This window comes from Flavobacterium sp. GNP010 (assembly GCF_056428945.1).
In genome coordinates this window covers 1-115,343 of the sequence record NZ_JBWJVK010000006.1, presented here as the reverse complement: position 1 = coordinate 115,343, position 115,343 = coordinate 1, and the positions used below count along the sequence as shown (strand labels likewise).

Sequence of the window (115,343 nt, the reverse complement as noted above, 5' to 3'; positions counted from 1 at the left end):
TAATCACCGAAATCACCCAAGAATTCGGCGCTAATTCTAGATTTAAAGGCAATTCTTTTTGTGGATTGTACAAAAGCAATGATTTTTCTTCTTTTAGTTCCAAAGCGTAATTCCCTTGGTTGAAGATAAATTTGGCGCTTCCCTTTAGTCCAAAATGAAATTGAATCAGGCCACTGCTGACTTCACGTTGGACGTTAAAATTTTCGATCCCGTCATTTTGAAAACGGATAAGCGTAAAGTCATCTTCAATTTTTATAATTTCCTGAGAACCCATAGCGATATTTTTTTAATATGAAAATCATAATTATTAAACCTTTTTATTTAGAACAACTCTAAATAGTTTAATTCAAAGGACTTGAATTCATTACAAAAATAGATTTTTTTACCATAAAATAAGACATTGGAATTAAAAAATCACGAAGCGATACAAAAAGAACTTCTAGCGTTACTTTTATAAATACTATAGTGATAATTTTGTCTCACTTTTTGGAAAAGTGCAAATATGGAAAACAATAATACATCGAAGCATCATTATTTTTACGCCGTTGGACTAAGCTATAAAAAAGCAGATGCTGAGATTAGAGGAAAATTTAGTTTGGATGCTCCTGCAAAAGTGCGGTTGCTGGAACAAGCTAAAAATGAAGGAATAGAGAGTTTAATAGTCACTTCTACCTGCAATCGTACTGAAATCTATGGATATGCAGAACATCCGTTTCAATTAATCAAATTAATTTGTGAGAACAGCCAAGGCTCCGTTGAAGCATTTCAAAAGGTAGGCTTTGTCTATAAAAATCAAGAAGCCATAAGCCACATGTTTCGTGTAGGAACTGGTTTAGACAGTCAGATTCTGGGTGATTTTGAAATTATCGCACAAATAAGAAATTCCTTTTCACAGTCAAAATCGTTGGGTTTAGCCAATGCTTTTATGGAAAGACTAGTGAATGCTGTTATCCAAGCCAGTAAAAAAATAAAAACAGATACAGAAATTAGTTCTGGTGCTACTTCGGTTTCTTTTGCCGCAGTTCGTTATATTATCAACAATGTGCAAGACATTGGGAACAAAAACATTCTCTTGTTTGGTACTGGAAAAATTGGTAGAAATACGTGCGAAAATCTAGTAAAACACACAAAAAACGAGCACATTACGCTAATTAATAGGACGAAAGAAAAGGCCGAAAAATTAGCTGGAAAATTAAACTTAATCGTGAAAGATTACTCTGAACTGCATTTGGAACTTCAAAAAGCAGATGTTGTTGTGGTAGCTACGGGTGCTCAAAATCCAACCATTGATAAAGCTATTCTGAATTTGAAAAAACCAATGTTGATATTGGATTTATCAATTCCGAAAAATGTAAATGAAAATGTGGAAGAAATTGAAGGTGTTACCTTGATCCACATGGACTATTTGTCACAACTAACAGACGAGACTTTAGAAAACAGAAAAAAACACATTCCTGCAGCTGAAGCTATTATTGAGGAAATCAAAGAGGAATTTATCACGTGGACCAAAGGGCGAAAATTTGCCCCAACCATTCACGCTTTGAAAGCCAAGTTAAATGCGATAAAAGCATCGGAACTGGATTTTCAAAGCAAGAAAATTTCCAACTTCAATGAAGAGCAAGCGGAGATAATCAGCAACAGAATCATCCAAAAAATTACAACGCATTTTGCCAATCACTTAAAAGATGATGATACAATGGTCGATGAAAGTATCGAATGGATTGAGAAAGTGTTCAAGATTGGTGCTACTGCAAAATAAACTCATAATAATCCTTAATTTCTTAATGGTTTTTTTAATTTTTTAAAACTTTTTTGAAAGCAAAAAATAAAAATGGCAGAAAAAGTTATTAGAATAGGAACCCGCGATAGCGAACTTGCGCTTTGGCAAGCCCACACTGTCCAGAAAAAGCTAAACGATTTAGGGTATAAAACCGAAATTTTAGCCGTTAAATCTACTGGAGATATAATTTTAGACAAGCCACTATACGAGCTTGGTATTACTGGAATTTTCACCAAGACATTAGATGTTGCTATGATCAATGGCGATGTAGATATTGCGGTGCATTCCATGAAGGATGTTCCTACGGCATTACCTATAGGAATTGTGCAAGCCGCCGTTCTAGAAAGAGCCAACACCTTGGACATTTTGGTGCACAAAGGAAATCTTGATTTTCTTAATAATGGAGGTACAATTGCCACAGGAAGTTTGCGTCGTCAGGCGCAATGGTTAAATAAATATCCCAATCACAACGTAGTAGATTTGCGCGGAAACGTCAATACGAGAATTCAAAAGTTGCACGAAAGCGACTGGAGCGGAGCTGTTTTTGCGGCAGCTGGACTGGAAAGAATAAACTTAAAACCTACCGATTATATTGATTTGGATTGGATGATTCCAGCACCAGCTCAAGGTGCTATGGTAGTTGTTGCCATGGCAAATGATGAATTTTGTAGACAAGCGCTAAACGAACTTAACGATATTGATACCGAAGTTTGCACACACATCGAAAGACAGTTTTTAAAAACACTCGAAGGCGGTTGTACGGCACCAATTGGCGGTTTAGCAGTTTTTGTAGAAGATGACATCGTGTTCAAAGGAGTCCTTTTTTCATTAGATGGAAAACAAAAAATAGAAGTTGAAAAAACCGTTCCAATGCAAGAATGGAAAAAATTAGGTTTTTATTGTGCCCAAGAAATTTTAGATAATGGCGGAGTGGAATTGATGAAAACAATTAAAATTAATTTGAAGAAATAATGAGTCAAACAAGTATTTTATCAACCAAAACATTGACTGACGAGCAAAGGAAAGTACTTCTTGATGCTAATCTGGATCTTTTGGAGCAAGATTTCATCGAAATAAAAAACAATCTTTTTGAACTCAAAACAATCAACAATAACTTAATCTTTAGCAGTCAAAATGCCGTTTTAAGTTTGATCGAGCAAAACGGCTGGGAAGTTTTAAAAACCAAACCTGTTTTTTGTGTTGGGATTAAAACCAAGGAGTTATTAGAATCGCATGGTTTTACCGTTGATGTTTATTTGGATTACGCATCTGAATTAGCTGAAATAATCACTTTGATTTACAACAAAGAAAGTTATACTTTTTTGAGTGGAAATTTGCGTAAAGAAACGTTGCCGGAAGCATTAAAAAGTGCTGGAATAACTTTCAATGAAATTGAAGTGTATCAAACCAAGTTGGCCCCATTTAAAATATCTGATCAAGAGAAATTTGATGGCATATTGTTTTTTAGCCCTTCTGCGGTCGAGAGTTATTTAACAAACAATAAGATCAAAAACGAAGTTTGCTTTTGCGTAGGTAAAACGACGGGATCAGCTTTAGAAACAAAGAAAATTAAAAACATAGTAATTGCTGCAACACCAACTATTGAAGAGGTGATTGAGGAAGTTATTGAATATTATAAAACGGAAAGCATCTAGCAATCTGCTAAAATTTAAATACATGATTAAGAACGACCTATTTTTAAGAGCACTAAAAGGAGAAACAGTACAGCGCCCGCCAGTTTGGATGATGCGTCAAGCCGGAAGATATTTACCGGAATTTATCGCTTTGCGTGATAAATATGATTTTTTCACGCGTTGTCAAACGCCAGAATTAGCTGCGGAAATTACAGTTCAACCGATAAGAAGAATCGCTCCAGATGCTGCTATTTTATTTTCGGATATATTGGTAATTCCTCAAGCCATGGGAATTGAAGTGGAGATGAAACCTAATTTTGGTCCGTATTTACCAAATCCAATTCGTACCATTCAGGATGTGGAAAAAGTAATCGTTCCAGATGTAAATGAAACTTTAGGGTACGTTTTTGATGCTATTAAATTGACCAAAGAAATGCTGAATGATGAGGTGCCATTAATTGGTTTCGCAGGTTCTCCTTGGACAATTATGTGTTATGCAGTAGAAGGGAAAGGTTCTAAAAGTTTTGATATGGCTAAAGGATTTTGTTTCCAACATCCAGAAGCAGCACATGTTTTATTGCAAAAAATCACGGATACTACAATTGCATACCTCAAAGAGAAAGTAAAAGCGGGAGTAAATGCCGTGCAAATTTTTGACTCTTGGGGCGGAATGTTATCTCCAGTGGATTATCAAGAATTCTCATGGAAATACATTAACCAAATTATCGAAGCGTTGGCAGATGTAACACCCGTAATTGTTTTTGGAAAAGGATGTTGGTTTGCCTTGAACGAAATGGGAAAAAGTAGAGCATCGGCACTAGGAGTAGATTGGACGTGCTCTCCAAGAAATGCCAGATACTTGTCTGGTGGAAATATCACTTTACAAGGGAATTTTGATCCATCAAGATTATTATCTCCAATTCCTGTGATTAAGAAAATGGTACACGAAATGATTGACGAATTCGGAAAAGACAAATACATCGTAAACTTAGGTCACGGAATTTTACCAAATATTCCCGTGGATCACGCTAAGGCTTTTGTGGATGCAGTGAAGGAGTATAATCAGTAAATTGAAATTTGAAAATTATATAGTAGACAAGTTGAAACCAATTGATTCCAATCAATTGTATCAGTTCATGTTGGATAACAAGGAACGATTGAATTTGTTTTTCCCAGTAACATTGGAAATGAATAGTACTTTAGAAAAGACGCAAGCCTATATTTCAATTAAGAATAAAGAAATAGCAGAGAAGACAAATTTTACTTTTGCTGTTCGAGATATAAATAACCAACAAATTGTAGGTTTAATTATTATTAAAAAACTTGATTGGGAAAAAAAGCAAGGAGAATTTGCCTACTGCATTGGTTCCGAATTTGAAGGAAATGGTTTGACTTCATTTGCGGTAAAAGAAATGACAAATTTTGCTTTTGAGGATTTAGGTTTGAAAACACTTCAGATTATAGCTCATAAAACCAATTTAGGGAGTGTTAAAGTAGCTGAAAATAATGGTTTTATTTGGCAAGTCACCTTACAAAATGAATTTACTCCAATCAATGGAACTCCATTAGACATGGAATTATATGAATTGTATAATGAAAAATAAATTTTACCAATACATACAAAACCTTCAAGACCAAATTGTTGCTGGCTTAGAAGCAGTTGAAGGTCAAGCCAAATTCCGAGAAGACCTTTGGGAACGTCCAGAAGGCGGCGGAGGAAGAACACGCGTAATAGAAAACGGAAATGTTATCGAAAAAGGCGGTGTCAATATTTCGGCAGTGCACGGAAAATTACCCGAAGCCATGCAAAAGATGTTCAATGTAGGTGAAGCTGATTTTTTTGCCTGCGGATTGAGTTTGGTAATCCATCCTAAAAACCCTTTGGTACCAACCGTTCACGCGAATTGGCGTTATTTCGAAATGTACGATGACAACGGAAATGTGATTCAGCAATGGTTTGGAGGTGGACAGGATTTAACGCCCTATTATTTATTTGAAGAAGATGCGATTCATTTTCATCAAACGTGTAAAACAGCATGCGACAAACATAATCTAGAATTTTATCCCAAGTATAAAAAACAATGTGATACCTATTTTTGGAATGCACATCGTAATGAAGCTCGTGGAATTGGTGGATTGTTTTTCGATTATTGCAAAGCAACAGATACAATGTCAATGCAAGATTGGTATAACTTTGTAACCGAAGTTGGGAATTCATTTTTAGAAGCTTATGTTCCTATTGTAGAAAAAAGAAAAGACTTACCCTATATTCCAGAACACAGAACGTGGCAGGAAATCCGCCGCGGTCGTTATGTAGAGTTTAATTTGGTTCACGACAAAGGGACCTTATTTGGACTAAAAACTAATGGAAGAATCGAGAGTATCTTGATGAGTTTGCCACCACATGTGCAATGGGTGTACGACCATCATCCAGAGGTAGGAAGCGAAGAAGAAAAATTACTGAAAGTGCTGGAGAATCCTGTTGATTGGATAGTTTAGCTCCGAAGGAGCGGTATGTTTATAGCAAATAATATTATTTCGATTCATTTTAGCTCCGTAGGAGCGCAATATGTATAGGAGATTGTATTGTTGTGACGGAGCACCATCGGTGCGGTATATTTATAGCAACCAACGGTGCTATATTTATATCGACCAACGGTGCATATATTTATAACAAATAATTTATGTAATTGAAATTGAATCTCGTAGGGATGACATATTTAACCAACATCAATTTATAATGGCAAACACCTATTCTCAAATATACATCCAAATTGTCTTTGCTGTAAAAGGAAGACAAAATCTGATTTCTAGTAAATGGAGAGATGATTTATTCAAATATATTACTGGTATCGTTACAAATGAAGGTCAAAAATTGATTGCAATCAATGGAATGCCAGACCACGTTCATATTCTAATTGGCTTAAAGCCAAATAAAGCCTTGTCAGATTTGGTGAGAGATATAAAAGCCAATTCATCAAGATTCATTAATGAAAAAGCATGGATAAATGGTAAATTTGAGTGGCAAACGGGATTTGGAGCATTCACTTACAGCCATTCACAATTGACTAATGTTATCAATTATATACAAAATCAAGAAGAACATCACAAAACAAAAACATTCAAAGAGGAATATGTAGAATTTTTAAAATTGTATACTGTAGATTTTAAAAATGAATATCTTTTTGATGATGTTAATTAAAGATAAATATGTCGCCCTTACCGGGCTTAAAAACAGCACGATAAAATAAATTACTATAAACATTACGCTCCTCTGGAGCTTGAAAAACTAAAGATATGTTCCCATTACACAGAGGTCGCCGGTTAAGAGTCAACGAATCCATTCGTTCCTTAGTTAGAGAAACTACATTAAGTCCAAGTGATTTTATGTTTCCTATGTTTATTGCTGAAGGCGAAAACGTACAAGTAGAAATTTCCTCCATGCCAGGAATATTTCGCCGTTCGATTGATTTAACCGTCGAAGAAGTAAAAGAAATATTTGCATTGGGAATTCGTGCGGTCAACATCTACGTAAAAGTCGACGAAAGTTTAAAAGACAATATCGGAAAAGAAGCCTGGAACCCTAACGGACTCATGCAAAACACCATTCGAGCCATCAAAGCCGCTTGTCCGGAAATGATTGTCATGCCCGATGTGGCTTTGGATCCCTATTCTATTTATGGTCATGACGGAATCATAGGAAATGGCGATGTAGAAAATGATTCTACCAATGATGCTTTGGTAAAAATGGCCGTATCTCACGCTCAAGCAGGTGCTGATTTTGTAGCACCAAGCGATATGATGGATGGTCGTGTACTACGCTTGCGCCAAGGTTTAGATGCTGCAGGTTTTCACAATGTGGGCATCATGAGTTATTCTGCCAAATATGCTTCGGCATTTTATGGTCCATTTCGTGATGCTTTAGACTCTGCTCCAAAAGAAGCAGATGTAGTAGTGCCAAAAGACAAAAAAACTTACCAAATGGATTATGCCAATCGCCTGGAAGCAATCAAAGAAGCCCTTTGGGATGTTGAAGAAGGCGCTGATATGGTTATGGTAAAACCCGGAATTGCATACTTAGATATTGTGCGCGAAGTAAAAAATGCGGTTCATGTGCCCGTAACCGTATACCATGTGTCTGGCGAGTATGCCATGATAAAAGCCGCTTCAGAACGAGGTTGGTTGGATCACGACCAAACCATGATGGAGCAGTTAATGTGTATCAAACGCGCGGGTGCCAGTTTAATTTCGACTTATTTTGCCAAAGAAGCCGCAATACTTTTAAATAAAAAATAATGAAAAAGATCCTTTGCTTAGTAGTCGTATGTTGCTTTCTATCTTGCAAGAAAGAAGAAACAAAGAAAGAATCACTCTACCCAACCACTACTGAAGAAGTAGCCCAATCCCCTGTTGAACTGGGAAAGGAAATTTTTGAGGGTAAAGGAAACTGTGTCGCTTGTCATCAAGCTGCAGAAAAGGTAATCGGTCCCAGCTTACAAGACATTGCGGCCATTTACAAAAGTAAAAATGCAGATATGGTTACTTTTTTAAAAGGAGAGGGCGAGCCTATTGTAGATCCAAGTCAGTACGAGGTCATGAAAACAAACTTTGCGATCACAAAAGCCATGTCCGATGAAGAATTAAAAGCGCTAGAAGCCTATGTATATTCTCATGTAAAATAATTCATACTGAACTTGTTTCAGTATCTGGAGCTATTTCCTGCTATCCGCTGTATCTCTTGTGTTCGCTAGCGCTACCACAAGAGGATGCCGCTTCTATCAGGGCTAAGAACAAAGACCATTCACAAGTACGAATGGTTTTTTTATGACTACATTCAGTACGCACAGATTATTTTTTTACCTTTAAAAAATGGAAACAGTTTATATCAAAACGCCGTTAGGAATTGCTGCCATTACAGGTGATGTAAATGGTGTTTCTGAGATAATAGTGTTAGAGGAGGGTGAGGTATCCGCTCAAATCCCAGTAGTTTTACAAGAGGCGGTACAGCAACTTCAAGAATATTTCAATTCGCAAAGAGTTGATTTTACCTTTAAACTCAATCCCAAAGGAACTGATTTTCAACAAAAAGTGTGGAACGCATTACTCGATATTCCGTTTGGTAAAACAAGAACCTATCTAGAACAATCTAAATTTCTCGGCGACCCAAAAGCCATTCGTGCTGTAGCTTCCGCCAATGGGAAAAACCCGCTGTGGATCGTGGTTCCCTGTCATAGAGTAATTGGTAGCGATGGTTCTCTTACGGGCTATGCAGGAGGATTATGGCGCAAAAAATGGTTGTTAGAACATGAAAATCCAAATAAGCAACAATCTCTTTTTTAGTTTTTTATCAATAAAATTCTTATATTCGTTATGTAAAATCGGTGTAAATTCAAAATATTCGTGCCATACCATGATCGAAAAAATAAATCTCAACAACATTCTTTTCTTAGACATCGAAACTGTTCCAGAAACAGCAGATTTTAATTCGCTAGACGACGAAATGCAAGCGCTTTGGGAACATAAAACGCTATACCAACGCAAAGATGATTTTACTGCTGAAGAATTTTACGACCGTGCTGGAATTTGGGCTGAGTTTGGTAAAATTGTGTGTATTTCGGTAGGTTATTTTACCATCAAAGGGGACATTCGTAATTTTCGAGTAACGAGTTTCTTTGGCGAGGAGAAAAAAATCCTTCTCGACTTTAATAATTTACTCAACAATCACTTCAATCAACCGCAACATGTTTTGTGCGGACACAACGCCAAAGAGTTTGATATTCCTTTTCTCGCCCGGCGAATGATTATCAATAACATTGCAATTCCAGACAAGCTGAATTTATTTGGAAAAAAACCATGGGAAATTCCGCATTTGGATACCCTAGAATTATGGAAATTTGGCGATTACAAGCATTTTACGTCTTTGAAATTAATGTGTAAAGTACTCGGAATTCCTTCTTCAAAAGGCGATATTGATGGTAGCCAAGTGGGTCATGTGTTTTATGTAGAAAAAAATATTGACCGTATTGTCACTTACTGCGAAAAAGATACGATTGCTGTAGCACAGATTTTCCTCCGATTAAGACGTGAAGAATTGTTAATAGAGGAAGAGATTATTCATGTGTAAGAAACTTCAATGGCAATATCAAAATTCAATGGGAAATACAATTTTAAAATTCTATTATTGAAATTGACATTGCAATTGACATTGAATATTGATTTATTACATTTACAAAAATTATAAGTTATGGTATTAAGCAGATTTTGGTTGGTCATTTTTATATCGGCAATTGTATTTGTAGTATTTAGTTTATTTGCAGGAGATAATTATACCATTGACCACGTTTTGAACGGAAAGAAGGACGATCCAATTCTTATTTCGGAAAGATATGTAGAGCAACTTCCTGCTTATATAAAAGATATTATCCAAACAGCGGTAGACCAAACCATAATTGTTGATCGGGATTCGCTCAATGCAGACACGACTTATGTTTTCAAAAATAAAACCGTAAAAATCTACAGTGGTGTGCAAAAATCAGATGGATTGTTGCCTACCTGTAAAAGTACTTTGCTGGATTTAGTATTGCCGTTGATGGCTTATCTGGCATTCTTTTGTGGGTTGATGGAGCTTTTAATCATTTCTGGTGCTTCGGGAAAATTGGCCAAAGCCTTAAGTCCCGTTTTTGTAAAAGTATTTCCGAGTATCCCAAAAAATCATCCATCGATTTCGTACATGACGCTGAATTTTGCTGCTAATTTCCTAGGACTAGATTCGGCTGCAACTCCTTTTGGATTAAAAGCGATGGAGAGCCTGCAAGAAATAAATCCTGAAAAAGACAAAGCTAGCGACGCTCAAATCATGTTCATGTGTTTACATGCTTCGGGACTGACGTTGATTGCTACTTCTATTATTGGGTATAGAGCTGCTGCAAATGCCAGTAATCCTGCGGATGTGATGTTGCCTTGTATTATTACGTCGTTCATAGGTACAATTGCCGCCTTTTTAATTGTTGGAATCAAACAGAAAATCAATTTCAAGAGTGCTTCTTTGGTATTGGTGCTAATTACATTAATCGCAGCTATAATAGGTTTGTTGATGTACGTGAATCAGTTGGACTTAATTGGTAAAAACTATTTTACATCAAATCTATCGGCTTTAATATTAATAGCGATTATCGCTTTTACGCTTATCTTTTCCTTTGTAAATGAAAAGAAATTCACAGAAGCATCAACTACTGTTTTTGAGACGTTTGTGGTAGGAGCTAACAATGGTGTCAAAACGGGAGTTACAATTTTCCCTTATGTACTAGGAATGTTAGTCGCTATTTCCTTGTTTAGAAACAGCGGTCTATTCGAAATAATTAGCAACTGGATTGCATTTATTTTTTCAAACATGGGAGTAAGCAAAGAAATTACAGATGCTTTGCCAGTAGCGTTGCTACGTCCATTTAGTTCTGCGGGTTCTAGAGGGTTTTTGATCGATTCTATGAATACTTTTGGTGCCGACTCGCTAACTGCTAGATTGGCTAGTATTTTTCAATGTAGCGCCGAAAGTACGTTTTATGTAATTGCGGTATACTTTGGTTCGGTAAACATCAAAAACACGCGTTACGCATTAGGCACCATGCTTATTGTTGATGTGATATGTGTAGTTACTGCTATTTTTGTTGCTACGTGGTTCTTTTAAATGAATTAAAAGCTAAGATTTCAGACATGAAAAGACGCTATCAACGATCATAAAATTTAAATTATTTTATAGTATAAAAATTAAGCCTTACAGAATACCGTGAGGCTTTTTTTTGATTTAAAACTAGAACTAATTGACACCTTGTTGATTAGTTTTACTATCGTTTCTGCTCCATCGTTGAACGTGATTACCAACGCCTTTACTTACTAAACTACCATTATGTTATACTTTAGTTCTCTGTCATGTAGTGTTTTAAAGCCAACTGAATTGCAAGGTATCTAATAGCTTACTTTTTTACCATAAATCTTAAATTTTTTAATGCGTTAGGGTTATAAATAAAAAAGGGAGCAGTTATGCACTGCCCCCTTTTAATGTATTTAAAAAAAATATTACTCTTTAATGAATTTTTTAGTGATGTTTTTCTGACCATCGTTTACCTCTAAGAGATATACTCCAGAAGCTAGTTTACTTACATTAATTGCATTTTCAGATATTTTCCCCGTCTCTATTTTTTGACCTAGGAAATTAAAAATGCTGAAAGTAGCACTGCGATTATCTGCCATTTTAATATTTAAGAAGTCAGAAGTAGGATTTGGAGACATAGTATATTCAAATATATTATTTTCATCACCTAAACCATCTGCAAAACTTGTTGCAAAACCTGCTATTGCTGCTCCACCAATGTTTACGGTGTAGTCTTCTACTTCGCCGTATGAAAAAGTTTCACAAGCAGTTTGAGCAGCATTGTATTTCATGGATACCCTCATACGTGTAGGTCCAGATAAGGCTGTCGTAGGAACCGTAAATGTAGCTGTTAAGTTTGCACTACTTGACGAAGAACCGGAAACGATTTGCTCAGCTGTTTCAAAAACACCATTTTTGTTATAATCAATCCATATTTTCCAATATTCAGTATACGCAGAACCACTAAAACCTGCGCTAAACAAAATAGTGTTTGATCCATAAGGTACATTTCCTGTCAAGGCTGTAAAGTTTCCATATCCTGCATTGGCACCAGTTGTATTGGCAATTCCACCCAAAGCTACATAGTCAATGTATTCAGATGTTGCATTACTTCCTTTAGAAACGCAGTACGTTACTGTAGTTCCAGATGTGGTAACGCTTGCTACATTACTAGCAGCAGATAAATTTCCTGCAGCATCTTTTGCTTTTACTGTGAAAGTATAGGCTGTTGCAGCAGTTAATCCTGTAACGGCATACGTTGTCCCAGTAACTGTGGCTAATAAGCTGGTACCTCGATATACATTGTACCCGGTTACTGCAACATTATCAGTAGCGGCTGTCCAAGATAAGTTTGTTGTTGTTGAAGTTGTTCCTGATGCAGTTAAGCTTGCAGGTGTAGACGGTGCAGTAGTATCAGCTGTGCCAGCATAAGCAGCGCCAACTCCTACAGCATAAAAGGCGTTTGTAGTAGCAATTACTTCTGGAGAACCTGCTCCATACAAATCAACTGCTGATTGAATACCGTACGTTCTAGCATTAGCGTAATTTGAACTTGCAGTAAGATAAACGCTTTCTAAACGATAGGCTATTTTTTCTGCTTTGGCAACTGTAATACCTGCTACATTATAAACACTTCCTATATCGTTTGTTCCTGATTTTCCGATAGCTAAAATGTAGAACCAGTGGTTTAATACGCCGCTATTAGTGTGTACTCCACCTGAATCTGCAGTTCCTGCATACCAGTAGGTTCCTTTATAAGTGTCTGGTTGTCCCTCGGCGTTAGGATCGCTCATTGAACGAAGTGATACACGACCAGTTCTTCTTTCGATATCTTCACCAATTAACCATGTAGATTTTGTTGGTGCAGCCGAAAACTCAATACAAGCTCCCCAGATATCCGAAAACCCTTCATTCATTGCACCAGACTCGTTCTGATACGTTAAATTAGCGGTATTGCTACAAACAGCGTGACCAATCTCGTGACCAGCTACGTCTAATGCAGTTAAGATGTCAAATCCTCCAGTACCGCTTCCGTCGCCGTACGTCATGACTGAACCGTTCCAAAACGCATTATTATTGTCTGGATATCCAGCTGCAATTAGGTTGTAGTGAACATAACTTTTTATTTTTGCTCCAGCATTATCATAACTATTACGTCCATGTTTAGTTGAAAAATAATCGTATGTTTTTTCTGCGCCCCAATGTGCGTCTAACGCTCCGTTGTCTTTATTGGTATTGTTAAATTCTGCCGCAGTCCAGTTGTTATCTACATCGGTAAAATTAGTGGTAGGATAAGTAGCTGTTCTAGCTGAGTTATAAGTTTGAACTCCTAAACCACGGGTTGCATCAGATAAAATATAAGTTGATCCGCTTAGAGCAGTTTGTATCGATTGCGTTCCGCTGTAGCGAGTAGCAGCATTAGCTGCAACCACAGCTGCTGAAACTGCACTTTTGTTTGTCGCAGTACTTGCATTAGATTGCTTTCCATGGCTGTATTCGCCAAGGTGTTTGATAGTTGCATTGTACAGCAAAACTTCGCCAGTAGTAGCATCTATGTATAAATCGCCACGACTAACAGGTAGTGAAGCATACATATCAAATTTGTAAGCTAAACGTAGGTTGTTGCTTTTTTGTTTTGTTGTAGTGCTTTCTGTTGAAGGAAGTAAAACCAACTCTCCAGTCGGTTTTTCGTAGTTCATCATTTTTGCATCTGCAGGGGTTTCCCATAGGTACTTTTTTGCGCCTATTTTTTTTAGTGCTTGAGCAAATGCTTGGTCTTTATTTAATTTAGGAGCAGTGTTTACCTTTTCTGGGGCATAATAATCACCGCTCATAGATTCTAATTTTCCAGCTTTTGAGTGTATCGTGTAGGTAGAAAATTCAACTTTTAAGCCTTCGTGATACAATTGGAATTTGTCGTGAGAGATTCCTAATTTATCAGTTTCAGATTTGGTTTTTGAAAAATTTGAATTGGCTTTCAAACCTAGTTGTTCGGTCAATGCTTTTTGAGCATCTGAGGATTTGTAAGTAGACTTTTCATTAAAAACGATCAAAGAAGGTTTTCCTTTTTCATCCGTAATTTTTTGTTTTACATTTTTGGTTGCATCTTGTGCTTGTGCTTCTATTGCAAAAAAAGAAACGGAAGCAAACAAGGCAATTTTACCGAGTAATTTTGTTTTCATTGGTTTGGGTTTTGGTTAGTTGTTTAAAAAAATAAATTTAAACACGATTGCGAATTTAACAAAAAAACTATGTAATATTAATTTTTTGTTAAAATATATTTTAGTATTGCTGTTCTAATAGATAAAATAGGGGTGTATTTATATTTTTTTAAGATTTGATGCCGAATATAAATACTACAAAACAGTATAAAAAAAAATACATCCGTCTATAGGATGTATTTTTTGTTGTATTCTATTTGGGTGAAGACAGTTTTAATCGAGTATCATTTCTGGAATTTCACCATCAATAATTAATGTTGCTTCGGTTGAAGCAACAATGTGTTCTATGGTTACGCCAGGTGCTCGTTCTAGCAGCTTGAATCCTTGTGATGTTATTTCAAGTACAGCAAGTTCAGTAACAACTTTTTTAACGCATCCTACACCAGTTAAAGGCAACGTACATTTTTTAAGAATTTTAGATTCTCCAGCCTTATTCACATGCATCATGGCTACAATAATGTTTTCTGCCGAAGCGACTAAATCCATTGCGCCGCCCATTCCTTTGACCATTTTTCCTGGGATTTTCCAGTTGGCTATATCACCATTTTCAGAAACTTCCATAGCGCCAAGAATTGTTAAGTCTACATGTTGGCCACGAATCATGCCAAAACTAAATCCAGAATCAAAGAAACTTGCGCCTGGTAATGTTGTTATGGTTTGTTTTCCTGCGTTGATTAAATCGGCATCTTCGTCCCCTTCAAATGGGAATGGTCCCATTCCAAGAACGCCATTTTCACTTTGAAACTCAACATCAATACCTTCTGGGATATAGTTTGCTACTAGCGTTGGTATTCCGATTCCAAGATTCACATAATAGTTGTGTTTCAATTCTTTTGCGATGCGTTTTGCAATTTGGTTTTTATCTAAAGCCATGATTAGAAAATTTTTCTTACTGTAAGTTGTTCAATTCGTTTCTCGTATTTCTCGCCTTGAAAAATTCTATTTACAAGTATTCCTGGAATATGAATTTCATTTGGATCTAAACTTCCAGCGGGCAATAGTTCTTCAACTTCTGCAATGGTAATTTTTGCAGCTCCAGCCATACATGGATTGAAGTTTCTAGCCGTCCCTTTGAAAACTAGATTTCCGGCTTCGTCCCCTTTCCATGCTTTCACAATCGCAAAATCAGCTTGAAAAGCGTGTTCCATAATATGCATTTTTCCATTAAATTCACGAACTTCTTTACCTTCGGCTACTTCAGTTCCATAACCGGCTGGTGTAAAAAAAGCAGGAATTCCAGCTTGTGCTGCGCGGCAGCGTTCTGCTAAAGTCCCTTGTGGAATAAGATCAACTTCGAGTTCTCCAGATAGCATTTGGCGTTCAAATTCGGCATTTTCCCCAACATAAGATGAAATCATCTTTTTAATTTGACGTTTTTGCAAAAGCAGACCAAGACCAAAATCATCAACTCCTGCGTTATTTGAAATACAGGTTAAATTTGTCGTTTCTTTTTTTACTAATTCGGCGATAGAATTTTCTGGAATACCACATAATCCGAAACCGCCAAGCATGATAGTCATATCGTTTTCAATTCCTTGAAGGGCATCTTGAACGTTATTTACTTTTTTGTTAATCATAAAAATAAGGTGCTATTGATGTAATTATAATTTTTTAAATATTCTTAGGAGTACCGTTCGTTCCTCACAAGGACTTTTAAAGTTCAAACTCCTCTGTATCTTGTTCTACAGCAGTGGTATCTACAACTTTTTTAGGAACGTAACAATCTACTTTTATAGATAGATTAGAAGGTCTTTCAAATGGTTCTTTGGATACTTTTAGAGCAGGATCTTCGTAACATAATTTCATGAAATATCCCCAAACTGGTAGTGCTGCAGTAGCTCCTTGTCCGTAGGTAATGCTCTTGAAACGGGCAGAACGGTCTTCGCAACCTACCCAAACTCCCGTTACAAGATTAGGAACCATTCCCATGAACCAACCATCAGATTGGTTTTGAGTTGTACCTGTTTTTCCTGCAATTGGATTTCTAAAAGAATAGGGATATCCAGTCCAGCGGTTGTCGCCATTACCTCCACCAGTGGTACGTAAACGGTCTCCAGAACCTCCTTCGGTTACACCTTCCAGTAATTTAATGACTGCATAAGCGATGTCTTTGTTTAAAACATCGTGTGATTCAGGAATGGGCTCGTAAATGATTACTCCACTTTTATCTTCAATTTTTGATATAAATTGGGGTTTCATATAAACACCCTGGTTTGCAAAAGTGCTGTATGCGGCAACCATATCTTCTACAGTGATTTCTACGGCACCAAGTGCAATGGATGGTTGATTTACAATTTCGGATTTCACCCCTAATTTATGAGTTAAATCAATTACGGCTTCCGGTCCTACTTTGTCAATTAATTTAGCCGATATTGTATTTATAGAATTGGCTAAACCCCTTTTCAGAGTAACCATGCCTCGGTATTTATTATCGGAATTTTTAGGTTCCCAATCTTCGGTTACGTTATGACGTCCTTTACGAATCATAAACGGACCATCAACAATAGAGTCACATGGAGACATGTTCAATTGTTCTATGGCGGTAGCGTATACAAATGGTTTGAAGGTCGACCCTACTTGTCTAGCACCTTGACCTACGTGATCGTATTGAAAATATTTATAATTGATACCACCTACCCAAGCTTTTATTTCACCGGTTTGTGGTTCCATTGCCATCAATCCCGATTGTAAAAAGTGCTTGTAATACCTAATGGAGTCTAATGGAGTCATGATGGTATCTTTTTCTCCTTCCCAAGAAAATACAGTCATTTTTGTTTTTTCGCTGAACGATTTTATAATTTCTTCCTCGCTTTTATCCATAGATTTCATAACAGCCCATCTATTTGATGATTTCATAGCTTGATTAAGAATCTTTTGAGTTTCTACAGAGGAAATGTTGACAAAAGGAGCGTTTTTATTGTCTTTTGATTGATTGAAAAATTCTTCTTGTAGGTTGGCCATGTGTGCAGAAACGGCTGCTTCAGCATGCAACTGCATTCTGGAATCAATTGTAGTATAGATTTTTAGACCATCTTTGTAAATGTCATAATCTGATCCATCTGGTTTTTTATTTTCTTCTGCCCATTTTTTCATGTAATCACGCAGGTATTCTCTAAAATACGTAGCTGTACCGTCTTTGTGGGTTTCTAATTTGAAATTTAATTTAATCGGTAAACTTTGTAGTTTTTCTTTTTCCTCTTTGGTGATGATTTTTCCTTTTGCCATTTGCGAAAGCACCACATTTCTGCGGTTTGTCACACCTTCTGGGTTTCGTACAGGATTGTATAAACCAGAGTTTTTAAACATCCCTACTAGTATTGCCGATTCGCTAATGGTCAAATCCTTAGGTTCTTTAGAAAAATAAGTTTTAGCTGCGGAACTTACCCCAACAGAATTGTTTCCAAAATCATATACGTTGCAGTACATGGCGATGATTTCATTTTTTGTATATTGCCTTTCCAGACGGATGGCGACTATCCATTCTTGTGCTTTTTGTACGATTCTAAAAGGTAGGAATTTAGAACCTTCTCCGTGTAGCAATTGTTTGGCAAATTGCTGAGTCAATGTACTCGCTCCACCGCTCGTTCCTAAACTAAAAATGGCCCTCAAAGTTCCTCTGCCATCAATGCCAGAATGCTCATAAAAACGAGCATCTTCGGTAGCAATTAGTGCTTGTACTAAATTTTTTGGTAAATCAGCATAGTGTAATTGAGACCTGTTTTTTTCAAAATACTTTCCTAAAACCACACCATCTGCCGAAATGATTTCGGTTGCAAGGTTAGAGTCTGGATTTTCTAAATCTTCAAAAGAAGGCATCGAACCAAAAAGTCCCCATGAAGCGAATAAGAAAAACAAACCAACAGCACCCATTCCATAGAAAAAAATTTTCCAAAATTTCTTTTGATAGTAAGCAATATTCTTATCGCTGTTTTGCGCCTGATTGTTATTTTTTTTGATAGCCATAATACTATTTTATTCTTTTTTTTCTATTCTAAAACCTACTTCTGTAATACCGTCTAATGCTTTTACTCCGAGAACCTTACCGTTTTCTCGAACTGCCTGCTTGATGTATACTTTGTATTTTGATCTGAACCGTACATTTTCCTTATAAAAAAGTTTACTTTCTTTTAAGTCTGAAAAACCATTGCCTAATAATGTGCCGTCTGGCTCTGCCATTTGGTATTCAAGTGTGTCTACTTTTGTAAATCCATTTGGTAATTCCAACGCCACAATTAAAAACAAATTGTTGAATTGATAATCATTATTGTCTCTAACATTAATAAACAAATCATAGCGTTTTGTAGAGTCCAATTCTGGTAAATTGAAGGTAACAATACTGTCTTTGTGCCACGCACTACCTACCGATTTGTATTCATCAAAAACTCTTTTCTTGTCACATGAAGAAAAGATAATCATCACTAAAAGGAGTAAAGCGCTATTTTTTATCCACATTTTTGGTAATAATTATTGGTTTTCTTGGCTCTGCATGCTTTTTATCACCTTGTTGCTGACGATTATTATTGTTTTTATTGATAGGTTTACTGCTATTGGCTACAATCACATTTTCCCCACCAGCTTTGCGTTTTTTATGCTGTTTTTTCTTTGGTTTAGGTTGGTCAAATCGCGTTAAACTTTCTTGACCCATGGCATTGTTGAAGTTTTTCTCAGGCTCAACAACAATCTCAATAGCATAATCCTCTAACGAAGAAACTTTGTTCTTAAGTTTATTTTCGGCAACAATTTCCTGTACTTGTTCAATTTTCAACACATGCCAATTGGCAAAATTATTCGTGTATGCAAACCACATCAAGCCTTTAAAAATATCTTGTTTTTGGCAAATGGCATCTCCTTTTTCAGTAACTAACTTAGTTTCGAAATCTGGGAAATGCTTTAAGGCATCCATGTAGGTGTCTAGTTCATAGTTCAAGCAGCATTTTAATTTACCGCATTGTCCCGCCAGTTTTTGTGGATTCAAGGACAGTTGTTGGTAACGTGCAGCTGAGGTATTTACACTTCTAAAATCAGTCAGCCAAGTAGAACAACACAATTCTCTTCCGCAAGAACCTATTCCACCTAAACGAGCTGCTTCCTGACGGAAACCTACTTGTTTCATCTCAATACGAGTACTGAATTCTTTAGCAAAATCTTTAATTAAAGCTCTAAAGTCAATTCGGTCATTTGCGGTGTAGTAAAAAGTAGCCTTAGATCCATCTCCTTGAAATTCGATATCCGAAATTTTCATTTCCAGTTTTTGAGCAATCGCCAGTTCTCGTGCGCGAACCTTCATAGGCTCTTCTTTATCGCGAGCAGTAGACCAAATGTCAATGTCTTTTTGAGAAGCTTTTCTATAAATTTTAGGAATTTCATTGCTTAAAGGATTGGCTCCTTTTTTCTTCATTTGGATGCGAACCAATTCTCCTGTAAGTGTTACAATTCCAATATCATGACCAGGTGAAGCTACCGTGGCAACGATGTCGCCCATACTCAAAGTTAATTTCTCGGTATTGCGGTAAAATTCTTTTCGGCCGTTTTTGAAACGTACTTCAACGCAATCAAAAGGGGCGTCGCCATTGGGCAAACTCATATTCGAAAGCCAATCAAAAACCGTTAATTTATTGCAGCTATCGGTGCCGCAAGTCCCATTATTTTTACAACCCTTTGGTGCGCCACCATCAGAAGTTGAACAACTTGTACATGCCATAATCTTATATGTAGTGTTGTGACGAGCACAACTTAAGTTCTTAAAACGTTTAATGTGTAAAGATAGTATTTTTTAATTTTATGGAACAACGCCAATTTAGGGCAATAATTCATAAATTTATACTAAAAAACCCATTACAATTTAAATTATAATGGGTTGGTACTAGTTCATGTAGCGTTAGAGGTTTATTCTAAAATGCGGTATAATTTATCGGATAATCGAATCCGGAAGGGGAGTTGAAACGTGCACGTATCGCCAGCAACGGCTTTTTGTTGCGCGGTGTCATTGACCATCATTTTATCGATTTTTAAAATTTGTTCTCCAGTAGTGCTCCCTTTTATCAATACAGTATCGCCAATTGTTAACTCATTTTCTTCAATTAAAAACTGTCCAACATTTGACTTCGGGAAAAAGTGAGCGCCTTTACCAAGGTATTCTTTTTTAATTTTCACCGCTTTTTTTGCAACAGGTTTGCGTTTTGCAAGCTCAATTAAGTCGGGAATAGCCGCCAAAGGATCTGTATTATTTTTGAAAAGTAGCTTGTCAGATTTCCCTTTTTTGAAAATCTTATTTCCGTTTTTTATACCGCGACGAATGGCTTTTTGCTCCTCTTCGGGCAAGTGAATAATCGTAGCACATTCTGTAGAACAACAACCATACATTTTTTCTTTGCAAGATTCACACTGAATAAAAAGCAAATGACAACCTTCGTTCACGCAATTCGTATGCACATCACAAGCGGTGCCGCATTGATGGCATTGCGAAACAACATCGTCAGTAATTCGTTCGCCCAAGCGGTGATCAAAAACAAAGTTTTTACCTATAAATTTGCTCTCTAGATTTTCTTCTTTTATTTGCTTGGCGTAATTAATGATACCACCTTCCAGCTGGAAAACATTCTTAAAACCTTGGTGTTTAAAATAAGCCGATGCTTTCTCGCAACGAATTCCTCCAGTGCAATACATCACCAAGTTTTTATCTTCCTTAAAATCTTTTAATTGCTCATTAATAATTGGCAACGACTCTCTAAACGTATCTACATCAGGAGTTATGGCGCCTTTAAAATAGCCAATTTCACTCTCATAATGATTTCTAAAATCGACTACAATTGTGTTGGGATCGTCAAGAATTTCGTTGAATTCCTTCGCTTTTAGGTGTACACCTATGTTGGTTACATCAAAAGTTTCATCGTTCAAACCGTCGGCAACTATTTTGTCACGCACCTTAATTGTTAGTTTCAAAAACGAGTGATCGTCATGCTCCACGGCAATATTCAAGCGCATCCCTTTCATGAAATCGTATTCCTCAAGCGTGTCCTTGAAGGCATAAAAATTATCGGCAGGCAATGATAATTGCGCATTGATACCTTCTTTGGCCACATAAATTCGGCCTAGAACTACTAAAGGATTCCAAGCGCGGAATAAATCGTTTCGAAATTGAGTTGGATCTTGAATTTGCGCATAAGCATAGAACGACAAAGTGAGTCTTTGTTTTCCGGCATCATCAATCATGACGGCTCTTTCCTCTGCGCTTAAGGTGTTGTACAGTTGCATGCTATAAACAGTTTAAGTGAGAAATTTATTTTTTGCAAAAGTAGGCAAAAAGGTTCAGAGGCGCAAAGTATTACAGGAACTAAGGTTCGCAATCATTAACAATAGACGCTTAATTTTCCTTAATGTCTTAATGGTTTGTTTTTTTTAGGAGCTATTTCCAGCTTTCCGCTATATCTCTTGTTTTCGCTATCGCTACAACAAGAGGATGCCGCTGCAATCTGGGCTAGGGGAGTTGTGGTGAGGAGGTATTTTGCAATTATTTTGGCATTCTGAAAAACGAAGACCCGAGCGCTAGCGAACTGGCGATGCAATCTTTATTTGTTGAGCAACTTATTGATGCTCTTCCTTCGTCAGATTGACAAGTAAGCTTTTAATTGTTTTTACGGTTATTTGTCATTCTGAGGAACGAAGACCCGAGCGCTAGCGAACTGGCGGAGCAATCTCTGATTGGTGAGCAACTTGTGGAGACTCTTCCTTCGTCAGAGTGACAATTTTGGGACTGATTTGGAGATACAATTGACTGATTTTATTGCGTTTAGTTTGTCATTCTGAAAAACGTAGACCCGAGCGTTAGCGAACTGGCGGAGCAATCTTTGTATTTTGAGCAACTTGTGGAGACTCTTCCTTCGTCAGAGTGACAACTTTGTCTTAAATACAAACAATAATCACCATCCCTAAATAAAAAAACCACGCCGAAACGTGGTTTTAAAATCTATACTTTATCAGGCATTAGCAATACTCGTTGAAAGCGTCTTTCAAGTTTTCAGCAATTAGTTCTGCTGGGCGACCTTCAATGTGGTGACGCTCTAGCATGTGTACTAATTCTCCGTTTTTGAACAGAGCCATACTTGGCGATGATGGAGGAAAAGGGAACATGTGTTGTCTTGCAGCATCAACTGCATCTTTGTCAACTCCTGCAAAAACAGTAATTAAATGGTCTGGTTTTTTAGCACCTTCTAAACTCATTTTTGCTCCTGGGCGTGCGTTTCTAGCAGCACAACCACAAACCGAATTTACAACTACAAGCGTTGTTCCTTCTAGTTTCATTGCGTTTTCTACGGCTTCAGCACTATGTAAATCTTGAAAACCTGCAGTCGTTAATTCCGCTTGCATTGGTTTTACCATTTCTTCTGGATACATATCTTTTTATTTAAATCATTATTAATTTTGTCCTGCAAAGTTACAAAGTTTACAATCAAGAATAAGTGTTCAATTATAAAGTTTTGTTATAGTTTGATTGTTATTTTAGGGCTTTGGTCGCCACGTTAAAAATGGCTTTGATAAACAACATTTTCGGACATTTTAAAATAACTTGAATGTCTTCAATAAAAGAGGTTTCCTCGTCTAGAAATTTGAAAATAACCACAGGATTTCCTTTTTTGAACATCGAAGAAAAAATGTGGGAACCCAATTCGTTTTTTCGATCTAAAATGTCTAATAATAGCAAATCATAAAACCAGAATTTGGTCTTTTTATGAAATTTAGTGAAGTCGGTTTCTCTTTGTAGAAAGGCAACCAATTCACTTGATTTTTTATCAGAATTTTTGAAAGTGTAACCCGTACTCGCTTTGGTCCAACCGCCAGAAGTACCAATGTTGATGACGTTTTTAGTATTCGATTTCCAAAAAGGATAACACGTCATCGGGATGCTGCCTTGCTCTTTTTCGACGATTTCATAGTTCGTAATGCCCAATTTTTCGATGTATTGCTTAATTTCGTTTTCGTACTCTTCTTTTTTTAAATGCTGGTGCGAAAACAAGGTGTATTCCAGTAATGCCTCCGTTTTTGAGGTAGGCAACACGTACATAAAACGGGTATTTCCTTTTTGTTCTACCGAAAAATCCATAAACGTGGCTTGTTCCATATTGAATACAGCTTGCTCACTTTTGATAAACCAACCAATAAAATGCTGTTGTAAAACAGGATATTTAGTTTGGTTTTCTGCTTTTTTTTTGTGGTAAATGCTGTTGAATAATTTAGAGCACGAAAAGGATTCATTTTCGGTTTGTACCAAAATTATAGTTTCGGATTCTTCGATTTCCAAGACTTTCTGGTTAATGAACGTGATGTTCGCTTGTGTCGAAAGCAAATCGAAAACTTGGTTGTAAAAATCAAGTCCTTTCACCATATTGTAGTGGTACGGTTGCAAGTCTAAATCCCTGCGAAAGTTTTCGTTGGCAAACAAAGCCCAATCCCATTTTTTGGAAATAGATTGTTCCCAAAGTGAATCGTTAGTTTTCCAGAAACACCAAGTTCTGTCGTTGGTTTTTTTAGCATTTTCATCTAATAACAAAATACTTTTATCCGTAAACGATCCTGATTGCACCATTTTGTAAACCGTCATTAAAGCCGATAATCCTGCGCCGGTAAAAATATAATCGTAGTGTTTCATTTGGGAATTTGACATTTCCCCAAAAATAAACAATTTTATTCTTTTAGTTTGGCTAAAATCATCTTTAATTCTTTTGGTTTTAAGTAGCCGCTGTGCTGAAAAATAATCTCGTTTTCACTATTTAAAACACACAAAACAGGAAAGTGCAGTTGCTTATTTATTGTTCCTAGTGCGATGGCCAGTTCATGCGTTCCAGAAGTATTTCCCGTGGGTTTGAATTGAAAAGTGGTTTTATTGAAAACTACCATTCGCTTTTCTTCGGCATTGAAGTTAATAAAATAGTAATCAGTGTTAAGCTCCTTGATGATTTCCTCGTTTTTGAAAGTGGTGTTTTTCATCGCATGGCAAAACTGGCACCAATCAGTTTGAATGAAAACAATCGTTTTTCTTTTTTCGATACGTTGTAAACTGTCGATTTCTTCGAATAAAATAGACTGCAACTGCGCAAATCCATCAGGAATCGAATAGCATAAAAGTAACACTAAAAAAAGATTTTTCTTCATTATTTAAAGGTATACCGCAATCCGAAAAAGCTTCTGATTCCTTGGTTGGGTCCATACACATACGTCGTATCAAATGTTAATCCATACGGGTTTTCGGGCGTTGCCAGTACTTGACCTTTTGTGTCGTAAATCACATTTTTGTCAAAAGGATCATTGGTTCTTGCAATTAAAAAGGGGTTGTTTTGTTTAGGCAAAAAGTTCAACAGGTTTTTAATTCCGGCATAGAACTCAAAGTATTTCAAACCAGAATACGTGAATTGAATGTTTTGCAAACTATACCAAGGCGATTCTGGAGCACGAGGATCTAAAGCGCTTAAAAGTGGCAATTGCATTGGGCTGTACACATTTCCGGTGTAATCAATATTCAATTCAATAGCTTGAATTTTATATGAAACACTCCAAGTTGCCGTAAACTTTTCAGTTAAAAAAGGCGTTTCTTTTCGGTTATTTTCAACGTTTTTGTTATCCAGCAATGAAGCGCCGGTGATAATTTTTAATCCATTTGGAAAATTAAAATCGACATTCGTACTGATTCCTTGGCTTATCGCATAACCGTTGATGTTGTCATAGATAATTTGGTTTGGATTTGTATCGTAATCCGATACAATTTTATTGCTGAATCGCGTATGAAAAAACGAAGTTTCAATTCCAATAAAGGTCCCGTTATCAAAATTTATTTTCTTGATATAATTCAAATTGGCATTTATGGATTGTTCCGGCTTTAGGTTATTGGCGATGATAATTTCACGAGCGCCAGTCAAAGCAGCATGGTCTTCGGTAAATAAATTCACCACTCTAAAACCTGTTCCTGCATTCAAACGAATGATATTATTGTCGTTCAATTTCCATTTGTAAGCGATTCTTGGCGTTATGATGCTTCCGTGAATTGAGTTGTAATCATAACGCATTCCCAGTAATAGCTTTTGTTTTTCGGTGAATGTAATTTCGTCTTGAATAAAAATTCCCGGTAACCACGTTTTCTCCGGGTTGTTGGTTCCTAGTTTTGAAGTTGCCGGCGTATTGTCATCGTAATAATTGTATCGGGTGGCAATTCCGGAAAGTAAGTCATGATTTCCTATTTTTTTATCCCAAGTCAGTTGTAAAAAACCAATTTTTTGATTTGCAATATAACTTGTTGTACCGTAGCGGCTGTCTTGAAAATGTACGTTTCCTGAAAAGGACAGTATCAGTTTTTCCTGAAACGGCATTTGGTAACTTCCTATTAATTCTGCTCGTTTGGTATAAATGCTTTCGCCATAGATTTCGTCACCGCCACGGTATTTTTTCTCCCAACGCACATCGCCACCAAAACGATCTTCATAAACGCCACGCGCGGCAATGGTGAACAAGCGATTTTCTTTTCTGTCGAAAGTCCATTTTTGAAAAAGGGAAATTCGGTCAGAAAGAGTAACATCAGTAAAGTTATCTCCGTCGTTATCAATTTTTTGATTGTATCTGAAATAATTTAAACCTAAAAGTGCCGTGGCTTTCTTGCCAACATTTAGTTTTACTCCTAAGTCAATATTGGTTTCCAACCAAGAAGTAGTAAACACATCAGCAGAGAATAGGGGAGCATTTGTTGGATTTTTGGTAATAATATTGATCAAACCGCCCACGGCTTCGCTGCCGAACAAAGACGAAGCTGGTCCTTTTACGATTTCAATACGTTCTACTAGTGAATTTGGAATTCCAGATAATCCGTACACTGTAGATAAACTGCTCACGATGGGCATTCCATCTATTAAAACCAAAGTATATGGACCTTCCAAACCATTAATATGGATGTCACCCGTATTGCAAACGCCACAATTCAGTTGCGGTCGTACACCATTTACGTTTTGCAAGGCTTCATAAATGCTATCGGTTGGGTTTTTCTTGAAAAATACTGGAGAATAAACTTCTACTGGAACCGCACTTTCTAATCGCTTTACCGCCTTTAATGTTCCCGAAACCACGACTTCATTGAGTTGGTTTTCGGTACTTGAAAGTTCAAAATCCAGAACGTTGTTTTCATTTTCTTTGATCGTTATGCTCTTTTTTATAGTTTGAAAACCTGCTGCTACAATTTGTACTTTATAATTACCCTCAGCAATAGTATCGATACTATACTTTCCTAAACTATCTGTTTGGGTGGCGTATTTTGTTCCAATTAAAAAAACACGAGCTTCTGTAACCCGTTTTTTATCTGATGAAATTATTCCGGATAGGCTTGTTTTTTCTTGGCCGTAGCCAAAATGGACTAGTAAGATTATAAACAACACGAATGTTTTTTTCACTATACTTAATTTAAATTTAGACAAAGCTAAAAATTATATTTTGCAAAACAAATTTTTTAATTACATTTGTGTCAACAACTTAAAATCATGACTAAATCTTTAGAAGAAGTAAACCAATCCGTTTCTACATTAAACAAGAAATCAGTATTCCGAAAAATCCTTGCTTTTTTTGGCCCAGCTTATCTAATTAGCGTTGGTTATATGGATCCCGGAAACTGGGCAACAGACATTGCAGGCGGAAGTCAATTTGGGTATGCCTTACTTTGGGTTTTATTGATGAGTAACATTATGGCTTTGTTGTTGCAAAGCTTGAGCGCCCGACTTGGGATTGTAACGCAACGTGATTTGGCGCAAGCCTCTAGAGAAACCTATTCGCCATTTATCAATTATATATTGTATTTCCTTGCCGAAATTGCCATCGCAGCCTGCGATCTTGCCGAGGTTTTGGGAATGGCAATTGGTATCAATTTATTGTTTGATATTCCGCTGATTGAAGGGGTGTTAATTACAGTTTTAGATACTTTTTTGTTATTATTCTTAATCAATAAAGGCATCCGAAAAATGGAAGCTTTTATCATTGTATTGGTTGCTATCATTGGATTTTCCTTTATATTCGAAATGATATTTGCTCAACCAGAACTGGATAAAGTATTGTTTGGATTAATTCCTTCTATGCCTAATGAAGCGGCATTGTACATTGCTATTGGAATTATTGGAGCTACGGTTATGCCCCACAATTTATACTTGCATTCCTCTTTGGTACAAACCAGAAAATTCGAAAGAACTACCGCAGGAATTAAGCAAGCTTTGAAATACAATTTCATCGATTCTACCATTGCATTAAACTTGGCCTTTTTAGTGAATGCTGCCATTTTGATATTGGCTGCAGCCACATTTTATAGAAACGGAATGTTCGAAGTGGCCGAAATTCAAGATGCCCATCGTTTTTTGGAGCCTCTTTTAGGAAGTAAACTGGCTCCCATACTATTTGCAGTAGCGTTGATTGCTGCAGGACAAAGTTCTACTATTACGGGAACGCTTGCCGGACAAATTGTAATGGAAGGTTATCTTAATTTACGCATTCAGCCATGGGTTAGACGAATCATCACAAGATTAATTGCCATTGTACCAGCTGTTATTGTAATTACTATTTATGGGGAAAGTGTTACGGGAAAATTATTGATTTTGAGTCAGGTTATCCTGAGTTTACAACTGGGTTTTGCTATTATTCCGTTGATTCATTTTGTAAGCGATAAATCTAAAATGAAAGGTTTTCATATTGGAAAAGCGACTCAAATCGCTTCTTGGGTAATTGCAACAATTATTGTTTCATTAAATGCTAAATTGGTTTTTGACGAAATAACAGGCTGGCTAGAAACATCTGAAAATCCACTTTTGTTATGGTTAACGGTGGTTCCTTTGGCTTTTGGTTTTTTGATTTTGTTGCTGTACATCGTTTTCAAACCTTTTATTGCCAAAGCTAAAATAGACATACAAAACCATTCGCCACATAGTTTAAAACTGCAATTTTCTAAATCGGGAAGTTATACAAAAAAGAATATTGCGGTTGCAGTTGATTTTTCTAGTGCAGACGAAGTAGCCTTAAATAATGCTTTTGAACTTGGCGGAATAGAAGCGAAATACACCTTGATTCACGTGGTTGAAACCGTAGGAGCTATGATTTACGGGGAAAATATCGATGACCATGAAACGCTGATTGACGAAAAATTATTAGAAGAATACAAAGTAATATTGACCGAAAAAGGCTTTCAAGTAGAAACGAAGTTAGGTTTTGGAAAACCAAATCGAGTGATTCCAGAACTTATTAATGCTGGAGAGTTTGATATTTTAGTAATGGGAACGCACGGTCATACTGGATTCAAGGATTTGATTTTTGGAACTACGGTAAACAAACTGCGCCACAAAATTTCTATTCCGTTACTGATTGTTAAAAATTAAATTCCTGTGCTGAATTTGTTTCAGTATCAGGAGCTATTTCCTGCTATTCGCTATATCTTTTCCTGCTTAAAAAAGCAGGAAAAGGATACCGCTTCTATCAGGGCTAGGACATTTGGAATCAAAAACACTATTCATCAATCTACAATTCTATGACATTTTCAGAAGAGAACTATCTTAAAACCATATACCATCTTACTATTATTTCAGATTCAGAAATAAGTACTAATGCGATTGCCGAAAAAATGGAAACCAAAGCTTCGTCAGTGACTGATATGCTCAAGAAATTAGCCGAAAAAGACTTAGTGAATTATAAAAAATATCAAGGTGTTTCCTTGACAGATCACGGTAAAATAGCGGCAAAAATGATTGTGAGAAAACACCGTCTTTGGGAAGTTTTTTTAGTTGATAAGCTAGATTTTTCTTGGGATGAGGTTCATGATATTGCAGAACAACTGGAACACATTAAATCAGAAAAACTCATCAACAAATTGGATGATTTTCTGGGAAATCCTACCGAAGATCCTCATGGAGATCCTATTCCGGATGCAAACGGTCAAATTGTTAAAATCGAAAAGCAATTGCTCTCTGAATTGCACGAAAACCAAGCAGGAATTTGTGTTGGCGTTAAAGACACTTCATCCGAATTTTTAAAATACTTAGACAAACAAGGCATCGCCTTGGGTTCTAAAATTGAAATCATAGGAAAGGAAAGTTTCGATTTGTCATTGAAAATCAAAGTTGACAAGCGAGATTTATCCATTTCGAATAAAATTGCCAGTAATCTTTTTGTGAAGGTAACATAGTATATTTGGCCTATCTTTGAGTGAATCATTTAAAATAGTTGGTTATGAAAAATATAGTATTGTTATCATTTTTATTGTTTTGTACATTTAGTTTTTCACAAATAGCCGCAGAGAAAGTTTCTATTGCAAAAATCACTCAAAAAAAGTGTTTCAAGAAAAAGGGATTTACTTTAGTTTTAAAAGAAGTTGTATCTGATTCTCGTTGTCCAGAGGGACTAAATTGCATTTGGGCAGGAGAAGTTACAGTAGTACTTTCGGTATACAAAGATTCAAAACTAGTAGAGGACAACACCATGGTTTTTTCGACGAAAAATCAAGAAGAAAACAAGCTATGGTTTTGTAAATATTTACCTGACAACCAAAAAAATCTAAAAAGTGTTCAGGTGTTGCCTTATCCGAGTAAGGATACGCCAATCAATAAGAAAAAATACTTTGTACAAGTTTCGTATTTAAAATAGTATCAACTACAACCGCAATCTCCATTTCCGCAATCTCCATCAGATTTTTTCTTTTTAAAAAAGAATTTTTTAATGAGAAAACCCACTGCTATGGCAAGGGCACTAAAAGCTAATATTTCTTGAAAATCCATACCGTAAAAATAACAAAAAGCAACCGATTAAGGTTGCTTCTTTGAGTTAAAGGAAATACAATTTTTTAGGTATCTAGTAAATTGCTTTTATCCTATTTTGTTAAAAGATGAGTTCGTTACATCGTTAGAATTTTGCTCCAACAGATATAAAGAATGTTCTTCCTTCACCTGGTAAAATACCTGGTCCAGGGTACCCTCCAGCTCTTCTAGTAGCGTAGGTCTCATCAGTTAGGTTATTAATTCCAGATCTAAGATTGTAATTTTTCAGGAATTTATATTCAGCTGACAAATCCATTACAGTATACCCTTCTAACAAACCTATTACTCCGTTTGCTGATGGTGTTGTTGTATTATTGGCATCGGTATAAATTTTTCCTGATGTTTTGTATTGTAAGGTCGTAGAAAATTGGTTTTTGCTCCAGCTGATACCAAAATTATGAATGTATCTCGGTGCGTTTTCAACTCGTTTTCCAGCTAAATTATTTTCTGTAATTTTTATGTCTGGTTTTGTTCCTGATGGTGAATTAAATTTGAAATCGGTATATCTTGAGTCAATGAAACTTACCGTTGCAAAAACGTCTACATTACCATACAAAGCATCAACATCAAATAAACGGGTTACATTTAGATTAACAAAACCTTCTATTCCTTTATTAACGGTCTCGCCTAAGTTGGTTCTGTAAATAAAGGTAACTTCACTTGGATCGTCATTTCTAAATTGACTGATATTACCAATCCTGTTGTTGTAACTAAGATAAAATAAGCTAAAATCAAAGTTCAAGTAGTTTTTAAATGTGCCTCTATATCCTAAATCAGCGTTATATCCGCTAGCATCTTTTAAGTTTGGATCAATTACATCAGTAACTGCTGGTGGTGTAATGTCTGAGAACAATACCGGTCTGTACGCTTGCGTGATATTGGCATATACATTTGTGCTTCCCATTTTATATTCCATTCCAATTCCAAATAACGGTTGGTTGCGCGTAATGGTTTTGTTTTCGAAAGGTACATCTGCGCCATCTTTTACGCCAAATCTTCCGCTTCCGTTTGAGGAAATATATTCAAATCGAACTCCAGGCGTAACACTAAATTTTGGAGTTACTTTAAATTGATTTTCAACGAATAATGCGATATTCTTAGTGGTGAAAGTAAGGTCTCTCTCATATTTACCTTCTACTGTTAAATCAAAATCTGATTTTGTAGTTCCTTTTCCTATTTGCTGTCTTTGTGTTTCAGCAGTATAGTAACGAGCTCCAAAAGCTACATTATTTTGAGTTTTCCCTATTTTATATTGATAAATATTTCTGTTTTCAATACCATAATTTTTATAAAAATCTCGGTCTACTCTTCTGTTTTCGTAATCATTAGTTGCAGTACTAATAGCATCTGCATTATTAGGAGTTTTAACAAAACCAACACTATTTCTTTCTCCTAATAATCCAAAAACTTTGGTGTTTGAACGTAAACGCTCATTGATTTTAGTATCAAAGTTTAATGCTAACAAGTTCCATGGCGTACCCAACCAGTTTCTTTCACGAAAAGATTGTCTTGCATTAGCTTTAAACTGAGCGTCAGTCAAACCGCCGGACTGTTGCATGGCGTAATCCATATTGGTGTATTCAGCAGACAACTTAGTGTTTTCTGTGAAAGCATATTCTAAGAACACGTGCGAGTTTCTTACTTTGTACCTGCCGTTATCTCTCCATCCGTCAGCGCTTCTCGAATGATTGTAGGCGTAATATGAAAATTTATTGATTTTTCCTCCAATGGCATTGTAGCTGCTCATTAAGTTGTAGCTCCCTACCGTATTTTGCGTTTCAAATGTGAATGCTTTTTTGTCTTCACGTTTTAGTACATAATTTACCATTCCTCCAAATTGTGGGCCAAATTGTAAAGATGCGCCTCCACGAACAAGTTCAATTGTTTCAACAGCTTCTAATGGTGGGTTGTAATACGCTTCAGGATAGCCAAAAACGTCAGATGAAATATCATACCCGTTTTGTCTGGTGTTTAATTCCCAGCTTCTGTTAGGACTTAATCCGCGAACTCCAATATTAATTTGAATTCCAGATCCGTCATTTTCCCAAACGGTAACACCTGGAACTCTAGAAAATACCTCACGAGCATTATTCGTAGTTAAATTCGCAGTGATGCTGGATAATTTTAAAACTTCATTTTTTTTACCCGAAAAAAGAACAGTTCCTTTTATTTCAGGTTGTCTTTCTGGACTTTGTTGCATTGGAGTTACAACAACATTTTTAAGAGTGACCGCTGCCTCATTTTGACTTTTAATACTGTCTTTTTGAGCTTGCGTTAGTTCCTTTTCTTGTGCAAAAATAATGGATGTAAGCAGTAAAGTTGCGGCAAGTAAATTATTTTTCATTTTTATTTAGATTGATTCTACGGCGCAAAAGTAATATACTAATGTTATTTAGACAAATTAAAAATAAAAAATTTTTAAGAATTAACGTTTGTTTATTTTAGTGTCAAGGTGTTGAGGTCCGCTATTTTAGCATTTGATAGGTGATTAACGCGACCACATAGGCAAAGCCAGACATGAAGATCAATTGTCCTACAGGCCACTTCCAGGAATTGGTTTCTTTTTTTGTTACCGCTAAAGTACTCGCGCATTGCATGGCAAAAGCATAAAATAGCAACAACGAAATTCCAGAGGCAAAATTGAATATTTTCTCTCCTGTTACGGGATTAATTTCGGCAGCCATTTTATTCTTAATAGTTACTTCGTTATCGCTACCGCCTACGCTGTAAATGGTAGCTAAGGTTCCAACAAAAACTTCTCTCGCAGCAAACGAACTAATAATGGCAATTCCTATTTTCCAGTCGTAACCCAACGGAGAAATAGCAGGTTCAATGGCTTTTCCCATGATTCCAATATAGGAGTTTTCCAATTTTTGCGAAGCGACAGCATTTTCAAATTCGGCTTCCGGCAACGGATTATTTATTGTTTTTTCAGTGATAATTTTTTCTGCATTATTGAATTTTTCTCCCGGCCCATAAGAAGCTAAAAACCATAGAACTATCGATATAGCGAGAATAATTTTACCCGCACCAAAAATAAAAGCTTTGGTTTTTTCGATAACATTGATGCCGACGTTCTTGAAAAGCGGCAATTTATAATTGGGCATTTCGACAACAAAATACGTTTTCCCTTTTATTTTTAGAATTTTATTCAAAATATAAGCAGAAAAAATTGCCATTCCAAAACCAAGCAAGTAGAGCAGCATTAAGGTCATGCCTTGCATGTTCAAGAAACCAAACAAGCGTTCGTCAGGAATAACAAGTGCAATAATAATTGCGTAAACAGGCAGTCGAGCGGAACAAGTCGTGAAAGGAGTTACTAAAATTGTTATCAGTCGTTCCTTCCAGTTTTCGATGTTTCTTGTGGCCATTATAGCAGGAATAGCACAGGCAGTTCCAGAAATAAGCGGCACTACACTTTTGCCCGATAAACCAAATTTTCGCATGATTTTATCCATTAAGAAAACCACTCGGCTCATATAGCCACTTTCTTCTAGGATGGAAATGAACATAAATAAGAAAGCGATTTGCGGAATAAAGATCAAAATTCCACCAATTCCAGGAATGATTCCTTGTGAAATCAAGTTGGTCAGTACGCCAGCAGGCAGGTTTTCGGCAGCCAATGTGCTTAATGAGGCAAAAGACGCATCGATAAAGTCCATCGGAATTTTAGACCATTCAAATATGGATTGGAAAATGATAAATAATATCAGAAAGAAAATGACGTATCCCCACACTTTATGAGTAAGAACGCGATCCAATTTACTGCGGTAATCTTTAGCGATTGTGGTGTCTATATTCAATCCAACTTTGAGCACATCATTGATAAACTGGTAGCGTTTGATGGTCTCTTTTTGTTGCAATCGTTTTAAATCAGAATGCGATTTTGTAAACGAGTTGCGAATTTCATTTCGATCTAAATTTAGGAAGTTAACATCTTGCGTGATGACCAACCATAATTTATACAACAACTGGTTGGGAAATGCTTTGCGTAATCCGTTAAAATAATCTGGATCAATCACAGATGCATTCAAACAAGGTTCGCTTGAAATCGTTTTGTAACTGACAATCAGTTTTTTTAATTCATCGATTCCAAAACCTTTCCTAGAACTGATTAGTGCAATTTTTGTTTTTAAATGCTCTTCAAGGTATGGAATGTCTAAGGTAATCCCCTTAAATTTCATTCTATCAGCCATATTGATGACTAATATAGTGGGAATTTCAAGGTCTTTTATTTGGGTAAAAAGAAGCAAGTTTCTTTTTAAGTTTTCTACATCTGTAACAACAAGCGCAACGTCTGGATACAACTTATCATTTTTGTTAAGTAGCAATTCAATGACTACATTTTCATCAATCGAGCTGGCATTTAAGCTGTATGTTCCGGGTAAGTCCAGAATATTAGCTTTGGCATTATTGGGTAATTTGCAAAATCCAATCTTTTTTTCAACCGTAATTCCGGGATAATTCCCAACTTGCTGATTCAATCCTGTCAATTGATTAAAAACTGAGGTTTTGCCCGTGTTAGGATTCCCAATTAAAGCAACATTGATGTTTTGATTGGTCATTATAGATTGGTTTTTAAAATTTCAACTTCGATCTCACGAGCAGTTTCTACGCGTATTGCAACATGTGAGCCATTAATGTTAAGGTATAAAGGATCGCCAAAGGGAGCAACTTGAAGGAGTTCGACTCTATTTCCAGGCAAACAACCCATTTCTAGTAATTTCAACGGAACAATATCAATATCAAAGTCTTTGATAATGGCCTTTTCACCTTTTTTTAGAGAATGTATCGTTGTTTGCAAGTCTTATTTAGATTGAATTAAGATTGCAAAAATACATATTAATCCCCTAAAAAAAATGATAATTGATAATTTTTGATTCTTTTTGGATGAATTTTAAGAATGGTTAATTGTTTGGTCAGCTGCGATTTTCAATTGAATTGTAAGCCATTAAAAAAGTCATTTCAAGTTTTTAATTTGTACTTAAAAAAGTAATGTCTTCGATAAGTCGTTTGATGTCTTCTTTGTTTGTTCCGTCATAAAAGCCACGAACTCTTTTTTTGGTGTCGACCAAAACAAAATTTTCGGTATGCACCATATCGTATAATTCACTTGGCTTGCCCAATTTTACAGCCAAGTAGGATTTTCTGGACAGCGTGTATATCTCTTTTTTGTCTCCAGTGACTAAATTCCATTTGGCATCATTTACCTGATTTTTTTTGGCGTAAGCCTTCAAAACGGGAACACTATCAGTCTCTGGAAAAACGGTGAAAGACAGCAATTTCACTTTTGGATTATTGGCGAACGCTTTTTGAACATCGGATAGATTGGTTGTCATTTTTGGACAAATAGAACCACACGTTGTAAAGAAAAAATCAGCAACATATATTTTACCTTCGTAATCTTTCTGGGTGATGGTTTTCCCGTTTTGATTGGTAAATGAAAAATCAGCAATCGTGTGGTATTTACTGATGTATTGCACGGTGCTATCCACTAATTCTGGGTTTACATCTGCTGGATTGTAAATAGGCAGTGTTTTTTTTGGCTTTAAAGCCGAGTAAAATAAAGTTAATATGATTGCTGAAAGCACAATAAAAACTCCAAAAAAGAGACGGTATTTTTTTAGAAAATCGGACATAGTGTTATTTTGATGCAAAAATACGAAATCGGGTTTTGTTTTTATTCAAATTAACACAAACTTAGTGTACCAAACTCCTTGAAATAAGTAGCTCGTGATTGAAACATTTAACATTAAACCTTTAGGAAGTTTTTTAGTCTAAAAGAGGGTATTCCTAAAAAATAGATTTTAACTTAAATCAAATTATTTATTAATAGCCTTGTTAAGATAACTAAAAAACTAAAAGAAATGAAAAAAACTAGCAACAAGCAATTGTTTTTTGTGATTCCTGCAATTATGGGTTTTGCGGTGAGTCAAGCTCAGAATGCTCCGGCAGCTAAAGAACCGGGAATCAATGTAAATTACATGGATAAAAATGTAAAACCAAGTAACGATTTTTTCCGGTATGTAAACGGAACTTGGTTAGACAACACCGCCATTCCTGCTGATAGAACCCGTTGGGGAAGTTTTGATGAATTACGTCAAAGAACAGATGCTGATGCGCTTGCTATTTTAAAAGAAGCGGCTACAAACCCAACTTATAAATCAAATACAGATCAAGGAAAAGCGATCAATTTATACAAGTCGATTTTAGACACAGTTGGTCGTAACAAAATGGGAATTGCGCCATTGAAACCTTTCCTTAAAAAAATTGATGCAGTTAAGAATGCTAAAGATCTTGAAGCTTTATTGATCGAAATGGAACCTATTGGCGGAATTGGATTTATGGGTGCTGGCGTAGGTACTGATGCTAAAAACAGCAGCCGAAATGTAATTAATGTAGGTCCCGGAGGCGTAGGTTTGCCAGACAGAGATTATTACGTTTCTGAAGATGCTGATTCTAAAGAAAAACGTGCGAAATATGTACTTCACGTTGCGAAAATGCTACAATATCTTGGCGATAAGCCAGCCGTAGCACAAGCAAATGCAGAGAAAATTTTAGCCCTTGAAATTGCAATGTCTAAACCAAGATTAGACAGAGTAGAGCGCAGAGACCGTCGGAAGTCATACAACCCAATGACTTTGGCTGAGTTGAGTAAATTAACGCCATCGATCAACTGGAACACCTATTTTACTAAAATTGGTTTGGCGAAAGTAGATACTGTAATTGTATCACAACCTAAATACATGGTGGCGCTTGAAACTATGTTGAAAGAAAACAAAGTTGACCAGTGGAAAGCTTACATGCGTTGGAGTTTATTAAACAGAGCATCAAGCCAATTGTCTACAGATATTGAAAATGCAAACTTTGAGTTTTACGGAAAAACCTTAACGGGTGCGGTAAGCCAAAGACCTCGTGACGAAAGAGCACTTCAAACGATCAATGGAACGGTTGGAGAAGCTTTAGGAAAATTATACGTAGAGAAAAAATTTCCGGCTGAGGCCAAAGCCAAAGCAGAAAAAATGATCAAAAACATCTTCTTAGCTTTCGAAAATAGAATTAACAATTTGTCTTGGATGTCTGCTGAAACTAAGGTAAGTGCATTGGCTAAATTGAACAAATCCAGAATAAAAATTGGGTATCCTGACAAGTGGAAAGACTATTCTGCCTTGACAATCAAAAGTCCACAAGAAGGAGGGAGCTATTTTACAAATGCATTGAGCATGGCCAAATGGCGTTTTGAAGAAAATATTGGTGAGTTGAACAAACCAGTAGACAAAGAACGTTGGGGTATGTCTCCGCAAACGGTTAATGCTTATTACAACCCATCAAACAATGAGATTGTATTCCCAGCAGCTATACTACAACCACCTTTTTATAACTATCAAGCTGACGAAGCTGTAAATTATGGCGGAATTGGTGGCGTTATCGGTCACGAAATTTCACACGGTTTTGACGACTCAGGATCGCGTTACAATGCTGACGGAAATTTAGTAGACTGGTGGACTGCCGAAGATTTGAAACAATTTTCTGCATTAACTGGAGCATTAGCTGCACAATACAGCGCTCTTGAGCCATTGCCTGGGACTTTTGTAGATGGTAAATTTACCTTGGGTGAAAACATAGGTGATTTAGGTGGTGTAAATGCTGCTTATGACGGTTTACAATTGTACTTGAAAGAAAACGGAAATCCAGGCTTGATTGACGGATACACGCCTGAGCAGCGTTTCTTCATTTCTTGGTCAACCATCTGGCGTTCAAAAATGCGTGATGAAGCCTTGAAAAACCAAGTAAAAACCGATCCGCACTCGCCAGGAATGTACCGTGCGTATGTGCCTTTGCAAAACATCGATACTTTTTATCAAGCTTTTGATATCAAAGAAAATGATGGTATGTTCATTGTACCTGAAAAACGTGTGAGAATCTGGTAATACAGTATTTTGTAAATGTAAAACCCATTCGTTAAGGCGAATGGGTTTTTTTATGGAGTAAAGTCAAATTTTACTGTGTTGAAGGATGTTGTTTTTTAGGAGCAGCACTTTTTTGCACCGCACACGAGTCGTCCCGCTGTACGCTGTATTCCCGATAAATAAAAACTACGGCAAAAAAGCCTTGTTTTTCTAAATCGGGAGATGCCGCTTCCATCGGGGCTACTGGAGTTCGTTTTATTTTCATTACAAAATCAGTAAATAGGATTTGTAAACACCTAACCCGTTTCTATAGACGGGTTAGGCAATGTCACATCGAACGCAGTCGAGAACCAATACCCATTTCGATTGCGCTCGATGTGACCACTACAACTCTTTTTAATTAATAGTAAACACCTAACCCGTTTCAAAAACCTGTTAGGTGTATCCGCTTTTGTAACTAAAGATTTACTTTATTGGAATTTGTATCGTGCACTAGTGAGGCGCTTGAGTTTACTTTTGTAATGAAAACCTACAAGTTCTCTATAGCCCTGATGGGAGTGGAAATCCTCCTGTGCCAGTCCCGAAACTTCGGGATGGCACAGGAGATTGTAGCGTACAGCAGGACGATATAGCTTGTGAGAAAAAAAGTCTGCTTCTAAATTTAGTACATGAGTTGAAAATATTTGATCCTTTTACTCCTTTGTGCGTGCTTTTCGTAAAGAGTAATTAACCAAGTATAAGCCAAATAAAGTAACGCCGCCACCAATGGCTATAGCAGCATTTAGTGTTTCGCCAAAGATTGCGGCACCAAGTAAAACAGCAATAATAGGATTAATATACGCATAAACACTACTAATTTCGGCGGGAAGATTTTGCAGTGTATAAATAAAGGCAATAAAAGTAAGTACAGAACCAAAAACAACTAAATACGCTATCGACCACCAGGAAATTGCTGGAATCGCAGTCAAACTCACCGATGTTCCTGTTGCTCCATTATAGGCAAAAAGTAAAATACTGGATATAAACATTTGTAATCCCAAACTAAAATAGGGATTAAAACTAGCCGCTTTTTTCTTGGTGTATAAAGAACCAAATGCCCAAGTTAGCGTTGCTATTAAGGACAAAATAATGCCGAATCTAAAATCAGGAATCATAAAATCACTCAAATGATCGTAAAAAATCACACATATACCTCCAAAACTCACAATTAAACCCATAACCGTTAATCGCGCCAATCGCTCTCCTCTAAAAAAAGTAATTATAACGATCCACAAAGGAACAATAGCACCAATTATAGCACCCAGCCCACTGCTGATGTATTTTACGCCCCAAGTACTGAGGCCGTTGCTTAAAACAAAATTAACGATACTCAGAATAAAAATGGTTTTCCATTGTTTCCCTTTGGGCCAAGGTGTTTTTTTGAATAAGAAAAAGGCAATATAAATAAAACCACCGATGAATTGTCTAATAGCTGCCAGTTGTAGAGCAGGCATGTGTTTTACGCCCTCCTTTGAAGCAATCCAGGTAGTTCCCCAAAAAAAACTAATCCAGCACAAAGCCAAAATAGGCAGCCCAATTGCACTAATTCTTGACGAAATGGCATTTTTAATTTTAGTTCTCACATTACAAATTTGGTTGTGTAAAAGTATACTTTAAAACGGTTTCTAGATAATCGCTTAAAATTATTTTTCGATTAGAATTGCTATCAGTGGTGAATTTGGGTAAGGCCAAATTCAATTCGACAGCCTTTTGAGTGTAATATTCCGCTCTAGTAGGATGATACGGTGTAACTGCATTTAAAGTTTCGCCCCAAACCTGTTGTGACAAAATAGCGTTTATTATTCCTATGCAGTCTTCTTGATGAATTAAGTTTATGGGCGCATTAGGATTTTCTAGATTTTCGCGACCTGCTAGGAATTTTACGGGATGACGATCCTCGCCAATTAGCCCACCAAAACGAAGTATTGTCGTTTTAAAATTGATATTGCTTTGCAATAGTTGTTCCGTTTCCAGTAATTGTTTGCCGCTTTCAGTAGCAGGTTTGGCAATTGTCTCTTCAGTAACATACACATCGACATCATTATAAACAGAGGTTGAACTGATGAAAAGCACTTTTTGAACAGCTGATTTTTCTATAAACGGAATGATATTTCTAATCTTAGAAACAAAGTTTTCCGTTTCTGAGCCACGAAGTTTTGGTGGTACATCGATAATTAGAATCTCAGAATCTGCGAGAAATTCAGTTAGGTTTCCAATGGTTTTATTTTCTGAAAGTACAATTAAAAAAGGTTCAATTCCTGCATTTTCTAATACCGCTATTTTTTCTATAGAAGTAGTCGATCCGGAGACTAAATACTCATTTTTCACTAAGGCTTTCGCCAAAGGCAAGCCCAACCAACCACAACCTAAAATGCTAATTTTTGTCATTATGTGTTTATTATTCGGTTTTTAAGCTATCAGCTATTGTGGTTTTTTGGAATTTTTGAACTTGGTTTGGGATCCATTTTTCTACAACTGGAATGACAACAGGACTTGCTTTTATTTTTTGTCTAATAACAACTGCATCGTTCAATACAAAAGGAGTTGGCATCATCCAGTTTTCTCTTTTTTCTATTTTAAACAAGGGATTTGTCATTAAATCGAACGAACTTTCCATTAATTCCATATCCAAAACGGTAGCAATATTGATGTTAAATTGTATTTCTAAAGGAGCATTCTTCACCACATAATAACTCACTATTTTTTTGCCCTTGCGTTCATACAAAGAATTTTTTTGGCCTAATGTAGTCGCACCATTAGCAATAAAATCGTGGATAGCCATTTTTTCATTGGCAAAAATATCATATCGATTTACGGTTCTATTTGGGGTAATTCTTATTTTCAAATATCTTTTATTTCCTTCTACACGATCTTCAAGGAATGCTATAGTTGGTGTTGCAAGATTTTTTTTCGGTGCTGGGTTAGCATAGGTAAATCCAGAATTATATTTACTAAACAGTGGATATTCATTTAAATCCGCAGCATCTTTTGGATTTTCACCTAGGTAACCTTTAGTCCACGAATCGAGATTTTTGTCATAGGTAGCCCAATTGGCTTTGCCTGTGTCAGCGTTATAGAGATACAATAAACTGTTGGATTTGGCTTTTCCATACTCATAGCCGGATTCTGAATGTGCTTTTGCAAAGAAGCAAATAGCTAGTACAAAAAATAGTACCGACCACATTCCCTTTTTGGCGAAAGCCCCAAAAACAGGCAACAATAATCCGAAAGTCAAAACAGTGAGAATCGCACTTCCAAACAGTACTTTTAATCCCAATCCTACGGGAAACATCTGGATAAACGGAACTATGATAATCAAAGCGGGAATGCTACAAATGAGATTTAGGATTTTATTGGATCTTTGTGTTACAATAAAAACGCCAAAAATAAATAGGGCTAAGAAAACGGGAATTATTAAAAATCCTGCTCCTTGCAAACGAAAGGCAATAGCTCCATTAATCAGTATCCACAAAAACATTGGTGCTACATAGTGATTCATAGTAACTTTCTTTGCCGAGAATCGATTGTAAAAAAGAAAACAAATCGCTAAAGAGAGCAACACAAATGCAGCGATGTAAGCGTGTCCATTGTATGTAAATCCATTAAGTAAATCGTTGTATTGCGGATAAACGGCCAATAGTCCTTTCCAACCGAAAAAGGTAAGTGATCCGGCAACTAGTAAGGCTCCTATAAACGGTATGAAACCGCTTAGGATTTCGCGGAATGATAAAATACGTTTGGCTTTTCCTAAAAATAAGAGGAAGATAAACAGTACTATTGCCACTGCCATCATGGGTATAATCCAACTAAAAGGATAACTGATGAACGTAAAAGGTATGGTGAAATAGATGTAATCTTCGTTAGCTTTAGTAGTGGTTAAATCAGCATTTGAGAAATATTTTAATAACGGCATCAAATAAGAACCTTGATGTGCTAGTGTATTTTTATCTAAATGGTTGCTGTCATCTTGTGCCGTGTGGTAATTGTAATGATCGTCAATAAAAGCAAAATTGTAACCCTGAATATTGCCTTGCTCTCTAAAAACAGTCAAGTCAGTATCATTAGGTAGCATTTTATAAATGCTGTACATCAAGGAGTTTGATACTGGAAAAGTGGCATTTGCAGCTGCAAATTCTTTTACTAATCCTGCATTTCCTGCATTGGTTTCCATCAGCATATAACTGGGTCCAGAAGAACCACGCGCCTCAAAGTTCAGCACTAAACCTACTTCCTTTGCCCACTGATGCTGCGTTACAAAAAGTGCAGCTCCGTTTAACCCTAGTTCTTCAGCATCCGAAAACAGAATGATAATATCGTTTTTATGCGGTGTTTTAGCATATAAAAAAGCCCGAACACTCTCGAGAATAGTCGCTACTCCAGAGCCTGCATCGCTCGCTCCTTTAGAGTAGGAGTGTGGTGCGCTATCATAATGCGAAAGCAGTAGTAAGGCTTTTTCAGTATTAGTTCCTTTTATTCGTGCCAGAATGTTTTTTGATTGCACGAGATTTCCCCAATCGCTCAGCGTATACCCTTGCTGAACTGTGGTCTCCAAACCTAATTTATTCAGTTCTTTTATAAGATAATTAGCTACCACTTCGTGTTCTTGTGAACCTACATAATGCGGTTTTTTTGAAATAGCTTCCACTTGAATTAAGGCACGTTTGGTAGAAAATTCTGCAGGAGGAACAGCTTCATCTGAAGTCCAATGGGGCATCATAGTAAAGTAAATTAATCCTAAAATTACTAGGATGAATAGACTTGAAAAAATTGGGGAATAATCTTTTTTCATTTTGGTTGGTTAGTTTTGGGGTTGTGGTATTTAAATGTCTTTTTTGACTAGCATATAGTAATCATTATCTAAAACCATGTAGCCCTGGTCGTAGAGGAAATAATAGGTATTTCCTGTTTTGGTTTTTAAAATATTGGTAAAAAAATCAAAATCAAAACCTTTGCTTAGGAGTTTAGCCCGAGTGGTTTTAGATTTTCCTTCTACATTTAGTTCGGATAGAATGCGGTAATTTTTGCGCAACTTGTTGTTGATGTTGCGCATAAAATTAGTACTATCTTTATTTATTTTATTGTTGTAAGCGTTGCGACAGCCGTCACTACAGAATTTTTTGTCCTCACGACCTACAATTTTTTCTCCACATTCTAAACAGGTTTTATTCATGGATTTATTTTTTTCTAATCAACGTGTATATATAAATTTTTATCTTTATTGTTTATCTTTTTTAGTAGTATCATGTTTTCTTTTTTTATTGGATTTTCCCTAGCATCAATCACTCTGTAATTGTTATTATCTATAAAATTTAGGGGGATCTCTCTTAAATTATTATTTTCTACTTTAAGATGTTTCAATGTATTATTTTTAAAAATGTTTTCAGGTAACGTATTTAGTTGGTTATAATTAAAATTTAATTCTTCGATATTTTTTAATTCACAAATACCAACAGGCAATTCTTCTATTTTATTATTATCAGCTACAAATTTTGATAACGAGTTCATTTTATTTACGCATGATGGTATCCTATTCAATTGATTGTTTCCAATGTCTAATAAATATAAGTTTTTTAAATACGAAAAAGTTTTTGGAATTTTTTTGATTTTATTATTTTGCAATTCTAACCATTTTAAATTAGTAAGATTTCCTAAATTATTCGGTATTTTAGCAAGGTTGGTTCTCGTCATCAGTAACATCCTGAGTTCTTTAAAATTTCCGATCCAAGTAGGAATATTCGATATTGGATTGTTTGAGACATCCAAATAAGACAGATGTTGCAGTTTTTTTAAAGCTTTTGGAATAGTTTTTAATCCATTATTACGAATATCTAAGGTTTTTAGATTTTTTAATAATTTTAAACTATCCATATTTTTAATTTTATTGCCGGCTAGCCACAATTTTTCTAGACTATTGCTTGAGAGTTCTTTTGGAAATTCCTCTATTTTATTATCCATTATATCTAGTTCTTTTAGATTTACCAAGTTTTTTAAATTTGGTAATTCTGATAAATTGTTCTTATATAGTAATAACTTTTTTAATGAATTTAAACTGTCTAAATCAGTTATATGAAACTTAAAATTTACGCAGTCCTGAATTCTTAATTTTTCTAATTTTCTAAGTTTATTAATATTTGAAGGTAGTTTTATTATTTTGGAGTCAATTATTATTAGTTCTTTTAAGTTAATCAATTGACCAATTTTTTCATCAATCTTTAAAAATTCGTTTTGTGTTATATATAATTTTTCGCATTTTAAAGGATCTAAAAGTGCTTCGTTAAGTGAGTTGCTGCTGTTTTGCGAAAAAGAACACAATGGTATTAGAAAAACAAATAGCGCGATTTTTTTTAATAGTATTTTATTATCCATTTAATAAGCTTTGATTATTTACTATTTATAAAATTTTTTTGATATCGTACAAATCAGTTCTGCGATCTTTAAGGATGCGGACACTTCCGTGCTCATGCAATTCTTTTAGTAAGTCTAAATCGACATCTACAATAAGCGTCATTTCAGTATTTGGAGTGGCTTCGGCTTTGATTCCGTTACTAGGAAAAGCAAAATCTGATGGAGTAAACACAGCTGATTGTGCATATTGAATGTCCATGTTGTTTACTTTAGGAAGATTCCCCACACAGCCTGCAATTGCTACATAACATTCGTTTTCGATGGCTCTAGCTTGCGCGCAATGTTTCACTCTAGTATAGGCGTTTTGTGTATCTGTTAGAAAAGGTACAAATAATATATTCATGCCTTCATCTGCTAATAATCGAGATAGTTCTGGAAATTCGACGTCATAACAAATCATAATTCCTATTTTCCCACAATCGGTATCAAATGTTTTAATTTGCGATCCACCGGTCATTCCCCAATGTTGCACTTCGTTTGGAGTAACGTGAATTTTAGCATACATCTCTGAAGTTCCATCTCTTTTACACAAGAAACCCACATTGTATAACGTACCATTTTCTAGGAAAGGCATACTTCCTGTAATGATATTGATGTTGTAAGAAATGGCTAATTCCTTAAATCGTTTGTGAATAGGGTCTGTATGTCGTGCCAGTTCTCGGATTGCCTCAGCTTCAGATAAATGGTTGTAATCAGCCATAAGCGGAGCAGTGAAAAGCTCTGGAAATAAGGCAAAATCACATCCGTAGCCCGAAACTACATCAATAAAAAACTCGCATTGTTCAAATAAAGCATCTAGATTATTCAATTGACGCATTTGCCACTGGACTAGTCCTAATCGAATAACACTTTTTGCGAGGTTAATTAATTTTGGACTTTCGTCGTAATAAATATTATTCCATTCCAATAAAACAGCAAATTCTTTTGAATCCATATCGCCTTCTAGGTAATTTTTCATTACTCGGATGACGTGGAAATCGTTACTCAACTGAAAAGAAAGAACAGAGTCATGCAACTCTTTTCTTTTTACTTTTTCGATATAATTTTTTGGAGTTAGCGCAGCAGAGTGCTTGCCGTAATTAGGGATCCTTCCTGCAAATACAATGGCTTTGAGGTTCAATTGTTCACACAACTCTTTTCGAGCATCATACAATCTGCGGCCTAAGCGCAGTCCACGGTAATTGGGGTGTATAAAAATATCAATTCCGTACAAGACATCCCCTTTTTGATTGTGGGTCGAAAAGGTATATTTCCCAGTAATATCCGAGTAATTATGGTTTTTATCTACTAAACTTTCATCAACAATTAGCGATAATGCAGAGCCAACAACTTTTCCATCTACTAAAATTACTAGTTGACCTTCAGGAAAAAGGCTAAGTAATTTTTCGATATGATGTTCTCTCCAGTAAGAACCTACCATTTCAGGATACGACTCTACCATTGAGTTTTTAAGTTCTTTGTAGTCGTCAAACTCTAGATTTCGTAGTTCTACTTTGTTTATTTTGGCTTGCATAATAATTTGATTTTCAACAAATATAATTATTTTTTAGCCATTTACAAACGGTTACAAATAGTTACAACCGAAAGTAAGTAGTTAGTAACCGCATACAGTTTTGAACCTGTCGCATCTTTGCCCTGTTGATTCGAATGAACGATTTAACACGATAACTATAAACACTAATATTTAAATTTACACGCCATGAAAAACAGAGTACAATTAATCGGAAGAGTAGGTCAAGATCCAGAAGTAAAAACATTAGACGGAGGTAAAAAATTAGCCACCGTAAGCATCGCCACAAATGATGTCTATTATAAAGAGAACGGTGATAAAGTGGAGCAAACCGAATGGCATCGTGTTACGGCTTGGGGAAAAACAGCTGATATTATTGAAAAATATGTTGTGAAAGGAAAAGAGATAGGAATAGAAGGCAAGTTAACGCACAGAAGTTACGACGATAAAAACGGTGAAAAGCGCTATGTGACCGAAATTGTTGCTAATGAGGTATTGCTTTTAAGTAAATAAGAATGAGATTAAAAAGGCACGAAATTCTTCATAAGGAGTTCGTGCCTTTTTTTTATTGCACAGCAAGACATTTTCGTGAATTTGAGCGCAAGTATCCAAGTATTGAAATAATTTAGAAAATACTTTTTGCAACTCTATACGTATTGGCATGCGCCTCGATAATTGTTTTGATATCTGGCGAGTACCCACCACCCATAGAAACTTGTACGGGAATTTGATGTTTTGCACAAAGCTCAAAAACCAATTCATCTCTTTTTTTACAACCATCCAGTGAGCAACCTAATTTTCCTAACTTATCTGAAGCTAAAATATCAACTCCTGCTAAATAAAAGATGAAATCAGGTTTTTGTGTTTCGATTAATTTTGGAATTATAGCACCAATAGTTTTTAGAAACGCATCATCAGTTGTTCCATCATCAAAGGCGATGTCTAGATCAGAAATTTCTTTTTTGAACGGATAATTGGTTTTACCATGCGTAGAAAACGTAAACACATTTGGATTGTTTTGAAAAATTTCAGCCGTTCCATTTCCTTGATGCACGTCTAAATCGATGATTACTATTTTTTTAGCCAATTTATGATTCAATAAAAATTGAGCAGCAATGGCTTGATCATTCAATAAGCAAAAAGCTTCTCCGTGATCTGTAAAGGCATGATGTGTGCCGCCTGCGATATTGAACGACACTTTGGTATCGAATGATTTTTGTGCGCCTATAATGGTTCCTTGCGCAATTATCAATTCTCGTTCTACCAATTCTTTTGAAAGAGGAAAACCAATTTTGCGTGCAGCTTTTTTATCTAATGTGAGTTGCAGTAAATCATTCACATATTTAGTGGTATGAATAGCTAAAACGGGAGCTAAATCACACATTTCAGGTTCGTAAAAATCAGCTACAGAAGCAGTTCCTTCATGAACTAATTGCTGGGGGAGCAATTCATATTTGAGCATAGGAAAACGATGTCCCTCGGGCAACGGATGCTGATAAATAGGATGAAATGCTATTGGAAACATAAATATTTTTTGAGCTAGTGGTTCTTCAACAGAAGTAGAAGATAAGTAAAGCAAAATGCTATTCTGAAAGAGTCTCGTGTTTTATTGATTCATTATTTCTTGAAAATAATCGACAAATTGTCCCAAATGCAGGCCATCGACTAGTCCATGATGAACGTGAATTGACATGGTCATGGTTCTTTTTCCGTTTTCATTAATTTTCATTTTTCCAAAAGAGATTTTAGGACAACTATCGGGAAAAGTATAGCTTCTGGCATGTGACAAGGAAGTAAAATCGAGCCAGGGAATAGCCGAAAAATGGATCACATTGTCATCCTCAAAAGTTCGGGTAAATAATCCGGTCGTAGTTTGTATTCTTTCTATTTCTGCTAAGGCATTTGCAGTAAAAATTTCAAAATCAGGGTTGAATTCGATTAAAGAAAATCCGAAACTACCGTCGCTACGACTTATTGTTGCCGATGCATTAATTTGTTTACAAACAAATATTTGATCTCCCGAAATTCTATAGCGAAAAGATTCGGTAGCATTAACCGCTACTAATGTTTTATGTAAATAATAGATGAAAAATGAAGTGTTCAGTGACTTTGCAATAGCATAAGCTTGAGTACAATCGATCTCTACGGTTGCGCCAAAAAATGGTTCTTCAAATTGTCTAAAAAAATGAAAATGTTCTTTTCTGGACCAGTTTTCAATGTCTAAAAGGGTTTTCAAAATGGGATGATTTTATTTTTTTCAAAAGTACTTCTAATCTTTGAAATCTAAAATTCAATTTAAAGGAACTTTTATTAAATCTAAGCGATTAAAATTGCAGTAGACTAAAATTAAAAAGACATAAAAAAGCCCTAAAAGAAATTTCTTTTAGGGCTTTGTATTATGAAATAAGGAGCTTATTTTATTCTGAAAGTAACTCTTCTTACTAATTTTCTAGCTGCATCTGAATCTTTTTCAACTGAAGAATCTTCACCAGCTGCAATAACGTTTAATCTTGAAGCACTAATATTTGCTTTAATTAAAGTTTCTTTCACACTGTTTGCTCTAGCTGTAGACAATTTATCATTGTATTCTGATCTTCCTAATTCGTCAGCATGACCAATAATATCAACTGATGCAGAAGGATTGTTTCTTAAATAAGTCAAGATAAAATCGATTCCTTCAGTAGATACATTAGTTGGAGTAGATTTATTGAAATCAAAATAAGTACTTACATACCCTTCGTTGATTAAGTTTTTGATTAATGTACTATTGTTTACGATAGATGATTTATCAGAATTTTGTCCGTAAGTCTTAAGCAAATAGCTTTCTAATTCGTCAGGAACATTATTGTTGTTCAAATCAATAGATTTACCTTTTGAGTCAACCATTACACCACCGATAGTGTTAGGCTCTTGATCTAGGTAATCAGCAACACCATCTTTGTCAGTATCCAACATTGATGTTTCAATATCAGCAATACGTTGTCTCAAGTTTTCGATTTCGCTGTAATTATCAATTACCCAGTCAGCATGTTTTTCATTACCACCTAAGTAAACAGTTAAACCTACTGTACCATTAAAAAGTACACCACCAAAACCAGGAGATCCTATTGTGCTTGCACCATCAAAAGTACGGTTTTGTTTTGCATTAAGAATTGTTGTAAAATCTCCAGTCAATGCAATTCTATTAGATAATTTAATTTGACCAGTAACACCAGCAATAAAATTACCCATTCTATCAGTTCCTGAAAAGTTATCAGATTCACCAAAACCTAATCCAAAACCAGCATGACCTAATAAACCAAGAGTGTTTGTCCAAGTTTCAAAGCTCATGATTCTTCCTAAGTTAGCAACTGCTTGTAAGTCAGCTCTGTAGTATTGAGAATCAAATCCTATTGAATTTTCACCTTCTTTAAAACTGTTATATCCAAAATCAGCTTTCAAACCAAATTTGTTATTGAACATATAACGTACACCTAAATCAGCTACATAAGCACTAGTAACAGCAGTTCTATATCCAGCAGTCATAGGTCTCATCGGTTTGTTTAAACCTCCAGCTAATTCAATAGACCATTTGTTATAATTATTTTCTACAGCAACCTCTTTAGTTTGTGTAGTCTCTGTTTGTGCACTCATTGTTGTTAATGTAGATGCAAAAACGAACGTAAGAATGATTTTTCTCATTATTTTTTTATTTAAATTCATAGCAAATTTACATCACTTTTTTTGTTTAAAATATAACATCAGTTAATTATACAAACATTCCTAATAATCTTGTAAATAAGTAGAAATTTGTTCCTTGTAAATGTGCTTTTTTAAAAGTATCATATAAATAATGTTAAAAAACCAAGCTGAATGAGCTTTTATAACGCTCGCAATTTAGTTTTTATAAATAAATAGGGAATAAATAGAGTGAAAAATGGTTTGTTATGACGTGTTTAGGCATACGATTACCAAGGAATCAACCTGTTTTATGAGTTGTGTTTTGTTGCTATTTTAGTGTTCTAGCTTTTTTAGTACTTCGGTTATTTTTTCGAAAGCACTGAAGTTTTCATGTTCTACTTTGTGATCAATTTTTTCGTGCGCCCAGGTCGTGTGAAACGGAATATGAACAGCATGTCCGCCAATGGCTAAAACAGGTAACACATCTGATTTTAGAGAATTTCCAATCATGAAAAATTCTTCAGGTTGTATTTCGAGACGTTTAATTAAATCAGAATAATCAACTTCTTGTTTATCTGACATCACCTCGATATGGTGAAAATAATGACCCAAACCCGAATTGTGTAATTTTCTTCGTTGGTCTAATAAATCGCCTTTAGTGGCAACCACTAATTTGTATTTTCCGTATAAAGCTTCCAAAGTTTCTTCGACACCATCCAATAAAATAATTGGCTTTTCGAGTAATTCTTTTCCGTATTGGATAATTTTTTCGATGATTTCAATCGGAATGGTATTGTTCGAGATAGTCATCGCCGCTTCTATCATTGAAAGAATATAGCCTTTGATTCCGTAGCCGTATAATTTTAAATTGTCAATTTCGACTTTAAATAATTCTTTAGAAATGCCTTGGTGGGACAAATAGTCTTCCATCAAACCACAGAATTTTTGCTCGGTTTCATCAAAATACGTTTCGTTGATCCATAAGGTATCATCGGCATCGAAAGCAATTACTTTTAAGCTCATATTTTTTTATTTACCGCGAAATCGCTAATTAATATAGTAGGAGTACGTATTAATTAGCGAATTCGTGGTTGATTTTTCTTAATTTATAGTCTCTCCATTGGCAACGCCATCCGTATCTGGATTTACAAAAACCAGTTTTCCTTCGGCATTTGTGGTCATCAAAATCATACCTTGACTTTCTACGCCACGAAGGTTTCTTGGAGCCAAATTCACTAAGACAGTAACTCTTTTACCAATAATATCTTCTGGTTTAAAACTCTCTGCAATTCCTGAAACGATGGTGCGAACATCAATTCCGGTGTCTACTTTCAAAATTAAAAGCTTGTTTGCTTTCGGCATTTTTTCGGCTTCCAAGATTGTTCCTGTACGAATATCCATTTTGGCAAAATCCTCAAATTGAATGGCTTCTTTCTGTGGTTCAGCTTTTTTGTTTTCGGCGGTATTAGCCGTTTTAGTTGCTTCTAGTTTGTCTATTTGTTTTAGAATTTCTTCGTCTTCAATTTTGGCAAACAACAATTCCGCTTCTCCAATTTGGTGACCAGCCGGAATCAAATCAGAATTTTGAGCAATAGTATTCCAGTTCAACGGACTTTCTATTTTTAAAATTCTTGATAATTTTTTAGCGGTAAAAGGCAAGAAAGGTTCGCAAAGGGAGCTCAACGCACCAGCGATTTGCAGAGCCACATACATTTGTGTTTGCACGCGTTCTGGATTGTCTTTGATAACTTTCCAAGGCTCTTCGTCAGCCAAATATTTATTTCCTAAACGAGCCACATTCATTAATTCACTCAACGCTTCACGAAATCTGTAACGCTCCAGTGAACTTGAAATCACTGCTGGATAGGCTTTCAATTCGGTTAAAGTTGCTTCGTCTACTTCTGAAAGTTCGTTTGGTTGAGGTACAATTCCGTTGTAATATTTATTAGTCAAAACCACGACACGATTAATGAAATTACCATAAATCGCAACCAATTCATTATTATTTCTCGCCTGAAAATCTTTCCAGGTAAAATCATTATCCTTAGTTTCCGGTGCATTCGATGTTAAAGCATAACGCAAAACATCTTGCTGATTTGGGAATTCTTCCAAGTATTCGTGCAACCAAACCGCCCAGTTTTTAGACGTAGACAATTTATTTCCTTCTAAGTTCAAAAACTCATTGGCAGGTACATTATCAGGCAAAATATAGCTTCCTTCGGCTTTCAACATCGCTGGAAAAATCACGCAATGAAAAACGATATTGTCCTTCCCAATGAAATGTACCAGTTTTGTTTCTTGATCTTTCCAGTATGGTTCCCAATCTTTTCCTTCGCGCAAAGCCCATTCTTTCGTAGCCGAAATATAGCCAATCGGTGCATCAAACCACACGTATAGTTTTTTTCCTTCGGCACCTTCAACTGGAACATCAATTCCCCAATCTAAGTCGCGAGTTACCGCACGAGGCTCTAATCCGCCGTCAATCCATGATTTTACTTGACCGTATACATTTGGTTTCCAGTCATTTTTATGTCCTACAAGAATCCATTCTTTCAAGAAATCTTCATAACGATCCAAAGGCAAAAACCAGTGTTTCGTCGCTTTCATGATTGGAGTTTCTCCTGTTATAGTCGATTTTGGATTAATCAAATCGGTAGCATTCAGCGTAGAACCACATTTTTCGCATTGGTCACCGTACGCTTCCTCGTTGCCACATTTTGGGCAAGTTCCCACCACAAAACGGTCTGCAAGGAATTGATCTGCTTTTGCATCATACAATTGCTCGGTTACTTCTTCAATAAAATCACCTTGTTCATACAGTTTTCTAAAAAATTCCGAAGCAGTATCATGATGAATTTTAGCTGAAGTTCTAGAGTAATTATCAAATGAAATTCCAAAATCAGAGAATGATTTGCGGATAATACCATCATATTTATCGATTACTTCCTGTGGCGTAATGCCTTCTTTTTTGGCTTTCATAGAGATCGCTACACCGTGTTCGTCGCTCCCGCAAACAAACAAAACGTCTCTTCCTTGCAATCTTAAATATCTTGAATAAATGTCCGAAGGCACGTAAACACCTGCCAAATGGCCAATGTGAATCGGTCCGTTCGTATACGGCAATGCCGCTGTAATCGTATATCTTTTTGGATTCTGTATCATAAAATTATTTTTAGATTCTGAAATTAATTCAGAACGAGCTGCAAAAATAAGGAATAGAATTTTTATTTGAAGCTATTTCCCGCTATACGTTGCAATCTTATTGTTTTTAAAGAAAAAACAATAAGGATTTTCACTTTTATCGGGGCTAGGGATTTATTGGTGAAAGACGTTTTTTGGGATAATGTAAAATGATTATCTACATTTGTAACCGTAATTAAAGAAGACTGTAAACCATGCCCAAAGGACCCGAAAAAAACAACAAAAATAAGGCGTTACATACCAAATTGCTCAATCGGAAAAAGACTAAACTTCAAGAAGAAAAAGCAGCAAAAGCATTACGCTTGAAGGCATTGGTTACAAAAATGAATAAGAAAAAGAATAGTGACAAATCTGATGAGATTTAATCGGTAGCGTATTTAAATCTCTGTTAATCATTGTAATCTGTGGCTATTTTTTGTCTGGAACAAGAGCTGTTTACATTTTGCTTTAAATGGATCAAGTGGATGCTACTTGTAATTTTCTAAATTCTCAATCTCTAATTTTAATTTTTCTAAGTGACGATTAAGAATTGCCCAAACTATTGAATTGTCAATGCTGTCATAAGCGTGAACCAAACGATTACGGAAACCAATAATTTGATTGCCATTTTCAATTATAAAAATATTTTCAGTCTGTCTTAATTTATTTAATGCTTCCCCAATAATTACCAGCTGCCTTTCAACGGCACTTTGAGTTTTTCTATCTTTGTCATACATATTGAAATCGGTAATCTCAAAAGTAAATTCGCGAATTAATGTTATCGCCATTAAGACATCAGAAAGATACTTTTTGCTCTTTTCCGTCATAAAGTAAAATTTTTGTAGCGTCTATATTTTTTCTAAGAATTGGATTTTTAATGGATGAAATGGTCAATAAATCAACTTTTCTTTGAAAAAATTCTTCTAGTTTGTCCCAAATATCCATCAAATTTTCCCCACGTTCGATAGGGTCTTCAGTATCAATTTCGATTAATAAATCAATATCACTGGATTCATCATTGAAATTTTCAGTCACAGCAGAACCAAAAGCATAAATATTTTTAACATTATGGCTTTTGCATAATGTCAAAAATTCCGCTAACTTTATTTGTATAGACTCTTTCATTTTCATATTGCTAAGATAACTTATTTTTTTAAAAGATAGTTTCTGTTTTTATAGATAACACATCCAGAAATAGAGATGCTTTTTTATCTTTGTAAAAGTAATTAAGAGGAGTATGATTTATGGCAAAAGGACCCGGAAAAAACACCAAAAATAAGGCGTTATATACCAAATTGCTCAATCGGAAAAAGACTAAACTTCAAGAAGGAAAAGCAGCAAAAGCATTACGCTTGAAGGCATTGGTTACAAAAATGAATCAGAAAAAGAGTAGTGACAAATCTGATGATATTTAATCTGTTGCGTATTTAAATCTGTGTTAATCATTGTAATCTGTGGCTAAAAAAAACATTTCGATTCCTCAGTATTTTACCCGAAATTTGTACCAAACATTCTAACACAAAATCTATGGAATTCGGTAGAATAATTATCTCAGAAACCGCCTCAAACAGCGAAAACCCGCAAGATGTCATCCACTCTAATATTTCAGTAATTAACCTGATGCGCGAGGAAAAAATAGATGATGATCTAATTCATGAAGACGCGCTGATGAGTTATTATTTAGATTATTACACTTCCCAATACACTGAAGGTAATTTTGCGCAATTTGTCTACAATTCGGGTTGGAATAAAGAATTAAACGAATTGATAGAAGAAGGTTTGACTTTGATTGGTGCTGAAAAGCATTTGGAATTGTTTCAACAACAATCCAAAAAAGTAAAATTAATGAGTAGTGTAAAACTCAATAAATTCTTAAAAGGAAAACTGGAAGGCGTAAATCCTATTCGAGATTTACTCAACAATGACACTTTTTTTGAAATAGAAGAAAATGTAGTTGCTTTGAACGCTAATTTCTTAAAAACCCATCCCGATTTAGAAGTGCTTACTGTAGATGAAATGTTTGAAGTTTTAGAAGAGTTTGTAGGTCATGAGATTAAAAGGGAGTAGTTATTTTACATAGAAAAAGTACAAATTAACGCGTAGAGAGTTAAAGTGTACCTTAGAGAATCCCTGTGTTTTAGCTTGTTTTATTTATGAAGTACGTTAAAACTTGCCATTCTTTATTTATCAAGACACAATCGCTTTGGTGTGGAATTTATAGTTGTTGTATTCTATTTCTAATATGTAGATTCCAGATGTCAAGGTATTATCTGGCGAAAATGTTAAGGTGTTTCCATACACTTTGAACGATTTTTGAAAGACTTTTGTTCCTTGAATTGTAAACAACTGCACATTTACGTAATCACTTAAACTATCTTTAAAATTAATATTGATACTATTGTTTGTAATTGGATTTGGATAAACAACAAAAAAGTGTTCATTTTCATAAGAAACAGTATCTAAAGTTGCAGTTTTGAATAGAGCTAATTTTGTAAAAGTGCCACCCAAAACTTCCGCAGTTTGTGCTTCACTCATACACAACCAATCTTGCATAATAGAAGAATAAATTTGTCTAAAGTCAAATTGCATTGCAATCTGGTCTGAAACGCTTGCGTTTAACGGTATGTTTGGTGAACTGCCTATCATACCTGAAACGGGATTTTGAGCGGTTATAGCACTAGATCCAGTATTCAACGCGGCTCCAAAGAAAATTACAGGTGCTCCAGCTCCATGATCGGTACCAAGGCTACCGTTGCTTTTAATTCTTCGACCAAACTCACTAAAAGTCATTCCTGTTACTAAATTTGATTTCCCCATAAGCTCTAAATCTTGTTGAAAGGCATGTATTGCCTGCGATAAAATACTGAGATTTGTGGCATGAGCACCTTTGGTTTTATCTGCAGCATCTACTTGACCACTGTGTAAATCAGATGTATTAGGGTGATTGACAATGTAAATAGGAGTTTGTAGGCCGCCGTTAATTAATTTGGCAACAATTTTTAATTGATCTCCTAATTTATTAGCGCTGGGATATGTTGCGGTTTGTGACTGAGCAGTGTTAAAAGCAGCTTGTATTGCAGTGCGATATACATTGCTTTGGTCTTTCATTAAACGTAAAAAAGTCAGCTCTGTACCGTAATCAGAATTAGGTGCGGGATCTGTAATTTGATTAATAACGTTCAAAAGTGCATTTGGATCTGGAGCATTATATCCCATATTAATAGTAGGTCCTTGCAACGAAAAAGGCAAAGTAGAACCTATTTGAATAGCCAATGGATCCGGCATGGCGCTATTAGGATAACCAAGAGGGAAATTAGGATATATAGTGTCTAGCGATCGTCCTAGCCAGCCACTATCAAGAGTTTGATTGCTATTAGAAGCTGTAAACCAAATATCAGTTGCTCTAAAATGACTGAAACTCGGATTGGGATAGGACACCCCTTGAACAATCATTAATTTGCCATTGTCATGCAAATTTTTCATTTCAGACATTGCAGGATGTAGGCCAGTAGTTGCATTATTAGCCAATGGCAGAACAGAACTTTGGTTCATCAATATATTTGAACGTGCGTTATTTAAATTTGTCCATTTGTCTAAAGGGAAAATGGTATTTAACCCATCGTTGCCCCCATTCATTTGAATGATAACCAAAATTTTTCCGCAATTTACCGCTGCGTTTGCCAAAACATCTAATGCATTACTTTCAATTGACGCTGATGCCATTACTGGAATTCCATTCAAAGCTAAAGGGATCGAGGCTAATGCACTTGTTTTTATAAAACTTCTTCTTTTCATAACTTCAAAAGGTTACATTAATTGGTATTCAGCAAGTTGAGTAAGTGTAACTAGCAAAGATTTCAATCTTGTTTTTACACTATTTTTGTTGGTAGTGTTTGAAGTATCACTGAGATAAAGTGACCAAGCTGAAGTCCAGTAATTATTCGTTGTTTGATTAGAAAGCAATGATTGTATTTTTATTTGTTCCTTTTGAGTACTACTAATATCAATTGGTAATAAAAATTTTATGCATTCCGAGACAAGTAAATCTGGGTCAGAGCAAATAGCGGGATCAAATTGTTGAATAAAACCTATTAGATCTACTTCTATGCGAGTTGTGAGCGAGTTGTACGTAAGATTGTAACCGTTAAAAAGTCTATTTAAGAAATCGAATCTTTTTTGAGTGGTACTGGAATTGATCCAATATTCATGAAACGATGGATTTTGATAAAAAGCAACCCAACCGGAAACATTTGGAATTTTCCCCATAGTTTGTTCTAAGCCGGTTAAAACATTGTTGTTAAAGTAATTCCAAACTTTATATTGTGCTTCAAAATTAGTAGCATCGGTCACCGTATAGTTCAAGTTAAAAGTACGCAAACTACCAATGACCAGATCAAAAGGGGATTTGATATAAACGCCTCTATTGGCCATATCATAAAAATGTTGGCTTTTGAAAAGTTGGTTTAATACCGGTTCGATTTCCCAATTGTTAGCCACAAATGTTCGTGCTAAGGGTATAATGATGTTGGACTCAATTGTGGAATCAATATCATAATAGATAAAATAGCGGTATAATCGGCGGCAAATATATTCTGAAACTACTTGTGATTTTGTGAAAATCATATCAATCAAAGCATCTAACTCAGAAGCACCAGCACTGTTAATGACGGTATTGTTAAAAAACGAGGAAAACTGCTTATTGCTCGTATCATGAAAATTGATATCAAAATTAGTGTTGGGTGTTGCAGTATTTAAGTTTACCACTCTCCATCCTGTTAAAACTTTTGCTGCTTGTATCACATCCACTTCAGTATACTGGCTTAATGGGTCTTTTCCTAAAGTAAAAAGCTCCATGAGCTCTCGTGCAAAATTCTCGTCTGGAGATGTTTTTGTATTGGCTTGATTGTTTAAATAGTACATCATGGCGGGCTGTGTAGCCATTTTTCTAATAAGTGTTTTGTAATTTCCAAGCGGATTATCTCGAAACATTTTCATGTAGGAGTACAATATGCGACATGAATTACTGCTCGCATATGAAAATGGTGCACTACGCACGGTTTCAAAATCTACTGGAATAAAATGATACCAAAACCAAGTCATTTTTTCCTTAATAGTCACATTTTGATCACAAGCTAAACCAAAATTCCACTGTGATAATGAATCTATTCTTCTCGAGTTAGTGGTATTGGTTCCTGCAGGTAATGGATCATTTGTCCAGTCAGCACCGTAGGGCAAGTTGCTCTCATCTGGCGAATAATTATTGTATGAATTTACGGGAGGCGAAGGCGCAGTAGTACTGATGTTCAACACAGCATTGACCGCATTTGTCATATTTAAAGCTAGTAATGCATCTACATCATTTTTTTTAAAACCATAACCAGTACGTTTTAGTAAATGCAGTACTTCAACCTTGCCCCAACTACCGCTGTAAGGGGTTAATCCACTGTTAACAGGAACTACTCTATCAGTAAAACCAGATTTTGTAGCGCTTTTAACGCTTTGATATCTTCTGCCTGTAAATATTTTTCGGGAATATTTTTCAAATAACGGATCTTTAGGGTCCTGATTTATTTTTAATTTACTAAATATTAAATTAAATAAATTTCTACGGTTGATAGTATTACTCATAACGATTTCAAATTTTATTTGTACAATCGACTCCCTACTACTTTATTGTTTTCTATTAAGTAAAAATAGGTATTCAAAAATATGTTTTTTTACAATACGTTCAACGTATTATAAATGATGTACTTAAATAATTTATTGTTCAAACTACCGTAAAAATTCATAAACAGGTAATTAAAAAATCACCCAATAAACATTCTCGTTTATTTATTTTATTCAAATCTATAGATGTATAAAAAAAGCGTTGCAATTCCCCTTTTTAATTCGCTTTTTGACAAAACTTTTAACTCATACTATCAAACATTTCCCTAAATTTGCTTCCATAATTATAAAAGTTAGCGTTAAAAAAATCAAGCTATGTTACAAATTGCATTTATTAGAGAGAATCAGGAAAAAGTAATCACCGCTTTAGCAAAGAGAAACATCGATGCTACAAGTGTTGTCCAAGAGGTGATTCAACTAGATGAAAAACGTCGTGCTACGCAGGTAGAGTTAGACAATATCCTTGCTGAATCTAATAAATTGTCCAAAGACATTGGCGAATTGATGAAAGGTGGAGAAAAAGCAAAGGCCGCAATTCTAAAAGAAAAAACCGTTTTAAACAAAGAAAAAAGCAAAGCTCTAGCAGAAACGGCTGATGAACTTGCCGCTGAATTGTTAGAGAAGTTATATACGTTGCCTAATCTTCCTGCTGATATTGTTCCTGTTGGGAAAACGCCAGAGGAAAACCTGAATGTTTTTGAAGAAGGAGAAATTCCAGTTTTGCATGAAGGCGCGCAACCACATTGGGAATTAGTAAAAAGATACGACATCATCGATTTCGAATTGGGTGTGAAAATTACTGGTGCAGGATTTCCAGTATATAAAGGAAAAGGAGCACGGTTACAACGCGCCTTGATCAATTATTTCTTGGATAAAAATACGGCTGCAGGTTATAATGAAGTTCAAGTTCCGCACATGGTAAATGAAGCTTCGGCTTATGGAACGGGACAATTGCCAGATAAAGAAGGGCAAATGTATCATGATAAAACGGATGATTTGTACTTAATTCCAACAGCTGAGGTTCCGGTGACAAATTTGTTTCGTGATGTAATTTTAAGCGAAAGTCAACTACCAGTTTTGACGACTGCTTATACGCCATGTTTCCGTCGTGAAGCGGGTTCTTATGGTGCGCATGTACGCGGATTAAACCGTTTGCATCAATTTGATAAAGTAGAAATTGTTCGTGTTGAACATCCTGATAAGTCATACGAAGCTTTGGACGGAATGGTGGAGCACGTTAAAAGTATTATGCGTGAATTAAAATTACCTTATAGAATATTGCGACTTTGTGGTGGCGATATGAGTTTTGCTTCAGCACTGACTTATGATTTTGAAGTGTTTTCTACCGCACAAGATCGTTGGTTAGAAATTAGTTCGGTTTCTAATTTTGAAACTTTTCAATCGAATCGTTTGAAATTGCGTTTCAAAGATAAAGACGGAAAAAATCAATTGGCACACACACTTAACGGAAGTGCATTGGCTTTGCCAAGGGTTTTGGCAGGAATTTTAGAAAACTACCAAACTCCGGAAGGGATTGTAATTCCAGAGGTATTGCGCCCGTATTGTGGGTTTGATATTATAAACTAAAAAATTTAACATATAAGTCATATCAGTTTTTGCAAAGTTTAAAATGGAAAGCGATGCAAGTCTTATATGACTTAAATGTTTAAAAAAAATAGATGTTTGACAAGGCAAACTGCAATTAATAATGAAAAAACTCTTTCTACATATCACACTGTTTTTTTCATTGGTTTGTTTTTCGCAAAACGAACAATTAGCGCAGTATTATTACGATAAAGGTGATTTTGAAAAAGCAAAAATCAGCTATGAAGAACTGCTGAAAGAAATCCCTCAGAACTCACAGTATTTTCTAAGAATAATTGATTGTTCCCAGCAATTAAAGCAGTACGAAAGTGTCGAAAAGGCACTTCAACAGCGATTTGCTCAATACCAACAAGGGAATATATTAGTGGAATTGGGGTATAACAATCTATTGCAAAAAAAGGATGCTAAAGCCAACACTTATTTCGATCAAGCTTTAGAACGCATCAAGAAAAATCCAAAAGAAGTGTACGGAATCGCAAATGCTTTTGAACGAAAAGTACTTTTGGAATACGCCTTAAAATCCTATCAACTTGCCTCAGGATCTGACGAGGATTTTAATTTTAATTACCAAATTGGTTTACTATACGGTCAGATGGCTAATATGGAAATGATGATTGCCACCTTTTTGGAAGATGCCTATACCAATCCTCAAAACTCCATCAGAATCCAAAACCAACTCGTTCGGTTTATGGTTGATGAAGGAGATGCAAATTTCAATGAACTCTTGCGAAAGGCATTAATTTTAAAAACACAAAAAAATCAAGATGTATTTTGGAATCGGTATTTAAGTTGGTTTTATGTACAACAGAAAGAATTTGATAAAGCTTTTATTCAAGAAAAAGCCATTTACAAACGCAATCCAGAATCGTTGACCAATATCGTAAATTTGGGACAACTGGCTATCGAAGACGGGAATGAGGAATCTGCCAAGGAAATTTTGGGCTTTGTCCTGCAAAACACGCAAGATTTAGAACTGCTCATTCAGGCCAATTCGTATTTGGTTACTATGAAAATTGAAAAAGCAACAGAAAAAGACTTTGCAGCCATCAGCACAGAATTAGACGGGATGTTGAAACAATTTGAAACAACACCTTTTACCTTATCTTTGCAGCTAATTCAGGCACATTTCATGACTTTTAGCTTAAAAAAACCAGAAGAAGGAAAAGCTATAATCAAAAGAGCGTTAGAATTGCAATTGAACGAATATCAAGCGGCCACTGCCAAAATGGAACTAGCAGATATTTTGCTTTATGAAGAAAAATTCAACCAAGCACTGATTTATTATTCACAGATTGAATTGGATTTAAAGAACGATGTGGTGGCTCATGAAGCTAGCTTGAAAGCAGCAAAAACAAGTTATTTCAAAACAGATTTTGCATGGGCGCTCAAACAATTTAAGGAATTAAAATCGGCAAATACGCAGTTGATTGCCAATGATGCCCTAGCGTATTTTTTATTGATCAATGATAATACAGCTGCAGATTCTACACAAACAGCTTTGAAAGAGTTTGCGAAAGGGGATTATCTACTCTATCAAAATAGAAATGAGGAGGCAATACGGTTATACCAAACGATTCTTAAAAATTATACCGGTCAGGAAATAGAAGCAGTGACCTTATTGCGATTGGGTAAAATTTATGAAAAGAAAGGTGATTTTGCTTTAGCTTTAAGCAACTATCAGACAATTATTGAAAAACACAGCGATGGCATTTACATAGATGAAGCCTTGTATTTTTCGGCCGAAATTTTCAACAAGCAACAGCTGCCTGAAAAAGCAAAGCCCTTGTACGAAAAAATAATATTTAGTCATGAAGACAGTATATATTTTGTAGAAGCTAGGAAAAAGTTCAGGCAATTGCGTGGCGACACCAACTTGTAAAAAAGTTGAACTGTTTAATTTTTGAATCGATTAACCAGTTAAATAACTAACCAGTTAAACAAAAAAAATGATATTATACAACGTTACAACAAACATACATGAAAGTGTGCACGATCAATGGATGATCTGGATGCAACACAAACACATTCCTGAAATTTTGGCAACAGGAAAATTCACTGCCGCTAGAATGGTTCGTGTTTTAATTGAGGAAGAGATGGGAGGCGTGACGTATTCTGTTCAATACACAACAGATAGCAAAGAAACTTTGGAGCGATACTATCAAGAGGATGCGCCGAGTTTTCGCGAAGAAGGATTAAAATTATTTGGTGATAAAATGTTGGCATTTAGAACAGAATTAGAACTAATTGCAGATTATAAATAGCCATGGAACTGCATTTTCAAACTAAAGAAGAAAGCAACAGAAAGCAATTGGAAGATTTTTTGAAATTGTCCAAAACAGAACGTTTTTATCATTTTTTACGTTTGATGGAAAAAGTTAATCAATTTCCAGTGAAGCGTAAAAACGACATTAATTCGAATTTTATTATTCAAATAAAAGCAAGCTGATATGTTGCAAAAATGGGAAGAAAATATTAATCAATTCATTTTTACTGCCAATAAACATAAGGTAAGAATGTTGATGGTTGGCGGAGGAGCGGTAAATTTTCATGGGTACCAGCGTCATTCCGCGGATGTGGATTTTTGGATAGAGACCACGGATGAAAACTTTAAAAAATTAGTAGCCGTTTTTAATGAAATGGGATATGAAATTGATGATTTCCCCGAAAATGTAAAAAAACAAGAACAAAATATTTCCGTTAAATTCTCTCCTGTAGACTTGGATTTAGAATTAATTACAAAATTTTCTGTAAATAAAACTTTTGCAGAAGCATTTGAAAGTAGTGAAGAAGTGCAAGTCAATGACAATCTTTTTTTAAAATGGAATGTACTTTCATTAGAGGATTTAATAATAAGCAAAATTAAAGCAAACAGACCTAAGGATTTATTGGATATTCAGCAATTGCGAGAAATAAACAAAAACCAATAAAATTAGGACATTAAAAAACACTGATAGTATTCAGCATAAGCATGGAAAAAGTAACAGCCAAAAAACACCTTGGGCAGCACTTTCTTAAAGATGAAAGCATTGCAAAAGATATTGCCGACACCTTGAATTTAGAAGGATATGATGACGTGTTAGAGATAGGTCCAGGAATGGGTGTTTTGACAAAATATTTGTTGGACAAACCAATCAATACGTATGTAATTGAAATCGACACCGAATCAGTAACGTACTTGGATCAAAATTATCCCAAATTAAAAGATAAAATCATATCTAAGGATTTCTTGAAATACAACATCAACGAAATTTTTGAAGGAAAACAATTCGCGATTATCGGGAATTTTCCATACAATATTTCGACACAAATTGTATTTAGAACATTAGAATACCGCGATCAAATCCCAGAATTTGCAGGAATGTTCCAGAAAGAAGTAGCACAGCGTATTTGTGAAAAGAAGGGAACAAAAGCCTACGGAATTTTATCAGTATTAGTGCAGGCTTTTTATGATGCGGAGTATTTGTTTACCGTAGACGAACATGTTTTTATTCCGCCACCAAAGGTAAAATCGGGTGTTTTACGCTTGCGCAGAAAAAAGGATTACAGTTTGCCATGCGGCGAAAAATTATTCTTTACGGTAGTAAAAACCGCTTTTCAGCAACGACGCAAAACCTTACGAAATAGTTTAAAGACTTTAAATTTGTCTGATGCTTTGCGAGAGGATGAAATTTTCAACCTTCGACCGGAACAATTAAACGTAGAACAATTTATTGCACTTACTCAAAAAATAGAAGCCGATGGAGTTTAAAATCAGCAAAGTACTAATTCAGGAATTAGAGCAACTCATTCAAAACAAGAACGACCAGCAACTGGAAGTGTTATTGAATGACATGCACCATGCTGATATTGCCGAAATTCTGGATGAGCTGGACTTTAATGAAGCAACCTATATCTTTAAAGTTTTAGACAGTGAAAAAACAGCCGAAATTCTTCTAGAATTAGAAGATGATTTGCGTGAAAATATATTAAGCAGGCTTTCGCCAAAAGAGATCGCGGAAGAATTAGACGAGTTGGAAACCAATGATGCGGCTGATATTATTGCAGAGCTTTCGCAAGATTTGAAAGCCGAAGTAATATCTGAGCTTCAGGATGTGGAACATGCTAAAGATATTGTCGATTTATTGCGTTATGACGAGGATACCGCTGGTGGAATCATGCACAAAGAATTGGTTAAAGTCAATGAAAATTGGAATGTGCTCACTTGTGTAAAAGAAATGCGAATACAAGCCGAAAATATTTCTAGAGTTCATTCGATTTATGTCGTTGATGATGAAGATAGACTCAAAGGACGCTTGTCGCTCAAAGATTTATTGACAACTTCTTCCAGAACGCCAATTAATGATGTGTATATTAGGAAATTGAACTCGGTTAAAGTAGATACCGAAGATGTTGAGGTGGCTCGTATCATGCAAAAATACGATTTAGAAGCCATTCCGGTGGTGGATGAATTAGGACGATTAGTAGGGCGAATCACCATTGATGATATTGTGGATGTAATCAAGGACGAAGCCGATGAGGATTACCAGTTGGCAGCAGGTATCTCGCAAGATGTTGAAGCTGATGACAGCATATTTGAACATACAAAAGCGCGCTTGCCGTGGTTAGTTTTAGCGTTATTAGGCGGTTTTATTTCGGTAAAAGTGCTGGGTTTGTTTGAAGGCGCTATGCTACAACACGGAAATTTATTTTTCTTTACACCATTGATTGCGGCAATGGCAGGAAATGTTGGAGTGCAATCTTCGGCAATTATTGTACAAGGTCTGGCAAACAACACCTTAAGTGGATCGTTGTTTAGTAGATTAGTTAAGGAAGTGTCATTGAGTTTGTTAAACGGAGTAATCCTGGCTACGATATTATTTTTAGGAAGTCATTTCCTGTTGAATGTTGAAATTATTATTGGTGTAATTGTTACCACGGCTTTAATATCTGTGATTATTATTGCCTCTTTAATTGGGACATTTATTCCGTTATTACTGGATAAGTTTGGCATTGATCCAGCTTTAGCTACTGGACCTTTTATTACCACTAGCAACGATATTTGCGGAATTCTGATTTATTTTTCGATAGCTAAATTGATTTTAGGATTTTAAATAAATGCTACAAAGGAGAAAGAATAGCAATTTCAAAGAATTTGAATTAGCTTTTCTTTAAATTTAGGACTTACATAAATAGAATTAGATTAAAAAATAGTGTCTTATATTCTTTGTAAAAAAAATAAAAAATGAAAGTACACATCATTGGCGGTGGTAATTTAGGCGTTTCTATAGCACTTGGACTATCTAAATTTGCATCTGAAAACCAAATCACAATTACGCGCAGAAACACCTCTAGTATTCTATATCTAGAAAAATTAGGAGCAACAGTTTCCAGTAATAATACGCACCAAATTCAAGAGGCTGACGTTTTGATTTTGACTATAAAACCCTATCAAGTAGATGCGGTTTTAGCCGAAATTCTTCCTGTAATTTCGGATAAAATCATCGCTTCGGCAGTGAGTGGCTTATCCATTGAAAATTTGCAAGCCAAGATTGGTGCTACAAATAGTGCCGTGCGAATTATGCCTAATATTGCAGCACAATTTGGCGCATCAGCTACTTGTATAGCATTCCACGAAAAAGACAAAGATAAGGCGCAAGGTGTAGTTGCTCTTTTTCAGAGTTTAGGAACCGCTCCCATTATTGACGAAAAATTAATGGATGCAGCTACTGTTTTAGCCGCTAGTGGAACTGCTTTTGCGTTGCGTTACATCAGAGCCTCAATGCAAGCCGGTATTGAGATAGGATTCGATTGGCAAACTGCTTTGGCAATTTCAGCACAAACCGTAAAAGGAGCTGCTGAAATGCTTCTCGAAGAAAAAGTACACCCGGAACAATTAATTGATCGTGTCACCACACCACAAGGATGCACGATTGCAGGATTGAACGAAATGGAAATGCACGGTTTTAGTTCGTCCCTAATACGCGGCATCAAAACTTCGTTGAAACAAATTAAGGGATAGACTACCTTAATGCGAACCTTGCTCTGTAAATGAATAGTCAAATTAGGTCTTAAGATGTTCTTTTACTGCATGAAAATGTATTAAAAGGTCCAAAATAATTTCCAATACTATTCCAAATAAATATTGCTTAGGCATTTTTCAAGAACCTAATTTCAGAATCTTGACAAATGCCTAAGCAATAATTTTTTAATAGAGATAAATACAACAAACGGGTTAGTAAATATGATTTTTGGCTAAATCCCGTTTCAACAAGCAAAAACTTAAGCCATATGATTGCTTAAATCTTTTATTTTTTGCTGGTTTGCTTTTATAGCACTATGTTGTTCTTTAATCATCATTAATTGTTCTGATGATAAATCTTCGGTATGAGCTAAAGCGTCAGCATAGGTGTCAAGTGCAGCTTCTTCTCCATATTCACAGGAATTGATTATCGCTTTTCTGTCGCTACCAGTCATGGCAGATTTAATATCCATCCATACCCTAAACAATTTACCTGATGTAGTTGTTCCTTCAGTTGCTGTTCCGCCTAGTCTTTTTACTTCAGCAACAAGATCTGATTTGCATTTTAAACTTGTTTCAGCAAAATGAGAAAACAATGTTTTCAAATCTGTTTCATCAGCCTCTTTTGAAGCAGTTTCGTACCCTTTTATTCGGTCGTTATTGATTTGGATTAACGAATTTAATATCTCAATTGATTTTTCTGTGTTCATCTTTTTTGTATTTATTAAGTGAATTAATTTTCACTTAAACAAATGTCAGCATATTTTACTATATAACTTTTACACAATTTATTTTTAAATTTGCAACATTGACATATTGTTAAGTAATTGATAGACAGATTTTAAAATGTAAAGTAGTGTAAAAGTTTTAATGCTGAATTCAATGTATTTGTTAGATGCATAATGCGATACATTAGTAATTATTATAGTCATTAATATTGCTTATTGCTATTTATAACATTTGGATTTTTGCAATGCTGAAGCATTCGTTTTGATGGAGGTAACAAACGAGAATGCAAAGTAGAGAAAAGACAAAAAGATACTTTACAAATAAAAAATAGCGTTTGCTTACAACGGTATAAACAAAAAAATAATTGTACAATAAAGTACAAGTGTAATTCGAATGTTTAAAAGCAGTAGAGTTTATAATAAGCTCAGGCGTTATGCAGTGCAAATTACTGATGAAGTGAATGTAATTAAGAATCTAGTTCTTTTTCTTTGCTTTGCCGGATTTCAAACTAAATTTTAACCATAAGAAACCAATAGTTCCTGCAATAAAAGAAGCAATCAAAATCGCAATTTTTGAATAGGTAATTACTTCTTCTCCATCATTTTTAAACGCTAGTAACGTTATGAAAATAGACATGGTAAACCCGATACCGCCCAGCATTCCAGCACCTAGAATATTACTCCATTTTAGATCCTTAGGTAACGTACAAATTCCTAAAGTTACTGCAACAAAGGAAAACAACCAGATACCGAGTGGTTTCCCAATCACCAGACCAACCATAATACCAAGCGTGTTGGAGTGATTTAATCCCTCATACCAATTCGAATTTATGGGAATACAAGTGTTTGCTATTGCAAATAGGGGAAGAATAAAAAAGGCGACAGGCTTGTGTAAAAAATGCTGCAGTCGATACGAGGATGTTTTCTTGCCTCCATTGCCAAACGGAATCACAAATGCTAGCAATACGCCTGTAATTGTAGCATGAACCCCAGAATTTAGCATGAAATACCACATGGCAACCCCTCCAATTAAATACAGAAAAAGGCTGTGTACATTTCGTCTGTTGAGAATGAATAAGCCTCCCATAATGGCAAAGGCAATAAACAAATTTATAAAAGCAATAGTTTCTGTATAAAAAATTGCAATAACTAAAATAGCACCCAAGTCATCAATTACGGCAAGCGCGGTCAAAAATATTTTGAGCGAAGTAGGAACTCGATTTCCCAAAAGAGATAAAATTCCAATTGCAAAAGCGATATCTGTAGCCATAGGAATACCAGCGCCATTTTGTGTAATGGTGCCAATATTTAACAGTAAAAAAATTCCTGCGGGAACAACCATGCCGCCTAAAGCGCCAAAAATAGGCAGTGCTGCATTTTTAAGGCTCGATAATTCTCCCTGATACATTTCGCGTTCTAACTCTAAACCAATCAACAGAAAAAAGATTGCCATCAATCCATCGTTAATCCAATGGGTTACGGAATGGCTTCCAAGTTGCGTTTCCCAAAATGCAATGTATTGGTTTTGAAAAGGGGAGTTAGCTAATACAAGTGATAGTATTGTCACAAAAAGTAGTAAAAGACCACCGGATTTTTCACTTTCAAAAAAAGCGTTGAATGTTTTAGTTAATTTCATTTTTAAGATTTCATTTGCTACATAAATACAATGTATAGCAAAAAATTCAGAACGCTAATTTACAATTTTCAAAGCTTATTCTCTTTGGTAAAACAATAAACCGTAATTTTTTTGTTTATTTGAAGTATCAAAAAAACACTACTTTATGGATATCAAAGTCCTACATATCGATAGCAACCATTCCGTACTGTGGGATCAATTGCAACAATCTGGATTTGTGAATCACAGCGATTTTACATCATCAAAAGAGGAAATTGAAGCTAAAATAGACGGATACCAAGGAATTGTAATTCGGAGTCGTTTTAAAATTGACAAAACATTCTTAGATAAAGCTACAAATCTACAATTTATCGCACGTGTGGGTGCTGGTCTAGAAAGCATCGATTGTGACTATGCCGAGTCTAAGAACATTACACTTATCGCCGCTCCAGAAGGCAATAGGAATGCGGTAGCAGAGCATGCGTTGGGCATGATTTTGTCGTTGTTCAATAAATTAAATGAATCTGATCGTGAAATTCGATCCGGACATTGGAACCGAGAAAGCAATCGGGGTCATGAACTAGATGGTAAAGTCATTGGGATTATTGGTTATGGCAACATGGGCAAAGCGTTTGCTAAAAAACTTCGGGGTTTTGATGTGAAAGTGTTGTGCTATGACATTCAAGAAAATGTAGGCGATAGTAATGCAAAGCAGGTTTCATTTGAAGTATTTCAGCAGGAGGTAGAGGTGTTAAGTTTGCACATTCCGTGGACTCCAGAAACAGATAAGATGGTCGATACTGATTTTATAGATGGTTTTGCTAAACCTTTTTGGATAATAAATACTTCACGAGGCAAGAACATTGTAACAGCAGATTTAGTTATTGCTCTAAAATCAGGTAAAGTTCTCGGAGCAGGTTTGGATGTTTTAGAATACGAGAAATTGTCTTTTGAAACTCTTTTTCAGGATAAAAATACACCAGAGGCTTTTCAATATTTATTAAAAGCCAAAAATGTTATTCTGACACCACACATTGCAGGTTGGACCTTTGAAAGCCACGAGCGACTTGCCCAAGTAATTGTAGATAAAATTAAAGCAAAATATTTTGGTGAAGTCAAAGTTGAAGCGATAGAGAAACGGGTTACGGGTATTGGGGGTTTCTTTTTTAAATCAAAAAATCCCAAAGAATTGGTGGCTTGGTACGGAAAACATTTAGGTTTAAAAACAGATCAATATGGTTCTACTTTTTGGTGGAAAGACAAGGAAGGAAATGAATGTAGCACCCAATGGTCGCCTTTTGTAGCAGATACAAATTATTTTGAACCAAGTGAAAAACAGTTTATGCAAAACTTCAGAGTGGATGATCTCGAGCAGCTTTTAAAAAAATTATCTGATGAAGGTGTAACAATTATAGGTGATATGCAGTCTTATGAGTATGGTAAATTTGGTTGGATACTAGATGTCGAAGGAAATAAAATCGAACTTTGGGAGCCAATTGATGCTAAATTTCAATAAACAACTTAAAAAACAAATCAAAAACAAATCAAAAACAATTAACCCATGGAAAATTTAAAGCATGAAGAATGGAATAATCAACGCCCGATTCAACAAGATAATAAAAAAATAGCTGCAGGGCTTCTTGCTATTCTTTTGGGTCCCTTAGGAATTCATAAATTTCTTTTAGGTTATACATCAGAAGGGATAATATGGTTATTAATCAGTGTTTTTACATGTGGAATACTAACAAGTTTATTAGGACTTATAGAAGGCATAATATATCTAACAAAATCAGATGAAGAGTTTTATCAAACGTATCAAGTAGGTAAAAAAGCTTGGTTCTAAAACAAAAAATCCCGATTTTAAAATCGGGATTTTTTTATGAAAAGCTATTTGTATTTAATCTTCTTTGTCGGCTAATTTTCGTTCTAGTTCTGCTTGAAACTCCTCCATTACGGGTTTCATTGTACTTTCGGGAATATCAGCAATTCGTATGTACATCAAGCCGTCAACGGCATTGTTAAACAACGGATCTACATTAAAAGCCACCACTTTTGCGTTTTGCTTGATGTATTTTTTTATTAATACTGGTAAACGCAAGCTTCCTGGCTCCAGTTCGTCTATTATTTTATCAAACTTATTTAAATCAGCCTCCGTTTCATTAAAAATGAAGTCTTTATCGGCATCTTTTAGTTTTACTTTGTACGCTTTTTTGGGGTGTATGTATTGTGCAATATAGGGATCGTAATAATTAGATTTCATGAACTCAATCATCAATGATTTCGAGAAATCAGAAAATTGATTGCTAATACTCACGCCTCCCAATAAAAATTTGTGTTCTGGATAACGCAAGGTGGTATGCATGATTCCCTTCCATAACAAGAAAAGTGGCATGGGTTTTTGTTGGTATTCTTTGATGATAAAAGCGCGACCCATCTCGATCGATTTGTGCATCATATCATATAATTCTGGTTCAAAACGGAACAAGTCGTTGAGGTAAAAACCATTTATTCCGTACTTCGGGTATATTTCAGAACCCAATCCCATGCGGTAGGCACCTGCAATTTTGTTTGCTTCGTTATCCCACAAAAATAAATGGTGGTAGTATTGATCGTGTTTGTCCAAGTCAATAGGTTCATTGGTTCCTTCGCCTACTTCTCGAAAAGTAATTTCACGAAGACGCCCAATTTCATGTAAAATATTTGGAATTTTAGCAGCTTCACTAAAGAAAACTTCATAGTTCTTGCTTTGCAAAAGTCGGCAATCCATGCTGCGTAGCACATCGACTTCCTTGATCATTTTATCCTGACTCGCTGGAGTAACAATTGTTTTGGGACTTTTAGGAATTTTTAAAGTGGGTGTTGGCAAAAATGGACTCTCTTTTTCGAAAGGATTCGCTAACATATAAGTCTTCTTTCTCAAAAATTCTGAGTATTCTTCTAGTGTAGTGTGTTCATTTTGCTCGTTAACAGAAATGGGTTTGCCAATACGCACTTTGATCACGCGTCTTTTCTGGCTAAACACTTCCGAAGGGAGTTTTGCCGTCCTGAAAGTGCCACTTATTTTAGAAAGTAAATAAAATAACCGACTGTTTTTTGCATGAAAATATATAGGAACAACAGGGACTTGAGCTTTTCGAATGACTTTAATGGCACCTTCTTCCCAGGGTTTGTCGACCATTAATTTTCCATCCTTATAAGTAGAAACTTCACCAGCGGGAAACATCCCTAATGGTTTTCCATCGCTTAGATGGCGAAGCGTTTCTTTAATTCCCACCACGCTAGACTTCGCATCCTTATGATTTTCAAAAGGATTTACCGGCATGATGTATTTTTTTACGGGTTCTATACGATGCAGAAGAAAATTAGCTATAATTTTGAAATTGGGCTCTCTTTCCAACATTAATTTCAATAATAAAACACCGTCAATGCCACCCAGCGGATGGTTTGAAATCGTAATGTAAGCACCTTCTTTTGGTAGTCGTTTTAAATCTTCCTCTGGGATTTCGAATTTTATTTTTAAATCATCTAATATACCATTCAGGAAATCAACATCCTTTAAATGTTTATTCCTATCGTATACTTTATTTAAGGTAGAGATTTTTAGCACCTTCATCAGCATCCAGCCGGAGAAAGTACCTAGAACTCCGTATTTGTCTGCATTTATTGCTTTTGCAACTTCTTTGGCGGTGACTAAACCCATGAATTTTTTCTTTTTTTAGAGCAAGAAACAAAGATAGCAAAAAACTCCATTTTCTCTATTTTTCTGAATCAAACTTCTTCTTTTTTGTTACATTTGAATTTCAAAAAAATAGATAATGAGAATTATTTCATACAATGTAAACGGAATCAGAGCGGCAATTTCAAAAGGCTTTATTGAATGGTTGCAACAAGCAAATCCAGATGTTATTTGCCTTCAGGAAATTAAAGCAACCGAAGATCAAATTCCTGTTGAAGCTATTACAAATGCGGGCTATCCGTATCAATATTATTATTCTGCAACCAAAAAGGGATACAGCGGTGTAGCAATTTTGTCTAAAATAAAACCGAATCATGTTGCTTACGGAACCGGAATTGACCACATGGATTTTGAAGGTCGAAATCTACGCGCTGATTTTGATGATTTTTCGGTGATGAGTTTGTATTTGCCTTCCGGGACAAATATTGATCGATTGGATCATAAATTTAAGTTTATGGATGACTTTCAAAACTACATTAACGAACTAAAAAAGCAAACACCAAACCTAGTTATCTGTGGGGATTACAACATTTGCCATGAGGCGATTGACATTCATGATCCTGTGCGCAATAAAAATGTATCTGGGTTTTTACCTCAAGAAAGATCATGGCTTGACGGATTTATGAAGTCTGGTTTTGTAGATAGTTTTCGTCATTTTAACAGTGATCCACACCAATATTCGTGGTGGAGTTACCGTGCTGGAGCTAGAGGAAATAACAAAGGATGGCGTATTGATTACAATTTAGTCAGTGATTCGCTTCAACATAAACTCAAAAGGGCCGTGATTCTGTCAGATGCAGTGCATTCGGATCATTGTCCAATTTTAGTCGAATTAGAATAAATTTTTGATTCCAAAAACAACAAAAGAAAACCATAAACACCTACTTAATATGATTAAAAAAGTTTCCATCGGATTATTGGTAATGGCGCTATCTACTTCATGTGTATCCAAGAAAATATACAATGATTTAGAAAGCAAATACACTGATTTAAAAAAAGAAAATAGAAGTCTAGCGGATGATAATTCAGCGTTAGTAAAAGCTAAAAACCAATTAGAATTAGATCGAGATGGTTTAAAAATGGATGTAAGCAATGCTGTAGCAGCATTAGCAAAAGCAAAAGCGGAGTATGCAGCAGCTCAGGCTCAATTAAAAGCCTTGCAAAGTTCCTATAACGCATTAGAAAAAAACAGTGACGATGCGCTACAAAGCAACATGAAAAAAAATCGTGAATTACTGGATCAGCTAGATGAAAAAGGAAAAGCATTAGCGCTAGAACAAGAACGATTAAGTAAAAGTGCACAGCGTTTACAAGAGTTAGAAGACTTGATTGCAGCAAAAGAAGCGAGCATGAAAAAACTGAAAGAAACCTTATCGAAAGCGTTGAACAGTTTTGAAGGGAAAGGGTTGACCGTTCAGCAAAAAAACGGAAAAGTATATGTGTCTATGGAGAACAAACTGCTGTTTAATTCGGGGAGTTGGGCTGTAGGTTCCGAAGGGAAAAAAGCGGTAGTAGAATTGGGTAAAGTGCTGGGCGACAATCCTGATATTGCCGTACTAATAGAAGGTCATACTGATGATGATGCCTTTACAGCCTCAGGACCTATTGCTGACAATTGGGATTTATCAACGAAAAGGGCGACCTCTATTGTAGCTATTTTAAGTGAGAACAAAAAAATCAATAAAGAAAACTTAACAGCAGCAGGTAAAGGAGAGTTTTCTCCATTAGCAAGCAATGCAACCGCCGACGGGAAGTCAAAAAACCGTAGAATCGAAATCATTCTAACTCCAAGATTAGATGAAATTGCCCAAATGCTGAATGACATCGATTAATTGTAAACAGAACTGTTATACGTTTAACCAGTAAGGAATTAAGAAAATTAAGCCTGAATTCTTAATGAAACTTAATTTCTTAAAGGTTTAAAAAGGAATCTTTTCTTAACCGCAAATTCGCTAATAGTATCTTTCGTTTGAGGGGTTTTTAATTTGCGAATTCGCGGTTATGTTTTTTTGCATCCTGTAAACTTTTCTAAATTTTCTGTTAACACTAAATAGTAACCATTAACTAATTTTATCTTTGTTTTTGAAAATATAATACAATTTCCTTGAATATGAAATACACTACTTTACCCAATACCGATATAAAAGTCAGCAAAATTTGCCTTGGAACTATGACTTTTGGTCAACAAAATACAGAAGCTGAGGGTCACGCCCAAATGGACTATGCATTAGAAAACGGAATTAATTTTTTTGATACTGCTGAGATGTATTCTATTCCAGCTAATAAAGATACTTACGGAAGCACCGAGAGAATTATAGGAACTTGGCTTAAAAAATCAGGAAAAAGAGAAGAAATTGTACTAGCTTCTAAAATTGCGGGACCCAATCCTAATTTTGGGTATATGAGAGAAAAGTTAGATTTCTCGCCAGCTAGTATCAAGTTTGCTTTAGACGAAAGTCTAAAACGATTGCAAACTGATTATCTGGATGTATACCAATTACACTGGCCAGAACGCAAAACGAATTATTTTGGGCAACGCGGTTACACGGTACAAGAGGATGCGTGGGAAGATAATATTCACGCTGTTTTGGAAACTTTGGATGGTTTTGTAAAAGCTGGAAAAATCAAGCATATTGGGTTGTCAAATGAAAATCCATGGGGAATCATGCGTTTTTTGGAGGAAAGCGAATACAATAATCTACCTCGGGTAAAAACGATTCAAAACCCGTATTCCTTATTGAATCGTCTTTTTGAAAATGCTTCCGCCGAAGTTTGTTTGCGCGAAAATGTGGGCTTACTTGCGTATTCGCCTATGGCTTTTGGTATTTTATCTGGGAAATTCCTAACCGGTGAATCACATCCAAAAGCACGCCTTACTTTATTCCCGCAATACTCTCGATACAACAGCGAGCAAAGTACTCAAGCTACTCGTTTGTATCATGAAATTGCAATTAATAACGGATTGACCTTAACAGAACTGTCTTTGGCATTTATAGAACAACAGCCTTTTGTAACCAGCACGATCATTGGGGCGACAACAGTAGAACAGTTAAAAGAAAACATAGATACGATTCAAGTAACACTTTCGGAGGAGGTTTTAAAAGCGATTGATGCAGTACAAGCAGCAATTCCAGATCCAGCACCGTAAATTAATAAACCCTGTCAGAGTTCTAAAATCTGACAGGGTTGTTTTAAATATTAAAGATTAAATTCATCTTCAACGGCTAAGGAATCCACTTTTATTTGTGTTGAATCTTGTACTTTGAATTTGATAAAAGATCTTGCAGGTCCTGAAATCAGTATGGGTAAGGACTTATAAATAGTATCTTCAGGATTTAAAAGTCCTCTTCGAAACATAATATTGGTCAAAAACGATTCTTGTTTTACAGCAAAATCTTTCAACATCCCTTGATCGTTAAACTGATACATGAACTTTTTTGGACTTGGAATAATTCGGGCGAGATACAAGCATTCGTTCAGCGATAATTCTGATGGCGTTTTTTGAAAATAAAACTGACCTGCTTCGCCTATTCCATATACATTTGGACCCCATTCAATAATGTTGAAATACACCTCTAGCATTCGTTCTTTGCTCACAATCCTATTGTTTTCAAGGATGTAAACCAATAATATTTCCTCTAGTTTGCGCGATACGGTTTTCTCCCGACTCAGAAAAGCATTCTTCACTAGTTGCATGCTGATGGTACTTGCGCCACGTGCGAATTTTTTGGTTCTAATGTTTTTAACAATGGATTGCTTGAAAGCTTCGGTAATAAAACCACGATGTGAAAAGAAGGAAGGATCTTCCGTAGTTAAAACCGACTTACGTAAATAGGGTGACATTTGATCAAGTGGTGTATAGTTTGGATTGGCTGATCCAACTAAAACAGGGCGCTGGAATACATTTTTGATCAGTGCACGGTAAACAAATTCGCCATTAAGTTTGTTTAAGTTCGCCTCGCCATACTTTGTGATTCGTAGATTTTCTTTTTTTAGTTTACTGTCAAAAACCAGTTGATTCGGTTTGTTTTTATTAAAAGCAAAGTCTAATTTATAATCAAAACTTCCAGTGGCTTCCATACCTTGGAAATGAGTAAATAAACCATCAGGTAATGAGGTAATGAAATCTTGTGCTTTCATTTTTGGTAAATCCACTTTCAGTTTATAAACAGTGTCTTTTTCGGTTTCATAGGTCAAGTACGGATGAAATTTAATTTTGTTTAGTTGTAAGGTCGAACTACTATCAATGGAGATAAAATTTGACCCCAAAAGAAAACGATAATCAAATTTAGCGTGTTTTAAAACTACATCTTTACTAGCAATTTTAGGATGGTTGAGTTTTAAATTGGCAATAGCCATAAAGCCATCTAGATGCAGTTCGTCGCCATCCCTTTCAATATTTGCAATGCTCAATCGGATGGAGTCAAAGCTCGATTTGAGGTTGAACCGTTCGTCTAAATACGGTATTTTGATAGCACCAGTATCAATATTTACCAAACGAATATCTGCTTTTTTGTTCCTAGGATCTGCAAACCCTTTGATTTTCCATCGTTGTGATATGGTGTTGGTTTCTACTTTTATGGAGGTCTCCAATTGTTTATTGGTTAAACGTAATTTTTGAAAATTGATATTTGTTTTATTGCCGTTATCATCTATTTTAAAAGCAAGATTGTCTAGCACAATATCTGTTGGGACTAAATTCAATATTTTTGTAATAAGAGCATAAGCAAAATCTGCGTAATCCCTTTTTTTATTTGTTTTTTCGGCGGATGGATCTTTTTTCAGGAAGGCATCAAAATTTCTCGATTTTCCTTTTTTTACTAGCTGGATAAAGCCATTATGAACTTCTAGAGTTCCCAACTGCACATCTCCTGTAAGTAGCTGCCACAAGTTGACGCTAGTTTTTAGTTTTTTTATTTTAAATAGGGTATCGGCATTTTTTGGAACAAGTGTTATTTCGAATAAGTTCAAACCAAACGAAACATCAAAAGAAGCATTTTTCACCGTAAATGTATTGTTGTAGTCCACCGTCATTTCATTTGATATTTTATCTAGAGTTTGTTGTAAAACGGCATCTCTAAACACAAAAAAACCTCCAACAATAAGGCATATTACCACGAGGAATATCTTAAAAAAAAGACCAATTTTTTGTTTTGTGGTTTTCATGTAGGGTACATTTATTTGGGGTGGCTAAAATAGCAACTTTTTAAGTGTTTTGTGTATGGTTAAACCAAAGTTTAATAAACCATTAGCAAATAAATTATTTTGGTTTGTATTTTTTTTAAAAACTTCTGGAGTGTGCTCAATTGTACCACATTAAATGAATATTTCTAAGCTACATCTAGCAGTAATAGGTCTACTTTTTGTTTTTGATTTGCATATTTTATTTGCAATAGCGTGCTTTCGCCCATTCGGTTATAATACTCTAGTGCTTTATTGGCAAAAAAGCGTTTGTGAAATTGAGAGAGTTCAGGAACTTGGGGATATTTTTCATGAAAAAGCATTTCATAATAAGCCTGCCATTCCCGTTCGTTTTTATCATGAATGGTGTTTTCAGGCGTTTTTTGTGTCACATGAATCATCTCATGCAGGAGTAAGTTGAGCATTAAATGTAGCGGATATTCAAAAGTATTCTCAGGTATCCGAATAATTTGTGGTTCACCCAATGCACCTTCGGTAGTCATCAGGATAAATTCCGGTTTTGCTTTTTCTCTGAGTTCAAAACCTTTAAAGTTTGGGTGTGTAAGTCCGTATTCCTCTATCAAGAACTGCGCTGCAGCGATAGTTTCTCCAAGTTCATGAAAGGTATTGACGATTTGTAAATGTTCAGTATACGATTTCATTTTAGGTTATAACTATTTTATGTTATGTGCTGACTGTAATGGGAATGGGTTGTAGATCTTCGCTATGGCTGTGTTAATATGCCCGATCCGTGGGGTTTTGTGTTGTGGATATAAAATATTTTTCTTACAATTTGTTTTGTTTTATTGTAAAGTGGATTGTGGTACCTTTATTTAATTCTGATGTTGCCCAGATTTCTCCATTTAGTTTTTCAACTATCTTTTTGCAAGAGGCTAAACCTAAGCCGCTACCGTCAAATTCTTCTTGATTATGTAAACGTTTGAATGGTTCAAAAATAGTTTTGAGGTATTCTGGTTTTATGCCTATTCCGTTATCTTCTATTGAAAAAGTAAAGTTAGAGTTCGATTCTTTGAACTTTACATGTAATTGTGTGCGTGTGCCTTTTATTTGATATTTTAAGGCATTACTCAATATATTTTTGAATAATACGATCAGTGCCGTACGTGAACTTTTTATTACCGGCATTTTATCAATATTAATCTCTGGCTTGTGGCCATCGATATTTTCAGTTAGTTCTTCAAAAATAGATCTAATCAATAAGTTTACGTCGATAGACTCATACTCTTTGGCAATAAAACCTCCTTTTGCATAATCCAGTAAATCATGTATCAAAAGGTTCATTCTCTTAGTAGTGTTGTTAATTAATTCAAAGATTGTTTGGTCGCTATTGTCCCATAAATTCTCGTGTTTTACCTTGATAATTTTTAGCGCTGCTTGAACAGAACCCAACGGTTGCTTCAAATCATGTGATACCATTGCCGAAAAAGCTTCCATGTCTGAAGAGTATTCCTGTAATTTTTGCTGATAAGAGATTAACAATTTATTTTTCTTTCTAAGATCTAATAAAAACATTATCTGGTTTGATAAACTATGCAGTGCTTCAGATTGTGCTGCGGATAATTTACCGGGCTTATGATCTATGACGCACAATGAACCTAACGCGAAACCTTGTGATGTAACGAGTGGAATGCCATAATAAAAAACGATATTGGGGTGACCCGTCACCAATGGGTTCGCGGCAAATTGAGGATTTATACGAGCATCTGTAACTTCGAAATGCGACTGAGGATCTGCAATCGCATGTGCGCAAAAAGAATGCTCCAATGGTGCTGGTTCACCTTTTTCAAGTCCTAAATTTGACTTGAAATACTGACGTTCACTATCAATAAAATTGATTAGTGATATTGGCGTATTACAAATTGAAGAAGCAATTTTTGTGATATCATCAAACATTTTTTCCGGAAGAGTGTCCATTATATCGAACGCTATCAATGCATTTACACGTTCTATTTCATGATCATTTTCTAGAGTCTTCATATTTTGATATTTTATTTTATCTATTATTAATTTCAGTATGATTATTTTTCTTTAGTTTATTGTTCCTGTATTGAGGTACAATAATTATTCCTCACATTTTTCTGTAACAGTGTAATTTGCCTTTACTTTTTTTTCTAAATTAGTTATCACCAATACCAGCAATTAGTACGTAATAAAATTTTAAAAAAGTAAAATAAAAGATAACATTTGTTAAACCCTGTAGCGCATACTCGTAATCTCTGCACTAAACAAATCTAAAATTAAAGCTTATACTTCATTTACCAAGCATTCGTAATTTCTTGCAGCAATGAATCTATAAAAAGGAATAGTATTTTAAATATCACCCGAACAACTCACTAACTACATCTTCTATTTTAGCGACCATCCTAATTTGTATGCCAGTATTCTTCAGCGCAATTTTATTGTATTTAGAAACAAAAATAGTCGAAAAACCTAATTTTTCTGCTTCCTGAATGCGTTGATCCACTCGGTTTACGGGACGTATTTCACCTGAAAGTCCTACTTCGCCAGCAAAACAAAAATCTTTGTTCACTGCAATATCTTCATTCGAGGATAAAATGGCAGCAACTACAGCCAAATCTATCGCGGGATCATCTACTGAAATTCCTCCCGTGATATTTAGGAAAACATCTTTGGCGCCCAGCCTAAAACCAGCTCTTTTTTCTAATACGGCCAGAATCATATTGAGCCTTTTGGCATTATAGCCAGTCGTACTGCGTTGTGGAGTTCCGTAAACTGCAGTGCTTACGAGTGCTTGAATTTCGATCATTAATGGGCGCATGCCTTCAAGTGTAGATGCAATTGCGGTTCCAGATAATTCCTCGTTTTTATGCGAAATTAATATTTCGGATGGGTTAGAAACTTCGCGCAACCCATTGCCTAACATTTCATAAATCCCAATTTCGGCAGTAGAACCAAAACGGTTTTTTAGAGAGCGTAAAATACGGTATACATGATTTCTATCGCCTTCAAATTGTAAAACGGTGTCTACCATGTGTTCCAGAATTTTAGGACCAGCAATGTTTCCATCTTTTGTTATATGCCCAATTAGAATGACAGGAATATTAGTTTCTTTAGCAAATTTGATCAATTCGGCTGTTGTTTCCCGAATTTGTGATATGCTTCCCGGGGTAGATTCTATGTAATCCGTATGCAGCGTTTGAATTGAATCGATAATTACAATTTCAGGCTCAATGGCTTCAATTTGCTTGAAAATATTTTGTGTTTTTGTTTCGGTTAGGATGTAGCAATTGTCTCCGCTTGGTGTAATCCTTTCGGCACGCATTTTTATTTGTTTCTGACTTTCCTCGCCAGATACATACAAGGTTTTATAAGGTAATTTTAAAGAGATTTGTAGCAAAAGCGTACTTTTTCCTATTCCAGGTTCGCCACCCAATAAAATCAAAGAACCCGGAACGATACCGCCACCTAACACGCGATTGAGTTCTGCATCAGTTGTATCCATGCGAATTTCTTGAGCAGAATCGATTTCGTTTATTCGTAAAGGTTTTGGTGCTTTACTTGTTGCAGTTGATTCACTCTTCCAAGCTGTTTTCTCTTGTTTTTGAATGATTTCTTCAGCAATTGTATTCCATTCTTTGCAGGAGTTGCATTGTCCTTGCCATTTGGCATATTGGGCACCACAGTTTTGACAAAAAAAAGTTGTTTTTACTTTAGACATTATTTTTTAGGTGTTTTGGCAATCATATCTTCGTATTTGTTGGTCATCATCGTCTTAGATAAATCTCCAATTTCTTCCATCTGCGAGGCATTTTGATAGCGTTTGGCAGCTTTTTTAAAATCTTCTTGCTTTTCATACATTAGACCCAATTCATATTCGGCAAGCATTGACTTTGGATAATTTTTATTGGCAATTTCGGCCAATTGATCCAGTTCATTGTACGCTTTGTTTTTTAGTATGGCCGCTTCAATGGCCTTAAAATCGTTAACGCGAATCGGAATTTTTAAACCAAGACTATTATTTAATGTAGCGTATCGATCTACCAAATAATCTACGTATCCCGAAGGCAAAATAGCAATTTTATCACTAAACTCTGCAGATGATATGGGTTTGTACACATTAAAAATATGGTATAACGCATTGGGTATAGAATACAAAATTAAAGAATAATGTGAGGCCTCTTTGAAAGTATCAAATTTATAATGTAGTAAAGGGTTGTCGCTTTGTTTTATATTTTTGTCTAATTGCTTCACAGTTTCTTGAATTTCTTTAATGTCGCCATCTGCAATAGATTGATAATAAAAAAGGGGTTGTTTGGTTGCGGAAATTTTTTCTGCAATTCGGGTTTCCATATCGGGCGCTAGCTCTGGGCTTAAGGAGATATAGCCATTAAATAGGGGGTTGTCTTTATAAAGGAAAAAATTTAGAAATCCGGCTGTCGTATCGTGTCCCGCTATGATTTTGAAGGGAGCAATAGGGTATTTTTTTTCGAGATAAGGAAGTAATTCGGCACCAATAAACTCAAAGAATTTAGCTCCTTTTTCTGTAGGAACATTATCTGCTTCATCATAAGTACTGTCCTCTATGCGTTCGTTATTTTTATTTTGGCTGATGCCAACAATGATCATTTCAGGTAAATCATCCCAATAGGCGCCATAAGATAGTGCTCCATAAAACGGATTGAACAAGTAATCCCCATCCAGTAAAATAAGAAGTGGATATTTTTTTGTGGGATTTTTTTCGAAAGAAGCAGGTAAGGCAATTGTAATTTCACGACTTTCACCTAGTGCATTAGAATCAAATGGCTCGGTAGTTTTTTGTGAAAATGCTGCGATCGAGAAGAATAAGAGTAGTAATTGCTTCATAATAAGGCGTGTTTAGAGATTAAAATACATCTAAATTAAGAGAGCAATATAATACTTTATTTACTTTTAATTCTAAAACCAGATCAGTAACCTTGCTTCAAAATATATATATATGAAGTATAGTGTACTATAAATTGGGTCCAGAAAACGTGAGGTTAAAAATCTTAATTATTTAATTTGTTGTTGAAGGTATTGTTTCTGGGTAACTTTTATTGAAAAATAACACCCAGGAATCATAAACAAATTCAATCAGATATTCATATTTACGCCACTATGTCAATGAGTTGTCGTTTTCATTCGGGAAAATAACCCATGGTTTGAATGTTTTAGCGGCTTCAAATTCCATTGTCGCATAGGAAATAATAATAATGATATCGTCTTTTTGTACTTTTCGAGCTGCAGGTCCATTAAGTGTAATGGAGCCAGAATTTTTCTCCCCTTTGATTGCGTAGGTTTCAAAACGTTCTCCGTTGTTGATGTTTACGATAGCGACTTTCTCCCCTTCAATTATATTGGAAGCTTCTAATAATGATTCGTCAATAGTAATGGACCCAATATAATTTAAATCGGCGCCGGTTACTCTAACTCGGTGAATTTTTGATTTTAAAACTTGAATTTGCATGCTACAAAAGTAAATTAATTTAATGAAATGGTGTCAATCAATCGAATGTTATTGACAAGTACTGCTATAAAAGCGCGATATTTTTTATTTTTATTTTTTCTTGTACTAGACAAAAGTGTTTCTTCATCAGCAATAGTGAAATATTCTAAAGTAAAATGAGGATTGTCCTGAAACGTTTTTTGTACCCATTCGGAAACTGCTGAAATACTGTTGGTTGCAAATTTTTCTTTTGCTTCGGCTAGTGTTTTGTAGATGAGAGCCGCTTCTGCTCTTTCTTCTGGAGCCAAGCGTTCGTTTCTAGAGCTCATTGCTAGATTGTTGCTTTCACGGTGAATTGGACAACCAACTACGTTTACAGATAAGTTATTTTTGGCAACCATTTTTTTTACAATTTGCAATTGCTGAAAGTCCTTTTCGCCAAAATATGCGTTTGTAGGCGCTACTATTTCAAAAAGGCGCTTTACAATAGTGCCAACCCCGTCAAAATGGCCGGGTCTGAATTTGCCTTCCATTTGATTTTCAAGACCATCAAAATCAAAAGACTGTGAAGTAGGTTTTCCTTCATAAATATCTTCAACAGTTGGTGCGTACAAAATAATTTTTGGATCCAAATCAGTCAATTTTTGAACATCTGCATCAAATGTTCGGGGGTATTTTGCTAAGTCCTCTGGGTTGTTAAATTGTGTTGGGTTAACAAAAATACTTACAACAGTATTCTCATTTGCTAGAAGTGATTGCTGCATTAATGCCAAATGACCTTGGTGTAAAGCACCCATCGTAGGAACAAATCCAACTGTAGAATTTACCGTTTTTATCGATTTCATATAGTCGATCAAAGGTGCTTTTCCGTAGAAAATAGGCATGGCTGTTTTATTAAAATTAAATGCAAACTTACTATTTTAGTTAATAACTGCATAAATTTTTGTAATTTTGCATGGTTTTTATTGCCAATAAATTAAGTAAATTACAATATGAAAGATAAGAGGATATTATATGTATCATCTGAAGTGGTGCCTTATCTCGCTGAAAATGAGGTCTCTTTAATGTCTTATGACGTACCCAAAATGATCAATGATCAAGGCGGACAAATAAGAATTTTTATGCCAAGGTATGGAAATATTAACGAGAGAAGACATCAATTGCACGAAGTAATTAGACTTTCGGGGATGAATTTGGTGGTGAATGACTTGGATATGCCTTTGATTATTAAAGTGGCTTCGATACCAAAAGAGAGAATACAGGTTTATTTTATTGACAATGATGAGTATTTCAAGCGGAAAGCCACATTTGCTGATGAAGAAGGAGTGATGTATCCAGATAATGATGAGCGTGCTATTTTCTTCGCAAAAGGAGTTGTTGAAACGGTAAAGAAATTGAACTGGGTTCCAGATATTATTCATGTTCATGGCTGGATGGCTGCTATGTTACCCATATACATGAAGCATTTTTACAAAAATGAGGCGTTGTTTTCAGAAACTAAGATTGTTACTTCAGTATACAGTCAGTCTTTTGATGGGACTCTCGATGTTGAGATGATTAATAAAGTAAAGTTTGACGGTGTTCCTGATGAAGCAATAGCTGATTTGGAAATACCAAGCTATGAAAATATCATTAAAGCTACTATTAAGCATTCCGATGCAGTGATTATTGCCTCAGAAAACCTGTCTCCAAGTTTAACAAAATTTATAGAATCTTCAGGAAAACCTTTTTTACCTTTCGCACCGAAAGATGCTTTCGCAGAGCTGTATACTAATTTCTATACAAACGAGGTTCTTTAAATTAAACTTTTCTATTTAATATGTACAATAATTCTTTTTTTAAGAAAATTCTGGTAGTTGCAAGTGTTGTTTTTTTATATTCTTGCGATAAAGATTATAATGAAATTGGTGGTGATTTAATTGGTGAAAATAATTTTGGCTTAGAAAAACAAACCTATAGTGTTTTAGCTTACGGGCATAAGACGGGTCCAATACAATCCAACAATCTTGAAGTAAATCCGTTAGGAATTTATAATAATCCTAATTTTGGTGAAACTACCGCAAATTTTGCAACGCAATTAACCATAGCGGCTCCACCTACAAGCATTGGCACAAGACCTTACATTGAAAGTGTTGTTTTAACAATACCGTATTATATTGATGCTTCCAAAACAATAACGAAAACAGATGGAAGTCGTGAATATACCCTTGACTCCATTTATGGGCCTGATAAAGCGGAAATGAAATTAAGCGTTTACGAGTCGGGATATTTCATGAGAGACACCGATCCAATGGGCGGATTTGTGCAGCCACAGAAATATTTTACAGATCAAAATTCAGATTTTGATGATGTTAAAAATCCAAATCGCCTCAATGATGATTCTAATGTGGCCCAAAACGATAAATTTTTCTTTGACCCAGCAGAGCATGTTGTTACTTCAACCGATACAGTAACGAAAGTAGTCACTACTACACGAACTCCTCCTGGCATGCAATTGAATTTGAATAAAAGCTTTTTTAAAACTAAGATACTTGATGCTGTAGCTTCAGGTAAATTGGCATCAAATTCAGTGTTCAAAGAATATTTTAGAGGTCTTTATTTTAAAATGGAAAAATCAGGAAGCAGTGCTGGAAATACAGCAATGTTGAACTTTAAAGCAGGTAAAATCACTATAAAATATAATGAAGATCTTTCTACAACAGTAGGTGCCGTGACTACGGTTACACGTGTCAAAAAAACTATTGTTTTAGATTTCACAGGAAATTCAGTGAGCTTGCAAAACACTAATTATTCCAATAGCGGACTTGCTTATAATGCTTTGCCAAATACGGGAAATAGTGCAGAAGGAGATGACAAGTTGTATTTAAAAGGAGGAGAAGGATCTCTAGCAGTAATAAGCCTTTTTGAAACTCCTGGTGAATTAGAATCCATCAGAAAAAGTGGTTGGTTGGTTAATGAGGCCAATCTTGTTTTTCATATTGATGCTGCGGCTATGTCGGGAAATATAGAACCTCAGAGGGTGTATGTCTATGATTTAAAAAACAATCGACCTATTGTGGATTATTTTTTAGATGGAACTACCAATAGTCTCAATCCCAAAAAGGATAAAATCATTTTTGATGGTAATCTAATTACAAATGCTACTACCAAAAAAGGAACCTCCTATAAAATTAGAATTACAAATCATATAAGGAACCTTATCAAGTTCAAAGATTCTACTAATATTAAGTTAGGTTTGGTAGTAACGGAAGACATTAACAATCCCATATCCTACAAGGTAAAAACACCAAGTGCTTTTATTACGGGAGCACCAAAACCGTCGGTTATGAATCCATTAGGAACCATTTTGTATGGTGGTAAATCTTCGGCTGATGACAAAAGATTAAAACTAGAAATTATTTTTACAAAACCTAATTAAGATACAAATATGTGTGGAATCGTTGGATATATCGGATTTAGAGAAGCTTATCCTATAGTTATAAAAGGATTGAAGAGGCTTGAATATAGAGGTTACGATAGTGCCGGTGTAATGCTGTATGACGGTGAGCAGTTAAAGGTTTCTAAAACCAAAGGGAAAGTAGTAGATCTAGAGGCGAAAGCTTCAAAAGAGATCACAACGAATGGAAGTATTGGCATTGGTCATACACGTTGGGCAACACATGGTGTGCCAAACGATGTAAATTCTCATCCGCATATTTCAAATTCTGGAGATTTAGCCATCGTGCACAACGGAATTATTGAAAATTATGCTCCTTTGAAGGCAGAATTGACAAAAAGAGGCTATGTTTTTCACTCAGACACAGATACTGAAGTGCTAATTAACCTAATTGAAGAAGTTCAAAAAAGAGACGGATTAAAATTAGGAAAAGCAGTTCAAGTTGCTTTAAATCAAGTGGTAGGTGCCTATGCAATTGCTGTATTTGATAAAAAAAATCCAAATGAAATTGTTGCTGCAAGATTAGGAAGTCCACTAGCTATTGGGGTAGGTGAAGGAGAATTTTTTATAGCCTCAGATGCGTCTCCTTTTATAGAGTACACGTCAAATGCGATCTACCTTGAAGATGGCGAAATGGCAAATATTAGATTGCACAAACAAATGAAAGTGCGTAAGATTAAAGATGACTCATTAGTCAATCCTACTATTCAAGAGCTTCAGATGAACTTAGAGCAAATTGAAAAAGGGGGATATGATCACTTTATGTTAAAAGAAATTTACGAGCAGCCAAGTGTTATAAAAGATACTTATCGCGGGAGATTGCACGCAAATGAAGGTCTAATTCAAATGGCAGGTGTAGAAGATAATTTAGAAAAATTTCTAAATGCGGATCGAATTATAATAGTAGCCTGTGGAACGTCATGGCATGCCGGATTAGTTGCCGAGTATGTTTTTGAAGAGTTTGCTCGCATTCCTGTTGAAGTAGAATATGCTTCGGAGTTTAGATATAGAAACCCAATTATAAACAAAAAAGATATCGTTATTGCTATTTCTCAATCTGGAGAAACAGCAGATACCATGGCTGCTATAAAATTAGCCAAAGAACATGGTGCATTTGTGTTTGGTGTTTGTAATGTTGTGGGTTCTTCAATTTCTAGAGAAACTCACGCAGGAGCTTATACGCATGCGGGTCCTGAAATAGGAGTTGCATCTACCAAAGCGTTTACGACTCAAATTACAGTATTAACCATGATTGCTTTGCGTTTAGCAAAAGCAAAGGGTACTTTATCGCATGGTGATTTTCATATGTATTTACAGGAACTAGAAATTATTCCTGAAAAAGTTAAAGAAGCTTTGGAAACCAATGCAAAAGCAAAAGAAATTGCATTAACATTCAAGGATGCTCCTAATTGTTTGTATCTAGGAAGAGGATATAATTTCCCGGTTGCTTTAGAAGGCGCTTTAAAGTTAAAAGAGATCTCTTATATTCATGCTGAAGGGTATCCTGCAGCTGAAATGAAACACGGTCCTATTGCTTTAATTGACGAAAGTATGCCAGTAGTAGTTATTGCGCCAAAGCAAGGGCATTATGACAAAATTGTAAGTAACATTCAAGAAATAAAATCCAGAAGTGGGAAAATAATTGCGGTAGTTACTAAAGGGGACATACAAGTACGTGAGTTAGCCGATTATGTGATTGAAATTCCAGAAACTTCTGATGCTTTATCACCATTGATTACGACAATTCCATTGCAACTATTGTCGTATCATATTGCTGTACTGCGTGGTTGCAACGTAGACCAACCTCGTAATTTGGCTAAATCAGTTACAGTAGAATAAATTTTTAAATCCTTATTATATAAAAACAGCCTTGAAAGATTTTTTTTCAAGGCTGTTTTTTGTTTTGTTTTTTGCAAAAGTCCTTTTAAATGCTCGAAAAGACTACGAAAAAGATGCGAATTTGTGTTATTTGTTATTTTTATCAAATATCTAAAAATTAATAAATTTTTTATGATATGTGTATTTTTTATATGCGCGCATAATGATATTCTGTTGTTATTACATAATTTTTAACATATAATTTTAAAAAATCAATAGTGAATAAGTTTAAATGGCGCAAATTAACTGCTAAATATGAAATTTTAAAGGTCCTTTTTTATTAATATCAAAAATATTTGTAATTTGGCCACATAAACCAACAAATTATAACCAATGAGAGTGTATTTACTTTTTTTGACATTGTTTTTTTGCAGCTTGACTTTTGCTCAAAACTCAATTTCAGGTATTGTTACAGACAGTAACAACCAACCTATTCCTGGAGCCAACATTAAAATCATTGGTGATTCCGCTGCTACTACTACTGATGTAGATGGTTCTTTTATTTTGAAATCTTCTAGAAAGCCACCTTATACTATTGAGGTTACAAGTGTAGGTTTTGCATCTCAGAGAGTATCTGTTGCTTCTCCTAATCAAAAAATTGCAGTAAAACTGGTAGATGAAGAGAATAAATTAGACGAAATTGTAGTTTCTGCGTCAAGAACTCCGGAAAGAGTTTTAGAGTCACCAGTAACTATTGAAAGAATGGGTATTGCTGAAATTAAGAAAACGGCTTCACCTTCTTTCTATGATGGACTTGAAAACATGAAAGAAGTACAAATGAATACGTCAAGTATGTCATTTAAATCAATTAATACACGTGGATTTGCATCTGTTGCAAACACTCGTTTTATGCAATTGGTAGATGGAATGGATAACTCCTCTCCGTTATTGAACTTCGTATTAGGAAACTTAATAGGGTTATCTGAAATTGATGTTCAAAGTGTAGAATTGCTTCCTGGAGCATCTTCAGCTTTATATGGGGCAAATGCATTTAATGGAATTTTATTTATGACCAGTAAAAGTCCATTTACAAGCCAAGGAATTACAGCATACGCTAAATTTGGACAGACTAGTCAAAAAGCAGCTGGTACAAATGATTATGTCGATTACGGAATCCGTATGGCAAAAGCATTTAGTCCTTATTTGGCTGGGAAAGCTAATTTCACCTACATGCGTGGAACAGATTGGTACGCTACTAATGCCGATGATAAAACAAGAGCTGGAATTGATAGAAAAAATCCTAATTACGATGGAATTAATATCTACGGAGATGAAGTAGCTACAAATATTAGAAATGTAGCTGATGGTTTGTTAAATGCAAATAGAATAACTCCTGCACAGTACAATGTGTTTAGAAGTATTCTTCCAAACTCTACAGTAAGTAGAACAGGTTACAACGAAACGGATTTAACAGACAATAAAGCAAGTAACACTAAGATAGATTTATCGTTGCATTATCGACCTTTTGGAAATGAAAATTTAGAAGTTATATTACAATCTAAATTTGGTTTTGGTAATGCAGTATATCAAGGTGCAAACCGTTATTATTTGAATAACTTTTTCATGCAACAACATAAAATTGAATTCAAAGGAAAAAATTTCTTTTTAAGAGGATACACTACAACTGAGGACGGTGGTCAATCGTATGATATGTTATTTACAGGGATTAATATAAACAGAAAATGGAAAGCTGATGCTACTTGGTTTGGAGAATATGCTAGCGCTTACGTTCAATCTACATTAGCAGGTGCGGCTAATTCTCAAGCGGCACACGATGCTGCAAGAGCTTTTGCTGATACAGGTAGATTCTTGCCAGGTTCTCCAGCATTTAAATCTGCTTTCGCATCGGTGACAAATGAGGCTAGTGTTTTAACAGGTTCAAAATTAGTAGACAATTCAAGAATTTATCATTCTGATGCCAATTATAATTTCAAAGATTTAATTGATTTTGCTGAAATTCAAGTTGGTGGATCATACAGGCAATATGAATTGAATTCATTTGGACGTATTTACACTGATGCGAATGGTCCAATCAAGTACAATGAATACGGAGCATATACGCAAGTGATGAAAAAAGTAATGGATGATCGCCTGAAATTTACTGGATCTATTCGTTATGACAAAGCACAAAATTTTGATGGTAATTATTCCCCAAGACTTTCTGTAGTGTATTCTGGTGGTCAAAATAAAAACCATAATTTTAGAGGGTCGTTCCAAACAGGTTTTAGAAATCCTACTACACAAGATCAGTATATTGGATTTAATGTGGGAAGTGCCATTTTATTAGGATCAGCGCCGGATAACTTGACTCGTTTTGTAGAAACTTTGCCAATAAACGGAGCAATAGGTCAAGGATTTGCAGGTGGAAATACAGTAACAATTGACGGTAGAAGAGCTTATGAAAATTCATACCTAGCATCTTCGGTTATTGCTTTTGCAGCAGCTGGAAATCCTGCACTATTGAAAAAAACAAATGCGGGTCTAGTTAAACCAGAAGAAGTAAAAGCAATTGAAGTGGGTTATAGGTCTTTCATTAATAAAACTTCAATAGATATAAACGGGTATTATAATATTTATAATAATTTCATTGGAAACTTAAATGTTGTTACTCCTTTATATGGAGCAGCTATTGATGGCGGAGGAACTTCGAGCGCAGCAGGTCTGCAAGCTGTTCATGCACTTTCAAATGGCAATACAAGAACTTTTCAATTGTACACTAACACTCCTTTAGAAATCAAGTCATTAGGTTTCGGTCTTGGATTATCAAGAAAAGTATACAAGGATTTTGAAATTGGGGCTAATTATAATTATGCAGAGTTTGGTTTTGATCAATCTAAAGATCCTAGTTTCGAAGCGGGTTTCAATACACCAAAACACCGTGTGAAAGCTTCTTTTGGAAACGAAAAGTTATTTCCAAATTTTGGATTTAATGTTAGCGGACGATGGAATAGCGAATACTTATGGCAGTCTTCTTTTGCAGATGGTACAATAGCATCAGCTACAGTTATAGATGCACAGTTAAATTACAATCTTCCATCTTTGAAATCAACTTTAAAAGTTGGAGCATCAAACATCGGAGGTAAAGAATACGGTCAAGTATTAGGAGCTGGTCTTATTGGTCAACAATATTTTGCGTCTTGGACAATTAACCCGTAATCATTCATTAATACTAAATTATAAAAACAATGATGAAAAATTTCAAATGGCTATTATTTGCTTCGTTAGCATTTGTAGCGTGTAATAACGAAGATGAAGTTGCTGTTGAAGCCAATTCTTCTGATGGAAAGCCTTTAACTTCTGGATCTGCCGATTTTTCGAAATATGTAGCTTTAGGCGATTCATTTGCAGCAGGATTTTCAGACGGGGCTTTATTTATAAAAGGGCAAGAAGGATCTTATCCAAATATATTAGCGCAACAATTTTCACTTGTAGGCGGAGGTGCTTTTACAAATCCATTTATGAAGGATAATATTGGTGGGTTTTCATTAGGAGGTGCGCAAATACCGCAATTTGGACCAAGATTATATTTTGATACTGTAATAACTAATACAAATCTTTCGCCAACACCTAAACCAGTGACAGGCATTTCAGGAACAGCAATTTCTGATAAATTGACAGGGAGTTTTAGTAATATGGGAATTCCTGGCGCAAAAGCTATTCATTTAGATTTTGCTGGCTATGGCAGTTCTGCAGGAAATCCTTATTTTGCTAGATTTGCTTCTAAACCTACTGCTACAGTTATTGATGATGCTTTAGCACAATCACCAACTTTCTTTTCTTTATGGATTGGTGGCAATGATGAACTAGGATATGCAACTTCTGGTGGCGATCCTACAGTAAATCCATTAACACCTCCAGCAACTTTTAATACGGTTTATAACTCGATGCTTACAAAACTTACGGCAGGTGGACGAAAAGGAGTAATCGCAAATTTACCATATGTAACAACGTTGCCTTATTTTTATGTTATTCAATACAATCAATTGACACAAGCAAATTTAACTGTAAATAATGTAAATTTAGTGAGTACTTTGAATGCCCAACTTTATACTCCTTTAAACAATGCTTTGAAATTCTTAGGGCAAGGAAATAGAATTAATGTTTTATCCTCAACTGGTAACAACCCTATGTTAATAAATGATGAAACATTGTCAAATTTGGCACCACAATTAACCCAAGTTTTAATTGGCGGTGGGCTTGATGCGCAAACCGCCGGCGCATTAGGTTTTATTTTTGGACAAGCAAGACAAGCTGTGCCGACAGATTTAATTTGTTTATCAGCAAGTTCAAGAATTGGTAAAGTAGCATCTGTTGATGCAGATGGGATTGCTTCACCAGCGCCAAGTTTAAATCAATTAGGAATTACATTTCCGCTTCCTGATAGGTATGTATTACTTCCAAGTGAAGTTGCTGAAATTAAAGTCGCAACAGACGCTTACAATTCTACTATTGAAGCTGCAGCAACAACTTTTAATTTAGCTATTTTTAATGCAAAAGACACTATGAATGGTTTAACTTCTGCAAGCGGTATAAGTTCAAATGGTTTTACTTTAAGTTCAACTTATGCAACAGGTGGAGCCTTTTCATTAGACGGAGTTCATCCTAGCCCAAGGGGATATGCATTAATTGCAAACGAATTCATTAAAGCAATTAATGCCAAATACGGTTCTAATTTGAAAGGAGTAGATTTAGGGAATTATGGTATTTTATTTCCAAAAGTACTATAGATTATAATTTGTAGTCATACTTTAAAGACCACTTACTCTTTGTAAGTGGTCTTTCTTTTTTTAAGAATAATGTGAACTTTTTTATTTTTTTTAGTAGTTCAAGTGAAATTTACTAAAATAATCCTTTTTTTGTAAAAAAATAATTGATTTTATATTTTAAAAAATTATCTTTGCGCTCTGAAAAAAGCATTTAATCGATACGTTTCGATTGGTATAATTTCATAAACCTAAATAGCTATTTAATAAACACATAAGTAATGTCAAAAGTAATAGGAAAAGTTGCCCAGATCATTGGACCAGTAGTTGATGTCGTTTTCAACGGTAAGGATGTTGAACTTCCAAAAATTTATGATTCGTTAGAAATCACAAAAAAAGATGGTACTTTATTAGTGCTTGAAGTACAGTCTCACATTGGTGAAAACACGGTACGTACCATTTCAATGGACTCAACAGATGGTTTGAGTAGAGGTTATGAAGTAGTTGGAACAGGGAATCCTATCCAAATGCCAATTGGTGCCGATGTTTACGGTCGTTTATTCAATGTAATTGGAGATGCAATTGACGGTTTAGGTAATTTACCAAAAACAGGGGAAAACGGAATGTCTATTCACAGACAAGCACCTAAATTTGAAGACCTTTCAACTTCATCTGAAGTTTTATTTACAGGTATTAAAGTAATCGATTTAATTGAGCCTTACTCAAAAGGGGGTAAAATTGGATTGTTCGGTGGTGCTGGTGTTGGTAAAACAGTATTGATTCAAGAGTTGATCAACAATATTGCAAAAGGTCACGGTGGACTTTCAGTATTCGCAGGAGTAGGAGAAAGAACACGTGAAGGGAATGACTTACTTCGTGAGATGTTAGAGTCAGGAATTATAAAATACGGGGATGAATTCATGCACTCTATGGAAAATGGAGGATGGGATTTATCTAAAGTAGATATGCCAGGAATGAGAGAGTCTAAAGCTACTTTCGTTTTCGGTCAAATGAATGAGCCTCCAGGAGCTCGTGCTCGTGTAGCACTTTCTGGATTGTCTATCGCTGAGTATTTCCGTGATGGAGCAGGAACTGATCAAGGGAAAGATGTACTATTCTTCGTGGATAACATCTTCCGTTTTACACAAGCAGGTTCTGAAGTTTCTGCACTTTTAGGTCGTATGCCGTCTGCGGTAGGGTACCAACCAACATTGGCTACTGAAATGGGTGCGATGCAAGAGCGTATCACTTCTACAAACAAAGGGTCTATTACATCTGTACAAGCGGTTTACGTACCTGCGGATGATTTAACAGATCCAGCTCCGGCTACAACTTTTGCTCACCTTGATGCAACTACTGTATTGTCTCGTAAAATTGCTGAGTTAGGTATTTATCCTGCAGTAGATCCATTGGATTCTACTTCAAGAATCCTTACTCCTCAAATTTTAGGTAATGAGCACTATGACTGCGCACAAAGAGTAAAAGAAATTTTGCAAAAATACAAACAATTACAAGATATCATTGCGATCCTTGGTATGGAAGAATTATCAGAAGATGATAAATTAGCCGTTTCAAGAGCACGTCGTGTACAACGTTTCTTATCTCAGCCTTTCCACGTTGCGGAGCAATTTACAGGATTAAAAGGGGTGTTAGTTGATATTAAAGATACGATCAAAGGATTTAACATGATTATTGACGGTGAATTAGATCACTTGCCAGAATCAGCTTTTAACCTTAAAGGTACTATCGAAGAAGCTATCGAAGCTGGAGAAAAAATGTTAGCGGAAGCTTAAAATTAGTTTAAAAGTTTAAAGTTTAAGGTTCACTCGTAACTTTAAACTTTTAAACTTTAAACTTTAAACTAAAAAGAAATATGTTATTAGAAATAGTATCACCAGAAGCAAAATTATTTTCGGCAGAAGTGACTTCGGTTACACTACCAGGAGTTGATGGAAGCTTTCAGATTTTGAATAATCACGCTCCAATTGTATCTATTTTAGGAAAAGGTGTTGTGAAAATTACAGCTTCTACTTTTGCCTTTGCTAAGGAAGTAGCTACAAAATTTACGAAGCTAGATGAACAAAATTATACGATAGCTATCCAGTCCGGAACAATTGAGATGAAAGATAATAAAGTAATTGTGCTAGTTGACTAAAACAATTCAGAATATAAATAGAGCCTAACGTAATTGTTAGGCTTTTTTTTTGGAGCTGTTTCCCGCTTTTCAATACAAGCTCTTAAAGGAAACACTTTTTTGTTATAACCGCCACGAGCTTCCTCTGGTCGCTGTGCCACTTCTACAAAAAATAGTGTTTCCTTTTGCGAGGCTTTCCATTTCAATCTGGGCTAAAATGCAGAAATAAGGAATTATTCGTCCCTTACAAACTCCAAAATGTCTCCTGGTTGACATTCTAGAATTTCACAAATCAGTTCTAAAGTCGAGAACCGAATCGCCTTTGCTTTTCCGGTTTTTAAAATTGATAGATTGGCGGTGGTAATTCCCATTCGATCGGCGAGTTCATTGGAACGCATTTTTTTTTTGGCAAGCATCACGTCAAGGTTTACTATGATTGGCATAATTATATGGTTAGTTCGTTTTCTTCTTTCAATTGTTTCCCCATTTTAAAAACTTCGGCTAAAACCGTAAAAAATAATCCAAGAGAAACAAGATAAAGGAAAGGATTTGCTCCAATTTCTATTTTTATTTCACCTTGTGCTACTTTATAAAAGAAAGCAGGAATTCCCGATACAAATCCGGAAAGTATAAATAGATTTCCAATTCGATTGAAGTAAAAGATTATTTTGTTATCAAAAATAATTTTCAACTGAAACAATCGGAGCAGTGTTTTTATTAGATATAAACCATACAATAGTACGAGATAAGACAAGGTTGCAAAAAATAAAACAATTTTAGCATTGAGGTCCAAAACAGTTATTTTGATACCATTCAACTTTATTGGAACATCAAACGGTTCATTTGAAATCAATAAATACCCGACAAAAATCATCAAGAACGGAACGGAGATTAAAGCCATAATCCAAACGAAATCAATAATTGCTTTCAATAAATATAATTTTCTCATAAGATTTAAGTATAAAAGTTTACCACAAATATATAATAAATATTGATAAACAATAATAAAACACTAATTAACAATAATTATTATTTTAAAAATTATTTTAATCTGTTTAATCTGTGTCATCCGTGTGCTATTTTTTAAACATTAAATCAATAACTTTGCATATATGAATTTCCCCAAAAATCTGTACGCTAAATTGGAGACTCGAAAGCAAAATAATGCTTTGCGACAATTGTCTTTGCCATGTAAAATGACTGATTTTGCTTCTAACGATTATTTAGGTTTTTCGATAAACGAAGGTATTTTTGATGAAGTACATCAATTATTATTGAATAGAAAAATCAAAATTAACGGAGCAACTGGTTCCCGATTATTGTCTGGTAACCATAAACTGTATCAAGAAACAGAAGACTTTATTGCCAATTTCCACAATTCAGAAACCGCGTTAATTTTCAATTCTGGTTACGATGCTAACGTTGGTTTTTTTGGATCAGTTCCACAAAAAGGAGATTTGATTTTATACGATGAATTGTGTCATGCATCTATTCGGGACGGAATCCAGCTCTCAAATGCGAAAGCCTACAAGTTCAATCATAATGATTTTGAAGATTTAGAAAAGCTGATTTTACGGAATCCAGATACCACTATTTATATTGTCACTGAATCTGTTTTTTCAATGGATGGTGATTGTCCAAATCTAGAAGAATTAATTTTGGTTTCAAATAAACACCAGTGTTATCTTGTTGTTGATGAAGCGCATGCTTTGGGTGTTTTTGGTTCAACAGGCGAAGGATTCGTTCAAATGTTGAATTTACAAGATCACGTTTTTGCTCGAATTATGACTTTCGGAAAAGGATTGGGATGTCATGGTGCTGCGATTTTAGGTTCTGTTGAATTGAGGGAATATTTAATAAATTTTGCCCGAAGTTTTATTTATACCACTGGGCTTTCGCCTCATTCTGTTGCCACGATTTTGGTTGCGTATACCTACTTAGAAAAACAGAAAAATAATATTGAAGTACTGCGAGAAAACATCATTTATTTCAATAAGGAAAAGAATTTGTTGGGATTAAAACCGCTTTTTGTCCGCAGCAAATCAGCCATACAATCCGCTATCATTCCCGGAAATGAAAAAGTAAAAGCGATAGCAACCCAATTGCAGGAAAATGGATTTGATGTAAAAGCCATTCTTTCGCCAACCGTGCCAGAGGGACAGGAACGCTTGCGTTTTTGTTTGCATAGTTATAATTCACCCGAAGAAATTTCGGCTGTGATGCATTGTATTCTCTCACTTCTTTAAAAATTTTTAATTTTTTTGTAACGTTTTGCTTGTTTAATTACTTACGAATGGTAATCAAATAAACAAAACCATTATGAAAACAAAAACCACAAAAAAATTTAGCGAAAGAAATGATTTCGGACCTGTTATGATTTTTATCAGCTCAATTGGACTTGGCTACGCTATAGTAAACCAATATGTTTATAATAAACCAATTTTGGATATGCTATTGATAATGTCTTGCTTCTTTTTGGCAGGTGTGTTTTCTGTTTTAAGAACAAAATATACTAAATAATCTTAACGAGTTTCAATCATCTAAATCAATCAAAAATTAAATTATTATGAAAAAAATATTCAAATCAATTGCAGTAGTAGCAGTATTATTAATTTCAAGTGGAGTTTTTGCGCAAACAAAAAAATCAGTGTTAGACAATTCAAATGATAAATCTCTTTTATGGGAAATTTCAGGAAATGGGTTGTCGAAATCCTCTTATTTATATGGCACCATTCACATGATTTGTGGGAATGATTATTTCCTATCTGATAAAACGAAAAAAGCATTTACTGCTTCTGATAATTTAGTCTTAGAGGTTAATTTATCTGATCCTAAGGAATTGAGTGCTGCTCAACAACTGGCCTATGGAAAAGAACCATTAAGTAACAAATTGAGCCCAGAACAATTGAATGACCTTGATGCTTTATTACAAAAGCGAACAGGAATGACAGTCAAACAAGTTGACAAGTTTAGTTTAATGACAGTAATGAGTTTAATGACGATGAAATCTTTTGGGTGTGGTGATATTAAAATTTATGAAATGGAATTTATTGCAATGGCCAAAGATTCTAATAAAAATGTTACTGGATTTGAAACACTTCAAGCACAAATGGATTTCTATAGCAAAGCTTATTCTGATGCGGAAATGATTACAATGTTACAGGAATCAAATGACGATAGCACAAAAAAGTTAGTTCAAAATTACATTCAGGAAAACCTTCCAGAATTATATAAAGACATTACGGCTCCAAAGGTGATGAATGAAAACGCAAAAAAATGGATGTTAGAGGTTCGAAATACAAACTGGGCTTTGAAAATGCCAGATATGATGAAAGATAAAAGCACTTTTTTTGCAGTTGGAGCCGCACATTTATTGGGAGAACAGGGAGTAATAAACTTATTGAGAAAAGCGGGTTATACTGTAAAACCTATATTGAACTAATATTTTGAAGGCAAAAGAACAAGATTTTTTAACACGCATCGAAAAGCATAAAGGAATACTGTACAAGGTTTCCAAAATGTATATGGACAATCATGATGATCAACAGGATTTGTTTCAGGAGATTGTTTGTCAACTTTGGAAATCGTATGATTCGTTTAGGAATGAAAGTCAGTTTTCGACTTGGATGTATCGGGTAGCCATTAATACAGCTATCGTTTTTCTAAAGAAAGAAAAGAGGAAAGTTGATAAATACGAAATAGCATCCGAAAACATTAAAGAAGAAACTGACGATTCAGAAATTAAGGAGAGCCAAATAGAACATTTTTACAAAGCAGTTCAGAAATTAGAAAAAATAGATAAGGCTATCATTTTTTATCAACTGGAGGGTTTTTCGCATAAGGAAATTGGGGATAATTTAGGTATCTCTGAAGGGAATGCAAGAGTTAAATTAAACAGAGCAAAAGAAAAATTAAAAGAAATAATTAAAAATCAAGGATATGGACTTTAACGACATACAATCCGCTTGGAGCAACGATAATTCAGAAAACATTGTACTTCCTAATAATTTAGAAAAATTAAAATCGGCTAATATGCCTATTGATAAGGTTAGAAAAAATTTACGTTTTGAACTTATCATACAAACAATAGCAATGATATGCTTTGGGTTTATTCCAATGGGGCCTCGATTCCCAGCACCAATGATTGCACCGTATTATTTAATTTATGCAATCATGGTCGCTATTAGTATTTATTATTTAGGGAAATTACTTTTCTTTTATAATAGGTTAAATAAAAGTACTCTGAATTCAAAAGATAGTTTATATGAAACTTATTTTGATATACGATTAAATATGGAGTTGTATAAAACATTTACTTTTTCACTTCTTCCTTTTTTTGTGCTATTTTTTGTTGGATATATATATCATAAAATTCCAAAATTTGCCGACCTTCTATCAGGTCAAATACAGCAAAATAAATTGTTTGTACTACTTCTAATTTTAATTTTCGCTATTATTCTTATAGGATTTGTAACAGAAATCTGGGTACAGTCGTTTTACGGGAAATATGCTAAGCAAATCAGAAAAGTATTGGACGAATTAAAAGAATAACTTAGAAAACAGCTTTAATTAGCTGTTTTTTTTTATTAGAAAAGGCTAAGAATTTTGCAAAAAACTTTGCGACCTTTGCAATTAAATATAAATCATGAAACTATTCATCACAGGAATTGGAACCGACGTAGGTAAAACCATTGCATCAGCCATTATTACAGAAGCTTTAGAAGCAGATTATTGGAAACCCATACAAGCTGGCGATTTAGAAAATTCTGATAGTCATAAAGTCAAACTATTTTTGTCTAATGAAAAAACGGTAATTCATCCCAATAGCTATGCTTTGAATACGCCTGCGAGTCCACATTTTGCTGCAGAACGTGATGGAATTACCATTGATTTAACTAAAATTATTGACCCCATAACCGATAATCATTTGGTCGTTGAAGGAGCGGGAGGTGTTTTTGTTCCATTAAATTCAAGTGATTGTGTAATTGATCTGATTCAGCCCGATTATAAAGTAATTGTTGTTTCTCGGCATTATTTAGGAAGTATTAATCATACTCTGTTGACTATTGAAGCTTTGCAAAACAGAAAAATAGCAGTAGCAGGGATTGTTTTCTCCGGAGATGAAAACAAAGCTACAGAAGAAATAATTTTGAGTAAAACGGGTATAAAATGTATTGGAAGAATAGAACAAGAACCCTATTTTGATCAAAATGTAATTAAAGAATATGCTGATTTGTTTCGGGAAAATTTGTTGAATTTATAATTATGAGTAGCACAAACATTCCCCCTTCGGGGGGTAGGGGGCTTACAGAAAGAGATGGCCAATATCTTTGGCATCCGTATACCCAGCATAAAACAGCAGCGTTGCCAATTGCCATTAAAAAAGGTAAAGGAGCTTTGCTTTGGGATGAAAATAATAAAGAATACATTGATGCAATCGCTTCGTGGTGGGTTAATCCTTATGGGCATTCAAATACATTTATTGCTGATGCCATTTACAAGCAGCTGACAACATTAGAACATGTTTTGTTTGGTGGTTTTACACACGAGCCTGCAATTGAAGTAGCCGAGAAGCTGATGGAGATTTTGCCAAAAAACCAACAAAAAATATTCTTCTCTGATAATGGATCAACAGCTGTTGAAGTTGCGATTAAAGTCGCTTTGCAGTATTTCTTCAATAAAGGGCAAAAGAAAACGACAATAATTGCTTTCGAAAATGCTTTTCATGGAGACACTTTTGGAGCAATGGCAGCTAGTGGAATTTCCTTTTTTGTAGAAGCTTTTCAAGGCATGTTTATCGATATAGTTCGGATTCCCGTTCCAGTGAAAGGACAGGAACAGGAAAGTTACGATGCTTTACAATCTATACTAAAAAACAACAATTGCGCGGGTTTTATTTATGAGCCTTTGGTGCAAGGTGCCGCTGGAATGGTAATTTATGAGCCAGAATCATTAGATAAATTGATGCAGATTTGTAAAGAAAATGGCGTTCTTACGATTGCAGACGAAGTGATGACAGGCTTTGGAAAAACCGGAAAAATATTTGCGACAGATTATTTGGTAGAAAAACCAGACATGATGTGCTTGTCTAAAGCATTGACAGGCGGAACCATCCCAATGGCAATTACGACTTTTACACAAGACTTATTTGATGCTTTTTATGATGATGATATAAATAAGGCATTATTTCACGGGCATACTTTTACTGCAAATCCTACGGGTTGCGCGGCAGCATTAGCTAGTTTAGAATTGTTACAAACCAGTGAAATGCAAGCCAATATTGTTCGCGTTAATCATAGTCATTTGGAATTTGAAAAGCGTGTCAAAAATCATCCGCAAGTATCGACAACCCGAGTTTTGGGAGTCATTTTTGCTTTAGAAATTAAAACCGAAAGTACGGCGACTTATTATGGAACATTACGCAACAAGCTCTATGATTTTTTTATCGAAAACGGAGTGATTTTGCGACCTGTCGGGAATATCGTTTACATTTTACCTCCTTATGTCATTACGGAACAGCAGTTGCAAAAAGTATATCAGGTAGTCGAAGAAGCCCTTGATGTAGTTTAAATTTGTAGCTATTCCTGCTATTCGCTACAATCTTTATTGCCTCCTTAAAGAAAGGAGGCAATAAAGGATTTTCACTGCTATCAGGGCTAAAAAGAACCCTGTTTTCAATCAGATACTGCTGTGAAATCTAAACATGTCTCGGACTTGCAAGTCAATATTAGAAATATAAAGTACTCAAAGTAATCTAAAGTTCGCTATTCGGAGGTAAACCTTGCGCACTTTGCGAAAAACTTTGCGACCTTTGTGGGTAAATAAAAAATTATTGCTCAAAGTCACAAAGTGAAAAATTAAGTTTCGCCAAGCTGATTTCTCTTTTTGAATTTTGTGAATCTCTGCGAAAATTCTCTTCGAATCTTTGCGTAATAAAATCCAAACATCTTGTCACAAATAATATCTATTACCGCACTTTCATCAATATCTCCATTAGGAAACGATCCTACTGTAATCTGGCAAAATTATCTCAATGATAAACATTATTTTGTTAAAGAAATAAAAGATAATGCAGCAACATTTATAGCACCACTAAGTGTAGACGCTGTTGATGGAATAGAAGCGCTTAAAATGTCAGATACCAAATATAAATTCCTTGACAAATCGGTTCTTTATGCTATCGAAGTTTCCCGAAAAGCAGTTCAGCAGGCAGGTTGGTCTTCAAATGACGTTTTTGGAATCAACATGGGTTCCTCTCGTGGTGCAACAGATTTATTTGAAAAACACCATCAGGAGTATATAAAAACTGGCAAAGCACAAACTTTGGCTTCTCCAACCACGACTTTGGGAAACATTTCTTCATGGGTTGCCCATGATTTGCAAAGTTCCGGTCCAGAAATTTCACATTCTATTACCTGTTCTACTGCTTTACATGCAGTTCTAAACGGCGTGGCTTGGCTCCGATCCGGAATGGCTGATAAGTTTTTGGTTGGTGGTAGTGAAGCGCCATTAACGGATTTCACGATCGCTCAAATGCGTGCGCTCAAGATTTATTCTCGCAGCGAAGAGGCATATCCTAATCGTGCTTTCGATTTAAACAAAACACAAAGTACGATGATTTTAGGAGAAGGAGCAGGTGTTTGCTGTTTAGAAAACGGAAAAAAAGAAAATGCATTGGCCTTTATCGAAGGTATAGGGTATGCGACAGAAGTTCTGGAACACAATATTTCGATTTCAGCAGAAGCAACTTGCTTTCAAAAATCGATGAAAATGGCTTTAGAAAATACCGATTTATCAGAAGTGGATGTTGTTGTCATGCATGCCCCTGGAACGATAAAAGGTGACATTACAGAATATAAAGCAATTGAGAAAATCTTTGGTACAAGCCTGCCTTTATTGACTACCAATAAGTGGAAAATTGGACACACTTTTGGTGCTTCCGGGATTTTGAGTATGGAACTTGCTATCTTAATGATGCAACACAATACGTTTATTGGAGTTCCTTTTGCGGAGGCACAAAAACAAACGAAACCAATTAGAAAAGTATTGATCAATGCAGTAGGTTTTGGAGGTAATGCGGTGAGTGTTTTACTGTCGCTCTAGTTCTTTTGCCTTGTCATAAATCAAGTTGCTTTCAAACCCTTTTCGGAGTAAGTAATCACAGAATTTTTTTCTCTTTTTTTGAAGATTAGTTTCTTTGATGCTGTCCCAATTCCGTAGAGCTATTTTATCAAAAGTGTCTAAATATTCCTCATTTGAAATTTCTTTTAGCGCTAGATTGATGTTGTATTGGCCTATGTTACGGAATTTGAGTTCGTTTACAATTCTGATTTTCCCCCAAAATTTAATGCGATGCTTTCCTCTAGCAAAACTGCACGCAAAGCGACTCTCGTTCAAGAAATTATCTTGTATGAGTTTGACAATAATGGTGTCAATTTCATCAGTATCCATTTTCATAGTTCGTAGTTTTTGAACCACTTCGTCATGGCATCGTTCCTGATAGGCGCAATAATGCTCTATTTTTTTTAAAGCCTCCTGAACAGAAAAAACATCTTTCATAGTTAAGATTTTTAATAAAAGAGCAAAAATGCAACAATAGGACCTAATAACCTATTGGAGGAGTTTTTTTGAAAAGTAACATTGTCTGATTGACGATGGTTAATAAAGATTTGATTAGAGTATAAACTGGTGATAAACAAATATTAACGATAGCGATTCAAATCCAAATTTGATTGGTAAAATTATTCGTAAATCACGCTAAGATCAAACCAATTTTCAAATCCTTTTAATGTTATTTATCAGTATTTTTTTATTAAAACTTAAAATTTATTATTTGGATAAAGCTAATTGCATAGAAGTTTTTAATAAGTCATTCTGTATGGTGGTTATTGTGTGCTTCATCGTTAAAAAAAGTAGTACATCGATTAATTTGTTTTTAAATTAAAATATGTTGCTATTTTGTATGTATTTATAAAATCTGAAATACTACGCCTAAATATAAAATATGATTACCCTCTCATAACCCTCTGATATGAATAAAAAATTACTTTTATTAATAATCGGTTTAATGTGTTTTTCATCGAGTTATTCACAATGTGCATTTACGGGAACACCGCTTACATCTGTGGGCACATATACTTTCCCGTCATGTATTGGAACACCTATAAATACTGCAAATGTAAGTGCTGGTCAATATGCTTTAGTAAATGTGTTGCTAGGATCTACTTATCGCTTTACTATTGGAAATCTTTTTTCGAACAATGAAAACATAACAATTCTTAATGCCGCTAATGATTCGAGTCTTGCGGGAGGTTTTATTTCAGGTGCATCAGGTGTATCGATTTTGAACTGGGTATCACCAATTACAGGGCAAATAAAAGTGCTTGTGTCTAGGGGGGCCTGTGTTAATGACAATACTGTTGATACAGCAGGATCAATATCGATGTTTGAAGTTATAAGAGGAAATGCTACAGATGATCAAACAGCTTTGGGTGTAAATCAGTGGATAGGACATGTTTATAATTATAGTGGAGGAGGTAGTCCTGGAGGCTTTCCATCACCAAATCCTTTATCTACAAATACGGTTCCTTTTACAAATGCAAATTATGAAGGATTTTTTACAGTTCCTTCGGAAACAATTAGTGCTACTTTTGGTGGTAATACAGCTTGTTTGCCCATTACAAAGAATAGTTCTTCTGGAACTTCAATCTACACGGAGTCATTTGCAGTTAGATATCGTATGAGATCTACCAGAACAGCTGGTTGTTACGTTTTGAATGTCAATGGTGATGATGGAGTGCGCGTTTATGTTGACGGCGTGCGCGTTTTCGATCGTTGGGTAGAGCAAGGGAATACTTCATATTGCAACAATTTGATAAATCTAACAGGTAATAGTGTTATAGTTTTAGATTATTATGAAAATGCTGGAGGGAATGTTTTAGGTTTTAGTTTAACTCCCTTTGATGGTTCAGGTAATACTATTTCTAGTGCACCCAATGTGGCTTTGTGTTCGAATGGAACTACTACTATAATAGGTTCAAATCTTATTAGTTGTAACGCAAACACTAATACCGCTTATCAGTGGCAATCATCAACGGATAATACAATTTTTTCTAATATTTCGGGGGCTACAGCTCGAGACTACACTGTGCCGGCAGTTGCTGTTGGTGCAGGTGCTCCCAATAATGTGCGCTATTTTAGAAGAATTTTTAGGCCTACAACATTAGGTTCTGGAACATGCGAATTTTTTACAAGCGCAGTAACTGTAGCAACTAGTAATGGTATACCTGCTATTCCCGATACTATTACTGGTTCGGCCAATCAATGTAAGGTTGCAACCGGGTCTTTTAGTATTGCTCCAGTAACTAATGCAACAAGCTATACTTGGACCACTAGCGCTACAGGCTGGGTAATTACTCCAGCTGGAAACGGTTTGTCAGTTGCCGTAACGTTTACATCCACTGCAACAGCAGGAGATTTACAAGTAGCAGCTGTGAATGGATGTGGTAGCAGTGCCATTAGAACTTTGCCTGTACAAGTATTCGATTTGCCAACTAATGCAAGTATTTCAGGAACTGCTTCGGTATGCGTTGGGGCAACAGCTCCAGTTGTTACAATTTCAAATCCACAAGCATATAATGTGAATGTGACATACAATATCAATGGAGGAACAAATGTCGTGGTTCCGGTAGGGGCAAATGCATCAGTCAACATAACGATTTCAACTGCAACAACAGGGAATTTTGTTTATAATCTTGTGAATGTATCAAATCCAAGTTCTACAAATTGCTCGACAAACTTAACTGGTAGTGCAACCATCACAGTGGGAACAGCAATAGGAGATCAAGTATCGTATGGTAATAATTCTTGGATAGGGTATGTCTATCCAGGTGCAAATCCAGAAAATAGTAACTTTAGTACGAATTTTGTAGGTAGCATTTCTCAATTAGAAACATTTGACTTAAATCTTGCTAATGCTTCTATTTCGGGGACAGGTATATGTGGTTCTTATGCGGATAATTATGCTGTCCGTTTTAAAATGAATAGGAATTTGCCAGCAGGATGCTATACTTTTACCGTAGGTGCCGATGATGGGTATCGTTTAAGTTTAGATGGGGGTGCTACATATGTTATAAATGACTGGACTATACATGCATATCAAGAACTAACTTATTCAGTTTATCTTAGTGGGAATACCAATTTTGTTTTAGAGTATTTTGAAGCTGCGGGTCAGGCAAGAGTTCGGTTTTCGTCATCTTTCGTGCCTCTAGAAAAACCTATTGTAGCAACAACGGTTCAGCCAAATTGCATTACTACATCAGGAAGTGTTCGATTAACTGGTTTGCCTTCTGGTTCTTGGACAATAGTTAGAAGTGGCTCGTCAAGCGAATCAATTACTGGTACAGGATCAGAAACAACTATTACCGGTCTAGCACCTGGAACCTACGCCTTTGCTATAACAAGTGGGACTTGTACCTCTACGCCTACAGGAAATGTGATAATTGATCCCGTAATTACTACAACCTATTCAGGATCTACTTGGTCAGTGACACCTACTATTGATATGCTAGGTATTATAAACTCTAATACAGCCATAGCTACTAATGTGGAGCTTTGCAATTGTACGGTCAACACAGGTGTTGTTGCAACAGTTGCATCAGGAGTTACGCTTAAACTTCAAGATAAGCTTACTGTAAATGGGTCTGGTACATTAACATTTGAAGACGATGCAAGTCTAGTACAAATTAATAATGTTGTTAATATAGGGAATATCAATTACAAAAGGCTTACAACCCCAATACGAAATACAGATTATACCTATTGGTCTTCACCTGTATTAGGATTTACATTAGGTGGTGTTTCACCCAGAACATTAAATGGTAAATTTTATTCTTACGAAGTTGCGGCAGGATCAGAAGACTGGAAACAAGAATCATCTGCAACTATTATGTCAGAAGGGAAAGGATATATAATCAGAGGGCCAGAAACAACAATTACAAGTTTACCATGGCCTCCAGGTCCTTATCTTGCTACTTTTAATGGTGTTCCAAATAATGGAAACTATTCGCTATCAGGTATTTTTCCTGATAAATCCTATCTAATAGGAAATCCTTATCCATCAGCATTGGATGCTAATAAATTTTTAACTGACAATGCAGGAGTATTAGACGGAACTCTTTATTTCTGGACGCACAATACATCTATTGGTATAGGAGTATCTAATCCAGGTTCAGGAACCTTTGCTTATTCAGGCGATGACTATGCGTCGTACAATCTTACAGGAGGAACAGCAACTGCCGCTGCACCCAGCGATGCAGATAAAACAGCTACTAATCCGAATATCCCAACGGGTAAAATCGCAGCAGGACAATCCTTTTTTGCCAGTAGTAAAGTTTCTATCACAGGAAGTTCTATCTTGTTTGACAATAGTATGAGAGTAGGTGTGGGAGCAATTTCAGGTACGAATTCTCAGTTTTTTAGAACAACTAAAAATGCCAAAACAGCATCAGCTGTTGAACAAAATAGGGTTTGGCTTAATTTATTTAACAATGAAGGTGCTTTTAAACAGGCTTTAGTGGGTTATGTGACAGGAGCAACAAATAACTTTGATAATGGATATGATGGTGAAACGTATGATGCAAATGAATTTGTAGACTTTTACAGTGTTAATCAAGAGAAAAACCTTGTAATTCAAGGTAGAGCATTGCCTTTTGACGAAAATGACGAAGTGCAGTTAGGTTTTAGGTCTTCTGTAGCAGGAAACTTTAACATCGGAATCGATCAAACGGATGGAATATTAAAAACGCAAAATATATTTGTTGAGGATAAAGTACTAAATATTGTCCATGATTTAAAAATAGCACCTTACGCTTTTACCACTCAGGCAGGTACTTTTAACGATCGTTTTGTATTGCGTTTTACTCAAAAGACATTAGGGATTGATGGCGTATCGCCGCTTGAAAATGCTATTATTATATCAAAATATAAAAATGAATTGAAAATAAAATCAGAAACTGAATCTATAGAACGAATCACAATTTTTGATATACTTGGAAGAAAAATTTTCGATAAACAAAGTATTAACAGTGCCGAATATCGTATCGTAAATAATAATATTACACAACAAATCCTGATTGTAAAAGTAGTTTTAGGGGATGGAAATGTAATTACTAAAAAAATTATGTAAAAGCTTACTTTGATCATTAGTAAAATAGATATGTTAACCCAACTTGATTTCATTTAAGTTGGGTTTTTTTTTGTAAATATCACTAAATGTGGGTATTGCACAATAATTTTATTGTCTCTAATTTAGGACTTTATAAATCAAAGCTTAAATTTTATGGGTAGAAAAGTCCCGTAATAATGGCATAAAGTTCCTCTAAATTTGAAAATAGTTTTAGTATTTCTTATCATAGTATTTGGTTTCCCCCTTCAAAATAAGACGTATTCCCAGCAAGGAAAATCTGACTCCACATTTAACGTTTATGATGATGGTTTGCAAGGGGATGGTTTTGATAATACCGTTAGAACAGTTTCGGTACAATCCGATAGTAAATTGATTGTAGGGGGCGATTATCTCAATTTTAACGGAACTGCAACTCCTTATTTATGTCGATTGTTTCAAGACGGGAGTAAAGACACCTTTTTTAATTTAGGGACTAGTTTTAATGGTAAAGTGTATTGTTCTTTACTACAGCCAGACGGGAAAATACTTTTAGGAGGTGCATTTACTAGCTTTAATGGTGTGGCTGCAAACCGATTAATTCGACTGAATAATGACGGATCAATTGACGCATCTTTCAATACTCAGATAGCCGCCAGTAGTGGGATAGTGTATAGTTTAGCTTTGCAATCAAACGGGAGCATCATTGTTGCAGGGAGTTTTACAAAATACAACGGAGTTACTGCTAATCGTGTTGTTAGGTTATTACCTAGCGGCACTGTAGATACTGATTTCGTAATAGGATTAGGTGCTAGTGGTGTTGTAGAAGAAGTCCAGATACAACCGGATGGCAAAATCATTCTTTCAGGATCTTTTGACTTTTTTAACGGAATAAGTAATAGTAAAATAATTAGACTAAATGCCGATGGTAGTCCAGATCTTTCATTTTCAACAGGTTTGGGCTTCAACGCTTCAGTGTCAGCTCTTGCGATACAGCCAGATGGAAAAATTATTGCGGGTGGGGATTTTGTAAGTTATAACGGAAATACAGCTAATAAAATTATTCGCCTAAATACGGACGGTTCAATTGATGGAACTTTCGTTTTAGGTTTGGGATTTAGTTCGGGTGTAGTTGAGGTTATTAAATTAAATGCAGTTGGATTTATTGCGGTTGGAGGTTCTTTTACAGGCACTTATAACGGAGTTGATGTTAATAGAATGATCGTTTTAAATCCGTTAGGAATCATGGATCCCTTATTTGATATTGGGGCTGGTCCATTTTCTGCATCAGTGTTGGATCTTGCAATTGCAGGAGATAGTTCTTGGTATATAGCAGGTTCTTTCTCTGTTTTCGATTCGCAAAATCAAGGACGTTTGGCTAAAGTTGATCCATTCGGAGCTTTAGATATTGCATTTCTCACTGCTGGAGTAGGTTTTGACAATTCGGTTTTGAAGGTGCTGGCATTATCCGATAATAAAACGATGGCATTTGGTAATTTTACTAAATTTAATGGTATCTTTTGTAACAGAATAGCACGATTGGCGGATGATGGTTCAATCGATTCTACATTTAATAGTGGTGGTATTGGTGCAAATAATACTGTTCGAAGTGCCCTTTTGCAACCAGACAATAAAGTTGTTATCGCTGGAACTTTCACATCTTACAACGGTTTACTTGCTAATAGAATAGCAAGAGTTTTGTCTACTGGGATGTTAGATCCAAGCTTTATAACTGGAATTGGGGCTAATAATATTATTTATGCACTTGAATTACAACCTGATGGTAAAATAATTATAGCAGGAAATTTTACAAGCTACAATGGAATAGCAGTGAATAGAATTGCCCGATTATTGCCCGATGGAAGTATTGACCTTACTTTTAACACAGGTCTAGGAGCAGATGCAATTGTCGAAGCCATAGTGCTTCAGCCAGACGGAAAAATAGTGTTGTGTGGCCGTTTCACAACCTTTAATACTTATTCATTTAATCGAATAGTTCGCTTAAATTCAGATGGAAGTATTGATTCTAGTTTTTCGATAGGCAGTGGTTTTGATAAAAATGTATATGCTTTAGCTTTCCAATCTGATAATAAATTGATTGTTGGAGGGGCATTTTTAACGTATAAAGGTCTCTCCGCAAAGAGAATCCTGAGACTAAATGGCGACGGAAGTTTAGATGTAACTTTCAATTCTGGTACTGGTCTTAGTAGTGGTGACGTGAGATGTATTTTGGTTCAACCCGATGATCGGATGTTAGTAGGAGGTACTTTCTCTGGAACGTTTAATGGTTTTGCTGTAAAACGAATGCTAAGATTACTCTCATCTGGAGTTTATGATCCAACCTTTTTAGTAAATTTAAACGGCTCGTTGTATAGTGCTTGTTTTACGGTAAATCATAAAGTAATTATCGGGGGAAGTTTCAATTCTGTTTCTGGCATAACAAAGCATAGGGTAGCCCGTATTAAATTGTGTACCAATAGTTCTATATGGAACGGAATAGCTTGGGGTAACGGATTGCCATCAGAAGAAAGAACACTTATTTTTAATGCTAGTTACACACCTATTTCCACTATAAATGCATGTTCATGTTCTATTAGTTCAGGAAATACAGTGACTGTAGCAAATGGAAATACTTTGGGTTTAGTTTTTGATTATTCTGGTGCGGGTACCTTGATTTTAGAAAACAATGCGGCACTTTATCAGTCAGAAGATCAAGTTATCAATACGGGGATTATTCTGCTAAAGCGAAAAACGACACCAATCCTGAAAACGGATTATACCTATTGGTCTACTCCTGTTGTAAATCAAAAATTGATTGATGTTTCACCCAATACACGTTTAGATAAGTTTTATTCATTTAATGCGGGATTAGATTCTTGGTTAAGTGAGGATGCAAATGCCGTAATGACACTAGGAAAAGGATATATTATACGTGGCCCAGAATCTTTTTCGGTTTCAGTTACTGCCATTCACGAAGCGGTATTTACCGGAGTTCCGAATAACGGGCTGGTGACCGTGCCTATTGGCGCTTCAGGTACGTCGAATCTAGTTGGAAATCCTTATCCCTCAGCTCTTGATGCCAATTTATTTTTAATTGAAAACAGTGTCAATTTAGATGGAACCATATACCTCTGGACACATAATACTGCTATAACTAATAATTTATATACTTCGGATGATTATGCAACATATAATCTGCTGGGAGGTGTTGGTACGAATGCAGCGTTGAGTTCAGGTGTGAGTACTTCAAAACCGGACGGGAATATAGCCTCTGGCCAATCTTTTTTTGTTACAAGTATAAATAATACTGGTGACTTAAAGTTTAATAATTCCATGCGGCTATTTGGACAGAATTCTAGTTTTTTTAGATTTAATGGGGACAAGAAAGCAAAACAAAATGAGGTTGAGAAGCATCGAATTTGGTTGAATTTATTTAATAATCAAGGCGCTTTTAAGCAAATATTAGTGGGTTACGCAAATAGAGCAACAAATGGATTAGATGCCTCATTTGATGGAGAAAGTTTTAATGGTAACCAATATTTAGATTTTTACAGCATTGTTAAAGATAAATATTTAGCAATTCAAGGCAGGGCTTTGCCTTTTGCTGCAACAGATGAAATAAAATTAGGATATTCTACAACCATAGCGGGTTCATTTACAATTAAAATAGATCAAACCGATGCGTTTTTTTCGAGCCAAAATGTTTTTATCGAAGATAAATTTAATAATACTAGTGTTAATTTAAAAAACGAAAATTTCACTTTTACTACTGCAGTTGGAGTTTTTAATGAACGTTTTGTTTTGCGTTTTACTGATAAGACTTTAGCATTGAATGATCTCGTAAAAGACAATGAATCAGTTGTAGTGTTTCGTAAAAACGAGCAGTTGATCATACATTCTAAAAAAGAAAATATCTATTCAATTGCAATACATGATTTGGCGGGACGAAAAATGTTCGCTAAAAACAATATAAATGAAATGGATTTTTTGGTTTCTACCGTAAAAGCTAAAAATCAAGTAGTTTTGGTAACAATACTTCTTCAAAATGGTCTGTCAATGGTTCGGAAGGTAATTTATTAATTTGACTTCATAAAAAAACCACCTGTTTTAAACAGATGGTTTGTATGATAAAGGGACTCTAAATTTATTTTTCTTTGCCAGATGCTTCAAGATTTCGTTCAATTGTATGTCCTGGTCTTGACCATTTTGGTTTTTCACCTAATGGGGCAAATTGAGAGTCTTCAGCTTCAACGGTTTGTGGTTGAGAGACTTTTGTGAAAGGTTTTTGTGGATTCAAACCTAACATTTCAAACATTTTCATGTCTTCATTTACATCAGGATTTGGTGTAGTCAATAATTTATCTCCTGCAAAAATAGAATTTGCACCAGCAAAAAAGCACATAGCTTGCCCCTCACGACTCATGTTCATTCTCCCGGCTGATAAACGCACTTGAGTTTCTGGCATGATGATTCTTGTGGTCGCTACCATTCGTATCATTTCCCAAATTTCAACTGGTTTTTCCTCTTCCATAGGAGTGCCCTCCACGGCAACCAAAGCATTAATTGGTACTGATTCAGGTTGTGGGTTCAAAGTAGAAAGTGCTACCAGCATTCCGGCTCTGTCTTCGATACTTTCACCCATGCCAATTATTCCTCCGCTGCATACAGTAACATTCGTTTTACGAACATTTTCTATAGTTTGCAAACGGTCTTCAAATCCGCGTGTTGAAATCACTTCTTTATAATACTCTTCTGAGGTGTCTAAATTATGGTTGTAGGCATACAATCCTGCTTCCGCTAATCGGTGTGCTTGATTTTCAGTTATCATTCCTAGAGTACAGCACACTTCCATGTCCAGTTTGTTTATGGTACGAACCATTTCAAGCACTTGGTCAAATTCGGGGCCATCTTTTACGTTTCTCCACGCTGCTCCCATACATACACGTGAGGAGCCACTGGATTTTGCTCGTAAAGCTTGTGCTTTTACTTGACTAACAGACATTAAATCATTTCCTTCAATTTCAGTATGGTAACGCGCTGCTTGTGGACAATAACCGCAGTCCTCAGGGCATCCGCCTGTTTTTATGGATAACAAGGTCGAGACTTGAACCACGTTTGGATCGTGGTGTTCTCTATGGATTGAAGCTGCTTCAAAAAGCAAATCCATCATGGGTTTATTGTAAATGGCGATAATTTCGTCCTTCGTCCAATTGTGTTTTGTAATACTCATCGATGCACTTTTTTAGTGTCCCAAAAGTAGTTAAATTGTTCTAAAGAAGCAATGCAATACCATTGAAAAGGAATTTAAGTGCTATTTTAGTTGAGGTTTGGTATTTTAGAAATCACATGATTAGTCGGCACCTAATTTTTTAATTTCTAATTCTCCTCTTCTGTTATTCACGGTTTAGTATTTACCAACGGAACTGTGAACGATAATTTAATGTGACGGAGGTGTTTTAAATATTATTTGCTAACACTAATTTTTTTAAGATTTGTTTCCATGTTTGTCAGAGGAATAGCGAGTATCCCAATATAAAAGTAGCATGAAAGTTACTATTATTGCTGAGCTAATTCCTTCAAATAACAAAGAGATAGAATACGTCATTACAGATGGTTCACCACCAAACAAAAACGTTTTAGATAATGATCCAATATATTTTTCTCCACCTTTCGCAAAACTATATGCAACTAAGGCGGCTATGCTCAAGATAACACCTATCAAAGATGTTGCTAATGCAGATACAGAATTACTCGCTAAATTAGTTTTTCCTTCTGCAAAATTAGATTTAAGAGTTCTATTAGTACCATAAAAAATAAAAAGCACGTTAAAAACACGAAGAATATAAATATCAGCTAGGCCCAAAAGTTCCATGATTAAGAAATAGATTCCAATTCCTAGTATTATAATGATTCCGTTTAGTAGTTCTTTGGGTAGTTTCATAACAAGCATTTTTAAAAGTTGAAAAAGAATTTTTTTTGAATAAAAAATGTATTATTTTCAAATTTAAAGAAAAAAAGGTAATGTTTTATGAAAATTAAGAAAGATTTTATACTTAATTAAAACTTGTTCAAGTAGCTTAATGCTGCTTTTTTGTCTTTTTGGAGTTGTGCTTTTAGAAGCGCTATCGAGTCGAATTTTTGTTCTGTACGCAATCGATGCAAAACAGAAACACTGATTTTTTGATTGTATAGATCAGCGTTAAAATCAAAATAATGAATTTCTATTGTTTGAGTTTCGCCCTTTACTGTTGGGTTAAACCCGATGTTCATCATTCCAAATACGATTTGCTCATTGATGGTGCTTTTTACAATGTAAACACCATTTTGTGGTATTAATTTATAGTCTTCTGCGATCTCTAAATTAGCAGTTGGAAAATCTATGGTTCTTCCCAGCTTTTTGCCTTGAATAATATTTCCTGTTAGAAAATAATCATAACCTAAGTAATCATTTGCTAGATCCATATCGCCGGCAGTCAAAGCATTTCTGATCTTTGTAGAACTCACAGAAATATCATTTATTTCTTGAACGGATATTTGTTCTACTTCAAAACCATATTCTTTACCATAGCCAATAAGATCATCAATATTTGCTGTTCTATTTCTTCCAAATCTGTGATCGTGACCAATAATTATTTTTTGGATCCGAAAGCGGTTTACTAGAATGTTTAGTACAAATTCTTCAGCGGTTAGTCTCGAAAACGCTTCGTCAAACGGATGTATGACTAGATTTTCTATGCCGATTTGTTCTAACAAATCAATTTTTTCGTCAATTGTATTGAGCAACTTAATATCAGAATGTTCTTGAAGTACCATTCTAGGATGCGGAAAAAAAGTAAGGACCAAACTTTCGTATTTTTGATTTTCCGTATTTTTGGTTATTTTTTTTAGGATTTTTTTATGCCCAATATGTACTCCATCAAAAGTGCCTAAGGTTAATATTGTTTTTTTTGTGGAGTTGAAATCGTTTATAGAGTGAAAAATCTTCAAAGCAAGTGTTTTATAATGGTACAAATTTAAGGTATCCATTTGATAAAACTAAAAAAGGACCGAAAACTTCAATCCTTTTTTAGTTCATTTTATGTTATTTATTTTTTAATAAACCGAATTGTTTTAGTTTCGGATTGATTTTTTGTTAGTTTTAAAAAATAGATCCCTTGTGTTAGATTGGAAACATTGATACTAAGGTCAGCCTCTGAGTCTATTTTTTTAGCTTTTATAATTTGACCTAAAGTGTTAATGATGGTATAGTTCT

Annotated in this window: 98 protein-coding genes and 1 pseudogene (1 of these 99 running past the window's edge); 49 read left to right on the top strand and 50 right to left on the bottom strand. The window is 35.3% G+C overall.

Annotated elements, in window-relative coordinates; all coding sequences use genetic code 11:
- Positions 1-274, bottom strand: the 5' end (the start) of a protein-coding gene (locus tag AC061C_RS03855; RefSeq protein WP_417946357.1) for an AraC family transcriptional regulator. Its footprint begins 602 nt before the window's first position; only the first 274 of its 876 coding nucleotides appear in the window; it begins with the start codon at positions 272-274; its stop codon lies off the left edge, out of view.
- A gap of 228 nt (positions 275-502) precedes the next feature.
- On the opposite strand from AC061C_RS03855, the gene hemA reads away from it, so the two are divergent.
- From hemA to AC061C_RS03810, 9 genes are all read left to right on the top strand, one after another.
- The gene (gene hemA / locus AC061C_RS03850) at positions 503-1,759 is read left to right on the top strand and encodes a glutamyl-tRNA reductase (protein WP_478290113.1); all 1,257 of its coding nucleotides are present in this window, start codon (positions 503-505) and stop codon (positions 1,757-1,759) included.
- A 72-nt stretch (positions 1,760-1,831) separates the two neighbouring features.
- Positions 1,832-2,752 carry a hydroxymethylbilane synthase gene (gene hemC / locus AC061C_RS03845; RefSeq protein WP_478290112.1) on the top strand — a complete coding sequence of 307 codons (921 nt, stop codon included), beginning with the start codon at positions 1,832-1,834 and terminating at the stop codon, positions 2,750-2,752.
- Positions 2,752-3,435 carry a uroporphyrinogen-III synthase gene (locus tag AC061C_RS03840; protein WP_478290111.1) on the top strand — a complete coding sequence of 228 codons (684 nt, stop codon included), beginning with the start codon at positions 2,752-2,754 and terminating at the stop codon, positions 3,433-3,435. The genes hemC and AC061C_RS03840 overlap by 1 nt, the downstream gene beginning before the upstream one ends.
- A gap of 22 nt (positions 3,436-3,457) precedes the next feature.
- Positions 3,458-4,483: a uroporphyrinogen decarboxylase gene (gene hemE, locus AC061C_RS03835; protein WP_478290110.1), complete on the top strand. Its 1,026-nt coding sequence runs from the start codon at positions 3,458-3,460 to the stop codon at positions 4,481-4,483.
- Between the two features lies 1 nt (position 4,484).
- On the top strand, positions 4,485-5,018 hold the full coding sequence (locus AC061C_RS03830; RefSeq protein ID WP_478290109.1) for a GNAT family N-acetyltransferase: 534 nt from the start codon (positions 4,485-4,487) through the stop codon (positions 5,016-5,018).
- Entirely contained in the window at positions 5,008-5,913 is a 906-nt protein-coding gene (hemF, locus tag AC061C_RS03825) for an oxygen-dependent coproporphyrinogen oxidase (RefSeq protein ID WP_478290108.1), read from the top strand. The genes AC061C_RS03830 and hemF overlap by 11 nt, the downstream gene beginning before the upstream one ends.
- A gap of 241 nt (positions 5,914-6,154) precedes the next feature.
- Positions 6,155-6,616 (top strand): IS200/IS605 family transposase, encoded by a 462-nt coding sequence (gene tnpA / locus AC061C_RS03820; protein ID WP_478290107.1) that lies wholly within the window; start codon positions 6,155-6,157, stop codon positions 6,614-6,616.
- A 95-nt stretch (positions 6,617-6,711) separates the two neighbouring features.
- Positions 6,712-7,710, top strand: a complete 999-nt coding sequence (gene hemB, locus AC061C_RS03815; RefSeq protein ID WP_478290106.1) for a porphobilinogen synthase — start codon at positions 6,712-6,714, stop codon at positions 7,708-7,710.
- Positions 7,710-8,096, top strand: coding sequence for a c-type cytochrome (locus AC061C_RS03810; protein ID WP_478290105.1), 387 nt, complete (start codon positions 7,710-7,712; stop codon positions 8,094-8,096). Before hemB ends, AC061C_RS03810 begins: the two co-directional genes overlap by 1 nt.
- Before the next feature lie 40 nt (positions 8,097-8,136).
- Here AC061C_RS03810 and AC061C_RS03805 read toward each other — a convergent pair whose 3' ends face one another.
- A complete protein-coding gene (locus tag AC061C_RS03805) occupies positions 8,137-8,259 on the bottom strand; it encodes a hypothetical protein (protein WP_478290104.1) in 123 nt (40 codons plus the stop codon).
- Positions 8,260-8,283: 24 nt separating this feature from the next.
- Between AC061C_RS03805 and AC061C_RS03800 the strand changes: the two genes are divergently transcribed.
- From AC061C_RS03800 to AC061C_RS03790, 3 genes are all read left to right on the top strand, one after another.
- Positions 8,284-8,754 carry a methylated-DNA--[protein]-cysteine S-methyltransferase gene (locus AC061C_RS03800; RefSeq protein WP_478290103.1) on the top strand — a complete coding sequence of 157 codons (471 nt, stop codon included), beginning with the start codon at positions 8,284-8,286 and terminating at the stop codon, positions 8,752-8,754.
- Between the two features lie 70 nt (positions 8,755-8,824).
- Positions 8,825-9,538 carry a 3'-5' exonuclease gene (locus tag AC061C_RS03795; protein WP_478290102.1) on the top strand — a complete coding sequence of 238 codons (714 nt, stop codon included), beginning with the start codon at positions 8,825-8,827 and terminating at the stop codon, positions 9,536-9,538.
- Between the two features lie 120 nt (positions 9,539-9,658).
- Positions 9,659-11,098, top strand: coding sequence for a spore maturation protein (locus AC061C_RS03790; RefSeq protein ID WP_478290101.1), 1,440 nt, complete (start codon positions 9,659-9,661; stop codon positions 11,096-11,098).
- Between the two features lie 389 nt (positions 11,099-11,487).
- Here AC061C_RS03790 and AC061C_RS03785 read toward each other — a convergent pair whose 3' ends face one another.
- The 11 genes from AC061C_RS03785 to AC061C_RS03735 form a co-directional block, all read right to left on the bottom strand.
- Positions 11,488-14,244 carry a M4 family metallopeptidase gene (locus AC061C_RS03785; RefSeq protein WP_478290100.1) on the bottom strand — a complete coding sequence of 919 codons (2,757 nt, stop codon included), beginning with the start codon at positions 14,242-14,244 and terminating at the stop codon, positions 11,488-11,490.
- Between the two features lie 252 nt (positions 14,245-14,496).
- On the bottom strand, positions 14,497-15,156 hold the full coding sequence (locus AC061C_RS03780; RefSeq protein WP_417945263.1) for a CoA transferase subunit B: 660 nt from the start codon (positions 15,154-15,156) through the stop codon (positions 14,497-14,499).
- A gap of 2 nt (positions 15,157-15,158) precedes the next feature.
- Complete coding sequence (locus AC061C_RS03775) at positions 15,159-15,860, bottom strand: CoA transferase subunit A (RefSeq protein ID WP_309758754.1); 702 nt, start codon at positions 15,858-15,860, stop codon at positions 15,159-15,161.
- A 76-nt stretch (positions 15,861-15,936) separates the two neighbouring features.
- Entirely contained in the window at positions 15,937-18,246 is a 2,310-nt protein-coding gene (locus AC061C_RS03770; protein WP_478290099.1) for a penicillin-binding protein 1A, read from the bottom strand.
- 9 nt (positions 18,247-18,255) lie between these two features.
- Positions 18,256-18,735, bottom strand: a complete 480-nt coding sequence (locus tag AC061C_RS03765) for a gliding motility lipoprotein GldH (protein ID WP_309758757.1) — start codon at positions 18,733-18,735, stop codon at positions 18,256-18,258.
- The gene (locus AC061C_RS03760) at positions 18,719-19,984 is read right to left on the bottom strand and encodes a PSP1 domain-containing protein (RefSeq protein ID WP_478290098.1); all 1,266 of its coding nucleotides are present in this window, start codon (positions 19,982-19,984) and stop codon (positions 18,719-18,721) included. The genes AC061C_RS03765 and AC061C_RS03760 overlap by 17 nt, the downstream gene beginning before the upstream one ends.
- A 185-nt stretch (positions 19,985-20,169) precedes the next feature.
- Positions 20,170-21,537 (bottom strand): oxygen-dependent tRNA uridine(34) hydroxylase TrhO, encoded by a 1,368-nt coding sequence (gene trhO, locus AC061C_RS03755; protein ID WP_478290097.1) that lies wholly within the window; start codon positions 21,535-21,537, stop codon positions 20,170-20,172.
- A 729-nt stretch (positions 21,538-22,266) separates the two neighbouring features.
- Complete coding sequence (locus tag AC061C_RS03750) at positions 22,267-22,677, bottom strand: BrxA/BrxB family bacilliredoxin (protein WP_309759957.1); 411 nt, start codon at positions 22,675-22,677, stop codon at positions 22,267-22,269.
- 100 nt (positions 22,678-22,777) lie between these two features.
- Positions 22,778-23,929: a lycopene cyclase family protein gene (locus AC061C_RS03745; protein ID WP_478290096.1), complete on the bottom strand. Its 1,152-nt coding sequence runs from the start codon at positions 23,927-23,929 to the stop codon at positions 22,778-22,780.
- Positions 23,930-23,964: 35 nt separating this feature from the next.
- The gene (locus tag AC061C_RS03740; RefSeq protein ID WP_478290095.1) at positions 23,965-24,432 is read right to left on the bottom strand and encodes a thioredoxin family protein; all 468 of its coding nucleotides are present in this window, start codon (positions 24,430-24,432) and stop codon (positions 23,965-23,967) included.
- Positions 24,432-26,708, bottom strand: coding sequence for a TonB-dependent receptor (locus AC061C_RS03735; RefSeq protein WP_478290094.1), 2,277 nt, complete (start codon positions 26,706-26,708; stop codon positions 24,432-24,434). The genes AC061C_RS03740 and AC061C_RS03735 overlap by 1 nt, the downstream gene beginning before the upstream one ends.
- A gap of 87 nt (positions 26,709-26,795) precedes the next feature.
- Between AC061C_RS03735 and AC061C_RS03730 the strand changes: the two genes are divergently transcribed.
- The 3 genes from AC061C_RS03730 (at position 26,796) to AC061C_RS03720 (ending at position 29,928) form a co-directional block, all read left to right on the top strand.
- A complete protein-coding gene (locus tag AC061C_RS03730; protein WP_478290093.1) occupies positions 26,796-28,667 on the top strand; it encodes an Nramp family divalent metal transporter in 1,872 nt (623 codons plus the stop codon).
- A 149-nt stretch (positions 28,668-28,816) separates the two neighbouring features.
- Entirely contained in the window at positions 28,817-29,470 is a 654-nt protein-coding gene (locus tag AC061C_RS03725; protein WP_478290092.1) for a metal-dependent transcriptional regulator, read from the top strand.
- A gap of 44 nt (positions 29,471-29,514) precedes the next feature.
- Positions 29,515-29,928, top strand: coding sequence for a hypothetical protein (locus AC061C_RS03720; RefSeq protein WP_478290091.1), 414 nt, complete (start codon positions 29,515-29,517; stop codon positions 29,926-29,928).
- Between the two features lie 255 nt (positions 29,929-30,183).
- Here the strand turns inward: AC061C_RS03720 and AC061C_RS03715 are convergent, their stop codons facing one another.
- The 4 genes from AC061C_RS03715 to AC061C_RS03700 form a co-directional block, all read right to left on the bottom strand.
- Positions 30,184-32,442 (bottom strand): TonB-dependent receptor family protein, encoded by a 2,259-nt coding sequence (locus AC061C_RS03715; RefSeq protein WP_478290090.1) that lies wholly within the window; start codon positions 32,440-32,442, stop codon positions 30,184-30,186.
- A 121-nt stretch (positions 32,443-32,563) separates the two neighbouring features.
- Positions 32,564-34,663, bottom strand: coding sequence for a ferrous iron transport protein B (gene feoB, locus AC061C_RS03710; protein ID WP_478290089.1), 2,100 nt, complete (start codon positions 34,661-34,663; stop codon positions 32,564-32,566).
- Positions 34,663-34,902, bottom strand: coding sequence for a FeoA family protein (locus AC061C_RS03705; RefSeq protein ID WP_417968408.1), 240 nt, complete (start codon positions 34,900-34,902; stop codon positions 34,663-34,665). Before AC061C_RS03705 ends, feoB begins: the two co-directional genes overlap by 1 nt.
- A gap of 169 nt (positions 34,903-35,071) precedes the next feature.
- A complete protein-coding gene (locus AC061C_RS03700; RefSeq protein ID WP_478290088.1) occupies positions 35,072-35,737 on the bottom strand; it encodes an SCO family protein in 666 nt (221 codons plus the stop codon).
- Between the two features lie 228 nt (positions 35,738-35,965).
- On the opposite strand from AC061C_RS03700, the gene AC061C_RS03695 reads away from it, so the two are divergent.
- Complete coding sequence (locus AC061C_RS03695) at positions 35,966-38,029, top strand: M13 family metallopeptidase (protein WP_478290087.1); 2,064 nt, start codon at positions 35,966-35,968, stop codon at positions 38,027-38,029.
- A 70-nt stretch (positions 38,030-38,099) separates the two neighbouring features.
- Here the strand turns inward: AC061C_RS03695 and AC061C_RS03690 are convergent, their stop codons facing one another.
- From AC061C_RS03690 to AC061C_RS03660, 7 genes are all read right to left on the bottom strand, one after another.
- Positions 38,100-38,273 (bottom strand): hypothetical protein, encoded by a 174-nt coding sequence (locus AC061C_RS03690; protein WP_478290086.1) that lies wholly within the window; start codon positions 38,271-38,273, stop codon positions 38,100-38,102.
- Between the two features lie 427 nt (positions 38,274-38,700).
- Positions 38,701-39,630: a DMT family transporter gene (locus AC061C_RS03685; RefSeq protein ID WP_478290085.1), complete on the bottom strand. Its 930-nt coding sequence runs from the start codon at positions 39,628-39,630 to the stop codon at positions 38,701-38,703.
- A 1-nt stretch (position 39,631) separates the two neighbouring features.
- Positions 39,632-40,435, bottom strand: a complete 804-nt coding sequence (locus AC061C_RS03680) for an SDR family oxidoreductase (protein ID WP_478290084.1) — start codon at positions 40,433-40,435, stop codon at positions 39,632-39,634.
- A 10-nt stretch (positions 40,436-40,445) separates the two neighbouring features.
- Positions 40,446-42,836: a M28 family peptidase gene (locus AC061C_RS03675; RefSeq protein WP_478290083.1), complete on the bottom strand. Its 2,391-nt coding sequence runs from the start codon at positions 42,834-42,836 to the stop codon at positions 40,446-40,448.
- 30 nt (positions 42,837-42,866) lie between these two features.
- The gene (locus AC061C_RS03670) at positions 42,867-43,217 is read right to left on the bottom strand and encodes a hypothetical protein (protein WP_309757735.1); all 351 of its coding nucleotides are present in this window, start codon (positions 43,215-43,217) and stop codon (positions 42,867-42,869) included.
- A gap of 14 nt (positions 43,218-43,231) precedes the next feature.
- Positions 43,232-44,413, bottom strand: coding sequence for a leucine-rich repeat domain-containing protein (locus AC061C_RS03665; protein WP_478290082.1), 1,182 nt, complete (start codon positions 44,411-44,413; stop codon positions 43,232-43,234).
- Positions 44,414-44,438: 25 nt separating this feature from the next.
- Positions 44,439-45,965 carry a GNAT family N-acetyltransferase gene (locus AC061C_RS03660; protein WP_478290081.1) on the bottom strand — a complete coding sequence of 509 codons (1,527 nt, stop codon included), beginning with the start codon at positions 45,963-45,965 and terminating at the stop codon, positions 44,439-44,441.
- A 186-nt stretch (positions 45,966-46,151) separates the two neighbouring features.
- On the opposite strand from AC061C_RS03660, the gene AC061C_RS03655 reads away from it, so the two are divergent.
- Positions 46,152-46,475 carry a single-stranded DNA-binding protein gene (locus AC061C_RS03655; RefSeq protein WP_309757729.1) on the top strand — a complete coding sequence of 108 codons (324 nt, stop codon included), beginning with the start codon at positions 46,152-46,154 and terminating at the stop codon, positions 46,473-46,475.
- Between the two features lie 112 nt (positions 46,476-46,587).
- On the opposite strand, the gene AC061C_RS03650 is transcribed toward AC061C_RS03655, so the two are convergent.
- From AC061C_RS03650 to metG, 5 genes are all read right to left on the bottom strand, one after another.
- Entirely contained in the window at positions 46,588-47,487 is a 900-nt protein-coding gene (locus AC061C_RS03650; protein ID WP_478290080.1) for a histone deacetylase family protein, read from the bottom strand.
- A gap of 81 nt (positions 47,488-47,568) precedes the next feature.
- Positions 47,569-48,198, bottom strand: a complete 630-nt coding sequence (locus AC061C_RS03645; RefSeq protein WP_478290079.1) for a CatA-like O-acetyltransferase — start codon at positions 48,196-48,198, stop codon at positions 47,569-47,571.
- A gap of 176 nt (positions 48,199-48,374) precedes the next feature.
- Positions 48,375-49,643: an OmpA family protein gene (locus AC061C_RS03640; RefSeq protein WP_478290078.1), complete on the bottom strand. Its 1,269-nt coding sequence runs from the start codon at positions 49,641-49,643 to the stop codon at positions 48,375-48,377.
- A gap of 312 nt (positions 49,644-49,955) precedes the next feature.
- Positions 49,956-50,645 carry an HAD family hydrolase gene (locus AC061C_RS03635; RefSeq protein ID WP_478290077.1) on the bottom strand — a complete coding sequence of 230 codons (690 nt, stop codon included), beginning with the start codon at positions 50,643-50,645 and terminating at the stop codon, positions 49,956-49,958.
- A 78-nt stretch (positions 50,646-50,723) separates the two neighbouring features.
- Positions 50,724-52,784 (bottom strand): methionine--tRNA ligase, encoded by a 2,061-nt coding sequence (gene metG, locus AC061C_RS03630; RefSeq protein ID WP_478290076.1) that lies wholly within the window; start codon positions 52,782-52,784, stop codon positions 50,724-50,726.
- A gap of 233 nt (positions 52,785-53,017) precedes the next feature.
- Between metG and AC061C_RS03625 the strand changes: the two genes are divergently transcribed.
- Positions 53,018-53,188, top strand: coding sequence for a hypothetical protein (locus AC061C_RS03625; RefSeq protein WP_478290075.1), 171 nt, complete (start codon positions 53,018-53,020; stop codon positions 53,186-53,188).
- Between the two features lie 102 nt (positions 53,189-53,290).
- On the opposite strand, the gene AC061C_RS03620 is transcribed toward AC061C_RS03625, so the two are convergent.
- Both AC061C_RS03620 and AC061C_RS03615 read right to left on the bottom strand, forming a co-directional pair.
- Entirely contained in the window at positions 53,291-53,629 is a 339-nt protein-coding gene (locus tag AC061C_RS03620) for a HepT-like ribonuclease domain-containing protein (RefSeq protein ID WP_417945322.1), read from the bottom strand.
- Positions 53,598-53,933, bottom strand: coding sequence for a nucleotidyltransferase family protein (locus AC061C_RS03615; RefSeq protein WP_417968447.1), 336 nt, complete (start codon positions 53,931-53,933; stop codon positions 53,598-53,600). Before AC061C_RS03615 ends, AC061C_RS03620 begins: the two co-directional genes overlap by 32 nt.
- Positions 53,934-54,046: 113 nt before the next feature.
- Here AC061C_RS03615 and AC061C_RS03610 point away from each other — a divergent pair, with 113 nt between their 5' ends.
- Together AC061C_RS03610 and AC061C_RS03605 are read left to right on the top strand one after the other, a co-directional pair.
- Positions 54,047-54,217: a hypothetical protein gene (locus tag AC061C_RS03610; RefSeq protein ID WP_478290074.1), complete on the top strand. Its 171-nt coding sequence runs from the start codon at positions 54,047-54,049 to the stop codon at positions 54,215-54,217.
- Between the two features lie 112 nt (positions 54,218-54,329).
- Positions 54,330-54,869, top strand: coding sequence for a DMP19 family protein (locus AC061C_RS03605; protein ID WP_478290073.1), 540 nt, complete (start codon positions 54,330-54,332; stop codon positions 54,867-54,869).
- A gap of 120 nt (positions 54,870-54,989) precedes the next feature.
- Here the strand turns inward: AC061C_RS03605 and AC061C_RS03600 are convergent, their stop codons facing one another.
- The gene (locus AC061C_RS03600; RefSeq protein ID WP_478290072.1) at positions 54,990-56,597 is read right to left on the bottom strand and encodes a DUF1501 domain-containing protein; all 1,608 of its coding nucleotides are present in this window, start codon (positions 56,595-56,597) and stop codon (positions 54,990-54,992) included.
- A gap of 12 nt (positions 56,598-56,609) precedes the next feature.
- Positions 56,610-58,430 carry a DUF1800 domain-containing protein gene (locus AC061C_RS03595; RefSeq protein ID WP_478290071.1) on the bottom strand — a complete coding sequence of 607 codons (1,821 nt, stop codon included), beginning with the start codon at positions 58,428-58,430 and terminating at the stop codon, positions 56,610-56,612.
- 354 nt (positions 58,431-58,784) lie between these two features.
- Here AC061C_RS03595 and serS point away from each other — a divergent pair, with 354 nt between their 5' ends.
- The 7 genes from serS (at position 58,785) to proC (ending at position 66,072) form a co-directional block, all read left to right on the top strand.
- Positions 58,785-60,056 carry a serine--tRNA ligase gene (gene serS / locus AC061C_RS03590; RefSeq protein ID WP_478290070.1) on the top strand — a complete coding sequence of 424 codons (1,272 nt, stop codon included), beginning with the start codon at positions 58,785-58,787 and terminating at the stop codon, positions 60,054-60,056.
- A gap of 121 nt (positions 60,057-60,177) precedes the next feature.
- Positions 60,178-61,953 carry a tetratricopeptide repeat protein gene (locus AC061C_RS03585; protein ID WP_478290069.1) on the top strand — a complete coding sequence of 592 codons (1,776 nt, stop codon included), beginning with the start codon at positions 60,178-60,180 and terminating at the stop codon, positions 61,951-61,953.
- A gap of 67 nt (positions 61,954-62,020) precedes the next feature.
- On the top strand, positions 62,021-62,335 hold the full coding sequence (locus AC061C_RS03580; protein ID WP_309755670.1) for a DUF4286 family protein: 315 nt from the start codon (positions 62,021-62,023) through the stop codon (positions 62,333-62,335).
- A gap of 186 nt (positions 62,336-62,521) precedes the next feature.
- Positions 62,522-63,001 carry a nucleotidyl transferase AbiEii/AbiGii toxin family protein gene (locus AC061C_RS03575; RefSeq protein ID WP_417944273.1) on the top strand — a complete coding sequence of 160 codons (480 nt, stop codon included), beginning with the start codon at positions 62,522-62,524 and terminating at the stop codon, positions 62,999-63,001.
- A 41-nt stretch (positions 63,002-63,042) separates the two neighbouring features.
- Positions 63,043-63,822, top strand: coding sequence for a 16S rRNA (adenine(1518)-N(6)/adenine(1519)-N(6))-dimethyltransferase RsmA (gene rsmA / locus AC061C_RS03570; RefSeq protein ID WP_417968464.1), 780 nt, complete (start codon positions 63,043-63,045; stop codon positions 63,820-63,822).
- Positions 63,812-65,164 (top strand): magnesium transporter, encoded by a 1,353-nt coding sequence (gene mgtE, locus AC061C_RS03565; RefSeq protein WP_478290068.1) that lies wholly within the window; start codon positions 63,812-63,814, stop codon positions 65,162-65,164. Before rsmA ends, mgtE begins: the two co-directional genes overlap by 11 nt.
- Positions 65,165-65,295: 131 nt before the next feature.
- Positions 65,296-66,072: a pyrroline-5-carboxylate reductase gene (gene proC, locus AC061C_RS03560; RefSeq protein WP_478290067.1), complete on the top strand. Its 777-nt coding sequence runs from the start codon at positions 65,296-65,298 to the stop codon at positions 66,070-66,072.
- Between the two features lie 260 nt (positions 66,073-66,332).
- Here the strand turns inward: proC and AC061C_RS03555 are convergent, their stop codons facing one another.
- Both AC061C_RS03555 and nhaA read right to left on the bottom strand, forming a co-directional pair.
- Positions 66,333-66,782, bottom strand: a complete 450-nt coding sequence (locus tag AC061C_RS03555) for a PA2169 family four-helix-bundle protein (protein WP_478290066.1) — start codon at positions 66,780-66,782, stop codon at positions 66,333-66,335.
- Between the two features lie 493 nt (positions 66,783-67,275).
- Positions 67,276-68,436 carry a Na+/H+ antiporter NhaA gene (nhaA, locus tag AC061C_RS03550; RefSeq protein ID WP_478290065.1) on the bottom strand — a complete coding sequence of 387 codons (1,161 nt, stop codon included), beginning with the start codon at positions 68,434-68,436 and terminating at the stop codon, positions 67,276-67,278.
- Between the two features lie 145 nt (positions 68,437-68,581).
- Here nhaA and AC061C_RS03545 point away from each other — a divergent pair.
- Both AC061C_RS03545 and AC061C_RS03540 read left to right on the top strand, forming a co-directional pair.
- Positions 68,582-69,520: pseudogene (locus tag AC061C_RS03545) on the top strand (2-hydroxyacid dehydrogenase); the annotation flags it as partial.
- A 456-nt stretch (positions 69,521-69,976) separates the two neighbouring features.
- Positions 69,977-70,258, top strand: coding sequence for a TM2 domain-containing protein (locus tag AC061C_RS03540; protein ID WP_440276870.1), 282 nt, complete (start codon positions 69,977-69,979; stop codon positions 70,256-70,258).
- 54 nt (positions 70,259-70,312) lie between these two features.
- Here AC061C_RS03540 and AC061C_RS03535 read toward each other — a convergent pair whose 3' ends face one another.
- The gene (locus AC061C_RS03535) at positions 70,313-72,115 is read right to left on the bottom strand and encodes a GNAT family N-acyltransferase (RefSeq protein ID WP_478290064.1); all 1,803 of its coding nucleotides are present in this window, start codon (positions 72,113-72,115) and stop codon (positions 70,313-70,315) included.
- 115 nt (positions 72,116-72,230) lie between these two features.
- On the opposite strand from AC061C_RS03535, the gene AC061C_RS03530 reads away from it, so the two are divergent.
- The 3 genes from AC061C_RS03530 to AC061C_RS03520 all read left to right on the top strand — a co-directional run bounded on the left by AC061C_RS03530 (position 72,231) and on the right by AC061C_RS03520 (position 75,299).
- Positions 72,231-72,992 (top strand): exodeoxyribonuclease III, encoded by a 762-nt coding sequence (locus AC061C_RS03530; RefSeq protein ID WP_478290063.1) that lies wholly within the window; start codon positions 72,231-72,233, stop codon positions 72,990-72,992.
- A 49-nt stretch (positions 72,993-73,041) separates the two neighbouring features.
- Positions 73,042-73,983: an OmpA/MotB family protein gene (locus AC061C_RS03525; protein WP_478290062.1), complete on the top strand. Its 942-nt coding sequence runs from the start codon at positions 73,042-73,044 to the stop codon at positions 73,981-73,983.
- 278 nt (positions 73,984-74,261) lie between these two features.
- The gene (locus AC061C_RS03520) at positions 74,262-75,299 is read left to right on the top strand and encodes an aldo/keto reductase (RefSeq protein WP_478290061.1); all 1,038 of its coding nucleotides are present in this window, start codon (positions 74,262-74,264) and stop codon (positions 75,297-75,299) included.
- A 50-nt stretch (positions 75,300-75,349) separates the two neighbouring features.
- On the opposite strand, the gene AC061C_RS03515 is transcribed toward AC061C_RS03520, so the two are convergent.
- The 7 genes from AC061C_RS03515 to panC all read right to left on the bottom strand — a co-directional run bounded on the left by AC061C_RS03515 (position 75,350) and on the right by panC (position 83,662).
- On the bottom strand, positions 75,350-77,317 hold the full coding sequence (locus AC061C_RS03515) for a transglycosylase domain-containing protein (protein ID WP_478290060.1): 1,968 nt from the start codon (positions 77,315-77,317) through the stop codon (positions 75,350-75,352).
- Positions 77,318-77,481: 164 nt separating this feature from the next.
- On the bottom strand, positions 77,482-77,994 hold the full coding sequence (locus AC061C_RS03510; RefSeq protein ID WP_478290059.1) for a hypothetical protein: 513 nt from the start codon (positions 77,992-77,994) through the stop codon (positions 77,482-77,484).
- A 124-nt stretch (positions 77,995-78,118) separates the two neighbouring features.
- Positions 78,119-79,330, bottom strand: coding sequence for a GAF domain-containing sensor histidine kinase (locus AC061C_RS03505; protein WP_478290058.1), 1,212 nt, complete (start codon positions 79,328-79,330; stop codon positions 78,119-78,121).
- A 340-nt stretch (positions 79,331-79,670) separates the two neighbouring features.
- On the bottom strand, positions 79,671-81,032 hold the full coding sequence (gene radA, locus AC061C_RS03500) for a DNA repair protein RadA (protein WP_478290057.1): 1,362 nt from the start codon (positions 81,030-81,032) through the stop codon (positions 79,671-79,673).
- Positions 81,032-82,177 (bottom strand): alpha/beta hydrolase, encoded by a 1,146-nt coding sequence (locus AC061C_RS03495; RefSeq protein WP_478290056.1) that lies wholly within the window; start codon positions 82,175-82,177, stop codon positions 81,032-81,034. The genes radA and AC061C_RS03495 overlap by 1 nt, the downstream gene beginning before the upstream one ends.
- A gap of 271 nt (positions 82,178-82,448) precedes the next feature.
- Positions 82,449-82,799, bottom strand: a complete 351-nt coding sequence (gene panD / locus AC061C_RS03490) for an aspartate 1-decarboxylase (protein WP_478290055.1) — start codon at positions 82,797-82,799, stop codon at positions 82,449-82,451.
- A 14-nt stretch (positions 82,800-82,813) separates the two neighbouring features.
- Entirely contained in the window at positions 82,814-83,662 is an 849-nt protein-coding gene (panC, locus tag AC061C_RS03485; protein ID WP_478290054.1) for a pantoate--beta-alanine ligase, read from the bottom strand.
- A 108-nt stretch (positions 83,663-83,770) separates the two neighbouring features.
- Between panC and AC061C_RS03480 the strand changes: the two genes are divergently transcribed.
- From AC061C_RS03480 to AC061C_RS03450, 7 genes are all read left to right on the top strand, one after another.
- The gene (locus AC061C_RS03480; RefSeq protein ID WP_417979663.1) at positions 83,771-84,577 is read left to right on the top strand and encodes a glycogen/starch synthase; all 807 of its coding nucleotides are present in this window, start codon (positions 83,771-83,773) and stop codon (positions 84,575-84,577) included.
- A 20-nt stretch (positions 84,578-84,597) separates the two neighbouring features.
- Positions 84,598-86,196: a BamH family beta-barrel-assembly machinery protein gene (gene bamH, locus AC061C_RS03475; RefSeq protein ID WP_478290053.1), complete on the top strand. Its 1,599-nt coding sequence runs from the start codon at positions 84,598-84,600 to the stop codon at positions 86,194-86,196.
- Between the two features lie 9 nt (positions 86,197-86,205).
- Positions 86,206-88,053, top strand: coding sequence for a glutamine--fructose-6-phosphate transaminase (isomerizing) (glmS, locus tag AC061C_RS03470; protein ID WP_478290052.1), 1,848 nt, complete (start codon positions 86,206-86,208; stop codon positions 88,051-88,053).
- 372 nt (positions 88,054-88,425) lie between these two features.
- A complete protein-coding gene (locus AC061C_RS03465; protein ID WP_478290051.1) occupies positions 88,426-91,248 on the top strand; it encodes a TonB-dependent receptor domain-containing protein in 2,823 nt (940 codons plus the stop codon).
- Between the two features lie 29 nt (positions 91,249-91,277).
- Positions 91,278-92,819: an SGNH/GDSL hydrolase family protein gene (locus tag AC061C_RS03460; RefSeq protein ID WP_478290050.1), complete on the top strand. Its 1,542-nt coding sequence runs from the start codon at positions 91,278-91,280 to the stop codon at positions 92,817-92,819.
- A gap of 257 nt (positions 92,820-93,076) precedes the next feature.
- A complete protein-coding gene (gene atpD, locus AC061C_RS03455) occupies positions 93,077-94,588 on the top strand; it encodes a F0F1 ATP synthase subunit beta (RefSeq protein WP_309757586.1) in 1,512 nt (503 codons plus the stop codon).
- Positions 94,589-94,668: 80 nt separating this feature from the next.
- Positions 94,669-94,950 carry a FoF1 ATP synthase subunit delta/epsilon gene (locus tag AC061C_RS03450; RefSeq protein WP_417944244.1) on the top strand — a complete coding sequence of 94 codons (282 nt, stop codon included), beginning with the start codon at positions 94,669-94,671 and terminating at the stop codon, positions 94,948-94,950.
- Positions 94,951-95,162: 212 nt separating this feature from the next.
- Here the strand turns inward: AC061C_RS03450 and AC061C_RS03445 are convergent, their stop codons facing one another.
- Both AC061C_RS03445 and AC061C_RS03440 read right to left on the bottom strand, forming a co-directional pair.
- Complete coding sequence (locus AC061C_RS03445; protein WP_478290049.1) at positions 95,163-95,372, bottom strand: helix-turn-helix domain-containing protein; 210 nt, start codon at positions 95,370-95,372, stop codon at positions 95,163-95,165.
- Between the two features lie 2 nt (positions 95,373-95,374).
- Positions 95,375-95,878 carry a DUF2975 domain-containing protein gene (locus AC061C_RS03440; RefSeq protein ID WP_478290048.1) on the bottom strand — a complete coding sequence of 168 codons (504 nt, stop codon included), beginning with the start codon at positions 95,876-95,878 and terminating at the stop codon, positions 95,375-95,377.
- A 163-nt stretch (positions 95,879-96,041) separates the two neighbouring features.
- On the opposite strand from AC061C_RS03440, the gene AC061C_RS03435 reads away from it, so the two are divergent.
- From AC061C_RS03435 to AC061C_RS03400, 8 genes are all read left to right on the top strand, one after another.
- Positions 96,042-97,175, top strand: a complete 1,134-nt coding sequence (locus AC061C_RS03435; RefSeq protein ID WP_478290047.1) for an aminotransferase class I/II-fold pyridoxal phosphate-dependent enzyme — start codon at positions 96,042-96,044, stop codon at positions 97,173-97,175.
- A gap of 73 nt (positions 97,176-97,248) precedes the next feature.
- A complete protein-coding gene (locus AC061C_RS03430; RefSeq protein ID WP_478290046.1) occupies positions 97,249-97,449 on the top strand; it encodes a hypothetical protein in 201 nt (66 codons plus the stop codon).
- 46 nt (positions 97,450-97,495) lie between these two features.
- Positions 97,496-98,371 (top strand): TraB/GumN family protein, encoded by an 876-nt coding sequence (locus AC061C_RS03425; RefSeq protein WP_478290045.1) that lies wholly within the window; start codon positions 97,496-97,498, stop codon positions 98,369-98,371.
- Between the two features lie 4 nt (positions 98,372-98,375).
- A complete protein-coding gene (locus AC061C_RS03420) occupies positions 98,376-98,879 on the top strand; it encodes an RNA polymerase sigma factor (protein ID WP_309757597.1) in 504 nt (167 codons plus the stop codon).
- A complete protein-coding gene (locus AC061C_RS03415) occupies positions 98,869-99,480 on the top strand; it encodes a hypothetical protein (protein WP_478290044.1) in 612 nt (203 codons plus the stop codon). Before AC061C_RS03420 ends, AC061C_RS03415 begins: the two co-directional genes overlap by 11 nt.
- A 94-nt stretch (positions 99,481-99,574) precedes the next feature.
- Positions 99,575-100,192 (top strand): dethiobiotin synthase, encoded by a 618-nt coding sequence (gene bioD / locus AC061C_RS03410; protein WP_478290043.1) that lies wholly within the window; start codon positions 99,575-99,577, stop codon positions 100,190-100,192.
- 2 nt (positions 100,193-100,194) lie between these two features.
- Positions 100,195-101,499, top strand: a complete 1,305-nt coding sequence (gene bioA, locus AC061C_RS03405) for an adenosylmethionine--8-amino-7-oxononanoate transaminase (RefSeq protein WP_478290042.1) — start codon at positions 100,195-100,197, stop codon at positions 101,497-101,499.
- Between the two features lie 378 nt (positions 101,500-101,877).
- On the top strand, positions 101,878-103,032 hold the full coding sequence (locus AC061C_RS03400) for a beta-ketoacyl synthase N-terminal-like domain-containing protein (protein WP_478290041.1): 1,155 nt from the start codon (positions 101,878-101,880) through the stop codon (positions 103,030-103,032).
- On the opposite strand, the gene AC061C_RS03395 is transcribed toward AC061C_RS03400, so the two are convergent.
- The gene (locus tag AC061C_RS03395; RefSeq protein ID WP_478290040.1) at positions 103,018-103,488 is read right to left on the bottom strand and encodes a regulatory protein RecX; all 471 of its coding nucleotides are present in this window, start codon (positions 103,486-103,488) and stop codon (positions 103,018-103,020) included. The two genes, AC061C_RS03400 and AC061C_RS03395, sit on opposite strands and share 15 nt — an antisense overlap.
- A 472-nt stretch (positions 103,489-103,960) precedes the next feature.
- On the opposite strand from AC061C_RS03395, the gene AC061C_RS03390 reads away from it, so the two are divergent.
- Complete coding sequence (locus AC061C_RS03390) at positions 103,961-108,115, top strand: RemA C-terminal-like gliding motility protein (protein WP_478290039.1); 4,155 nt, start codon at positions 103,961-103,963, stop codon at positions 108,113-108,115.
- A 198-nt stretch (positions 108,116-108,313) separates the two neighbouring features.
- Positions 108,314-112,171 (top strand): RemA C-terminal-like gliding motility protein, encoded by a 3,858-nt coding sequence (locus AC061C_RS03385; RefSeq protein ID WP_478290038.1) that lies wholly within the window; start codon positions 108,314-108,316, stop codon positions 112,169-112,171.
- Positions 112,172-112,235: 64 nt separating this feature from the next.
- Here the strand turns inward: AC061C_RS03385 and bioB are convergent, their stop codons facing one another.
- The 4 genes from bioB to AC061C_RS03365 all read right to left on the bottom strand — a co-directional run bounded on the left by bioB (position 112,236) and on the right by AC061C_RS03365 (position 115,329).
- Positions 112,236-113,321, bottom strand: coding sequence for a biotin synthase BioB (gene bioB, locus AC061C_RS03380; protein WP_099713823.1), 1,086 nt, complete (start codon positions 113,319-113,321; stop codon positions 112,236-112,238).
- A 255-nt stretch (positions 113,322-113,576) separates the two neighbouring features.
- Positions 113,577-114,032, bottom strand: a complete 456-nt coding sequence (locus AC061C_RS03375) for a hypothetical protein (RefSeq protein ID WP_478290037.1) — start codon at positions 114,030-114,032, stop codon at positions 113,577-113,579.
- A gap of 116 nt (positions 114,033-114,148) precedes the next feature.
- Complete coding sequence (locus AC061C_RS03370) at positions 114,149-115,078, bottom strand: bifunctional riboflavin kinase/FAD synthetase (protein ID WP_478290126.1); 930 nt, start codon at positions 115,076-115,078, stop codon at positions 114,149-114,151.
- Between the two features lie 98 nt (positions 115,079-115,176).
- Complete coding sequence (locus AC061C_RS03365) at positions 115,177-115,329, bottom strand: T9SS type A sorting domain-containing protein (RefSeq protein WP_478290125.1); 153 nt, start codon at positions 115,327-115,329, stop codon at positions 115,177-115,179.
- Positions 115,330-115,343: the final 14 nt, after the last annotated feature.

Bases quoted from the DNA above. Each gene is read 5' to 3' on its own strand.
- hemA (WP_478290113.1), top strand. From the start codon at position 503: ATGGAAAACAATAATACATCGAAGCATCATTATTTTTACGCCGTTGGA.
- hemC (WP_478290112.1), top strand. From the start codon at position 1,832: ATGGCAGAAAAAGTTATTAGAATAGGAACCCGCGATAGCGAACTTGCG.
- AC061C_RS03840 (WP_478290111.1), top strand. From the start codon at position 2,752: ATGAGTCAAACAAGTATTTTATCAACCAAAACATTGACTGACGAGCAA.
- hemE (WP_478290110.1), top strand. From the start codon at position 3,458: ATGATTAAGAACGACCTATTTTTAAGAGCACTAAAAGGAGAAACAGTA.
- hemF (WP_478290108.1), top strand. From the start codon at position 5,008: ATGAAAAATAAATTTTACCAATACATACAAAACCTTCAAGACCAAATT.
- tnpA (WP_478290107.1), top strand. From the start codon at position 6,155: ATGGCAAACACCTATTCTCAAATATACATCCAAATTGTCTTTGCTGTA.
- hemB (WP_478290106.1), top strand. From the start codon at position 6,712: ATGTTCCCATTACACAGAGGTCGCCGGTTAAGAGTCAACGAATCCATT.
- AC061C_RS03810 (WP_478290105.1), top strand. From the start codon at position 7,710: ATGAAAAAGATCCTTTGCTTAGTAGTCGTATGTTGCTTTCTATCTTGC.
- AC061C_RS03800 (WP_478290103.1), top strand. From the start codon at position 8,284: ATGGAAACAGTTTATATCAAAACGCCGTTAGGAATTGCTGCCATTACA.
- AC061C_RS03795 (WP_478290102.1), top strand. From the start codon at position 8,825: ATGATCGAAAAAATAAATCTCAACAACATTCTTTTCTTAGACATCGAA.
- AC061C_RS03790 (WP_478290101.1), top strand. From the start codon at position 9,659: ATGGTATTAAGCAGATTTTGGTTGGTCATTTTTATATCGGCAATTGTA.
- AC061C_RS03785 (WP_478290100.1), bottom strand. From the start codon at position 14,244: ATGAAAACAAAATTACTCGGTAAAATTGCCTTGTTTGCTTCCGTTTCT.
- AC061C_RS03780 (WP_417945263.1), bottom strand. From the start codon at position 15,156: ATGGCTTTAGATAAAAACCAAATTGCAAAACGCATCGCAAAAGAATTG.
- AC061C_RS03775 (WP_309758754.1), bottom strand. From the start codon at position 15,860: ATGATTAACAAAAAAGTAAATAACGTTCAAGATGCCCTTCAAGGAATT.
- AC061C_RS03770 (WP_478290099.1), bottom strand. From the start codon at position 18,246: ATGGCTATCAAAAAAAATAACAATCAGGCGCAAAACAGCGATAAGAAT.
- AC061C_RS03765 (WP_309758757.1), bottom strand. From the start codon at position 18,735: ATGTGGATAAAAAATAGCGCTTTACTCCTTTTAGTGATGATTATCTTT.
- AC061C_RS03760 (WP_478290098.1), bottom strand. From the start codon at position 19,984: ATGGCATGTACAAGTTGTTCAACTTCTGATGGTGGCGCACCAAAGGGT.
- trhO (WP_478290097.1), bottom strand. From the start codon at position 21,537: ATGCAACTGTACAACACCTTAAGCGCAGAGGAAAGAGCCGTCATGATT.
- AC061C_RS03750 (WP_309759957.1), bottom strand. From the start codon at position 22,677: ATGTATCCAGAAGAAATGGTAAAACCAATGCAAGCGGAATTAACGACT.
- AC061C_RS03745 (WP_478290096.1), bottom strand. From the start codon at position 23,929: ATGAAACACTACGATTATATTTTTACCGGCGCAGGATTATCGGCTTTA.
- AC061C_RS03740 (WP_478290095.1), bottom strand. From the start codon at position 24,432: ATGAAGAAAAATCTTTTTTTAGTGTTACTTTTATGCTATTCGATTCCT.
- AC061C_RS03730 (WP_478290093.1), top strand. From the start codon at position 26,796: ATGACTAAATCTTTAGAAGAAGTAAACCAATCCGTTTCTACATTAAAC.
- AC061C_RS03725 (WP_478290092.1), top strand. From the start codon at position 28,817: ATGACATTTTCAGAAGAGAACTATCTTAAAACCATATACCATCTTACT.
- AC061C_RS03720 (WP_478290091.1), top strand. From the start codon at position 29,515: ATGAAAAATATAGTATTGTTATCATTTTTATTGTTTTGTACATTTAGT.
- AC061C_RS03715 (WP_478290090.1), bottom strand. From the start codon at position 32,442: ATGAAAAATAATTTACTTGCCGCAACTTTACTGCTTACATCCATTATT.
- feoB (WP_478290089.1), bottom strand. From the start codon at position 34,663: ATGACCAATCAAAACATCAATGTTGCTTTAATTGGGAATCCTAACACG.
- AC061C_RS03700 (WP_478290088.1), bottom strand. From the start codon at position 35,737: ATGTCCGATTTTCTAAAAAAATACCGTCTCTTTTTTGGAGTTTTTATT.
- AC061C_RS03695 (WP_478290087.1), top strand. From the start codon at position 35,966: ATGAAAAAAACTAGCAACAAGCAATTGTTTTTTGTGATTCCTGCAATT.
- AC061C_RS03690 (WP_478290086.1), bottom strand. From the start codon at position 38,273: ATGAAAATAAAACGAACTCCAGTAGCCCCGATGGAAGCGGCATCTCCC.
- AC061C_RS03680 (WP_478290084.1), bottom strand. From the start codon at position 40,435: ATGACAAAAATTAGCATTTTAGGTTGTGGTTGGTTGGGCTTGCCTTTG.
- AC061C_RS03675 (WP_478290083.1), bottom strand. From the start codon at position 42,836: ATGAAAAAAGATTATTCCCCAATTTTTTCAAGTCTATTCATCCTAGTA.
- AC061C_RS03670 (WP_309757735.1), bottom strand. From the start codon at position 43,217: ATGAATAAAACCTGTTTAGAATGTGGAGAAAAAATTGTAGGTCGTGAG.
- AC061C_RS03665 (WP_478290082.1), bottom strand. From the start codon at position 44,413: ATGGATAATAAAATACTATTAAAAAAAATCGCGCTATTTGTTTTTCTA.
- AC061C_RS03660 (WP_478290081.1), bottom strand. From the start codon at position 45,965: ATGCAAGCCAAAATAAACAAAGTAGAACTACGAAATCTAGAGTTTGAC.
- AC061C_RS03655 (WP_309757729.1), top strand. From the start codon at position 46,152: ATGAAAAACAGAGTACAATTAATCGGAAGAGTAGGTCAAGATCCAGAA.
- AC061C_RS03650 (WP_478290080.1), bottom strand. From the start codon at position 47,487: ATGTTTCCAATAGCATTTCATCCTATTTATCAGCATCCGTTGCCCGAG.
- AC061C_RS03640 (WP_478290078.1), bottom strand. From the start codon at position 49,643: ATGAGAAAAATCATTCTTACGTTCGTTTTTGCATCTACATTAACAACA.
- AC061C_RS03635 (WP_478290077.1), bottom strand. From the start codon at position 50,645: ATGAGCTTAAAAGTAATTGCTTTCGATGCCGATGATACCTTATGGATC.
- metG (WP_478290076.1), bottom strand. From the start codon at position 52,784: ATGATACAGAATCCAAAAAGATATACGATTACAGCGGCATTGCCGTAT.
- AC061C_RS03625 (WP_478290075.1), top strand. From the start codon at position 53,018: ATGCCCAAAGGACCCGAAAAAAACAACAAAAATAAGGCGTTACATACC.
- AC061C_RS03620 (WP_417945322.1), bottom strand. From the start codon at position 53,629: ATGACGGAAAAGAGCAAAAAGTATCTTTCTGATGTCTTAATGGCGATA.
- AC061C_RS03615 (WP_417968447.1), bottom strand. From the start codon at position 53,933: ATGAAAATGAAAGAGTCTATACAAATAAAGTTAGCGGAATTTTTGACA.
- AC061C_RS03610 (WP_478290074.1), top strand. From the start codon at position 54,047: ATGGCAAAAGGACCCGGAAAAAACACCAAAAATAAGGCGTTATATACC.
- AC061C_RS03605 (WP_478290073.1), top strand. From the start codon at position 54,330: ATGGAATTCGGTAGAATAATTATCTCAGAAACCGCCTCAAACAGCGAA.
- AC061C_RS03600 (WP_478290072.1), bottom strand. From the start codon at position 56,597: ATGAAAAGAAGAAGTTTTATAAAAACAAGTGCATTAGCCTCGATCCCT.
- AC061C_RS03595 (WP_478290071.1), bottom strand. From the start codon at position 58,430: ATGAGTAATACTATCAACCGTAGAAATTTATTTAATTTAATATTTAGT.
- serS (WP_478290070.1), top strand. From the start codon at position 58,785: ATGTTACAAATTGCATTTATTAGAGAGAATCAGGAAAAAGTAATCACC.
- AC061C_RS03585 (WP_478290069.1), top strand. From the start codon at position 60,178: ATGAAAAAACTCTTTCTACATATCACACTGTTTTTTTCATTGGTTTGT.
- AC061C_RS03580 (WP_309755670.1), top strand. From the start codon at position 62,021: ATGATATTATACAACGTTACAACAAACATACATGAAAGTGTGCACGAT.
- AC061C_RS03575 (WP_417944273.1), top strand. From the start codon at position 62,522: ATGTTGCAAAAATGGGAAGAAAATATTAATCAATTCATTTTTACTGCC.
- rsmA (WP_417968464.1), top strand. From the start codon at position 63,043: ATGGAAAAAGTAACAGCCAAAAAACACCTTGGGCAGCACTTTCTTAAA.
- mgtE (WP_478290068.1), top strand. From the start codon at position 63,812: ATGGAGTTTAAAATCAGCAAAGTACTAATTCAGGAATTAGAGCAACTC.
- proC (WP_478290067.1), top strand. From the start codon at position 65,296: ATGAAAGTACACATCATTGGCGGTGGTAATTTAGGCGTTTCTATAGCA.
- AC061C_RS03555 (WP_478290066.1), bottom strand. From the start codon at position 66,782: ATGAACACAGAAAAATCAATTGAGATATTAAATTCGTTAATCCAAATC.
- nhaA (WP_478290065.1), bottom strand. From the start codon at position 68,436: ATGAAATTAACTAAAACATTCAACGCTTTTTTTGAAAGTGAAAAATCC.
- AC061C_RS03540 (WP_440276870.1), top strand. From the start codon at position 69,977: ATGGAAAATTTAAAGCATGAAGAATGGAATAATCAACGCCCGATTCAA.
- AC061C_RS03535 (WP_478290064.1), bottom strand. From the start codon at position 72,115: ATGGGTTTAGTCACCGCCAAAGAAGTTGCAAAAGCAATAAATGCAGAC.
- AC061C_RS03530 (WP_478290063.1), top strand. From the start codon at position 72,231: ATGAGAATTATTTCATACAATGTAAACGGAATCAGAGCGGCAATTTCA.
- AC061C_RS03525 (WP_478290062.1), top strand. From the start codon at position 73,042: ATGATTAAAAAAGTTTCCATCGGATTATTGGTAATGGCGCTATCTACT.
- AC061C_RS03520 (WP_478290061.1), top strand. From the start codon at position 74,262: ATGAAATACACTACTTTACCCAATACCGATATAAAAGTCAGCAAAATT.
- AC061C_RS03515 (WP_478290060.1), bottom strand. From the start codon at position 77,317: ATGAAAACCACAAAACAAAAAATTGGTCTTTTTTTTAAGATATTCCTC.
- AC061C_RS03510 (WP_478290059.1), bottom strand. From the start codon at position 77,994: ATGAAATCGTATACTGAACATTTACAAATCGTCAATACCTTTCATGAA.
- AC061C_RS03505 (WP_478290058.1), bottom strand. From the start codon at position 79,330: ATGAAGACTCTAGAAAATGATCATGAAATAGAACGTGTAAATGCATTG.
- radA (WP_478290057.1), bottom strand. From the start codon at position 81,032: ATGTCTAAAGTAAAAACAACTTTTTTTTGTCAAAACTGTGGTGCCCAA.
- AC061C_RS03495 (WP_478290056.1), bottom strand. From the start codon at position 82,177: ATGAAGCAATTACTACTCTTATTCTTCTCGATCGCAGCATTTTCACAA.
- panD (WP_478290055.1), bottom strand. From the start codon at position 82,799: ATGCAAATTCAAGTTTTAAAATCAAAAATTCACCGAGTTAGAGTAACC.
- panC (WP_478290054.1), bottom strand. From the start codon at position 83,662: ATGCCTATTTTCTACGGAAAAGCACCTTTGATCGACTATATGAAATCG.
- AC061C_RS03480 (WP_417979663.1), top strand. From the start codon at position 83,771: ATGAAAGATAAGAGGATATTATATGTATCATCTGAAGTGGTGCCTTAT.
- bamH (WP_478290053.1), top strand. From the start codon at position 84,598: ATGTACAATAATTCTTTTTTTAAGAAAATTCTGGTAGTTGCAAGTGTT.
- glmS (WP_478290052.1), top strand. From the start codon at position 86,206: ATGTGTGGAATCGTTGGATATATCGGATTTAGAGAAGCTTATCCTATA.
- AC061C_RS03465 (WP_478290051.1), top strand. From the start codon at position 88,426: ATGAGAGTGTATTTACTTTTTTTGACATTGTTTTTTTGCAGCTTGACT.
- AC061C_RS03460 (WP_478290050.1), top strand. From the start codon at position 91,278: ATGATGAAAAATTTCAAATGGCTATTATTTGCTTCGTTAGCATTTGTA.
- atpD (WP_309757586.1), top strand. From the start codon at position 93,077: ATGTCAAAAGTAATAGGAAAAGTTGCCCAGATCATTGGACCAGTAGTT.
- AC061C_RS03450 (WP_417944244.1), top strand. From the start codon at position 94,669: ATGTTATTAGAAATAGTATCACCAGAAGCAAAATTATTTTCGGCAGAA.
- AC061C_RS03445 (WP_478290049.1), bottom strand. From the start codon at position 95,372: ATGCCAATCATAGTAAACCTTGACGTGATGCTTGCCAAAAAAAAAATG.
- AC061C_RS03440 (WP_478290048.1), bottom strand. From the start codon at position 95,878: ATGAGAAAATTATATTTATTGAAAGCAATTATTGATTTCGTTTGGATT.
- AC061C_RS03435 (WP_478290047.1), top strand. From the start codon at position 96,042: ATGAATTTCCCCAAAAATCTGTACGCTAAATTGGAGACTCGAAAGCAA.
- AC061C_RS03430 (WP_478290046.1), top strand. From the start codon at position 97,249: ATGAAAACAAAAACCACAAAAAAATTTAGCGAAAGAAATGATTTCGGA.
- AC061C_RS03425 (WP_478290045.1), top strand. From the start codon at position 97,496: ATGAAAAAAATATTCAAATCAATTGCAGTAGTAGCAGTATTATTAATT.
- AC061C_RS03415 (WP_478290044.1), top strand. From the start codon at position 98,869: ATGGACTTTAACGACATACAATCCGCTTGGAGCAACGATAATTCAGAA.
- bioD (WP_478290043.1), top strand. From the start codon at position 99,575: ATGAAACTATTCATCACAGGAATTGGAACCGACGTAGGTAAAACCATT.
- bioA (WP_478290042.1), top strand. From the start codon at position 100,195: ATGAGTAGCACAAACATTCCCCCTTCGGGGGGTAGGGGGCTTACAGAA.
- AC061C_RS03395 (WP_478290040.1), bottom strand. From the start codon at position 103,488: ATGAAAGATGTTTTTTCTGTTCAGGAGGCTTTAAAAAAAATAGAGCAT.
- AC061C_RS03390 (WP_478290039.1), top strand. From the start codon at position 103,961: ATGAATAAAAAATTACTTTTATTAATAATCGGTTTAATGTGTTTTTCA.
- bioB (WP_099713823.1), bottom strand. From the start codon at position 113,321: ATGAGTATTACAAAACACAATTGGACGAAGGACGAAATTATCGCCATT.
- AC061C_RS03375 (WP_478290037.1), bottom strand. From the start codon at position 114,032: ATGAAACTACCCAAAGAACTACTAAACGGAATCATTATAATACTAGGA.